This window comes from Bacillus sp. BS98, assembly GCF_008432245.1.
GTDB classification, from domain to species: domain Bacteria; phylum Bacillota; class Bacilli; order Bacillales; family Bacillaceae_G; genus Bacillus_A; species Bacillus_A toyonensis.
This window is the reverse complement of sequence record NZ_CP043830.1, coordinates 4,918,199-5,033,541: the sequence shown is the minus strand read 5'-3', so window position 1 is coordinate 5,033,541 and position 115,343 is coordinate 4,918,199. Positions and strand designations below refer to the sequence as shown.

115 protein-coding genes and 1 riboswitch (2 of these 116 running past the window's edge) are annotated in these 115,343 nt (G+C 36.6%); of the genes, 95 read left to right on the top strand and 20 right to left on the bottom strand.

The features are described 5' to 3' along the window. From rho to F0362_RS26240, 11 genes are all read left to right on the top strand, one after another. Positions 1-713: the 3' portion of a transcription termination factor Rho gene (gene rho, locus F0362_RS26285; protein ID WP_001053898.1), read on the top strand. The gene continues 559 nt to the left of window position 1, outside the view; the window shows 713 of its 1,272 coding nt (coding positions 560-1,272); its start codon lies off the left edge, out of view; it ends in the stop codon at positions 711-713. Positions 714-1,353: 640 nt separating this feature from the next. Further along, positions 1,354-1,599: a type B 50S ribosomal protein L31 gene (locus F0362_RS26280; protein WP_000643435.1), complete on the top strand. Its 246-nt coding sequence runs from the start codon at positions 1,354-1,356 to the stop codon at positions 1,597-1,599. A 108-nt stretch (positions 1,600-1,707) separates the two neighbouring features. Beyond that, positions 1,708-2,295, top strand: a complete 588-nt coding sequence (locus tag F0362_RS26275; protein ID WP_000280856.1) for a thymidine kinase — start codon at positions 1,708-1,710, stop codon at positions 2,293-2,295. Positions 2,296-2,438: 143 nt separating this feature from the next. After that, positions 2,439-3,506 carry a peptide chain release factor 1 gene (gene prfA, locus F0362_RS26270; protein ID WP_000887062.1) on the top strand — a complete coding sequence of 356 codons (1,068 nt, stop codon included), beginning with the start codon at positions 2,439-2,441 and terminating at the stop codon, positions 3,504-3,506. Then, positions 3,506-4,357, top strand: coding sequence for a peptide chain release factor N(5)-glutamine methyltransferase (gene prmC / locus F0362_RS26265; protein WP_001267074.1), 852 nt, complete (start codon positions 3,506-3,508; stop codon positions 4,355-4,357). Before prfA ends, prmC begins: the two co-directional genes overlap by 1 nt. A 114-nt stretch (positions 4,358-4,471) precedes the next feature. Next, positions 4,472-5,335 (top strand): stage II sporulation protein R, encoded by an 864-nt coding sequence (gene spoIIR, locus F0362_RS26260; protein WP_000745080.1) that lies wholly within the window; start codon positions 4,472-4,474, stop codon positions 5,333-5,335. Positions 5,336-5,384: 49 nt separating this feature from the next. Continuing rightward, positions 5,385-5,843 carry a GNAT family N-acetyltransferase gene (locus F0362_RS26255; protein WP_149890046.1) on the top strand — a complete coding sequence of 153 codons (459 nt, stop codon included), beginning with the start codon at positions 5,385-5,387 and terminating at the stop codon, positions 5,841-5,843. A 108-nt stretch (positions 5,844-5,951) separates the two neighbouring features. Continuing rightward, a complete protein-coding gene (locus tag F0362_RS26250; protein ID WP_000557365.1) occupies positions 5,952-6,992 on the top strand; it encodes an L-threonylcarbamoyladenylate synthase in 1,041 nt (346 codons plus the stop codon). 77 nt (positions 6,993-7,069) lie between these two features. Further along, positions 7,070-7,618: a manganese efflux pump MntP gene (locus F0362_RS26245; protein WP_000142481.1), complete on the top strand. Its 549-nt coding sequence runs from the start codon at positions 7,070-7,072 to the stop codon at positions 7,616-7,618. 19 nt (positions 7,619-7,637) lie between these two features. Further along, positions 7,638-7,769, top strand: a complete 132-nt coding sequence (locus F0362_RS31275) for a hypothetical protein (RefSeq protein ID WP_001094286.1) — start codon at positions 7,638-7,640, stop codon at positions 7,767-7,769. A gap of 79 nt (positions 7,770-7,848) precedes the next feature. After that, positions 7,849-8,127, top strand: coding sequence for a DUF3935 domain-containing protein (locus F0362_RS26240; RefSeq protein WP_000197482.1), 279 nt, complete (start codon positions 7,849-7,851; stop codon positions 8,125-8,127). Positions 8,128-8,318: 191 nt separating this feature from the next. On the opposite strand, the gene F0362_RS26235 is transcribed toward F0362_RS26240, so the two are convergent. Both F0362_RS26235 and F0362_RS26230 read right to left on the bottom strand, forming a co-directional pair. Next, complete coding sequence (locus F0362_RS26235; protein WP_000949060.1) at positions 8,319-8,930, bottom strand: flavin reductase family protein; 612 nt, start codon at positions 8,928-8,930, stop codon at positions 8,319-8,321. A gap of 166 nt (positions 8,931-9,096) precedes the next feature. After that, positions 9,097-9,483 (bottom strand): DoxX family protein, encoded by a 387-nt coding sequence (locus F0362_RS26230; RefSeq protein ID WP_000968621.1) that lies wholly within the window; start codon positions 9,481-9,483, stop codon positions 9,097-9,099. 388 nt (positions 9,484-9,871) lie between these two features. On the opposite strand from F0362_RS26230, the gene F0362_RS26225 reads away from it, so the two are divergent. The 19 genes from F0362_RS26225 (at position 9,872) to F0362_RS26130 (ending at position 24,248) form a co-directional block, all read left to right on the top strand. Then, positions 9,872-10,369, top strand: coding sequence for a PTS sugar transporter subunit IIA (locus F0362_RS26225; protein WP_000473666.1), 498 nt, complete (start codon positions 9,872-9,874; stop codon positions 10,367-10,369). A 231-nt stretch (positions 10,370-10,600) separates the two neighbouring features. Next, a complete protein-coding gene (locus F0362_RS26220; RefSeq protein ID WP_000832365.1) occupies positions 10,601-11,041 on the top strand; it encodes a low molecular weight protein arginine phosphatase in 441 nt (146 codons plus the stop codon). A gap of 96 nt (positions 11,042-11,137) precedes the next feature. After that, positions 11,138-11,581, top strand: coding sequence for a ribose 5-phosphate isomerase B (gene rpiB, locus F0362_RS26215; RefSeq protein WP_000869542.1), 444 nt, complete (start codon positions 11,138-11,140; stop codon positions 11,579-11,581). A gap of 66 nt (positions 11,582-11,647) precedes the next feature. Continuing rightward, on the top strand, positions 11,648-12,220 hold the full coding sequence (locus tag F0362_RS26210) for a TIGR01440 family protein (RefSeq protein WP_098141879.1): 573 nt from the start codon (positions 11,648-11,650) through the stop codon (positions 12,218-12,220). A 253-nt stretch (positions 12,221-12,473) separates the two neighbouring features. After that, positions 12,474-13,715, top strand: a complete 1,242-nt coding sequence (glyA, locus tag F0362_RS26205) for a serine hydroxymethyltransferase (RefSeq protein WP_000349812.1) — start codon at positions 12,474-12,476, stop codon at positions 13,713-13,715. 272 nt (positions 13,716-13,987) lie between these two features. Beyond that, a complete protein-coding gene (upp, locus tag F0362_RS26200; protein ID WP_000517536.1) occupies positions 13,988-14,617 on the top strand; it encodes a uracil phosphoribosyltransferase in 630 nt (209 codons plus the stop codon). 375 nt (positions 14,618-14,992) lie between these two features. Next, the gene (locus F0362_RS26195) at positions 14,993-15,106 is read left to right on the top strand and encodes a DUF4024 domain-containing protein (protein WP_000232961.1); all 114 of its coding nucleotides are present in this window, start codon (positions 14,993-14,995) and stop codon (positions 15,104-15,106) included. Between the two features lie 26 nt (positions 15,107-15,132). After that, positions 15,133-15,357 (top strand): AtpZ/AtpI family protein, encoded by a 225-nt coding sequence (locus F0362_RS26190; RefSeq protein ID WP_001171219.1) that lies wholly within the window; start codon positions 15,133-15,135, stop codon positions 15,355-15,357. After that, entirely contained in the window at positions 15,357-15,749 is a 393-nt protein-coding gene (locus F0362_RS26185; protein WP_000567600.1) for an ATP synthase subunit I, read from the top strand. Before F0362_RS26190 ends, F0362_RS26185 begins: the two co-directional genes overlap by 1 nt. A gap of 7 nt (positions 15,750-15,756) precedes the next feature. Continuing rightward, positions 15,757-16,476 carry a F0F1 ATP synthase subunit A gene (gene atpB / locus F0362_RS26180; RefSeq protein ID WP_000399876.1) on the top strand — a complete coding sequence of 240 codons (720 nt, stop codon included), beginning with the start codon at positions 15,757-15,759 and terminating at the stop codon, positions 16,474-16,476. A gap of 56 nt (positions 16,477-16,532) precedes the next feature. Then, positions 16,533-16,751, top strand: coding sequence for a F0F1 ATP synthase subunit C (gene atpE / locus F0362_RS26175; RefSeq protein ID WP_000052064.1), 219 nt, complete (start codon positions 16,533-16,535; stop codon positions 16,749-16,751). Positions 16,752-16,879: 128 nt separating this feature from the next. Continuing rightward, a complete protein-coding gene (atpF, locus tag F0362_RS26170; RefSeq protein ID WP_001142619.1) occupies positions 16,880-17,386 on the top strand; it encodes a F0F1 ATP synthase subunit B in 507 nt (168 codons plus the stop codon). Further along, positions 17,383-17,925 (top strand): F0F1 ATP synthase subunit delta, encoded by a 543-nt coding sequence (gene atpH / locus F0362_RS26165; protein ID WP_000064687.1) that lies wholly within the window; start codon positions 17,383-17,385, stop codon positions 17,923-17,925. The genes atpF and atpH overlap by 4 nt, the downstream gene beginning before the upstream one ends. An 11-nt stretch (positions 17,926-17,936) precedes the next feature. Then, positions 17,937-19,445: a F0F1 ATP synthase subunit alpha gene (gene atpA, locus F0362_RS26160; protein ID WP_000027515.1), complete on the top strand. Its 1,509-nt coding sequence runs from the start codon at positions 17,937-17,939 to the stop codon at positions 19,443-19,445. A gap of 246 nt (positions 19,446-19,691) precedes the next feature. Next, a complete protein-coding gene (gene atpG / locus F0362_RS26155) occupies positions 19,692-20,552 on the top strand; it encodes a F0F1 ATP synthase subunit gamma (RefSeq protein ID WP_000157703.1) in 861 nt (286 codons plus the stop codon). Between the two features lie 241 nt (positions 20,553-20,793). Next, complete coding sequence (atpD, locus tag F0362_RS26145; RefSeq protein ID WP_001032588.1) at positions 20,794-22,203, top strand: F0F1 ATP synthase subunit beta; 1,410 nt, start codon at positions 20,794-20,796, stop codon at positions 22,201-22,203. 20 nt (positions 22,204-22,223) lie between these two features. Further along, positions 22,224-22,625 (top strand): F0F1 ATP synthase subunit epsilon, encoded by a 402-nt coding sequence (gene atpC / locus F0362_RS26140; protein WP_000847214.1) that lies wholly within the window; start codon positions 22,224-22,226, stop codon positions 22,623-22,625. A gap of 139 nt (positions 22,626-22,764) precedes the next feature. Then, the gene (locus F0362_RS26135; RefSeq protein ID WP_000578813.1) at positions 22,765-23,550 is read left to right on the top strand and encodes a DUF975 family protein; all 786 of its coding nucleotides are present in this window, start codon (positions 22,765-22,767) and stop codon (positions 23,548-23,550) included. A 44-nt stretch (positions 23,551-23,594) separates the two neighbouring features. Continuing rightward, positions 23,595-24,248, top strand: a complete 654-nt coding sequence (locus F0362_RS26130; RefSeq protein ID WP_000622474.1) for a DUF975 family protein — start codon at positions 23,595-23,597, stop codon at positions 24,246-24,248. A gap of 92 nt (positions 24,249-24,340) precedes the next feature. Here F0362_RS26130 and F0362_RS26125 read toward each other — a convergent pair whose 3' ends face one another. Further along, positions 24,341-27,070 carry an EAL domain-containing protein gene (locus F0362_RS26125; protein WP_000745015.1) on the bottom strand — a complete coding sequence of 910 codons (2,730 nt, stop codon included), beginning with the start codon at positions 27,068-27,070 and terminating at the stop codon, positions 24,341-24,343. Positions 27,071-27,358: 288 nt separating this feature from the next. Here F0362_RS26125 and nuoA point away from each other — a divergent pair, with 288 nt between their 5' ends. The 57 genes from nuoA (at position 27,359) to F0362_RS25840 (ending at position 85,935) form a co-directional block, all read left to right on the top strand. After that, complete coding sequence (gene nuoA / locus F0362_RS26120; protein WP_149890045.1) at positions 27,359-27,727, top strand: NADH-quinone oxidoreductase subunit NuoA; 369 nt, start codon at positions 27,359-27,361, stop codon at positions 27,725-27,727. Beyond that, the gene (gene nuoB / locus F0362_RS26115; RefSeq protein ID WP_000236327.1) at positions 27,718-28,236 is read left to right on the top strand and encodes an NADH-quinone oxidoreductase subunit NuoB; all 519 of its coding nucleotides are present in this window, start codon (positions 27,718-27,720) and stop codon (positions 28,234-28,236) included. The genes nuoA and nuoB overlap by 10 nt, the downstream gene beginning before the upstream one ends. Further along, positions 28,233-29,600 (top strand): NADH-quinone oxidoreductase subunit C, encoded by a 1,368-nt coding sequence (locus tag F0362_RS26110; protein WP_149890044.1) that lies wholly within the window; start codon positions 28,233-28,235, stop codon positions 29,598-29,600. The genes nuoB and F0362_RS26110 overlap by 4 nt, the downstream gene beginning before the upstream one ends. Before the next feature lie 3 nt (positions 29,601-29,603). Further along, positions 29,604-30,704 carry an NADH-quinone oxidoreductase subunit NuoD gene (gene nuoD / locus F0362_RS26105; RefSeq protein WP_000621447.1) on the top strand — a complete coding sequence of 367 codons (1,101 nt, stop codon included), beginning with the start codon at positions 29,604-29,606 and terminating at the stop codon, positions 30,702-30,704. Next, a complete protein-coding gene (nuoH, locus tag F0362_RS26100; RefSeq protein ID WP_000573426.1) occupies positions 30,704-31,705 on the top strand; it encodes an NADH-quinone oxidoreductase subunit NuoH in 1,002 nt (333 codons plus the stop codon). Before nuoD ends, nuoH begins: the two co-directional genes overlap by 1 nt. A gap of 25 nt (positions 31,706-31,730) precedes the next feature. Further along, positions 31,731-32,150 carry an NADH-quinone oxidoreductase subunit NuoI gene (gene nuoI / locus F0362_RS26095; protein WP_000677189.1) on the top strand — a complete coding sequence of 140 codons (420 nt, stop codon included), beginning with the start codon at positions 31,731-31,733 and terminating at the stop codon, positions 32,148-32,150. Then, positions 32,147-32,671, top strand: a complete 525-nt coding sequence (locus tag F0362_RS26090) for an NADH-quinone oxidoreductase subunit J (RefSeq protein WP_001012818.1) — start codon at positions 32,147-32,149, stop codon at positions 32,669-32,671. Before nuoI ends, F0362_RS26090 begins: the two co-directional genes overlap by 4 nt. Continuing rightward, positions 32,664-32,978 carry an NADH-quinone oxidoreductase subunit NuoK gene (gene nuoK, locus F0362_RS26085; RefSeq protein WP_000100078.1) on the top strand — a complete coding sequence of 105 codons (315 nt, stop codon included), beginning with the start codon at positions 32,664-32,666 and terminating at the stop codon, positions 32,976-32,978. The genes F0362_RS26090 and nuoK overlap by 8 nt, the downstream gene beginning before the upstream one ends. A gap of 29 nt (positions 32,979-33,007) precedes the next feature. Beyond that, on the top strand, positions 33,008-34,870 hold the full coding sequence (nuoL, locus tag F0362_RS26080) for an NADH-quinone oxidoreductase subunit L (RefSeq protein ID WP_098009789.1): 1,863 nt from the start codon (positions 33,008-33,010) through the stop codon (positions 34,868-34,870). After that, complete coding sequence (locus tag F0362_RS26075) at positions 34,867-36,369, top strand: NADH-quinone oxidoreductase subunit M (RefSeq protein ID WP_000998954.1); 1,503 nt, start codon at positions 34,867-34,869, stop codon at positions 36,367-36,369. The genes nuoL and F0362_RS26075 overlap by 4 nt, the downstream gene beginning before the upstream one ends. Before the next feature lie 7 nt (positions 36,370-36,376). After that, positions 36,377-37,891, top strand: coding sequence for an NADH-quinone oxidoreductase subunit NuoN (gene nuoN, locus F0362_RS26070; protein WP_002104333.1), 1,515 nt, complete (start codon positions 36,377-36,379; stop codon positions 37,889-37,891). A 213-nt stretch (positions 37,892-38,104) separates the two neighbouring features. Then, positions 38,105-38,341, top strand: a complete 237-nt coding sequence (locus tag F0362_RS26065; RefSeq protein ID WP_000057885.1) for a DUF1146 family protein — start codon at positions 38,105-38,107, stop codon at positions 38,339-38,341. A gap of 45 nt (positions 38,342-38,386) precedes the next feature. Continuing rightward, a complete protein-coding gene (locus F0362_RS26060; protein WP_079519735.1) occupies positions 38,387-39,097 on the top strand; it encodes a YwmB family TATA-box binding protein in 711 nt (236 codons plus the stop codon). Positions 39,098-39,136: 39 nt separating this feature from the next. After that, positions 39,137-40,441 (top strand): UDP-N-acetylglucosamine 1-carboxyvinyltransferase, encoded by a 1,305-nt coding sequence (murA, locus tag F0362_RS26055; protein ID WP_000411271.1) that lies wholly within the window; start codon positions 39,137-39,139, stop codon positions 40,439-40,441. Positions 40,442-40,694: 253 nt separating this feature from the next. After that, a complete protein-coding gene (gene spoIID / locus F0362_RS26050; protein WP_000672621.1) occupies positions 40,695-41,714 on the top strand; it encodes a stage II sporulation protein D in 1,020 nt (339 codons plus the stop codon). A gap of 227 nt (positions 41,715-41,941) precedes the next feature. After that, positions 41,942-42,949 carry a LytTR family transcriptional regulator DNA-binding domain-containing protein gene (locus F0362_RS26045; protein WP_098064415.1) on the top strand — a complete coding sequence of 336 codons (1,008 nt, stop codon included), beginning with the start codon at positions 41,942-41,944 and terminating at the stop codon, positions 42,947-42,949. A 179-nt stretch (positions 42,950-43,128) separates the two neighbouring features. Further along, a complete protein-coding gene (locus F0362_RS26040) occupies positions 43,129-43,971 on the top strand; it encodes an ABC transporter ATP-binding protein (RefSeq protein WP_000170852.1) in 843 nt (280 codons plus the stop codon). Then, positions 43,971-44,675 (top strand): ABC transporter permease, encoded by a 705-nt coding sequence (locus F0362_RS26035; protein WP_000144458.1) that lies wholly within the window; start codon positions 43,971-43,973, stop codon positions 44,673-44,675. Before F0362_RS26040 ends, F0362_RS26035 begins: the two co-directional genes overlap by 1 nt. A gap of 161 nt (positions 44,676-44,836) precedes the next feature. Further along, positions 44,837-45,757: a stage II sporulation protein SpoIIQ gene (locus F0362_RS26030; RefSeq protein ID WP_001214955.1), complete on the top strand. Its 921-nt coding sequence runs from the start codon at positions 44,837-44,839 to the stop codon at positions 45,755-45,757. Between the two features lie 247 nt (positions 45,758-46,004). Further along, positions 46,005-46,139, top strand: a complete 135-nt coding sequence (locus tag F0362_RS26025) for a hypothetical protein (protein WP_000008898.1) — start codon at positions 46,005-46,007, stop codon at positions 46,137-46,139. Between the two features lie 306 nt (positions 46,140-46,445). Next, positions 46,446-46,718 (top strand): sporulation transcriptional regulator SpoIIID, encoded by a 273-nt coding sequence (gene spoIIID / locus F0362_RS26020; RefSeq protein WP_141524368.1) that lies wholly within the window; start codon positions 46,446-46,448, stop codon positions 46,716-46,718. A gap of 310 nt (positions 46,719-47,028) precedes the next feature. Beyond that, complete coding sequence (locus tag F0362_RS26015; protein ID WP_000457991.1) at positions 47,029-48,030, top strand: rod shape-determining protein; 1,002 nt, start codon at positions 47,029-47,031, stop codon at positions 48,028-48,030. A gap of 493 nt (positions 48,031-48,523) precedes the next feature. Further along, complete coding sequence (gene fabZ / locus F0362_RS26010; RefSeq protein ID WP_000931959.1) at positions 48,524-48,958, top strand: 3-hydroxyacyl-ACP dehydratase FabZ; 435 nt, start codon at positions 48,524-48,526, stop codon at positions 48,956-48,958. Between the two features lie 351 nt (positions 48,959-49,309). Continuing rightward, on the top strand, positions 49,310-49,987 hold the full coding sequence (locus F0362_RS26005) for a CpsD/CapB family tyrosine-protein kinase (RefSeq protein ID WP_149890043.1): 678 nt from the start codon (positions 49,310-49,312) through the stop codon (positions 49,985-49,987). 261 nt (positions 49,988-50,248) lie between these two features. Further along, positions 50,249-50,992, top strand: a complete 744-nt coding sequence (locus F0362_RS26000; RefSeq protein WP_149890042.1) for a YveK family protein — start codon at positions 50,249-50,251, stop codon at positions 50,990-50,992. Then, on the top strand, positions 50,982-51,683 hold the full coding sequence (locus F0362_RS25995) for a CpsD/CapB family tyrosine-protein kinase (RefSeq protein ID WP_149890041.1): 702 nt from the start codon (positions 50,982-50,984) through the stop codon (positions 51,681-51,683). Before F0362_RS26000 ends, F0362_RS25995 begins: the two co-directional genes overlap by 11 nt. Positions 51,684-51,791: 108 nt before the next feature. Continuing rightward, positions 51,792-52,559: a tyrosine-protein phosphatase gene (locus F0362_RS25990; protein ID WP_149890040.1), complete on the top strand. Its 768-nt coding sequence runs from the start codon at positions 51,792-51,794 to the stop codon at positions 52,557-52,559. A gap of 239 nt (positions 52,560-52,798) precedes the next feature. Next, a complete protein-coding gene (gene bpsC, locus F0362_RS25985) occupies positions 52,799-53,680 on the top strand; it encodes a UTP--glucose-1-phosphate uridylyltransferase BpsC (RefSeq protein ID WP_149890039.1) in 882 nt (293 codons plus the stop codon). 101 nt (positions 53,681-53,781) lie between these two features. Next, positions 53,782-55,593 carry a polysaccharide biosynthesis protein gene (locus F0362_RS25980; RefSeq protein WP_149890038.1) on the top strand — a complete coding sequence of 604 codons (1,812 nt, stop codon included), beginning with the start codon at positions 53,782-53,784 and terminating at the stop codon, positions 55,591-55,593. 53 nt (positions 55,594-55,646) lie between these two features. After that, positions 55,647-56,282, top strand: coding sequence for a sugar transferase (locus F0362_RS25975; RefSeq protein ID WP_097837576.1), 636 nt, complete (start codon positions 55,647-55,649; stop codon positions 56,280-56,282). Next, a complete protein-coding gene (locus F0362_RS25970; RefSeq protein WP_149890037.1) occupies positions 56,283-57,146 on the top strand; it encodes an NAD-dependent epimerase/dehydratase family protein in 864 nt (287 codons plus the stop codon). An 18-nt stretch (positions 57,147-57,164) separates the two neighbouring features. Beyond that, on the top strand, positions 57,165-58,274 hold the full coding sequence (locus F0362_RS25965) for a glycosyltransferase family 4 protein (protein WP_149890036.1): 1,110 nt from the start codon (positions 57,165-57,167) through the stop codon (positions 58,272-58,274). Between the two features lie 20 nt (positions 58,275-58,294). Continuing rightward, a complete protein-coding gene (locus F0362_RS25960) occupies positions 58,295-59,617 on the top strand; it encodes a UDP-glucose dehydrogenase family protein (RefSeq protein WP_149890035.1) in 1,323 nt (440 codons plus the stop codon). A gap of 2 nt (positions 59,618-59,619) precedes the next feature. Then, positions 59,620-60,609, top strand: coding sequence for an NAD-dependent epimerase (locus F0362_RS25955; RefSeq protein WP_149890034.1), 990 nt, complete (start codon positions 59,620-59,622; stop codon positions 60,607-60,609). A 53-nt stretch (positions 60,610-60,662) separates the two neighbouring features. Further along, positions 60,663-61,523, top strand: coding sequence for an ATP-grasp fold amidoligase family protein (locus F0362_RS25950; protein WP_149890033.1), 861 nt, complete (start codon positions 60,663-60,665; stop codon positions 61,521-61,523). Between the two features lie 104 nt (positions 61,524-61,627). After that, positions 61,628-62,800, top strand: coding sequence for a glycosyltransferase (locus F0362_RS25945; protein WP_149890032.1), 1,173 nt, complete (start codon positions 61,628-61,630; stop codon positions 62,798-62,800). Between the two features lie 19 nt (positions 62,801-62,819). Continuing rightward, entirely contained in the window at positions 62,820-64,004 is a 1,185-nt protein-coding gene (locus F0362_RS25940) for a glycosyltransferase family 4 protein (RefSeq protein ID WP_149890031.1), read from the top strand. A 63-nt stretch (positions 64,005-64,067) separates the two neighbouring features. Next, complete coding sequence (locus tag F0362_RS25935; RefSeq protein ID WP_149890030.1) at positions 64,068-65,150, top strand: EpsG family protein; 1,083 nt, start codon at positions 64,068-64,070, stop codon at positions 65,148-65,150. Between the two features lie 73 nt (positions 65,151-65,223). Continuing rightward, a complete protein-coding gene (locus tag F0362_RS25930) occupies positions 65,224-66,660 on the top strand; it encodes an oligosaccharide flippase family protein (RefSeq protein WP_149890029.1) in 1,437 nt (478 codons plus the stop codon). Between the two features lie 6 nt (positions 66,661-66,666). After that, positions 66,667-67,770 carry a UDP-galactopyranose mutase gene (glf, locus tag F0362_RS25925; RefSeq protein ID WP_149890028.1) on the top strand — a complete coding sequence of 368 codons (1,104 nt, stop codon included), beginning with the start codon at positions 66,667-66,669 and terminating at the stop codon, positions 67,768-67,770. Between the two features lie 258 nt (positions 67,771-68,028). Continuing rightward, complete coding sequence (locus tag F0362_RS25920) at positions 68,029-68,943, top strand: polyisoprenyl-teichoic acid--peptidoglycan teichoic acid transferase TagU (RefSeq protein WP_149890027.1); 915 nt, start codon at positions 68,029-68,031, stop codon at positions 68,941-68,943. Between the two features lie 98 nt (positions 68,944-69,041). After that, positions 69,042-69,872, top strand: a complete 831-nt coding sequence (locus tag F0362_RS25915) for an SGNH/GDSL hydrolase family protein (RefSeq protein ID WP_001034206.1) — start codon at positions 69,042-69,044, stop codon at positions 69,870-69,872. Between the two features lie 271 nt (positions 69,873-70,143). Next, complete coding sequence (locus F0362_RS25910) at positions 70,144-70,866, top strand: LicD family protein (RefSeq protein ID WP_000505982.1); 723 nt, start codon at positions 70,144-70,146, stop codon at positions 70,864-70,866. 178 nt (positions 70,867-71,044) lie between these two features. Beyond that, positions 71,045-72,925: a phosphocholine cytidylyltransferase/choline kinase family protein gene (locus F0362_RS25905; protein ID WP_001164445.1), complete on the top strand. Its 1,881-nt coding sequence runs from the start codon at positions 71,045-71,047 to the stop codon at positions 72,923-72,925. Beyond that, positions 72,906-73,880 carry a DMT family transporter gene (locus F0362_RS25900; RefSeq protein ID WP_001080587.1) on the top strand — a complete coding sequence of 325 codons (975 nt, stop codon included), beginning with the start codon at positions 72,906-72,908 and terminating at the stop codon, positions 73,878-73,880. The genes F0362_RS25905 and F0362_RS25900 overlap by 20 nt, the downstream gene beginning before the upstream one ends. Beyond that, positions 73,877-74,575, top strand: a complete 699-nt coding sequence (locus F0362_RS25895) for a sugar phosphate nucleotidyltransferase (RefSeq protein ID WP_001201615.1) — start codon at positions 73,877-73,879, stop codon at positions 74,573-74,575. Before F0362_RS25900 ends, F0362_RS25895 begins: the two co-directional genes overlap by 4 nt. 120 nt (positions 74,576-74,695) lie before the next feature. Continuing rightward, on the top strand, positions 74,696-75,688 hold the full coding sequence (gene galE, locus F0362_RS25890; RefSeq protein WP_000095042.1) for a UDP-glucose 4-epimerase GalE: 993 nt from the start codon (positions 74,696-74,698) through the stop codon (positions 75,686-75,688). A 121-nt stretch (positions 75,689-75,809) separates the two neighbouring features. Next, the gene (locus F0362_RS25885) at positions 75,810-76,481 is read left to right on the top strand and encodes a response regulator transcription factor (RefSeq protein WP_000699589.1); all 672 of its coding nucleotides are present in this window, start codon (positions 75,810-75,812) and stop codon (positions 76,479-76,481) included. A gap of 11 nt (positions 76,482-76,492) precedes the next feature. Continuing rightward, complete coding sequence (locus F0362_RS25880; protein WP_000054070.1) at positions 76,493-77,923, top strand: sensor histidine kinase; 1,431 nt, start codon at positions 76,493-76,495, stop codon at positions 77,921-77,923. A gap of 66 nt (positions 77,924-77,989) precedes the next feature. Next, positions 77,990-78,772, top strand: a complete 783-nt coding sequence (locus F0362_RS25875; protein ID WP_000826601.1) for a DUF3919 family protein — start codon at positions 77,990-77,992, stop codon at positions 78,770-78,772. Then, positions 78,769-79,803, top strand: coding sequence for an ABC transporter substrate-binding protein (locus F0362_RS25870; RefSeq protein ID WP_001225622.1), 1,035 nt, complete (start codon positions 78,769-78,771; stop codon positions 79,801-79,803). The genes F0362_RS25875 and F0362_RS25870 overlap by 4 nt, the downstream gene beginning before the upstream one ends. A 19-nt stretch (positions 79,804-79,822) precedes the next feature. Next, positions 79,823-81,157: an MFS transporter gene (locus F0362_RS25865; protein ID WP_000477577.1), complete on the top strand. Its 1,335-nt coding sequence runs from the start codon at positions 79,823-79,825 to the stop codon at positions 81,155-81,157. Between the two features lie 242 nt (positions 81,158-81,399). After that, a complete protein-coding gene (locus F0362_RS25860; protein WP_000937338.1) occupies positions 81,400-82,593 on the top strand; it encodes an efflux RND transporter periplasmic adaptor subunit in 1,194 nt (397 codons plus the stop codon). Further along, on the top strand, positions 82,590-83,270 hold the full coding sequence (locus F0362_RS25855; RefSeq protein ID WP_000631624.1) for an ABC transporter ATP-binding protein: 681 nt from the start codon (positions 82,590-82,592) through the stop codon (positions 83,268-83,270). Before F0362_RS25860 ends, F0362_RS25855 begins: the two co-directional genes overlap by 4 nt. Beyond that, entirely contained in the window at positions 83,267-84,466 is a 1,200-nt protein-coding gene (locus tag F0362_RS25850) for an ABC transporter permease (protein WP_000054399.1), read from the top strand. The genes F0362_RS25855 and F0362_RS25850 overlap by 4 nt, the downstream gene beginning before the upstream one ends. 115 nt (positions 84,467-84,581) lie before the next feature. Continuing rightward, on the top strand, positions 84,582-85,250 hold the full coding sequence (locus tag F0362_RS25845) for a YknW family membrane protein (protein WP_000387954.1): 669 nt from the start codon (positions 84,582-84,584) through the stop codon (positions 85,248-85,250). 214 nt (positions 85,251-85,464) lie between these two features. Next, on the top strand, positions 85,465-85,935 hold the full coding sequence (locus F0362_RS25840; protein ID WP_000801309.1) for a sigma-70 family RNA polymerase sigma factor: 471 nt from the start codon (positions 85,465-85,467) through the stop codon (positions 85,933-85,935). 81 nt (positions 85,936-86,016) lie between these two features. Here the strand turns inward: F0362_RS25840 and F0362_RS25835 are convergent, their stop codons facing one another. After that, complete coding sequence (locus tag F0362_RS25835) at positions 86,017-86,496, bottom strand: competence protein ComK (protein WP_001058457.1); 480 nt, start codon at positions 86,494-86,496, stop codon at positions 86,017-86,019. Between the two features lie 190 nt (positions 86,497-86,686). Here F0362_RS25835 and F0362_RS25830 point away from each other — a divergent pair, with 190 nt between their 5' ends. Beyond that, positions 86,687-87,085 (top strand): DUF4359 domain-containing protein, encoded by a 399-nt coding sequence (locus F0362_RS25830; protein ID WP_000731398.1) that lies wholly within the window; start codon positions 86,687-86,689, stop codon positions 87,083-87,085. A 161-nt stretch (positions 87,086-87,246) separates the two neighbouring features. Here F0362_RS25830 and F0362_RS25825 read toward each other — a convergent pair whose 3' ends face one another. Both F0362_RS25825 and F0362_RS25820 read right to left on the bottom strand, forming a co-directional pair. Beyond that, complete coding sequence (locus F0362_RS25825; RefSeq protein ID WP_001197607.1) at positions 87,247-87,462, bottom strand: DUF2922 domain-containing protein; 216 nt, start codon at positions 87,460-87,462, stop codon at positions 87,247-87,249. 21 nt (positions 87,463-87,483) lie between these two features. Then, complete coding sequence (locus F0362_RS25820) at positions 87,484-87,708, bottom strand: DUF1659 domain-containing protein (RefSeq protein ID WP_000257697.1); 225 nt, start codon at positions 87,706-87,708, stop codon at positions 87,484-87,486. A gap of 110 nt (positions 87,709-87,818) precedes the next feature. On the opposite strand from F0362_RS25820, the gene F0362_RS25815 reads away from it, so the two are divergent. After that, the gene (locus tag F0362_RS25815) at positions 87,819-88,304 is read left to right on the top strand and encodes a VanZ family protein (RefSeq protein ID WP_001080720.1); all 486 of its coding nucleotides are present in this window, start codon (positions 87,819-87,821) and stop codon (positions 88,302-88,304) included. 27 nt (positions 88,305-88,331) lie between these two features. Here F0362_RS25815 and F0362_RS25810 read toward each other — a convergent pair whose 3' ends face one another. The 4 genes from F0362_RS25810 to F0362_RS25795 form a co-directional block, all read right to left on the bottom strand. Then, entirely contained in the window at positions 88,332-91,088 is a 2,757-nt protein-coding gene (locus F0362_RS25810) for a DEAD/DEAH box helicase (protein ID WP_053446259.1), read from the bottom strand. After that, positions 91,072-92,691, bottom strand: a complete 1,620-nt coding sequence (locus tag F0362_RS25805; RefSeq protein ID WP_053446258.1) for an SWIM zinc finger family protein — start codon at positions 92,689-92,691, stop codon at positions 91,072-91,074. The genes F0362_RS25810 and F0362_RS25805 overlap by 17 nt, the downstream gene beginning before the upstream one ends. Before the next feature lie 221 nt (positions 92,692-92,912). Beyond that, positions 92,913-93,215, bottom strand: a complete 303-nt coding sequence (locus F0362_RS25800) for a DUF3910 family protein (protein WP_001102548.1) — start codon at positions 93,213-93,215, stop codon at positions 92,913-92,915. Between the two features lie 84 nt (positions 93,216-93,299). Next, the gene (locus F0362_RS25795) at positions 93,300-94,184 is read right to left on the bottom strand and encodes a cell wall-binding protein EntA (RefSeq protein ID WP_000733306.1); all 885 of its coding nucleotides are present in this window, start codon (positions 94,182-94,184) and stop codon (positions 93,300-93,302) included. A 676-nt stretch (positions 94,185-94,860) separates the two neighbouring features. Here F0362_RS25795 and opuD point away from each other — a divergent pair. Next, a complete protein-coding gene (gene opuD / locus F0362_RS25785) occupies positions 94,861-96,378 on the top strand; it encodes a glycine betaine transporter OpuD (protein ID WP_001230123.1) in 1,518 nt (505 codons plus the stop codon). Positions 96,379-97,042: 664 nt separating this feature from the next. On the opposite strand, the gene F0362_RS25780 is transcribed toward opuD, so the two are convergent. The 6 genes from F0362_RS25780 to F0362_RS25755 form a co-directional block, all read right to left on the bottom strand. Beyond that, entirely contained in the window at positions 97,043-98,344 is a 1,302-nt protein-coding gene (locus F0362_RS25780) for a glycosyltransferase family 2 protein (protein WP_000988738.1), read from the bottom strand. After that, positions 98,341-99,096 (bottom strand): GGDEF domain-containing protein, encoded by a 756-nt coding sequence (locus tag F0362_RS25775; protein WP_000794327.1) that lies wholly within the window; start codon positions 99,094-99,096, stop codon positions 98,341-98,343. Before F0362_RS25775 ends, F0362_RS25780 begins: the two co-directional genes overlap by 4 nt. A gap of 262 nt (positions 99,097-99,358) precedes the next feature. Further along, the gene (locus tag F0362_RS25770; protein ID WP_001051016.1) at positions 99,359-100,570 is read right to left on the bottom strand and encodes a NupC/NupG family nucleoside CNT transporter; all 1,212 of its coding nucleotides are present in this window, start codon (positions 100,568-100,570) and stop codon (positions 99,359-99,361) included. 365 nt (positions 100,571-100,935) lie between these two features. Continuing rightward, positions 100,936-102,666 (bottom strand): C40 family peptidase, encoded by a 1,731-nt coding sequence (locus F0362_RS25765; RefSeq protein ID WP_000760253.1) that lies wholly within the window; start codon positions 102,664-102,666, stop codon positions 100,936-100,938. Between the two features lie 210 nt (positions 102,667-102,876). Then, positions 102,877-103,761, bottom strand: coding sequence for a D-amino-acid transaminase (locus F0362_RS25760; protein ID WP_002040014.1), 885 nt, complete (start codon positions 103,759-103,761; stop codon positions 102,877-102,879). A gap of 577 nt (positions 103,762-104,338) precedes the next feature. Continuing rightward, positions 104,339-106,267 carry an LTA synthase family protein gene (locus F0362_RS25755; RefSeq protein WP_000665340.1) on the bottom strand — a complete coding sequence of 643 codons (1,929 nt, stop codon included), beginning with the start codon at positions 106,265-106,267 and terminating at the stop codon, positions 104,339-104,341. A gap of 548 nt (positions 106,268-106,815) precedes the next feature. On the opposite strand from F0362_RS25755, the gene F0362_RS25745 reads away from it, so the two are divergent. Then, positions 106,816-107,181, top strand: a complete 366-nt coding sequence (locus tag F0362_RS25745; RefSeq protein WP_000810376.1) for a YkvA family protein — start codon at positions 106,816-106,818, stop codon at positions 107,179-107,181. Between the two features lie 50 nt (positions 107,182-107,231). Beyond that, positions 107,232-107,723: a metal-binding protein gene (locus F0362_RS25740; protein ID WP_001139015.1), complete on the top strand. Its 492-nt coding sequence runs from the start codon at positions 107,232-107,234 to the stop codon at positions 107,721-107,723. A 114-nt stretch (positions 107,724-107,837) separates the two neighbouring features. Here the strand turns inward: F0362_RS25740 and F0362_RS25735 are convergent, their stop codons facing one another. Continuing rightward, positions 107,838-108,155 carry a magnetosome magnetite crystal formation protein family gene (locus F0362_RS25735; RefSeq protein WP_001014094.1) on the bottom strand — a complete coding sequence of 106 codons (318 nt, stop codon included), beginning with the start codon at positions 108,153-108,155 and terminating at the stop codon, positions 107,838-107,840. A gap of 292 nt (positions 108,156-108,447) precedes the next feature. Between F0362_RS25735 and lldP the strand changes: the two genes are divergently transcribed. Beyond that, the gene (gene lldP, locus F0362_RS25730; protein WP_001099311.1) at positions 108,448-110,106 is read left to right on the top strand and encodes an L-lactate permease; all 1,659 of its coding nucleotides are present in this window, start codon (positions 108,448-108,450) and stop codon (positions 110,104-110,106) included. 70 nt (positions 110,107-110,176) lie between these two features. Next, positions 110,177-110,292: riboswitch (TPP riboswitch) on the top strand. A 113-nt stretch (positions 110,293-110,405) separates the two neighbouring features. Beyond that, complete coding sequence (thiC, locus tag F0362_RS25725) at positions 110,406-112,166, top strand: phosphomethylpyrimidine synthase ThiC (RefSeq protein ID WP_000814459.1); 1,761 nt, start codon at positions 110,406-110,408, stop codon at positions 112,164-112,166. Positions 112,167-112,269: 103 nt separating this feature from the next. Here thiC and F0362_RS25720 read toward each other — a convergent pair whose 3' ends face one another. After that, on the bottom strand, positions 112,270-113,628 hold the full coding sequence (locus F0362_RS25720; protein ID WP_000021138.1) for an arsenic transporter: 1,359 nt from the start codon (positions 113,626-113,628) through the stop codon (positions 112,270-112,272). A gap of 185 nt (positions 113,629-113,813) precedes the next feature. On the opposite strand from F0362_RS25720, the gene F0362_RS30650 reads away from it, so the two are divergent. Further along, entirely contained in the window at positions 113,814-113,954 is a 141-nt protein-coding gene (locus F0362_RS30650; RefSeq protein WP_172624228.1) for a hypothetical protein, read from the top strand. A 48-nt stretch (positions 113,955-114,002) separates the two neighbouring features. Here the strand turns inward: F0362_RS30650 and F0362_RS25715 are convergent, their stop codons facing one another. Beyond that, positions 114,003-115,028: a cytochrome d ubiquinol oxidase subunit II gene (locus tag F0362_RS25715; protein ID WP_000544171.1), complete on the bottom strand. Its 1,026-nt coding sequence runs from the start codon at positions 115,026-115,028 to the stop codon at positions 114,003-114,005. Continuing rightward, positions 115,021-115,343 carry the end of a cytochrome ubiquinol oxidase subunit I gene (cydA, locus tag F0362_RS25710; protein ID WP_000381963.1) on the bottom strand. It continues 1,033 nt past the right edge of the window, so only the last 323 of its 1,356 coding nucleotides appear in the window; the start codon falls outside the window, past its right edge; it ends in the stop codon at positions 115,021-115,023. Before cydA ends, F0362_RS25715 begins: the two co-directional genes overlap by 8 nt.

Sequence of the window (115,343 nt, the reverse complement as noted above, 5' to 3'; positions counted from 1 at the left end):
AAGAAATTGCACACAGTGTTACAACAAATCATCCAGAAGCAGAATTAATTGTGCTTCTAATTGATGAGCGTCCAGAGGAAGTAACAGACATTGAACGTTCTGTTAAGGGCGATGTTGTAAGTTCTACTTTTGATGAAGTACCAGAAAATCATATTAAAGTAGCTGAACTTGTGTTAGAACGTGCAATGCGTCTTGTAGAGCACAAAAAAGACGTTATCATTTTAATGGATAGTATTACCCGTTTAGCGCGAGCTTACAACCTCGTTATTCCGCCAAGTGGTAGAACATTATCGGGTGGTATCGACCCAGCGGCTTTCCATAGACCGAAGCGTTTCTTTGGGGCTGCGCGTAATATTGAAGAGGGCGGTAGCTTAACGATTTTAGCAACAGCGCTCGTTGATACAGGGTCTCGTATGGACGATGTAATTTACGAGGAATTTAAAGGAACTGGAAATATGGAACTTCACTTAGATCGCTCATTAGCTGAGCGTCGTATCTTCCCAGCGATTGATATTCGTCGCTCTGGTACGCGTAAAGAAGATCTATTAATTCCGAAAGAGCATTTAGACAAGTTGTGGGGTATTCGTAAAACAATGCGTGATACACCAGACTTCGTTGAAGGTTTCTTACGTAAACTTCGTCAAACAAAGACAAATGAAGAATTTTTACAAAACATTGTTGCAGACTCGAAAAGGTATGTAACAACTAAGTAAAGGGAAAAGATTGGGACTCGCTTATTTCGTAGTAAGCGAGTTTTTTTATGTTTTTTAGGTGATGTTAAAGGGAGAAGTAAGTGGGAGAACCTTAGCCAGTCAGAGCTGAACGAGCCGCTTGCGCTTTTAAATTGTATCCAGTTCGGGCGGCTAGCTCTTCGCATCTAAGAACCTTCCGCCCGAAAGGTAAAAAGCACCTTTAGGGCGAAAGAACCTTAGCCAGAGCTAAGCAAGCCACCTCCACTTTAAGATAATATCCAGCTCCAGCGGCTAGAATCTCCGGTCATTTCACTCTCTCGAAGCAAAAGGCGCTTCAAGGTCGAGAGTTTGAAGTGTCCTGGATTCTGAACGAGCCGCTTATGCTTTTAAATTGTATCTAGTTCCGACGGCTAGCTCTTCGTGTCTAAGAACCTCCCGCACTAAAGGTAAAGAGCACCTTTTGTGCGAGAGAACCTTAGCCAGTCAGAGCTGAACGAGCCGTCTCCACTTTTAATTTAAAAAGACAAAAACAGGTAGTTGCAAAATGAAGTTAGCCTTGTTATAATTTCATCATATGTGTTTCATCAATATAGTTGTGTATGCAGCTGAAGATGAAAAACTCTGTTTCGAAAATGATTCAGGGCGGAAGGAGATGAAAAGAATGAAAGCAGGAATTCACCCAGATTACAAGAAAGTTGTATTCATGGACACAAACACAGGCTTCAAATTCTTAAGCGGGTCTACTAAAGGCTCTAGCGAAACTGTTGAGTGGGAAGATGGTAACACTTATCCATTACTAAAAGTTGAGATCAGTTCTGATTCTCACCCATTCTACACTGGACGTCAGAAGTTTGCTACTGCAGACGGACGCGTTGATCGCTTCAATAAGAAATACGGTATCAAGTAATAAAAACATAAAACAGGCAAGTGTATGTATTCGCTTGTCTGTTTTTTTTGCGAAAATATTATACCTTTACCCTACTTTTAACTAAAAAGTAGATGAAAGGAGAGCTTCATGTACTTAATAAATCAAAATGGCTGGATTGAAGTGATTTGCGGTAGTATGTTTTCTGGTAAATCAGAAGAGCTAATCCGCCGTGTGCGCCGCACGCAATTTGCGAAACAACATGCAATTGTATTTAAACCATGTATTGATAATCGTTATAGTGAAGAAGATGTTGTATCACATAACGGATTAAAGGTAAAAGCAGTTCCTGTTTCAGCTTCAAAGGATATATTTGAACATATTACAGAAGAGTTGGATGTTATTGCAATCGATGAGGTGCAATTTTTTGATGGGGACATTGTGGAAGTGGTGCAAGTATTGGCAAATCGTGGCTATCGTGTCATTGTAGCTGGTTTAGACCAAGATTTCCGTGGTCTACCATTTGGACAAGTTCCTCAGCTGATGGCGATTGCTGAACACGTAACAAAACTGCAAGCAGTATGTTCTACATGTGGATCTCCGGCAAGTCGTACACAACGATTAATTGATGGAGAGCCGGCGGCATTTAATGATCCGATTATTTTAGTTGGAGCTTCAGAATCGTACGAACCACGTTGTCGTCATTGTCATGCAGTTCCTGCAAACAAAAATAAGTAAAACTCGCTTTGTAGGGCGGGTTTTTTTCAAAATAGAGAGAATGAGTGGTGCAAGCCGCTTGCGCTTTTAAATATAATTTGCGTTTTTTTGAGTAAGTACCATATACTATTTGTATTAGATACTAGGATGTAGAGGTGAATGATGTGTTAGATCGTTTGCAAGCTGTAGAAGATCGTTATGAGAAGTTAAATGAATTGTTAAGTGACCCAGAGGTTATTAGCGATACAAATAAGCTTCGTGAGTATTCAAAAGAACAATCTGATATGCAAGAAACGGTAGAGGTGTACCGTGAGTATAAAGATGTTCGTGAGCAATTACGAGATGCAAAAGCAATGTTAGAAGATAAGTTAGACGCTGATATGCGTGAAATGGTTAAGGAAGAAGTCTCTGAATTAGAAGGACAAGAGAAAACATTATCAGAACGTCTGAAAATTTTACTTGTTCCAAAAGACCCTAATGATGATAAAAACGTTATCGTGGAGGTTCGTGGTGCTGCTGGTGGTGATGAGGCAGCTTTATTTGCGGGTGATTTATATCGTATGTATAGCCGTTATGCTGAGGTGCAAGGTTGGAAAACTGAAATTATCGAAGCGAGCTATACAGAGTTAGGTGGATATAAAGAGATTATCTTTATGATTAACGGTAAAGGTGCTTTCGCGAAGCTGAAATTCGAGAATGGTGCTCACCGTGTACAACGTGTTCCTGAAACGGAATCTGGTGGACGTATTCATACATCTACAGCAACTGTAGCTGTATTACCAGAGGCAGAAGAAGTAGAAATTACTATTCATGAAAAAGATGTTCGTGTTGATACATTTGCTTCTAGTGGTCCTGGTGGACAGAGCGTTAATACAACGATGTCAGCGGTACGTTTAACGCATTTACCGACTGGTGTAGTTGTATCTTGTCAGGATGAGAAATCACAGATTAAGAATAAAGAAAAAGCAATGAAAGTATTACGTGCACGTGTTTATGATAAATTCAGACAAGAAGCGCAAGCTGAGTACGATCAAAATCGTAAACAAGCTGTTGGTACGGGAGACCGTTCAGAGCGTATTCGTACGTATAACTTCCCGCAAAACCGTGTAACTGACCATCGAATCGGCTTAACGATTCAAAAGCTAGATCAAATCCTACAAGGTAAGTTAGATGATTTCATCAATGCCTTAGTGATGGAAGATCAGGCGCAAAAGATGGAGGCAGCTGAGTAATGCGTGTCTATGAAGCCCTGAAATGGGCTTCTTCTTTTTTACAGGAAAATGGACGAGATGAAAATGCGGGAGAACTTGTCCTTTGTCATGTATTAAAGACGAACAGAACAGGAATGCTCATGAATATGCGTGAAGAGATAACCGCGGAACAAGAGAAAAGTTTTGTAGAATTTATCCACAAGCACGTGAAAGGTATTCCAATCCAATATATGCTCGGTTATGAAATGTTTTATGGACGCTCGTTTTTTGTGAATGAAGAGGTATTAATACCAAGGCCTGAAACGGAAGAGCTTATAGTAGGAGTGCTAGAGCGAATTGAGCGTCACTTTGGTAATGAGAAACTTCATGTAGCGGATATTGGTACAGGTAGTGGAGCAATTTCTATTACACTCGCTTTAGAAAATAAAAATCTTCATGTGTATACGGTAGATATTGCAAGAGAATCGATTGAAGTTGCAAAAGAAAATGCAAAATCTTTGGGTGCAGAAGTAACGTTCTATCACGGTGATTTATTGTCACCATTTTATAAAATAGATCAAAAGTTAGATGTTGTCGTTTCAAACCCTCCATATATACCAGAAGAGGATTGGCGTGGTCTTTCTCCTGTTGTGAAAGAGCATGAACCAAAGAGAGCACTTGTTGGCGGTGAAGATGGATTAGATTTCTATCGCCGTTTTATGGAAGAATTGCCGAACGTGTTGCAGAAGAAAGCAATTGTGGCATTTGAAATTGGAGTAGGGCAAGGTGAGGATGTAAAGGAATTGTTACAACAAGCCTTTCCGCATGCTCATGTTGAAGTTGTTTTTGATATTAACGGAAAAGATCGTATGGTATTTGCAGAGATGGAGTAAGGTTCACACCTTACTCTATTTTTTTTGTGGGGAAAATTCATATAGATTTTGAATTTAATAGTTTAGAAAGATGAAAGTCTGTCCACACTGTTTGTAGAGGGGACGGTGGAGGAAATGAAAAAACAAGTTATTGCTTATCTTCTTCTATTATTAATTGGTGCACAGTTACTTGTGCAGTTTGGATATATGAAAGCTGATGCGAAAGGGCCTTCTGTTATTCCGAAAGAGGCCGTTCGATTAAGAATTTTAGCAAATAGTGATTCAGATAAAGATCAGGCGTTAAAGCGTAAAGTACGCGATGAAGTAAAAGCGCAAATTGATGGATGGGTAGCAGATTTAACGTCATTTGAAGAGGCGCGAAAGGTAATTCAAAGTCATATTCCAGAAATCGAAAAAACAGTGAAAAACACGCTAAAAAAGGAAGGCAGTACAGAGTCATTCCAAGTGAAATTTGGTAAGAATGTAAAGTTTCCTACAAAGGTATATGGGAATTTTATTTATCCAGCAGGAGAATATGAAGCGGTACTCATTACAATTGGAAAAGGTGAAGGGGCGAATTGGTGGTGTGTGTTATTTCCTCCAATGTGTTTCTTAGATTTTTCAAGTGGTACAGCTGTAAGAAAAGAAGAGCATGTTGTGAAGGCTGAATCTCCTGAAGAAGATCAAGTGGAACAAGCTGAAGGGGATATAGTCGATTCACCAAAGATAGAAGAGGATAAGGTGAAGGAAAAGAAAGTTGTAAAACAGGAAGTAGCAAAAAAGGTAACAGCTTCTGAAAAGAAAGTAGTAAAAAATGAAATAAAAGTAGAAGAACAGCCTGTAAGTAAAGAAGAAACAAAAACAGTGGAAAAAGTAGAGAATCCTGTGGAGAAAAAGCAAGAAAAACAAAATGAGTATGTACAAGTAGAAGAGGAAGAAAAAAAGCCAGAAGTTAAATTATTTATTGTAGAAGCTTTTACATCTTTATTTTCTAAATAGTACTATTAACAAGTCTCTTCTCATATATAAAGATGAGGAGGGATTTATTATGAAGAAAGTGTATTTTGCTACGAAAGAGGATGTAGAAAGATTACATTCTTTTTTCGGACAAGCTAATAAAAAAGATGATAAAATAAATGAGTTATACGCACAATTTATGATTTTGGAAGAGGCGGAAGAAATACGAGCTGTAATTGGATATGAACAAAGTGAAGAAAATGCACTTATTCGTTCTTGTTTATTCACACCTCATGTGGATAAACAGACTTTCTTATATTTTTTCGAAATGTTTTTGCAGTATATGAAAGAAAAAAATATTCGACAATTGTACTTACTAACAAATCATCCACAATCTATAACAATCTTTCAGTTTTTTGACTTTGTCACTATAGAGAGAGAGAAAGTGTCAGAGGGAATTCGACAGCTAGAACACTTTTGTAAAAATATAAAAGAGCCGAATGCAATAATACTAAATTGTCAGCTATTCACAAAGTTATCCACGGATTAATTAGGTTTATCCACATTTTGTGGATAAACCTTGTTTGTCTTTTGGATAAATCTCATAGTAAACTAAAAATAGACAAGTATTTCAGGGTAGAAAAGGACGTGGAAAAAAATGCACACAAATATGTGGGTTGTGGATAATGTTGTGGAAAGAAAAAAATATTATCCACAGTTACAAGAAGCAGCAAGACTATTAAGAGAAAACGAAGCGGTTGCCTTCCCTACGGAAACGGTATATGGGCTAGGTGCAAACGCGATGAATGATGAAGCAATTGCGAAAATTTTTGAAGCAAAAGGGAGACCAAGTGATAATCCACTTATTGTTCACATAGGTACAAAATCTCAGTTAGATGGGATTGTAAATGAAATTCCGCCGGTTGCGGAGAAGTTAATGGAACACTTTTGGCCAGGACCATTAACGATTATTTTGCCAAGAAAAGAAGGTATTTCTGAGAAGGTGACGGCAGGTCTTAATACGGTTGGAGTAAGAATGCCGGATCATCCAGTAGCGCTCGCTCTTATTGAGGAGGCGAATGTACCGGTTGCAGCACCGAGTGCGAATCGTTCAGGGCGTCCAAGCCCAACGTTAGCTTCTCACGTATATGAAGATTTAAATGGAAAGATTGCAGGTATTGTTGATGGTGGGGCAACGGGAGTAGGCGTTGAATCAACTGTAATCGATTGTACAAGTGAGATTCCAACAATTTTACGTCCAGGCGGGATTACGAAAGAACAATTGGAAGCAGTAATAGGTACTGTTTCTTTAGATCCAGCTTTAAAGGACGAGAAGGAAAAACCGAAATCACCTGGAATGAAATATACACATTATGCACCGAAAGCGCCACTTAGTATTGTTGAAGGATCACGTGAGTTTATTCAGCGTCTTGTGGATAAGAAGAAGGATGAAGGATTTAAAGTAGGTGTATTAACGACAGAAGAATATCAGCATGTATATAGTGCAGATGTCGTATTATCTTGTGGTATGCGAAGTGATTTAGCTAGTGTTGCGACCAAATTATATGATGTACTTAGAACGTTCGATGCAAGTGAAGTGGATGTTATTTTTAGTGAGTCGTTCCCGAATGACGGAATAGGGAATGCAATAATGAATCGCTTAACAAAAGCAGCAGGACATCATATTATTACTGAATGATAATGTACGATTAGCAAACAGAATATTTCTCCTCGGATAAGCATATTTTGAAGTAGCACGTCCGAGGAGGGACATGAATGACGTTTGAACAGCTAATACCTTTAATAATTATGGCATTCGCCTTAGGGATGGATGCGTTCTCGGTGAGTCTTGGTATGGGGATGATGACCTTAAAGTTAAGACAAATCCTGTATATCGGTATGACGATAGGGATTTTTCATATAATCATGCCATTTATAGGAATGGTATTAGGTCGTTTTTTATCAGAGAAGTATGGGGACATTGCACATTTTGCAGGTGCTATTTTATTAATTGGTCTAGGGTTTTATATCGTATATTCGTCTATTTTAGAAAACGAAGAGACTAGAACAGCTCCTATTGGAATTAGTTTATTTGTATTTGCATTTGGCGTCAGTATAGATAGCTTTTCGGTAGGCCTTAGTCTTGGTATTTACGGAGCACAGACGATTATTACAATATTACTTTTTGGATTTATTAGCATGTTATTAGCGTGGTTTGGTTTATTAATTGGTAGACATGCGAAAGGTATACTCGGTACATATGGTGAGATAGTAGGTGGTATCATTCTGGTTGGATTTGGATTATATATCCTTTTTCCTATATAATTTTATGTAGGAGGGAATTATGAACACGCTATTGGAATGGTATGTTAAGTTTTTAACCTTCTTTCCTCGGTGGCTAAGAAGACTTATAATTTGGGGTATTATTTTGCAAATTTCGATGTTAGGTTGGATTAAGTTAATTCGTGAATGGTGAGATGGTTCCTTTCTGTGCATATTTTGTTTGTACTATATTTATTGCACTAAAAATTACAGATATAGAAAGGATGAGATGAATGACGAGATTGAAGCAAGTTTTTGGTATTATTATTAGTTTTTTTGTTTTTTGGTTTAGTATGCTCGGTGTACAAATGTTTGCTGAGTTTTTAGATATTGAGTCATTGAAGTTTGTTGCCGGAAAGACTGAGGCAGCGCGTACTTTTTATTCTCCATACCCTTTTTTAATTGTTTTTCTTATTACATTGCTTTCCCTATATTTCTTAGTAATTAAGCTTGGGAAACCGAAAAAAGAGAAATTGCCTGCTTTAGAGGAAAAGAAGGAAGAATTACAATGATAAAATCCCCTGCTATTTAGCAGGGGATTTTATGTTTGAGTGATGGAGGTAATTAAGTTACCTTCGCTTTTAGATATATCCAGCTCCAGCGGCTAGAATGGTCGGTGGCTTCGCATCTTCCTACGAGGCAAAAAGCGCCTCTACGTCAGAAGCTCCATCCCCCTCCCATTCTGAGCGAGCCGCTTCCGCTTTTAAACTGGCCTCACCAATTCAAATTGTTCTCCTAATTTTGCATAGTTGTGTCCTGCTAGACGGCTTACTGGTTTTAGTCCTTCTGCGTGAATGCGGCCTTTTTCGTATAGGTGTTCTGCGACGTGGAAACGAACGATGCGTCCGATTAGTAGATCGCAAGCTGGTGAGTCTTCCGTTCCGCCAAGAGGGATTGCGCGTTCTAGTACGCATTCCATTCGAATGTTCGCTTCTTTCACACCTGGAACAGAGATGACGTCACTTTTAATTGGTGTTAGTTTTGCTAGTTCGATTTCACTCTCGTTTGGCGGAAGGTTAGCTGCTGTTTCATTAATCGCTTCTATGTAAGATTCGTCAGAAATATGTACAACAAACTCTCCTTGTTCCATTGCGTTTCGGGAAGTATCTTTCGGTGTTCCTGCTTTTCGTTGTACAGAAACTGAAATAAGTGGTGGATTAGCAGCAACAATATTGAAATAACTATAAGGCGCTCCATTTAATACACCGTCTTTTGTTATAGAAGTAACGAATGCGACGGGACGTGGAATAATGCTGCCCGTTAATAATTTGTAATTCTCTTTTTCCGTTTGTTCATTTGGATTAATTGATAACATGTTTAAAATCTCCCTTCTGAATATGACGACTTATTGTTTGTTTACAAGATGTTAGTGGGAAACTCCTGCTGGAAATAATATTTTTTTAATGATGTAAAAAAGAGATTACCTCAATTATACTGAAGTAATCTCTTTTTAAGTAAACATCTTGAAATTGAGATAAATATTAAAGTAAAACGTATGCGCCAGGCCCGATTAAAGCGACACCAACAGCGACAGCGATTAACATTAAATTATATTCAAATCCGTCTTGTGTTACCCAGTAACCATTTTTTCCGTGAACAGTGAAGATTGCCATTAACATTGTTCCAACGATAAATAATGAACCAATTACAGTGAAAATACCTGATGCGAATAAGAAACCACCTAGTAATTCAGTTGCACCAGCCATAAATGCCATAAATACACCAGGGCGTAAACCGATTGATTCCATCCAACCGCCTGTTCCTTTTAAGCCATAACCACCGAACCAACCGAATAATTTTTGAGCACCATGACCCATGAATGTAATTCCTATAATAAGACGAATAATAAGAAGACCGAAATCCATCATTTTTGAAAACCTCCTGAAAGTTTATTAACTTACCTTATGTAAGTAATAATAAAATAGTTACTTACTTTAGTCAAGTGAATTTCGAAAAAAGTTTGAATTAAATTTTACAAATTAACGACAAAAAATAAAATGTAGTAAAGACCTCTAGACAAGTTGGGCGAAAAAAGAGAAAATATAAGTAGAAGTTAACTTCTTATTGTTATTCAGACAATCAGAATTGACTGGAATTTTGTGAAGCGCTACAATAAGAGTCTATTAGTAATGACGTAATTTATTTCGAAAGCGTTTTTACAGTATAATATTCGAAGTATGAAGTCTTACATGTATCCCGAGCTTTACTAGGGATTGCCCTATAAACTTTTAGGTAAATTATAAGGAGGACTATCCTATGTTTAAAAAATTATTCGGTCTTGGTTCAAAAACAAATGAAGAAACAATTGTAGCTCCATTAACTGGAGCAGTGAAAAATATTGAAGAAGTACCAGATCCAGTATTCGCTGGTCGTATGATGGGTGACGGTGTTGCAATCGATCCTACTGAAGGTGTAGTTGTATCTCCAGTTGATGGTGAAATCGTACAATTATTCCACACGAAACATGCTATCGGAATTAAAGCGAAAAACGGTACAGAAATTTTAATCCACGTTGGATTAGAAACTGTAAAAATGGAAGGTGAAGGTTTCGAAGCTCACGTTTCTGAAGGACAAGCTGTAAAAGCTGGAGATAAATTAATCTCATTCGACTTAGAATTAATCCGTGAAAAAGCGAAAAGCACGATTACTCCAATCGTTATTACAAACACAGATGCAGCTGAGTCTATTAAGACAACTGTAGGTGTAACAGCTACAAAAGGTTCAACAGAAGTAATGAAAGTTACAATGAAATAATTGTTGTATAAAAGGAATCCGTTTCATATGAAATGGATTCCTTATTTTTTGTTGTATGTTTAGTAGGTATGTTAAAATACTCTAGGCACTTGGAAATAGGGTTTCACATATATGTGGATAGGCGCATTTTTCTTAGAAAAATGCGCCTTTTGTATATTCACATTTCTTTTGTTCCATCCTAATGTAAGCTATTATTAAAGGGAAAAGATACAATATAAGGGGTGGGTTTGGATGAAACGAGTGTTATTTGTTTGCACTGGCAATACATGTCGTAGTCCGATGGCTGAGGCGTTACTTCGTCATCATGGAGGAGATAAGTTTGAAGTGCAATCTGCTGGTGTTTTCGCCTATCCTGGAAGCGATGCATCGATATATGCGAAGGAAGCTTTAGCTGAAAAAGGAATTTCAATCGATCATGCCGCGCAGCAGGTAAATGAAGCTTTGCTTGATTGGGCTGATATTGTCGTAACGATGACGGAAAATCATAAGCAAATTGTACTTGGTCACTATCCGAGTGTTGAAAAGAAGTTGAATACATTATATGGACTAACTGAAGGTATAGGTAAAGACATTTCAGATCCTTTTGGAGGATCGCTTTCTATTTATAAAGAAACGTTAGATGAGATGGAAAAACTTGTACAAACTTTACTGAAAAAACATTCAGAGGGTTGATGTTTCGTGTATAATACGATATTGGAGATCACTTCGTCCTATTGAGGTAGCGAATGTGAAATGAAGATAATTGATTGAAACTTTGGAGGGGTAAAAATGAAAGTAGTAATAGCATCTGATCACGGCGGTATGAATATCCGTAAAGAACTTGTAAGTTTATTAGAAGAATTAAATATTGAATATATTGATTTAGGTTGTGAATGTGAAGCTGGTTCAGTTGATTACCCTGATTTTGCATTTCCAGCAGCGGAAATGGTAGCAAATGGTGAAGTTGATCGTGGTATTTTAGTTTGTGGGACAGGCATCGGTATGTCAATCGCGGCAAACAAAGTAAACGGTATTCGTTGTGCGTTAGTTCATGATACTTTCAGTGCGAAAGCAACGAGAGAGCATAATGACACTAACATGCTAGCAATGGGCGAGCGTGTAATTGGTGCTGGTCTAGCGCGTGATATCGCAAAAATTTGGTTAACAACTGACTATGAAGGTGGCCGTCACGAAAACCGCGTGGGAAAAATTAAAACATACGAAACAAAGTAATAGATTCTAACTATCAGTAGTGTGAAATATAATTTGGTGAACCAACCTGTGAAAGGAAGAGGCGTAATGACAGAAATCGTAAAGGTAAGAGAACAGCTACAAATATCGCTTTCTGATTTCCAAGAACAAGCTTCATTGCAAAGTGGTCAAATTTTTGTAGTGGGGTGTAGCACGAGCGAAGTGCTAGGAGAAAGAATTGGAACATCAGGAACGATGGAAGTAGCAGAGGCGATTTTTTCTGAGTTAAAACAATTTCAAGAGCAAACAGGTATTGCGTTAGCGTTCCAATGTTGCGAGCATTTAAACCGTGCTTTAGTAGTTGAGAGAGAAGTAGCGATGAAATATCAATTTGAAATTGTAACAGTTACGCCTGTTAGATCAGCAGGTGGTGCATTGGGGACATATGCGTATCACAATTTGAAAGATCCGGTAGTAGTTGAATTTATTAAAGCGGATGCTGGAATGGATATTGGTGATACATTTATTGGTATGCATTTAAAGCATGTAGCTGTTCCAGTTCGTACAAGTGTGAAGGAAATTGGAAATGCACATGTAACGATGGTGAAAACACGTGGAAAACTAATAGGTGGAGCACGTGCTGTTTATGCAGCGGAGGAAGAAACGATTACTTGCCGTTAAATGCGAAAAATGAAGAAGTCATATAGCAGCTTTTCATCATAGGATAAAAGGTATGTTGTCTGACTTTATAATAGAAGAAAGAAAAGACCGATTTTCGGTCTTTTTTTTCTTTTATGATATAGAAAGTCATGTTAGAATGTAGTTGAAAACATGAAGGTTCGAAAGAATTACAACCTGAATTTTCGTTTTTTCTGAATAAATAAGAAAAAACTGTTGGGAATTGATGTAATTCGTTCAGAAAAGGGGGATTTTGGTGGATCATTTAAAACGTCAAGATGAAAAGGTATTTGCTGCAATTGAGGCAGAACTAGGAAGACAGCGTTCAAAGATTGAGTTAATCGCTTCGGAGAACTTCGTAAGTGAAGCAGTAATGGAGGCGCAAGGTTCTGTTTTAACGAATAAGTATGCTGAAGGATATCCTGGAAAACGTTACTACGGTGGTTGTGAACACGTAGACGTAGTAGAAGATATCGCACGTGATCGCGTAAAAGAAATTTTCGGTGCAGAGCACGTAAATGTTCAACCACATTCTGGTGCACAAGCGAACATGGCAGTATATTTCACAATTCTAGAGCAAGGCGATACAGTACTTGGTATGAATTTATCTCATGGTGGTCACTTAACACACGGAAGCCCTGTTAACTTCAGTGGAGTACAATATAATTTCGTAGAATATGGCGTGGATGCTGACTCTCACCGTATTAATTACGATGATGTATTAGCAAAAGCGAAAGAACATAAACCAAAATTAATCGTAGCAGGTGCAAGTGCATACCCTCGTGTTATCGATTTCAAACGATTCCGTGAGATTGCAGATGAAGTGGGCGCATACTTAATGGTTGATATGGCACATATCGCTGGTTTAGTAGCTGCTGGTTTACATCCAAACCCAGTACCACATGCACATTTCGTTACAACAACAACACATAAAACATTACGTGGTCCACGAGGTGGTATGATTTTATGTGAAGAGCAATTTGCAAAACAAATTGATAAATCAATCTTCCCTGGTATTCAAGGTGGCCCACTTATGCATGTAATCGCTGCAAAAGCTGTTGCATTTGGTGAGGTGCTTCAAGATGACTTTAAAACATATGCACAAAATATCATTAATAATGCGAACCGCTTAGCTGAAGGCCTTCAAAAAGAAGGACTTACACTTGTTTCTGGTGGAACAGACAATCACTTAATCTTGATTGATGTTCGTAATTTAGAAATCACAGGTAAAGTAGCGGAGCACGTATTAGATGAAGTTGGTATTACAGTGAACAAAAATACAATCCCATTTGAAACAGCAAGCCCATTTGTAACAAGTGGCGTACGTATCGGTACGGCAGCTGTAACATCTCGTGGTTTCGGTTTAGAAGACATGGATGAAATTGCTGCACTTATTGCTTATACATTAAAAAATCATGAAAATGAAGCTGCATTAGAAGAAGCACGTAAGCGTGTAGAAGCGTTAACGAGCAAATTCCCAATGTATACAGATCTATAATAGATTGAAAAAGACTGCTGAAACGTACTTGTTTTAGCAGTTTTTTTTGAGGACATATATTGTTTTTAAAGTATGTATACAAATGATGAATAAATTTTGGCGATATAATGAAGGATACAGCTCCCATTATTGGTAAAGATACTAGATAGATTCATCGTAAAATCATGATTTTGCCAAATTTGCCCTTGAATATTAGTAGCGTTTTCTTTACAATCGTAAATAGTGTAAAAAAGCGTGCAAACGCATGAATATCATCTAAAGGAGAGATTCACATGGGAAAACTGTATGTATTTGATCACCCGTTAATTCAACATAAGATTACATATATTCGCGATAAGAATACAGGTACGAAAGATTTTCGTGAATTAGTGGACGAAGTAGCAAGCTTAATGGCTTTCGAAATTACTCGCGACCTTCCACTTAAAGACATTGAAATTGAAACGCCTGTAAGTAAAGCGACAACAAAAGTGATCGCTGGTAAAAAACTTGGTTTAATTCCGATTTTACGTGCAGGTTTAGGAATGGTTGATGGAATTCTGAAATTAATTCCAGCAGCAAAAGTAGGACACGTTGGTTTATACCGTGACCCTGAAACATTGCAACCGGTAGAATACTATGTGAAACTTCCAACGGATGTAGAAGAGCGTGACTTTATCGTACTAGATCCGATGCTAGCAACAGGTGGTTCTGCAGCTGAAGCAATTAACTCTCTGAAAAAACGCGGTGCGAAACAAATTAAATTAATGTGTATCGTAGCTGCTCCAGAAGGAGTAAAAGTAGTACAAGAAGAGCATCCTGATGTTGATATTTATGTAGCAGCATTAGATGAAAAGTTAAATGACCACGGTTATGTAGTGCCAGGTCTTGGTGATGCTGGTGACCGTTTATTCGGAACGAAGTAAGACAACTGACGAGAGGGAATTCCCTACTCGTCTTTTTTTGTCCCGGGTATGCAGGCAGGGGAGGGGGATAAATATGCAACGTGTATACAACATAAGTTGCATACACAACACATATAATATAGAAGTCTTACGTCTAAGGAGCACTATATTATGGAAGGAAAGCGTTATATCTTAAAAATATAATAGTGACAAACTTGTGAACATTTCCTTCTATTATAAAGAGAAAACTGTTAGAAATTGCATATCTCTAACCAGTATTTAGAAGGGGAACGTTTTCATTTTTGGGAGGAAATGCCTAATACTCAAATTTTTTGATTTTTTACGATTTCTCGTTGACACTGTTAATACCCTATTGTATGCTAACAACGGGGATAGATGGTAGGGCTTTCAGTGACAAAAATACATCTATTCCGTGACGAAAATGTAAACTTTTTATTTTGTATAGGATTTATGCAAAAAAATGAGTTATTATTAACACATCGTGAATGAGGGTTACATATTGGAGGGATGAATCCTTGCAAAAAAACGACCGCAGCCATATAAAAGCTTATGCTTTAATGTCAGGAATTCTTGCTCAATTAGTCGGTTCTATTCTTATTGGAATCTTTGGTGGGCAGTGGATTGATAATAAGGTTGGAACGTTTCCATTGTTTCTTATTATAGGTTTATTACTAGGATTAGGAACAGGGGTATACGCAATGATTCGACTCATTCGACATTACTATTCGGGAGAGCAATGATGATAGACGTACATGGACTTGTCCAAAGACAAAAGAAATATATGTACTACTTGCTTGCGCTTCTAGTGCTAGGATGGGGATTCACCTCTTACAAGGATGTATTTCTTGGGCTGATTATCGGAACGATTTTCAGTTTTCTTAGTTTGCGCATCATTGCACGTAGAACAGACAAGCTGTTAGATCGCGTAACGAATGGAGAAAACGTGAAGTTTAAGGCAACAGCGGTAAGTACATATTCGAGATTCGCGACAATTGGGTTATTAATTTTATTTGCAGCCAAATATCAAGAGTTAATTGCGATGTGGGGCTTAGGTGTAGGATTGCTGACAGGATATCTTGTCATGATCATAGATTTTCTTTATTTAGAGTATAAGAGCAGGGAAGAGAGGTGAATTACTAGTGGAACACGGTAAATTAGTTGAATTTCTAGGTTTAACGTTCGATTTGTCATCAGTTATGATGGTTACTGTAGCAGCAGTTATTGTTTTCTTAATCGCAGTTATAGGAACTCGCAGCTTAGCTCTTCGCCCAACAGGAATGCAAAATTTCATGGAATGGGTGTTTGACTTCGTGAAAGGGATTATCAATAGTACGATGGACTGGAAAACAGGTGGACGTTTCTTAACGCTTGGCGTTACGCTTATCATGTTTATCATCGTATCGAACTTCCTTGGTTTACCATTCATGTATTCAACAGTTGAGGCTGGCGAACATATTGCATGGTGGAGATCACCAACGTCTGATCCAGCAGTTACATTAACATTAGCCGTGATGGTAGTTACCCTCACCCATTATTATGGAATTAAGATGAAGGGTACGAAAGAATACGTTAAAGGTTATTTCCAACCTATGAAATTCTTATTCCCATTAAAGGTTATTGAGGAGTTTGCTAACACATTAACGTTAGGTCTTCGTTTGTTCGGTAACATTTATGCAGGTGAAATCCTGTTAGGATTACTTGCTAAGTTAGGCGGAGCATCAGTTCTTGGAGCATTAGGTGCGCTTGTACCGATGTTAGCATGGATGGGATTCAGTGTATTCGTTGGATCAATCCAGTCATTTATTTTCGTTATGTTAACGATGGTTTATATGGCTCATAAAGTAAGCCATGACCATTAATATAATTTAAGTAAGAAAAAATTTATTTTTTTATAATACAAAGGAGGACAAATTAAATGAGTTTAGGTGTAATCGCAGCTGCAATTGCAATTGGTTTATCAGCATTAGGTGCAGGTATTGGTAACGGTCTTATCGTATCACGTACAATCGAAGGTGTTGCTCGTCAACCAGAATTAAAAGGCGCACTTCAAACAATTATGTTCATCGGGGTTGCTTTAGTTGAGGCACTTCCAATCATCGGTGTAGTTATTGCTTTCATCGTAATGAACAAATAAGGGAGACTCCCCTTACATAGATGGCGAAGAGTGTTTTTTGAACTTTCTTCGCCATTGCTTTATGAACGAAACGTATGTCTTTTTTTTTCATATGATCAATTTAGATATTTTGAAGGGAGTGAATCCTTGTGCCAACTTTATTATTAGGGGCTGCCATTCCATTTGGAACGATTGCTTATACATTGTTCATTTTCTTACTTCTATTAGTAATGCTACGCAAATTTGCGTGGGGTCCTTTAATGGGAATTATGAAAGAACGTGAAGAGCATGTTACTAGTGAAATCGACGCTGCAGAAAGAAGTAACGCTGAAGCGAAGAAATTAGTAGAAGAACAACGTGAAATGTTAAAACAATCGCGTGTTGAAGCACAAGAGTTAATCGAAAGAGCGAAAAAACAAGCTGTAGATCAAAAAGATGTGATTGTTGCTGCTGCGAAAGAAGAAGCAGAATCAATTAAAGCATCTGCTGTACAAGAAATTCAACGCGAAAAAGAGCAAGCGATTGCTGCTTTACAAGAACAAGTCGCTTCTTTATCTGTTCAAATTGCTTCTAAAGTAATTGAAAAAGAGTTAAAAGAAGAAGATCAAGTGAAGTTAATTCGCGATTATATTAAAGAAGTAGGAGAAGCGCGATGAGCAATGGGATTGTAGCAAAACGTTATGCTGTCGCTCTTTTTAAAATTGCAAAAGAAAAACACGTATTAGAAATGTTTGAAGAGGAATTACGCCTTGTACAAAACGTTTATGTAAAGAACGGAGAACTACATAGCTTTTTAACGCAACCGAACATTTCAAAAGAGCAGAAGAAAACGTTTCTTGCAAACGTATTCGGATCTGTTTCTGAATCTATTTTAAATACGTTATATATTTTAATTGATAACAAGCGCATTGAAATCTTACCTGAAATTGCAGATGAATATGTTGTTCTTGCTAATGAAGAACGTAACGTAGCGGATGCAACTGTGTATTCTACTCGTCTTCTATCTGAAGAAGAGAAGCTTAACGTTGCAGAAGCATTTGCAAAGAGAACGGGAAAAGATGCAATTCGCGTAAAAAATGTTGTAGATGAAGATTTACTAGGCGGCATTAAAGTACGTATTGGAAATCGCATTTATGATGGAAGTTTACAAGGAAAATTAGCACGTATTCAACGTGAATTAATGAAGAATAGATAGGGGTGAAGCACATGAGCATCAGAGCTGAAGAAATTAGCGCACTGATAAAGCAACAAATCGAGAACTATCAGTCTGAAATCGAAGTTAGTGATGTTGGTACAGTTATCCAAGTTGGTGACGGTATCGCGCGTGCTCATGGTCTTGATAACGTTATGGCTGGTGAACTTGTAGAGTTCTCTAACGGCGTTATGGGGCTAGCACAAAACTTAGAAGAAAACAATGTAGGTATCATTATTTTAGGACCTTACACAGAAATCCGTGAAGGTGACGAAGTTCGTCGTACTGGTCGCATCATGCAAGTACCAGTAGGGAAAGAACTAATCGGTCGTGTTGTAAACCCATTAGGTCAACCAGTTGATGGTTTAGGCCCAATCAATACAACAAACACTCGTCCAATCGAAAGTCCAGCACCAGGTGTAATGGATCGTAAATCTGTTCATGAGCCACTTCAAACAGGTATTAAAGCGATCGATGCTCTTGTACCAATTGGCCGTGGTCAACGTGAGTTAATCATCGGTGACCGTCAAACAGGTAAAACAGCAGTTGCACTTGATACAATCATTAATCAAAAAGATGAAGATATGATTTGTATCTATGTAGCTATCGGACAAAAAGAATCAACTGTACGTAACGTAGTAGAAACACTACGTAAGCACGGCGCATTAGATTACACAATCGTTGTAACTGCATCAGCTTCTCAACCAGCTCCATTATTATACTTAGCTCCTTACGCTGGTGTAACAATGGGTGAAGAGTTCATGTACAATGGTAAACACGTATTAGTAGTATATGATGACTTATCAAAACAAGCAGCGGCTTACCGTGAGCTTTCATTACTATTACGTCGTCCTCCAGGTCGTGAAGCATATCCAGGGGATGTATTCTACTTACATTCTCGCTTATTAGAGCGTGCAGCAAAATTAAGTGATGCAAGAGGCGGCGGTTCTTTAACTGCACTACCTTTCATCGAAACACAAGCAGGGGACGTATCAGCTTACATCCCAACAAACGTAATCTCGATTACGGATGGACAAATCTTCTTACAATCTGACCTATTCTTCTCTGGCGTACGTCCAGCGATCGATGCGGGTACTTCTGTATCACGTGTAGGTGGATCTGCTCAGATTAAAGCAATGAGTAAAGTATCAGGTACACTTCGTCTTGACCTTGCATCTTACCGTGAGTTAGAAGCGTTCGCTCAGTTCGGTTCTGACCTTGATAAAGCAACGCAAGCGAAACTAAACCGTGGTGCTCGTACAGTTGAGGTATTAAAACAAGGATTACACAAACCGTTACGTGTAGAGAAACAAGTTATCATTCTTTACGCTTTAACACGTGGATTCCTAGATGATATCCCAGTAGTCGATATCACTCGTTTCGAAGAAGAATTCCATGCTTGGTTAGATTCAAATGCAGCTGACTTATTAAGCGAAATCCGCACAACTAAGAAACTTGCGGATGACGACAAATTTGCAGCAGCAATTAACGGATTTAAAAAAGTATTCGTAGCTTCTGAGTAATTAATAAAAGCGGAAGCGGCTCGATTTGAATGTGAAGTGAAGCCACCGAGCATTCAAGCCGCTGGAGCTAGATAGTATATATAAAAGGCATCTCAGGTTCTGAGATTGCTGACGGTTATGTAGAGGAAAAGAGTAGGTGCACCTATTCTTTTCCTTCAATCATGAGCAAGAATATCTTGCAACGTAGATTAGGAAGAGGATTCTTACTAATCGTGCCAACTTCCGGAAAAAAGGTGGTGAAAACCTGTGGCATCTTTACGCGATATAAAAGCGAAGATTACCTCGACAAAGAAAACGAGTCAAATTACGAAAGCGATGGAGATGGTATCTGCATCTAAGTTAAACCGTGCAGAGCAAAATGCTAAATCTTTCGTTCCGTATATGGAAAAGATTCAAGAAGTAGTAGCGAGCATTGCGCAAGGAAGTAAAGGAATTAATCATCCAATGCTAAATGCGCGTCCTGTAAAGCGTACAGGATACATCGTTATTACATCTGATCGCGGACTAGCAGGTGGTTATAACAGTAACGTATTACGTACAGTTAGTAACGTGATTCGTGAACGTCATAATATGGATTCAAACCAATATTCAATTATTGTGCTTGGCCGACTAGGACGTGATTATTTAAAACGTCGCGGATTTAACATCATTGATGAAGTAGTTGGATTATCTGACCACCCATCATTTACTGATATTAAAGATCTTGCTTCTCGAGCAATTGCGATGTTCGCAGATGGTGCTTATGATGAGCTGTATATTTACTACAACCATTACGTAAGTAAAATTTCACAAGAAGTAACGGAAAATAAAATTTTACCGCTTACTGATGTGGCGTCTGACAAACCGACGACAGCTTATGAATTCGAACCTTCTGAAGAAGAAATATTAAAAGTATTATTGCCACAATACGCAGAAAGCTTAGTGTACGGTGCATTACTAGACGGTAAAGCAAGTGAGCACGCGGCGCGTATGACAGCAATGAAGAGTGCTACAGACAACGCAATGGAAGTTATCGATTCACTTACACTTTCATTCAACCGTGCACGTCAAGCAGCGATTACGCAAGAAATTACGGAAATCGTTGGTGGAGCAGCAGCGTTAGAATAGTAATAAAAAGTGGAAGCGGCTCGTCCAGAACAGGAGGGCATTGGAGCTCCTGACGAAGAGGCGTAATTTGCCTCGCAGGAAGGCGCGAAATGACCGACTGTTCTAGCCGCTGGAACTAGATTCAATAAAAAGTGGAAGCGGCTCTGTCAAAAGAGTCGCATAAGCTATAAACTAATAAAAAATTAAAAGCCGACTTCTCTTAGAAAGCTGGCTAATTAAAAGAAAGCTAGGAGGGAACCCGATGAATAAAGGGCGCGTTACGCAAATCATGGGTCCGGTTGTAGACGTTAAGTTTGATGGCGGAAAGCTACCAGAAATCTACAACGCCCTTACGGTAAAACAAAGCAACGAAAACGGAGCAAACATTAACTTAACATTTGAAGTTGCACTTCATTTAGGTGATGACACAGTTCGTACAGTTGCAATGTCTTCCACAGATGGACTTGTTCGTGGCACAGAAGTAGAAGATACTGGTAAAGCAATCTCTGTACCAGTTGGTGATGCAACACTTGGTCGTGTATTTAACGTATTAGGTGATGCAATTGACTTAGATGGTGAACTTCCTGCGGATGTACACCGTGATCCAATTCACCGTCAAGCACCTGCATTCGAAGAGTTATCTACTAAAGTAGAAATTCTTGAAACTGGTATTAAAGTAGTAGACTTACTTGCTCCTTACATTAAGGGTGGTAAAATCGGTCTATTCGGTGGTGCCGGCGTAGGTAAAACAGTATTAATTCAGGAATTAATTAACAACATCGCACAAGAGCACGGTGGTATCTCTGTATTCGCTGGTGTAGGTGAGCGTACTCGTGAGGGTAATGACTTATACCACGAAATGAGTGATTCTGGCGTAATCAAGAAAACTGCGATGGTATTCGGACAAATGAACGAGCCACCTGGAGCACGTCAACGTGTTGCATTAACAGGTTTAACAATGGCTGAGCATTTCCGTGATGAACAAGGACAAGACGTACTATTGTTCATCGATAACATCTTCCGTTTCACGCAAGCGGGTTCTGAAGTATCTGCCCTTCTTGGTCGTATGCCATCTGCGGTAGGTTACCAACCAACACTTGCAACAGAAATGGGTCAATTACAAGAGCGTATTACATCTACAAATAAAGGGTCTATCACGTCTATCCAAGCGGTATATGTACCAGCCGATGACTATACTGACCCAGCACCAGCTACAACGTTCGCTCACTTAGATGCAACAACAAACTTAGAGCGTCGTTTAACGCAAATGGGTATTTACCCAGCCGTAGATCCATTAGCATCTACATCTCGTGCACTTTCTCCAGAAATCGTAGGAGAAGAGCATTATGAAGTAGCTCGTCAAGTACAGCAAACTTTACAACGTTATAAAGAGCTTCAAGACATCATCGCTATCTTAGGTATGGATGAGTTATCTGAAGAAGATAAGTTAGTTGTACATCGTGCTCGTCGTATTCAATTCTTCTTATCTCAAAACTTCCACGTAGCTGAGCAGTTTACAGGTCAAAAAGGTTCTTATGTACCTGTAAAAAATACAGTTAGTGGTTTCAAAGAAATTCTAGAAGGAAAATATGATGACCTTCCAGAAGATGCATTCCGCCTTGTTGGTGGCATTGAAGAAGTTATTGAAAACGCGAAGAAAATGATGGCGTAAGGCCTTAGGAGGGACGAAGTATGAAGACATTTCCAGTCAGTATTGTAACTCCTGATGGACCGGTTTACGAAAAAGAAGTAGAGATGGTAAGTGTAAAAGCAGAGAGTGGGGAAATGGGGATCTTACCAGGTCACATTCCAACTGTTGCACCATTAAAAATTAGTGCAGTTCGTCTGAAAAATGGTGGACACACTGATTATGTAGCAGTTAGCGGTGGCTTTATCGAAGTTCGTCCAGATAAAGTAACTGTATTATCATCATCTGCTGAAGAAGCAAACCATATCGATATCCATCGTGCAAATGAAGCGAAGCGTCGCGCTGAGCAACGTATGCAAGACAAACAAGCACATGTTGACTTTAAACGTGCAGAAATGGCATTACAACGTGCTGTGAACCGTTTAAACGTTTCCGATATGAAATAAAAAAATCCGTAAAGGTAAAACCTTTACGGATTTTTTTATTGTATTTTATGGATAATTTTACAAAAATGGTATAATTGCATTGATGGTTGTATAAGTAGAGAATGTACAACAATTTATATTTCATAAAGGGGATGAATCAATGATCGGTGAAATGAAACGAGAAGCGTTGCACTCTTTAAAGGGGAATTGGGGACTAGGTGTTGGATCAACGATTTTATATTTTATTTTAAGTTATGTTGTTTCAATGGCTGCAATGCTTATACTTTTAATTCCAGGACTTATTCTATTTTTTTTAATTGTTAGCTTCGCTGGTTCAATTGAAGGGGAAACAATATCAATTGGAGCAGCTATTACATTTGGGGTATTTTATTGTATCATGATAATTTTGAGTAACGCATCGTATGGTATTACATCATACGGTTATACGAATGTATGTCTACAGATTAGTAAACGAGAAGGTGCTAAAGTAGATTACTTATTCGAAGGATTTCGTGGTTTTAAAAGAATGATGAAAACAATGTGGGCAATGCTTGCGATTTTGTTATATACAGGTACATGGATTCCGATGTTGTTAATAGGCTTATTTGCATTGTTAGGTGAAGAAGGGAATACGTCATTTGCAATTGCTTTCTTCGTACTATTAGCTATTTCAATCGTTGGCATGATTGTGATGTATTTTTCTTATGCAATGACGTACTATGTAATGATTGGAAATCCAGAATATAGTGTGTCACAAGCAATGAAAGAAAGTAAGAGTCTTATGAAGGGACATAAGTTAGATTTGTTTCTTTTATGGCTTAGTTTTATAGGGTGGGTTATTTTAGCGATTTTGACATTTGGAATAGGTTTTCTTTGGCTTAGTCCGTATATGGGTACAACGACATCTCATTTTTATCGTTATATTTCAAAAGATGAATTGCGGTAAGAACATGCTATACTAATAGAATTGTTACGTATAGGAGGCTAATTATGATTAGTGATTTAAAAGGAGAAGCGTTAGACTCTCTAGAAGGAAAATGGGGCTTAGCTGTTGGGGCAACATTATTAATTTCAATTCTTATCACGATGTTTAGTTTTAGTGTTAAGTGGGGATTTTCTTCAACTTTCGGTTGGCAAGATACAACTGGTTCATTTTCGATAGATATTCTTACACTTTTTGTTACCGGACCGTTAACTTTAGGGGGGTATTATCTGGCTTTAAATATCATTCGTGAAAAACAAGCTAGTATCGGCAATGTATTTGTTTGGTTTACAGAGGGGAAAAGATTTTTAAAATCATTTTTAGTATATTTATTAGTGAATCTTTATCTTCTTTTATGGACTTTACTTTTCATTATTCCAGGCATTATTAAATCATTTTCTTATGCGATGACGTATTTTATTATAAACGATCATCCCGAGTATTCATTGAATCAAGCCATTACAGAAAGCCGTCGTATGATGGATGGGCATAAAATGGAGTATTTCATTTTATGTTTAAGTTTTATTGGTTGGTTTATATTAAGTTGTATTACATTAGGGATTGGATTCCTCTGGTTAATTCCATATTTCTATACGACAGCTTCAGCTTTTTACGAAGAGGTTGCAGAAGAATATTACGAGAAAAAAACCCCAACAATATAAAGTGAAACTGTTGTCATTGGGGCTTTATTCATCCCAAAATGATAACGAACTTTCACTCTCGCAAATAGCAGGATAAAAACACCCAGTGTGAATTAATTGTTCATACTGGGTGTTTTTTGTAGAAATTTTATAAACTGTTTACTTGTTAAAGGTTTACTGAAATAGTAACCTTGCATATATTTACAGTTGTTTTTTTGTAGAAACTTAAGTTGTTTTTCCGTTTCAATTCCTTCAGCAATGACAGAGAGATTTAAAGTATTTGCAAGAGAAAGGATAGTGGAAAAGATGGCTCTTTCTTCAGGGCGATGATCGGCTAGTTGTGTAAATTCTCTTGGTACCTTTAATGTATCGATAGGGAAAATTGATAAATAAGCGAGAGAAGAATAGCCAGTACCGAAGTCATCAATGGCCGTTTGAATGCCATATTCTTTTAATTGCTTCAGTCTCGATAGTGTTTCTTTTTCATTAATCATCGCAATTCGTTCTGTTAACTCAAGTGTGACATGTTTTGGATCGACCTGCACGTCGTTTAATATTTGTGAAATGTTTTCGATTAATTGATTTTGTTGGAACTCTTTTGCTGATAAATTAACGCTTATTTTTAAATTTTGATAGCCAAAGGTATGCCATATTTTTAATTGGAGACAGGCTTCTTTTAATACCCAATGTCCAAGTGGAACGACTTGTGGCGTTTCTTCTACAATTGGAATGAACTCACATGGTGAAATGTCACCTAATAGTGGATGTTTCCAACGTATTAATGCTTCAGCGCCGATAATTTTATTTGTTGTCGTATCAATTTGTGGCTGATAGACGAGATAAAATTCCTTGTTTACTAAAGCGAGTGGCAAATCCTTTTCGATTCGAGCTTTTCGTTCTATTTTCTTATATAGTTCTTTCGTATAAAGAGAGCTACGATTTTTTCCTTTATTTTTTGCTTCGTACATGGCCATATCGGCATGTTGTAAAATAGAAAGTGGGTCTTCGCCCGCTTCAGGGTATATTGCAATCCCGATACTCGGTGAGATTCGTAAATGCTGATTTTCGATTTCGAATGGTTTGTTCATGGCCGCTACAATCATATCAGCTATTTTTTTTACATCTGTCCTTTTTTTATAATTTTCGATGAGGATTGTGAACTCATCTCCAGCTAGTCGAGCAAGTTTCATATGCTGTGTTGATAATCGTTCAAGCCTTTTGGCTACTGCAATTAATAGGAGGTCTCCCACCCGATGCCCGAGAGTATCATTAATAACCTTAAAGCGGTCTAAATCGAGAAACATAACAGCAAAGGAGCTTTTCGATATTTTTGCTCGTGCAATCGCCTTTTCTAAATATTGATGAAATGCACGGCGATTTGCAAGTTCAGTTAAAGTATCATGATATGCTAGGAAATTAATTTGTTCTTGTTGTTGTTTGCTTTCCGTAATATCTTTAATCATTAAGTAGACCCCTGAAATATGATCCTTTAAAAAGATGGGAACAGCTGTAACATGCAAGTAGTAAATATCTCTGTTTTTGTGATACGCTCGTATTTCTAAAGAGATAGAATTCCCCTTTTTTACGCGATGAAAGGCGTTAATAATTTCTTCTAAATCTTCTTCGTATATGAGTGAGTAGTAAGGTTGATTTAATAATTCATTCGTTTGATACCCTAGTAAAGTAGTACCAGCGTTATTAACTTTAAGAAAATTGCCGTACAAATCTAATGTGAAGATTGGATCTGGATGGTGCTCGTATAAAGATTTAAACATTTGTTGGTTATGATAGAGCTCATTTTTTTGTTCTACTAAATCTTCTGTACGTAGTTCAATTTGTTTCTCGAGTTCCAAGTTGAATTGCATTTGGGCTAGTAATAATATTTTATTTTGTTTTCGAACTAAACTATGGCGTATGAGAACGAAAGTGAAAGTTATTATAAGCCCGATTACTACAATGGGGGCAAAAACATATTCGGCCAATATAAAAATAATAAGCATTACTACAGAAATATAAGGTAATAATAATCGGATTGATTCCCCAAATTTAGGCGTTAATAGTACCTGCTCTTGTTTTTCAGGCTCTTTCGTATGAAGAATACAGGCGATTGCTGCTAGCACTAAAACAACTTGATAGAACGGAGTAACTGTAAACATAGAATACGCTGGTGTGAAATATTTTATATAAGCATAAATAGCATCTGTAGTAGCATACAAAATTAAAGCACTACCAAGAAGTGCACCAACTTGTTTTGGTAATAAGGATAATGGTCTGAATAAAAGGTTGATTCCAATTAAAAGAAAGAGTAAATCAGCCATTGGATAGGTAAGTTGAACAAATATATCGATATAGGATGTTGTGAAAACGTGAATGGTTTGCTCAATAAGTAAGTAGTAACTTAAAGTAAATTGGGCTGTAACGATAATACAAATATCACATATCATAAAAAGCTTTTCTAATAAGTCCCGGTTATAAATGATCTCATATAGAAAGGCAAGTGCAAAGCTAATTAAAAAAAGTAGGTAAAAAAAGTCAGACGGATCAACAAACGTATAGTAGTCCTTTAAAATTAAACGTTGATAGGAAACAACTATATCACCAATGAAATAAGAGAGAGCCCCAACAGATAATATGATCCAAAATAAACGGGGTAACCCTTGTTTCGTATTTGTAAAATAAAATATATAACTACAAGCGATAATATCAATTAATAGGGTGCTCATTCCGATTAATATTTGAAAGGGAAATGAGTATTCATATAGAAAGGGCATTGCTACGTAATGAATCGCGATAGAAAACAATAAAACGCTTATAAGAATACTTACATGTGTTTGTTTTTTCATTTATATCACCTACGGTATATACATATAAACTTCCTTTTTATTTTTTGCGATTGCCTAAAAAATATATATAAATTCTATACTTATTTTGCACAGGTATAGCGAGTTATAAAAATAGATTTTAATAATTCTTGTTTCTGTCCTCAACATATCGACATAGGAATTTGAAGTTTGCTATAATAAATAAAATAGTTTAATTATTTAGAAAAATTTAAAAATAATATTTGTCGCAACTGGGACATATTGTTTACTAAGTGAACTTGTTCTTAATTTAGGGGGGAGGGTTTCACAATGGCAAGTGTATATGAAAATAGTTATATGATCGTTTTGATTTTCTTGCTAGTAGGCATATTACTGCCGGTAGTGGCTCTTACATTAGGAAGGATGCTGCACCCAAACAAACCAAGTGCAGCAAAAGCGACGACGTATGAGAGTGGAATTGAGCCTTTTCATGATGCAAATATTCGGTTTCATGCTCGTTACTATATTTTCGCTTTATTGTTTGTCATCTTTGATGTAGAAACTTTATTTCTATATCCATGGGCTGTTGCATATGACAAGCTAGGTTTATTTGCATTAATTGAAATGCTCATCTTTGTTGTAATGTTGCTAGTTGGATTAGCTTATGCTTGGAAAAAGAAGGTGTTACAATGGTTATAAATTTTGAGGCACTACATCCAAATGAGCGAGCGGAATTAGAGAGAAATATCTTTTTTTCTACATTGGAGCAGTTAAAAGGGTGGGCGAGGAGTAATTCTTTATGGCCGATGACATTCGGACTGGCATGCTGTGCGATTGAAATGATGGGAGTAGGTTCATCACATTACGATTTAGATCGATTTGGGTCATTTTTTCGGACTTCACCAAGGCAATCAGATGTCATGATTGTGTCGGGAACGGTAACGAAGAAGATGGCTCCTATTGTTAGGCGTTTATATGATCAAATGCCTGAACCGAAATGGGTTATTGCGATGGGATCTTGTGCGACTGCTGGTGGTCCGTATGTGAATTCGTACGCTGTTGTGAAAGGTGTAGATCAAATTGTACCAGTTGATGTGTATATTCCTGGATGCCCACCAAACCCTGCAGCTTTAATTTATGGAATTAATAAGTTGAAAGAGAAAATTCGTTACGAGGCAAAGACGGGGAAGCAGGTGACGAATAAATGAGTAATCCAAATAAAGATTTAGAGGATCTGAAAAGAGAAGCTGCTAGGCGCGCGAAAGAGGAAGCGAGAAAACGTCTTGTTGCGAAACATGATGCGGAAATAAGTAAGCTTGAGGGAGAAAATCAAGAAAAAGAGAAAGCGCTACCAAAAATTGATGGAATGACTGTAGAAGAAGCAAAACAACGTGCAGCAGCTGCTGCGAAAGCAAAAGCGGCAGCGTTAGCGAAGCAAAAAAGAGAAGGAACAGAAGAAGTAACGGAAGAAGAAAAGGCCAAAGCGAAGGCGAAGGCAGCCGCAGCTGCGAAAGCAAAAGCGGCGGCGCTAGCGAAGCAAAAAAGAGAAGGAACAGAAGAGGTAACGGAAGAAGAAAAGGCCAAAGCGAAGGCGAAGGCAGCCGCAGCTGCGAAAGCAAAAGCGGCAGCATTAGCGAAGCAAAAAAGAGAAGGAACAGAAGAAGTAACGGAAGAAGAAAAGGTCAAAGCGAAGGCGAAGGCAGCCGCAGCTGCGAAAGCAAAAGCGGCGGCGCTAGCGAAGCAAAAAAGAGAAGGAACAGAAGAGGTAACGGAAGAAGAAAAGGCCAAAGCGAAGGCGAAGGCAGCCGCAGCTGCGAAAGCAAAAGCGGCGGCGCTAGCGAAGCAAAAAAGAGAAGGAACAGAAGAGGTAACGGAAGAAGAAAAGGCTAAAGCGAAGGCGAAGGCCGTGGCAGCTGCGAAAGCAAAAGCAGCGGCGCTAGCGAAACAGAAAGCTTCGCTAGGTGATGGAAATTTGGGAGATGAAAAGGCGAAGGCAATTGCAGCAGCGAAGGCGAAAGCGGCTGCGGCGGCAAGGGCGAAGACGAAGGGTGCTGAAAGTGAAAAGGAAGATGTACCGAAGCAAGAAGAACCGTCCGTTAATCAGCCGTATCTCAATCAGTATGTTGAGGTTATTAGGGGTAAATTAGGAGGTAGCACATTAGTAGATTCCTATATTAATAAACTTTCAAAAGATGTACCAACTCTTGTGGTGGATCCTTCAAAATATTATGAGGTGATGGAGTTACTACGATTCCATGAGGGACTTGCTTTTGATTATATGTCAGAGCTACATGCGACAGATTTTGTGACTCATATGGAAGTGTATGTTCATTTATTTTCATATGGAAAGAAACAGTCTGTAGCGGTGAAGGTAAAGCTGGATAGAGAAGTGCCGCAAGTTGAATCGGTAACAGCGCTGTGGAAAGGGGCTGACTGGCCGGAGCGAGAAGCGTATGATCTGCTAGGCATTGCATTTAAGGGACATCCGAATTTATCGCGTATTTTAATGCCTGATGATTGGGTAGGGTATCCGCTTAGGAAAGATTATGAACCGTATGATGTGGAGGTGTAACTTATGATTCGTACGGAAGAAATGCTTTTGAATGTAGGACCTCAGCATCCGAGTACACACGGTGTTTTCAGGCTTGTTATTAAGATTGACGGTGAAATTATTAAAGAAGCTACACCGGTTATTGGGTATTTGCATCGCGGGACTGAAAAGATCGCTGAGAGCTTACAGTATACGCAAATTATCCCTTATACAGATCGAATGGACTATTTATCAGCAATGACGAATAATTACGTCATTTGCCATGCTGTAGAGACGATGATGGGACTTGAAATTCCGGAGCGTGCCGAATACTTGCGAGTACTTGCGATGGAGCTGGGAAGAATTGCGAGCCATCTCGTTTGGTGGGGGACAAATCTTCTTGATATAGGAGCGGTCAGCCCGTTTTTGTACGCGTTTCGTGAACGAGAGATGATTATAAATTTATTAAATGAATTATGCGGGGCACGGCTTACTTTTAACTATATGAGAGTCGGCGGTGTGAAGTGGGACGCGCCGGATGGTTGGATTGAAAAAGTGGAAGAGTTTGTTCCATACATGAGAGAGCAATTGGCAGGTTATCACGACCTTGTTAGTGGTAATGAGATTTTCTTGAATCGCGTGAAGGGCGTTGGCATATATAGCGCGGAAAAAGCAATTTCGTATTCTTTAAGCGGAGCGAATTTGCGGTGCACCGGAGTAAACTGGGATCTTCGCAAAGATGAGCCGTATTCGATTTATGATCGTTTTAATTTTGATATTCCTGTTGGAAGCGTGGGAGATGCTTGGGATCGCTACGTTTGCCGAATGGAGGAAATTGAAGAGTCGTTAAAAATTGTAGAGCAAGCAGTCCAGCAGTTTCCAAAGGACGGAGCCGTACTGGCGAAAGTGCCGAAAATTATTAAGGCGCCTAAGGGGGAAGCGTTTGTCCGTATAGAATCACCACGCGGAGAGATTGGTTGCTATATCGCTAGTGACGGAAAGAAAGAGCCATATCGTCTGAAATTCCGCAGACCTTCTTTTTATAACTTGCAAATTTTACCGAAGTTATTGAAGGGTGAAAACATCGCCAATTTAATTACGATTTTAGGTGGAGTCGATATTGTACTTGGGGAGGTCGATGGCTAATGATTGAGACGCTCTTACAATCACCTTCAAGCTGGACGAATTTCTTCATTTTTTTCGGATTAGCAGTGCTTCTACTATTTGCAGTCCTTGGCTTCGTTACATATGGTATTTTGGCAGAACGGAAAGTGATGGGATTTATGCAAGGCCGGATTGGGCCAAACCAAGTTGGAGGGCGGTTCGGTTTACTGCAAACGGTAGCTGATGTTTTGAAACTATTATTGAAAGAAGATAGTATTCCGAAAGCTGCAGATAAACCGTTGTTCATATTAGCACCTGTCATTGCATTTGCGCCAGCATTTATGGTACTTGCGGTTATCCCGTTTACCGATAAATTTCAGTTCGCGGATATTGGTGTCGGATTGCTGTATTACATTGCTGTTTCTGGGATTACGACAATTGGTGTCGTAACTGGGGGATGGGCATCAAATAATAAATATTCCCTTTTAGGAGGGATGCGCGCGGCGGCGCAAATGATTTCTTATGAAATTCCGCTCGTAATGAGCGTAATTGGTATCGTTTTGTTAGCTGGTAGCTTGAATCTAAATGAAATTGTAGCGGCGCAGGAGAAAGTTTGGTACATTTTCGTACAGCCAATTGGATTCGTCGTTTTCTTAATCGCAGCAGTAGCAGAGTTAAATAGGACGCCGTTTGATTTACCAGAAGCGGAGTCAGAACTTGTTTCTGGATATCATACGGAATACTCAGGTTTTCGCTGGGCGTTTTTCATGCTTTCAGAGTATGTATATTTCTTCGGAATGGCCTCTTTAATTACAGTACTTTTTTTAGGCGGCTGGAACCCAGTTATGTTTCTTGGATTTATTCCAGGTGCTGTATGGTTTGCTTTGAAATTTAGCAGTGTAGTCTTTCTATTAATTTGGTTCCGCGTTACGTTCCCGCGTATAAGGGGTGACCAGTTAATGGAGTTTGGCTGGAAAGTATTATTACCAATCGCACTTGCAAATATTTTCTTAACGGCATTGATTAAGGAGCTATTCTTCTAATCTATGAAGGGGGTGCCAGTAAGAGATGAAAGGGTTATTTAAAGGTTTAAAATATACGCTGAGTAATTTGAGTAAGAAAAAGGTGACGTATGATTATCCAAATCAGCCGTTGCCATTGCCAGATCGCTTTAGAGGGATTCAAAAGTTTTATCCTGAGAAATGTATTGTTTGTAATCAGTGTTCTAACATTTGTCCGACAGATTGCATTCAATTGACGGGAAAGAAACATCCTGACCCTACGAAAAAAGGGAAAATTATTGATACGTATGATATTAATTTTGAAATTTGTATACTTTGCGATTTATGTACAGAAGTTTGCCCGACAGAGGCAATTGTTATGACAAATAACTTTGAACTCGCAGCATATTCACGTGATGATTTATTTAAAAATTTGCAGTGGCTCGACGAAAACGATGAAAACGTCAGGAAGGAGAATAAAGCATGAATGGCGAGTTTGTAGCATTCTTTATACTATCCTTATCTGCAATTATCGGTGGTGTTCTCATGTTGAACTTAACGAAAGTAATGCATATGATGCTAGCTCTCGTTCTGACATTTCTCAGCATTGCAGGTTTGTACTTTCTTTTATCGGCCGAGTTTATCGGAGTTGCACAAATTTTACTTTACTCTGGTGCAATCACAATTATTATGATTTTTGGCATTATGTTAACGAAACATAATGCGGAAAATGAATCACGTCTTACTCTTCGAAAATGGATTATCTTCTTTGCAGTTGTAGCATTTGGGGCAGTTATGTATTTCGCTGTTAATAGTATCGATTTTTCAAATGAAAGCACACAAGGAAGTTTACCTCTCCATGAAAAAAACACACTTCAAATCGGTACACTTCTCTATTCGAAATACATTATTCCATTTGAGTTAACCTCGGTTATTTTACTTGTAGCACTTGTTGGCGCGATTATACTTGCGAAGAAGGATGAGAAAGAGGAGGATTCCAATGAGTAGCGTTCCAGCTTCTGCGTATTTAACACTTGCGATTATTTTGTTTTGCATCGGTTTATTTGGAGCTTTAACGAAGCGAAACACAGTAATCGTATTAGTTTGTATCGAATTAATGCTAAATGCTGCCAATTTAAATTTAGTGGCGTTTAGTAAATTAGGTTTGTTCCCGAATTTAACAGGGCAAATCTTCTCGCTGTTTACGATGGCTGTAGCGGCAGCGGAGGCGGCGGTAGGGCTCGCCATTTTAATTGCTTTGTATCGTAATCGCACGACAGTTCATGTAGATGAAATGGATACGCTTAAAGGATAGCATTGTGACCGAAAAGGGGGAAGGAAACAATGATCGATTATGCATGGCTCATACCGCTTTTCCCGCTTGTTTCGTTTTTTTTACTTATTATGTTCGGGAAGAAAATTAGAGAAGGAAGCAGCGTACTTAGTATTTTCTTCGTCTCTCTCTCCTTTATACTCGCGGTACTTGTATTAATAGAAAGATTTTCGAAGGTCACAGTGAAGCATAAATGGGTATGGCTTAGAACTGGAGATATTGATATATCATTTGGCTTTGAAGTGACTGCATTAGGGGCTTTGATGTTATTTATCGTTACACTTGTGAGCTTACTTGTACATGTGTATTCAAAAGGTTATATGAAAGGTGACGCAAGATTACCAACTTTTTATGCATATTTAGGACTCTTTACATTTGCGATGCTTGGGCTTGTTATATCGACGAATTTGTTACAGCTTTATATATTTTGGGAGTTAGTAGGCCTCGGTTCATTTTTACTCATCGGTTTTTATTTCTTTAAGGAGGAAGCGAAGGCTGCTGCGAAAAAGGCTTTTATTATGACTCGTATTGGGGATGTTGGTTTATTTATTGGGATGATTTTAATCTTTTGGCATGCAGGTAGTTTTGAGTATGAAGCAATTTTTAGAGCGATTCATACAGGCGATCTGTCCCCGACTATGATAACGATAACGGCGATATTAATTTTTATCGGGGCGATGGGGAAATCAGGTCAATTTCCGCTTCATACGTGGTTGCCTGATGCGATGGAGGGGCCAACGCCTGTTTCGGCACTTATTCATGCGGCGACGATGGTCGCAGCCGGTGTATATTTAGTAGCAACGATGTTCCCGCTATTTTCGGCAAGTGCGGTGGCAATGCAGACGGTGGCAATTGTTGGGGCTTTCACCGCAATATTTGCAGCCTCTATCGGTCTTGTACAGACGGATATAAAGAGGGTACTTGCTTATTCTACAGTTAGCCAGCTCGGGTATATGATGCTCGCCTTAGGTTCTGCTGGTTATGTAGCGGGTATATTCCATCTAACGACACATGCCTTTTTTAAAGCGTTACTATTCTTGGCAGCAGGAAGTGTAATTCATGCTGTGCATACGCAAAACATTAATAAAATGGGCGGTTTACAGAAGAAGATGAAAGTAACGGGTACGTTATTTTTAATAGGTACACTTGCAATTAGTGGAGTTCCGCTTCTTTCGGGTTTTTTTAGTAAAGATGAAATTTTGGCAGCAACTTGGATGAGTGGCAATTACTTTCTATTTGTTCTAGCAGTCTTTGCGGCATTCCTAACAGCATTCTACATGTTCCGCCTATACTTTCTTGTCTTTACTGGGGAAGCGAAGACGAAGGAAGAAGTGCATGACTCGCCGCGTATTATGACGTATCCGATGATTGTTCTCGGCGTTCTCGCGGTAGTAGCAGGATATATAAATACACCGTGGTTTGGAACGTTTCTCGGAGATTGGCTGACGAAGGATATACAATTTAAAGTGGAAGAAGCACATGGACCAGTTTGGATTATGATTGTTGCGACGCTCGTTTCATTTGGGGGGATTGCCCTTGCGTATTTCATATATGGAAAGAAAACTATCTCAAAAAATTGGGCAGGAGGAGAAAGGTCATTTCTTCATAAGCTCTTGAAAGAAAAATATTATGTGGATGAACTATACAATATGACAGTGATTCCTATTACGAAGGGAATCGCTCATGTGCTTCGCTTATTTGAAGTATATGTCGTGGAAGGGATTGCTGTTTTAATCGCAAGTTTGGTTAAAGGGGTAAGTGGCACATTGTCGAGGCTTCAAAACGGGAATGTACAAGTGTACGGCACTGTAACAGCAGTTTCGCTCGCGGTCCTCATCATTATTTTGCTATATACGGGAGGGGATTTACGATGAATGATTTGTTGTTGACGTTCTTCATTTTCTCCCCACTTTTAGGGATTCTATTACTTGTATTAACACCGAAAAAAGAATCGCGTACAGTACGAGCGCTCGGTTTATTTGGGACGGCGCTTCCATTTGGGATAGCTACCGTCCTCGCTTGTACATATGCTTCTGGAAAGAGTCTATCGCTATTTGATGAAAAAGTGAAATGGATTAAATTTGGTGATTTTGCAGCGGTGGATAAAAGATGGTTTTCTATTTATTACGAGCTTGGAATTGATGGTTTGTCACTTGTAATGATGGTGCTGACAGCCCTTCTAGCGATGCTTGCAGCAATTGCAGCGTTTTCCATTAAAAGAAATTTAAAAGCATTTTATATGCTATTGCTCATGCTAGAAATAGGGATGCTCGGTGTCTTCGCTGCTAAAAATTTAATGTTGTTCTTTATTTTCTTTGAAATTACACTGCCACCAATGTTTTTATTAATTGGCAAGTGGGGGAAATTGTCGAGTGAAAAGGCTGCATATAGTTATTTAATATATAACGGCATTGGATCAGCTATTTTGCTCATCGTTTTCTCGATTTTGTTCGCGAAAACAGGTACGACAAATATTGCGGAATTGAAAGAGATATTAACAGGTGTAAGTGCTGGGGGAGGACAGATCGTCCCGAGTAGCATACAGCTTGGTGTATTTATTGCTATAATGATTGCCTTTGCAATTAAACTACCTATTTTCCCGTTGCATCGCTGGATGGTCAATGTGCATATTGAAGCGCACCCTGCTGTAGTTATGCTTCATGCGGGCGTTTTGCTAAAGATTGGAGCGTACGGGATGATTCGCTTCGGGAAGGGGCTATTCCCAGAATACTTTCGCGAGTTTGCCACGCTAATTGCGATTTTAGGAGTAATCAACTTATTGTACGGTGCCTTTTTAGCGCTCATCCAAACGGATTTTAGGAAGGTGCTTGCCTACTCTAGTATTTCGCATATGGGAATTGTTTTAATGGGGCTTGCGGCACTTAATGCACCAGGTACACAAGGGGCGCTATTCCAAGTTGTTTCGCACGGTTTAATTGCAGCCTTGCTCTTCTTCTTGCTTGGTGTTATAGAACAGCGCTTTGGCACGTCGGATATTACAGCGCTTGGTGGACTCGCAAAAAGTGTCCCAATACTTAGCGGCTTCTTCCTAGCAGGAGGAATGGCATCGCTTGGACTACCGGGGATGTCTGGATTTGTGAGTGAGTTTCTTGCCTTTCTCGGCTTATTCCAAGGAGAGCCAGTCATTGCTGCAGTCGGTGTACTTGGGATTATTTTAACCGCTGTGTACGTATTAAGAGCGACACTCCAAGTAACATTTGGTAAGAAAGAGTGGGAAGCGAAAACTGATATACACGGATGGGAGTACGTCCCGGTCCTATTGCTTATCTTCTGTATTATTGCCATTGGAGTAATGCCAGAAATACTAGGGGATCCGCTTCAAAATACATTGAAAACATTGGGGGTGAAGTAGGATGGATATGGATACGTTACTGAGCTTATCATGGCATCTCATGTTGCCAGAATTCATTATTCTCGGGTTTGCCATCCTTCTTTCCATAGGTGATTTGTTTTTTAAGCTGAACCATAGGTATGTGGCGCTTAGTGCAATCGCTGCTGTCATATTAGCAATTGTGTCATTAATTACGCTATACGGCGAACCAGCAGGAGATATTTTAAATGGATCGTTTGTGTTAGATGGATTTTCAAAAGGGTTTAAAACGTTGTTATTAGGCGGAGCGGCCCTCATCTTATGCACCGCAATGAGCGATGACAAGAAAAATCCAATTGAAGATAAGGGAGAATATTATTACTTATTTTTAATGGCCCTTCTTGGGGCGATGTTCATGGCTTCTAGTGTTGATTTTATTACACTTTTCGTCGGTTTAGAGCTACTATCACTTTCTTCCTATGTTTTAGTAGGAATACGAAAAAGGAACCGTGCATCAAATGAAGCGGCAATGAAATATGTCATTAATGGAGGAATTGGAACGGCGATTACGCTCTTTGGAATGAGTTATTTATACGGTATTACAGGCTCAACCAATATTGTGGATATGCAAAAAGTATTCACCGGGGAGCTAACTAGTGGTATTCAGTTATTGTTAGCTCTCGCATTTCTACTATTGCTCGTTGGGCTCTCGTTTAAAATTGCAACAGTACCGTTTCATATGTGGGCACCCGATGTGTATGAAGGGGCGGCTACACCTGTTACTGCTTTCCTTGGAACGATTTCTAAAATTGCTGGGTTCCTACTCATTATTCGTCTGTTCCTTATGATTTTTGCAAGTGTATCGGTGCAAGGAGACATGCAATCTTTATACGGGCGTATGAGTATATATATTGCGGTTCTAGCAAGTATTACGATGATTATCGGAAATGTAGTCGCACTAAAGCAATATAACGTAAAACGCCTATTTGCTTATTCAGGAATCGCGCATGCGGGGTATTTACTCGTTCCACTTGTGGCATTATCACCATTTACGATGGATAGCATGTGGTTTTACATGCTCGCCTATATGCTTATGAATATAGGCGCGTTTGCAATTATCCACGGTTTAATCTTACAAAGCGACAAAGAAAATATCACTATTTTCACCGGATTATATAACAGGTCGCCATTTACAGCGATAGTAATGACGATTTTTATTTTATCGTTGGCCGGGATACCAGGAACAGCTGGTTTCATCGGAAAGATTAACATCTTTTTAGGTGCACTTCATGTAGAGCCAGCTCATTACGTACTAGCTTCTATTATGATGGGTACGACAGTCATTTCATTCGTATATTATTTCCGTATTTTACAGCAAATGTTTTTCCGGACGGGAGAAGTAGAAGAGAAAATTCGTTTGCCATTAAATATAAAGGTTGTTATGAGTCTTTGTGCAATTTCGATTGTAATACTAGGGATTATGCCGATGATTGGATACAATTTCTTTTATGAATATTTTCCATTAATGAAAGATTTCTTCTTCTTGGGGAACGTGGTACAATAGTGAAAATAAAAGGTGTGGAGTCGGTACTCTGCGCTTTTTATTTTGTGTTAGCCGCAAATGAAAATGCATATAGGTATACGTTTTTTTGAGAGAAGTTTACGATGTAAAATGTAAGATGCTTATTTGCATTTGAAAAAGTGTGGCTCCTACTTATTATGGTATCGTTTTTATATTCTTTCGTAAGTAGTAGCCGAGTAAAAAGGGGTCGATTTTTTGGCACAACTTTTAGGGCAACAAGCACTGATTGCCATTGTTTCGCATTTATTGTTTATTACCATTACGTGGTGGGCCTTACAAGGTATTCACATCGAGCGTTTAATGAAAGCTGGAAAAGTGTTGCAGACGAGGGTATTACTCATCCTAATTACAATTGCAATTGGGACATCTGTAAGTAACTTTTTCCTTGATTATTTAGGCTATTCGAAGAGTTTAACGTATTTAGTAAAGTAAGTGTATAGAACCTCATATCTCCGTTAACAATGGGGATAGGAGGGGATGAAATTGAAGCTTAAAGCCATTCTTATTGTTGCCTTGAGTGTTGTTTTCTTTTTGGTTGGATATAGAGAGATGAAACCGATAAGCGATGAACAGAAAATGGAGAACATGATTAAGGCTTTAGAGAAAAATGATGCTAAAATGGAGAAATGGTCATGGTTAGCGCGAGAAACAAAAACAATTTCTAACATACATACGTTTCAAAAATTGTTAAACGATGTGAAGGGGAAGGCAAATATTCAAAAATGGGACTTAGAGCAATCTCCAGATGGATATAAAGCTACATCCTATAAAAAGTTTGCTTCATATGAAGAACGAGTAGTAGTAACTTGGAGTAAGGAAAATACTAAAGAAAACACTTTCATTATTTTTGAAGTAAGTGGGGCGAAATGGGACCCGAAGCATGTTCAGAAAATGAATAAAATTTTTAATGAAAAACCTATAATTTACACTTGTGTTCAAGGTGTACTGAATGATAAGATTGAAGGTGTTTTGCAAAATAAAACCAATCAGGTTTTGAAAGATCTTTCAGCAAGAGCGATCGAACAAGTAGAAGAAAGAGCATTTGTGTCAGTCTCCGCATACAATAAAAAGTGGGATGACGCTCTTTCAACAAATAGAGAGAAAATAAATGTGCAAATAGCAATACGTTCTACAAACAACAAAGATACAATTGTGGTTGGCACACCGATCATAACTTCTGAGTATTGAGTGAATAGATACTGAAAAAAGGACACGGAGGGGAATAATTTGGAAAAGATCATCGTCCGTGGCGGAAAGCGGTTAAACGGCACAGTGCGTGTTGAGGGCGCAAAAAATGCTGTATTACCTATAATCGCTGCAGCCCTATTAGCGAGTGATGGAAAGAATGTACTATCTGAAGTACCAGTTTTGTCTGATGTATACACAATTAATGAGGTATTACGTCATTTAAATGCTGAAGTCGTATTTGAAAATAACCAAGTAACAATCGATGCTTCTAAAGAACTAAACATTGAAGCACCATTTGAATATGTACGTAAAATGCGTGCATCTGTTCAAGTAATGGGACCATTATTAGCACGTAACGGTCGTGCTCGTATTGCACTTCCAGGTGGATGTGCAATTGGTTCACGTCCAATTGACCAACATTTAAAAGGCTTCGAAGCAATGGGAGCAAAAGTACAGGTTGGTAACGGTTTTGTTGAGGCATACGTTGAGGGAGAACTAAAAGGAGCTAAAATTTATTTAGACTTCCCAAGCGTGGGCGCGACAGAAAACATTATGTCTGCAGCTACATTAGCAAAAGGGACAACAATCCTTGAAAATGCAGCGAAAGAACCAGAAATCGTTGACTTAGCTAACTTCTTAAATGCGATGGGAGCGAAAGTACGCGGAGCTGGAACTGGAACGATTCGTATCGAAGGCGTTGAGAAATTATATGGTGGAAACCACTCTATTATTCCTGACCGTATTGAAGCGGGAACATTCATGGTTGCAGCAGCAATTACTGGTGGAGACATCTTAATTGAAAATGCTGTTCCTGAACATTTACGCTCAATTACAGCGAAGATGGAAGAAATGGGTGTTAAAATTATTGAGGAAAATGAAGGTGTACGTGTTATCGGCCCAGATAAGTTAAAAGCGGTTGATATTAAAACTATGCCTCACCCAGGTTTCCCAACAGACATGCAATCACAAATGATGGCATTATTACTACAAGCTGATGGAACAAGTATGATTACAGAAACGGTATTCGAAAACCGCTTTATGCACGTTGAAGAATTCCGTCGTATGAATGCTGATATTAAAATCGAAGGTCGTTCTGTTATTATGAACGGTCCAAACAGCTTACAAGGTGCTGAAGTAGGTGCAACTGATTTACGTGCAGCTGCAGCATTAATCTTAGCTGGTTTAGTATCAGAAGGTTACACTCGTGTAACTGAATTAAAGCATCTTGACCGTGGTTATGTAGACTTCCATAAGAAATTAGCTGCATTAGGTGCAACTATTGAACGTGTAAACGAAAAAGTAGAAGAAGTGAAAGAACAAGAAGTTTCTGATCTTCACGCTTAATTGAAGTAGTCTCTATGTCTTTTGATATAGAGACTATTTTTTTTGGGTTATTACTGTTATAGTCAATAAACTCTATACTTATGCACGTACCAGTAAAAATATTTAGAAAATTTTCGTTTTATCTCGCATTAGCGGGCAGTAAGACTCCAACGCATTAAAACTTCAGTCTATACCGATACCCCCAAGTATGTTCTAAAAAATTCCGTAGTTCCATAAGAATGAAAGGAAGCCAACTTTATATTGGGGGAATAGGATGAAATTTTCAAAGCCATTTTTCATTATAGTAGTGCTTTTAATAGCGCTCGTTATCATTGTACCCGCTGCTCTTGTAATTCCGTTTGCGAAAGCCAAAATAGGAGAAGAAGCAGCTTCTAAAACTCCTCCAGCGATAGAAAGTATACCAGCTCCAGGGAAAGTGGATACAGCAGTTCAAGTTGCTGTATATCGCGACCAACAGAAGAAGGTAGAAACATTACCTGTGGAGGAATATGTGACCGGTGTAGTAGCTTCTGAGATGAATGCCAGTTTTGAAATAGAGGCGCTAAAGGCACAGGCATTAGCAGCAAGAACATTCGTGGTGCAGCGTATGCTAAGTGGAGAAAAGAAAAACAATGCAGATGTGGTAGATACGGTGAAAGATCAAGTGTACAAAAGCAAAGAGGAATTGAAAAAACAATGGGGCAATAACTACGAAAACAATTTAAAGAAAATCGAGGAAGCCGTTTCTAAAACCGCAGGACAAGTTTTAACGTATGAGGGAAAACCGATTTCAGCGTCTTTCTTCTCAACGAGTAACGGCCGAACAGAGAATGCAGCTGATTATTGGGGAAATGATTATCCGTATTTGAAAAGTGTAGATAGCCCGTGGGATCAAGCCTCTCCAAAGTTTACAAGCGAGCAAACGTTCACAGTAGCTGATTTTCAAAAACGTCTCGGTGTGAAAGTGCTAGCGGATGGAAAGGTTGGAAATATTAAAGATCTTACGGAGGGTAAAAGAGTAAAGGATGTAGCGTTCCAAGGGAAAACATTAACAGGAAAACAAGTTCGTGAAAAGTTAGATTTGCGCTCTTCTGATTTTACATGGAAACAAGAGGGCAATAAAATCATTGTCACGACGAAAGGCTTCGGTCATGGTGTTGGCATGAGTCAATACGGTGCGAATGGTATGGCAGCGGAAGGTAAGAAATATACAGATATCGTCGCTCATTATTATAAAGGCGTTGAAATAAAAACGATGAATGATTATGAGGGAAAACTGATGGTGAAGAAGTAGAACGTGAAAGGAGCTAATTAAGATTAGCTCCTTTTTTCATTATTTGTAGGTAAGTTTTTAAAAAGAGCACTTCGTGATTTACTCAAAACTTATATGGTAGAACAAAAATAGAGAATAAGGCTATCCGTTCATTTGGATAGCCTTATTTTTATTTGTTTCATAAAAATATCAAAATTTTCCATTAATTGTTTGGTATAATAGGATAAAAAGCATTTGGGGGAGACGAAATGGCGCTACTGGAGTTGAAACAATTAGGGAAGACGAACCAGTTACCGGCAATTGAGCTAGAGGTTGAGAAAGGACAATGTGTTGTTTTGCAATGTAATAACCATACAGCTAAAGTTTTGCATCGCATCATTATTGGTGAGGAAGAAGCTTCAACTGGCAATGTGCTATTTGGAGGCGAAGCGATTGGAAAGAAAAATTATTCCCGCATCGGTTTTTGTTTTTTGAAAGATGAAGCATATGATCGTTTGAAGGTGAAGGAATACTTTAAATTTTTGTTAGGGCTTTATGAATTAAAGATAAGTATAGAAGAAGTAGTACAATATGTCGGTCTCTTAGATAAGTTAAACGTGAAAATAGAAAAATTATCATTTTCAGAGAAACGTCGCCTTCATATTGGGCGAGTTATGATTCATAATCCGGATTTAGTTATTTTGGAAGAGCCGGAGCAAAATGTAGATACAGAAAGTACGATTATTATTCGAAAAGCAATTATGAAAATGAAAGAGAAAGGAAAGGCGATCTTTATTACGTCCTCTTTCCTATCAGACGCTCTTTCGTTAACAGAAGATGTATACATATTAAACAACGATGGTGTGAAAAAGGTCGAAATCGAGCAAGAAGAGGCGGAAGAAGTTGATGAAGAAAAAGTCGTTCAAATGATTCCGCAGATGAAATTAGAAAGAATACCAGCGAAGGTGAACGATAAAATCATTTTACTTGATCCGATGGAAATTCATTTCATTGAAACACAAAATGGAGTGACACATATTCATGTGCGTGAAGGTGATTTCGTATGTGCATTAACATTAAGTGAACTAGAAACGAGATTAACAGGATTCGGTTTCTTTAGATGTCATCGTTCGTACCTCGTTAATTTACAACGAGTACGAGAAGTTATTACTTGGACACGGAACAGTTTTAGTTTAATTTTGGATGACGAAAGAAAAAGTTCAATTCCGCTTTCAAAAGGACGAATGGATGAATTAAAAGGTGTAATTGGGCTATAAAAAGTGCTCCAATAGGATCGAAATATGATTCATTCACCGGTAAAAATACTCCTTTTACCGGTATTTTACTGCGCCTACCCTTTATTTTTCATATGATTGAGTCAAGAAAAGCGAAACATACAAATCGAAACTTGCGAAAGCAAATTTCATCTATAAAGAAAAACAAAGGGGATGACGAAATGACATTGGCAATTGAAATGAAAGATGTAATGAAAAGTTTCAACGAAAAAACGGCACTTCGAAATGTAAATATTGAGGTGAAGCAAGGAGAAATTTTCGGATTCCTCGGACCGAGTGGATCTGGTAAAACAACAACAGTAAAAATATTAACTTCTCAATTACTTCATAGTGTTGGAACAGTAAGAGTATTAGGGAAAGACATTACAGGACCAAGTAGCATCGATTATAAACGAATTGGTATTTTAACAGACAACAGCGGCTTATATGAAAGACTTAGCATTTATGATAACTTACTATTATTTTGCGACTTATACGATTGCAAAAAAGAACGAATCGATGAAGTGCTAGCACAAGTGAATCTATTAGATGATAAAAAAACATTAGTAAAGAAACTATCAAAGGGAATGAAGCAGCGCGTCACACTAGCGAGAGCGATCCTTCATAAACCAGATATCCTCTTTTTAGACGAACCAACATCCGCACTCGATCCAGTTAACGTACAAAACATTCATAAAATCTTAAAAGACTTAAATAAAGAAGGAACGACGATTTTCTTAACGACGCACAATATGGAAGAAGCAGAAACGCTTTGTAACCGTATCGCCTTTCTATGCGGCGGAGAAATTGTAGCGCTTGATACACCAGAAAACCTTCGCTTACAATACGCGAAAGATCAAATACAAGTCGTATTAAAAGATAAGCAAAAAGAAGTCGTGCAAAAAGATGAATTAGGTGCAAAACGTATTTCAGAATGGATGAAAAAAGGTGAATTACTATCTATTCATTCACACGAGCCAACATTAGGCGATATCTTTATTGAAGTTACTGGGAGGGGATTATAATGACATTTTCAATGAGACGTGTATCAGCTATTTTTAGAAAAGAAGTACAAGATTTTAAGACAAATTCACAAGTGTTATTAATGGCATCTTTACCAATTATATTTGCATTTATATTTAGCAGATTTGGAGAAGGGCGCATGGGGGTTGGCATTATTACTTTAATGGCCTTTCTATTTGTTGCAGGGTTTGTTCAATCAATGGTAATAGCAGAAGAAAAAGAAAAACATACGTTACGTGTGCTAATGCTATCACCAGCTTCTTCTGTTGAAGTTCTTCTTGGGAAAAGTATATTAACAGCATGTTTGACGTTGGGCATTTGTATTGTGAACTTATTCATTTTGGATCAATTCGGTGGAAATCTTTTATTACTAGGATTTATTTTCTTATGTGGAACAATTCTATTTATTGTGATTGGAACAATGATTGGATTGTTAGCTGAGTCTGTACCGCAAACATCACTCATTGGAATGCCGATATTAATGACGATGTATTTAGCTGTACAATTTGAGCCAATGGTTGAAAATAAAGTAATTAAGACGATGATCGAGTATCTTCCAACATCTCATATTGCCAAAGCGATTAACAGCTTAGTAGAGGGAGCGGGATTTAGTAGCATTAGCGGACATGTCTTGAATGTTGGAGTGTGGCTTATTCTTTCGGTTGTTGCATGTTTAATCGTATACAAAAAGAAACAAATGGACTAAAAACTGAGCTGAAAATGCTCAGTTTTTTCTTTTTTCATCATTTCCTCGGAAATTTTACAATTTATATACATATTTTTATATAATTTGTCGAAAAGTAATTAGTTATACGTTGTATAGGATACATGAATATTGTTCAAAATGATTGCTGAGGTGATGATGGAATGCGAGGAAGAAATAATAAAAAGTCGCAAAAGGTAGTACATTTATTTCAAAAAAGATGGGTGTTTCCGGCACTATACATTGCTTGTGCAGCGGTAATCCTAGTGGTTGCGCTATGGTTCCAAGGAGCTAATCCGAAGAAGACTCCGAACCAAGATCAAGCAACACCGTATACACAATCGGAAGATCCAGCAGTACCAGTAACGAAATCTTCAGAAATAGTAAAAATGCCGGCAGCCGCAAATGCGGAAGTAGTCGTACAGAAGAAATTCTATGAAGATGCAGCAACTGAGGCGGAACAAGAAAAAGCACTTGTTTTTTATAACAACACATATTCCCCGAATAAAGGAATTGACATTGCTGCGAAAAATGGAAAAGAGTTCAATGTTGCTGCTGCTTTAAGTGGCACAGTAACAAAAGCTGAAAAAGATTCACTTCTTGGTTATGTTGTAACAGTTGATAGTGGAAATGGTGTAGCAGTTTCTTATCAAAGCTTAGGCAGTGTGAAAGTAGAAAAAGGTGCAAGAGTTGCACAAGGTGAAGTATTAGGAAAATCCGGTCTAAGTGCAATGAATAAAGAAGCAGGTTCTCACGTTCACTTTGAAGTACGTAAAGACAATGTGGCTGTGAACCCTGAGCGCTACTTAAATAAATCAGTAGCAGAAATTAAAGCTGATGCAGGTGCTACAAAGGCAACGAATGCTTCTGGTAAAAAGGCTGATGACAAATCTCAAAAAGAAGAGAAGTCAACGAGCACGAAACCAGAAAGTAAAACAGAAGATAAGTCTCAAAAAGAAGAGAAATCAACAAGCGGTTCGACTAGTGATAAAGAGACAAGCGGTAAGCAAGAAGAAACGAAGAAAGAAGAAAAATCAACAAATGGTTCTACAGAATCATCTAACGGTTCTTCTTCACAAGAATAAGAAAGTGAAAAAATCAGTTCTCATTAGGAGAACTGATTTTTTTATTTTTATCCCACTATTTGCGGGCGGTAAGACCCCGATCTCAAAATTCAGCGAAAGCAAAGAAGTTAGGGAGGATTAACTGCCCGTAAAAGCCCGGTTATTAGTTGAACTTTATATAAAAATAATCAATTTCGAGAAAAAAGTTGCAATAACAAGGAAAAATGACGAGATTCTCGAATATATATTACAAAAGGGAGGGGATACTGTGTCGTTTTTGTTTGTTCTGTCGATTGCTATTATATTATTGTTTGTTTTATTTACTTTGTATTATTATATTGCCGGTAAGAAGGAAGTTCCCCACCATCAATTGTTAGAAGAAGAATATGATCGAGAAGAATGACACCTTTTAAACGAGGTGTCATTTTTTTGCCAAAATAGTCATTGTTAACGCATTTCTCACAAAAAAACGTAATTTTTCTTAACTTAGTCCGCAAAAATAGTGAACATGTAGCATATATCAGTAGTGCGGGCAATACAATGGTATAAACCAAAGCAAAGAGAGTGTTTGAGGTGAGAAATCGTGAATCATTTCATTATAAATCCAAGAATGTTTAACGCTTACAAACAGCACTCACACTTACTTCTTAGTCGTATGCAGCGAAGCTCATTTCACACTTCTCACATCCAATTTAGGGAGGCGAGTGGTGTGCACGATTACATCAAAGAGAGAACTATCAAGATTGGTAAGTATATCGTGGAGACAAGAAAGACAGTGCGTGTAATTGCAAAGGAATTTGGGGTATCAAAGAGTACAGTCCATAAAGATTTAACAGAACGTCTACCAGAAATTAACCCAGACCTCGCAAATGAAGTGAAAGAAATTCTTGATTATCATAAGTCTATTCGTCATTTAAGAGGCGGAGAAGCAACAAAGCAAAAATATAGAAAAGAAGATGTAGAAAAGCCTGTACGTCAATAAAGTGAAACTTTAATCAGTGGGGCATGCCTCACTGATTATTAGTCTTCAGTAATCGGGCGTTTGCAGGCTTTTTGTCTTTCGCTCAACTCTTCTAAACTCGTCGGATTGATTTTGAGATGAGAGTCTTACCTTCCGTTAATATAAGATAAATATACGTTAGCAAACATTCCGCGTGCATTCGGTAATATTTTTCAGAAGAATTCTTTTTGCGAATATTACGTTTCTGTTAAATTTATGATAAAATCAGAAATTAGGTGTAAAAGAATTCGGGTGTAACCTGATTTTGAATATCGAGGAGGAAAAGACGGGAATGTTTGCGCGAGATATCGGAATTGACCTAGGTACGGCTAATGTATTAATTCATGTTAAAGGTAAGGGTATTGTATTAAATGAGCCATCTGTTGTGGCAATTGATCGTAATACAGGTAAAGTATTAGCAGTAGGTGAAGAAGCAAGAAGTATGGTGGGACGTACGCCTGGTAATATTGTAGCAATTCGTCCACTTAAAGATGGTGTAATCGCAGATTTCGAAATTACAGAAGCGATGTTAAAGTATTTCATTAACAAGTTGGACGTAAAGAGCTTCTTTTCAAAACCTCGCATTTTAATTTGTTGTCCAACAAATATCACATCGGTAGAACAAAAAGCAATTCGTGAAGCTGCTGAACGTTCAGGTGGTAAAACAGTATTTTTAGAAGAAGAACCAAAAGTAGCCGCAGTTGGTGCTGGTATGGAAATCTTCCAACCAAGCGGTAACATGGTTGTTGATATTGGTGGAGGTACAACAGATATCGCTGTACTATCTATGGGTGATATTGTTACCTCTTCTTCTATCAAAATGGCTGGCGATAAGTTTGATATGGAGATCTTAAACTACGTTAAACGTAAGTATAAGCTATTAATTGGAGAACGTACTTCAGAAAATATTAAAATTAAAGTCGGTACAGTATTCCCAGGTGCACGTAGTGAAGAGCTTGAAATTCGTGGACGTGACATGGTAACAGGTTTACCACGTACAATTACAGTATGCTCTGAAGAAATTACAGAAGCACTAAAAGAAGACGCGGCTATCATTGTACAAGCTGCAAAAGGCGTACTAGAGCGCACACCACCAGAACTATCTGCGGACATTATCGACCGCGGTGTTATTTTAACAGGCGGTGGAGCTTTACTACACGGTATCGACATGCTTCTAGCAGAAGAATTAAAGGTACCAGTATTAATCGCTGAAAACCCAATGCAATGTGTTGCGGTTGGTACAGGTATTATGTTAGAGAATATTGACAAATTACCACGTCGTGCTTTGAAATAAAGTGAAACTTTAATCAGTGGGGCACCCAACTGATGAAAGTTTCAAAAATAGCTGGATAAAGTAGAAGGAACTAAGGTGTAAACCTTAGTTCTTTTTTATTTTTCTATTTTTTTATTTCGTTTTTTTGCGAAAATGAGAGAAAAATAAAGAAAAACGGAGGAAACAGGTAAAATATTCATATATATGGTTAAATTTAATATTTCCTTATTTGAAAACGTTTATAATATAATGAGTCGAATACGACATTAAGGCAAATAATGTTTCAATACATATTGCCTTTCCCTAATCTGGGCATACACTCTTTTCTACCTCCGTGTCAGTTGCAGGAATGTGCAACTATTTTAAGGGAATAGAGTGTGTGCATTTTTTTATATGGAGAAGTAAGTATACTAAATATAAAAATTCACTTTGTAATGACAAACGATAAACAAAATGGGATAATAACAATATGTCCAAGTGGTAAGACCAATATTACAAAAGGGGCGATCATTACATGCTAAATATAGAACAAATTAAAGAAATCATTCCTCACCGCTATCCATTTTTACTTGTTGATAAAATATTAGAAGTAGATGAAGGCAAAAGAGCGGTTGGAATTAAAAATGTATCTGCAAACGAAGAATTCTTTAATGGACACTTCCCTGACTATGCAGTTATGCCTGGCGTACTTATTGTAGAAGCGTTAGCACAAGTCGGAGCGGTTGCTGTATTAAAGAAAGAAGAAAACCGCGGAAGACTTGCTTTCTTCGCAGGTATCGACAATTGTCGTTTCAAAAAACAGGTACGCCCGGGTGATCAACTTCGCCTAGAAGTAGAAATGACACGTGTACGTGGCCCGATCGGAAAAGGAAAAGCAATTGCGACAGTAGATGGTGAAGTTGCATGTGAAGCTGAAATCACATTTGCAATTGGTGATAAAAAAGAATAGAGAACAAATAAAAAAATCTCCTTGTGAACGTACAAGGAGATTTTTTTGTTTATGTTATATAACGATAAAACAATAATATACAAACTAATCAGAAAATTACTTGTCAATAGATGGTAATTACCATATAATTTACTTTATCATTTATTTAGAAAACAGGATAAGTGATAAAGGTAATGAAGAAGTAAGGGCATTGTCATATTGTTAAGGTACTTAAATAAGACAAAGTAGAATGTTATTGATTATGATGAGATGTGGGGAAATCAGCAATACAAAATATTAATTAGACGTATGAAATCGAGCATAAGAGAGAGAAAAGGGAAATGTCGCATTTCACAAAAGGAGATTATGAATATGTTCGGGAGAAAGAAAAGAAAACCATTACGACAATTAATTGCACATAAAGAGCCTAAATCGCGTATTACAGAACAATATCGTAACATTCGTACAAACATTGAATTTACATCTGTGGATAGTCATGTTCGTTCTATTATCGTTACCTCGGCAGATCCAGCTGATGGGAAAACAACGACAATCGCAAACTTAGCAGTTGTTTTCGGTCAACAAGGAAAGAAAGTTTTATTAATTGGAGCTGACTTGCGTAAGCCGACGATACAAAACTTATTTGCCATTCATAGTTCAAATGGGTTAACGAATTTATTATCAGGACAAGCAAATCTTATGCAATGCATTCAAAAAACAGATATAGAGAACGTATATTTAATGGCAGCAGGTCCAATCCCGCCAAACCCAGCTGAACTATTAGGGAGCCGGGCAATGGACGAAGCGCTACTAGAAGCATATAACATGTTTGATATCATATTAATCGACACACCACCTGTCCTTGCGGTTACGGATGCGCAAATACTAGCGAATAAATGCGATGGAATCGTACTCGTTGTACGCAGTGAAAAGACAGAAAAAGATAAAATCGTAAAAGCGAAACAAATATTAGATAAAGCATCAGGAAAACTACTAGGTGTTGTTTTGAACGATAAAAGAGAAGAAAAAGAGCAATATGGTTATTACTAAAATATAAAAAGCCAACAAAATTTTTTGTTGGCTTTTTATTGTTTTCTGAAAATTGTTTATCAAGTTATACACTATAAAAAACATGATATGATAAAATTTTTGGGAAATGATTGGAATGTGTTGTCATATTTAAGATTATTTTGTAAGATTAAACTTGTTTCTTGTGAACAAATATAGAACTGAATGATTAAAAATAAAAAATGTAAGATTTATATGTTATAATTTTTCCTATGTGTAAATTTTAGAAAGTTGGAGGAACCTATGGAAGAAACAATTAGTCTAAAAGAGTTATTTCATATCTTAAAAAAACGTTTAGCAATGATCCTCGTAATCGCATTTGGTGCAGCTATTGTAAGTGCTATCATTAGCTTCTTCTTTATGACACCAATCTATCAATCTTCGACGCAAATTCTTGTTAATCAGAAGAAGCAAGAAGGTGCAATGTTTCAGGCTGGTGAAGTTCAAACGAATATTCAATTAACAAATACATATAAGGTTATCATTAAAAGTCCAGTAATCTTAGATCAAGTAAATGAAAAATTAAATTTAAATATGACAGCACAATCTTTAACAAAGAAGATTAATGTTGCGAATGAAAAAGATTCACAAGTCATTTCTGTAACAGCTGAGGACAAAAATCCGAAAGTGGCTCGTGATATTGCAAATGCAACAGCAGATGTATTTAAAGGTGAAGTTGCAAAGATTATGAATGTCGATAACGTAACGGTACTATCGAAGGCAGAAGTTGCGGAGAATCTATCTCCAATTAAACCGCGTCCAATGTTAAATGTAGTAATTGCTTTCGTTGTTGGTTTAATGGCTTCAGTTGGTCTTGCATTCTTACTAGAATACTTAGATAACACAGTGAAAAAAGAAGAAGATGTAGAAAGCTTACTTGGCTTACCAGTGTTAGGTATTGTTGCTCGTATGGATGAAGAAACATTGAACATGAAATCACATGCTCCATCATCAAGAAAAGTGAGGGGACAAACAATTGGCTCTTAATTTATTTAAAAAGAAAAAGAATCATCGTCAACGTCGTCAATTAATTGCTCATCAACAACCGAAATCACCAATTTCAGAGCAATATCGTAATATTCGAACGAATATCGAATTTGCAGCTATTGATACAAATTTACATTCGTTAATGGTAACATCTGCAAATCCAAGTGAAGGGAAAACGACAACGACAGCGAATATGGCAGTTGTGTTTGCTCAACAAGGAAAGAAAGTATTATTAATTGATGCGGATATGCGTAAACCAGCAATGCATCAAATGTTCCAAGTTGATAATATTTTTGGACTAACGAACGTATTAACATATAGTGAACGATTAGAAAAATGTGTGCAAACAACATTAGTCGATAATCTACACTTTTTAGCTTGTGGTCCAATCCCGCCAAATCCTGCAGAATTGTTAGGTTCGAAGTCAATGAAAGAACTTCTTGGACAAGCATACAGCATGTACGATTTAGTGATTTTTGATATGCCACCTATTTTAGCTGTAACTGATGCGCAAATTATGGCAAATGTATGTGATGCTTCTATTCTTGTTGTGCGTAGTGAAGCAACGGAGAAAGAAACAGCGGTAAAGGCAAAAGGATTGTTAGAATCGGCTAAAGGCAAACTGTTAGGCGTCGTTCTGAACGATCGTGAACGTGAACAAGGCCTATATTATTATTACGGTGCAAACTAGTTAAAAGAGTGAGATATGGTTGAAACATATCTCCTTTTTTCCCTTGAATATGAGATGTCTCATATTCAAGGGAAAAAAGATCACTAGGAAAGAGGGAGGATAAATCTAATGATTGATTTACATTGTCACATTTTACATGGCATCGATGATGGTGCACAAACAGTAACAGATAGTTTAGCGATGGCGCAACAAGCAGTAGCAGAAGGAATACATACAATTGTCGCAACGCCGCACCATCAAAATGGGAAATATATAAATGAACGTACCTCAATTATTCATCAAGTAAAACAACTAAATGATGAACTACAACAAAATGAAATTCCACTGAAAATTTTACCGGGGCAAGAGGTCAGGTTATATGGTGATTTATTAGAAGACTATGAAGCTGGTAAAATTGTAACCTTAAACGAAACAAATAAATACATATTCATTGAATTTCCATCTAATCACGTACCGCGTTATGCCGAACAACTATTATATGAATTACGTGTAAAAGGAATGATTCCAATCATCGTTCATCCAGAACGTAATGCCGAGTTAATCGAGCGGCCAGATAAGTTATATAACCTTGTAAGTAAAGGGGCATTAACGCAAGTGACGGCAGGTAGCTTACTAGGTAAGTTCGGTAAAAAAATTAAAAAGTTTTCATTGCAACTTGTGGAACATAATTTAACACATATGGTTGCTTCAGATGCGCATAACATAACGTCAAGAGGATTTCATTTAGCGGAGAGTTACGAATTAATTGAAAAGGAATTTGGAATGAGTGTTATGAGCGATTTAAAAGAAAATCCTTATTTATTAATTAGCGGGAAAGCAATTTATAAAGAAGATCCAGAACAAATTCGCCGCAAAAAATTGTTCGGCATTTTTTAATAAAGAACAGGTGATGTCTCCTAACCGTTATCAATGGAGGCACTCGGTTGTGCTGTGGGTAGAAAATTTATTTTCGAACCTACCTTAGACGCTTGTCGTCGGGAGTATGGCGTGAGGTTGGGTTAGATGCCCATAATTTATTTCTAATAGAAACTCTACCTATGGAGTTATAAATATGACTCTATAGGTAGGGTTTTTGTTATTGTTACATATAGATAAATGAATATGGGGGACTAAAATTGAAAAAAGTAAAAAAAGCAATTATTCCAGCTGCTGGTCTTGGAACAAGATTTTTACCAGCGACGAAAGCGATGCCGAAAGAAATGTTGCCAATCGTTGATAAGCCGACAATTCAATACATAATAGAAGAAGCGATAGAATCAGGAATTGAAGATATTATTATTGTTACCGGAAAAGGAAAGCGTGCAATTGAAGATCATTTTGATCATTCCTTCGAACTAGAACAAAACCTTTTAGAAAAAGGAAAGTATGAAATGCTTGAAAAGGTACAAGCTTCTTCAAGAATTAATATTCATTACATAAGACAGAAAGAACCGAAAGGTTTAGGACATGCAGTATGGTGCGCGCGTAAGTTTATTGGAAATGAACCATTTGCAGTATTACTTGGTGATGATATCGTACAAGCAGAAACACCATGTTTACGTCAACTAATGGATCAATATGAAGGTACACAGTCTTCAGTTATTGGTGTACAAACAGTGCCTGAAAATGAAACGCATCGTTACGGTATTATCGATCCAGCCGAACAAAACGATCGTCGTTATCAGGTGCGTCAATTTGTAGAGAAACCAGCTCAAGGAACAGCACCATCAAACTTAGCGATTATGGGTCGTTACGTATTAACACCAGAAATTTTTATGTTCTTAGAGAACCAACAGACAGGTGCTGGTGGAGAAATTCAGTTGACAGATGCGATTCAACGATTAAATGAAATTCAACGAGTGTTTGCTTATGACTTTGAAGGAACTCGTTATGATGTTGGAGAGAAGTTTGGATTTATTAAGACGACGATTGAAATGGCGCTTCAGTATGAAGAATTAAGAGAAGATCTGATAAAATATATGGATGAGTTATTGAAAAAAGAGATGCTTTATGTATAATTGGAAACTTTTGAAATAATAAATATGTCATTTATAACAATACCCTCTTCAAATTGAAGAGGGTATTGTTATAAATACAATTAAAGAAGGAGATAGATATATTGAGTTATCCAAAACGGCTCTCATTATTAATTTTTTTAGATTCATTTATTGTATTAACTGCTGTGTATTTAAGTTATTGGTTTGTACATCCCAATGTATTAAGTAAAATTCCCACGACAGTGATTATTAGCTCTATTACATTATTATGTAGCCATCATTTTTTTGCTAGTATTTATAAGCTATACAATAAAGCATGGGAATATGCAAGTGTTGGTGAATTGAAACAAATATTCAAAGCGATTACCCTTTCTATTATCGTAACAGCAATTGTACAACAAATTATAAATCATGATATTTATGTGCGGATTTTAGCAATTGCGTGGATGTTACATCTATTATTAATTGGTGGATCCCGTTTCGTATGGCGTATGTTCCGCGATACATATATTACAAAGGATACGAATAAAAAGAGAGCGTTAATCGTTGGTGCGGGTTCAGCAGGAACGATGGTGGTAAGACAATTACAGCATAATAAAGATGCAGATTTATATCCAATTGCATTTGTTGATGATGACAAAAACAAACAAAAACTAGAGATTTATAACGTACCAGTCGTTGGGATGACAAATAATATTAAAGAAATTGTAGAAGATAATAATATTGAACATATTATCATTGCGATTCCTTCCCTAAATAGAAAGCAAATAAATGAAATTTTTGAAAAATGTACAAAAACAAAAGCGAAAACTCAAATTGTACCGATGCTTGAGGATCTTCTAGATGGTAAAGTATCTGTCAATGAAGTGCGTGATGTGCAGGTAGAGGATTTATTAGGAAGAGAACCGGTTCAGTTAGATGATGCGGGTATCGGAGAAAAGATTACGGGTAAAACAATATTAGTAACGGGTGCTGGTGGATCGATTGGTTCAGAAATTTGCCGTCAAGTGATGAAATACAAACCAGCAAAAATTGTTCTTTTAGGACATGGTGAAAACAGTATTTATAACATAGAAATGGAAATGCGAGTTACTTATAAAGATACGATTGAAATCACGACAGAAATTGCTGATGTACAAGATCGGAATAAGATTTTTGAAATAATAGAAAAGCATCAACCATATATCGTATACCACGCTGCTGCACATAAACATGTGCCTTTAATGGAGCGTAACCCTGAAGAGGCTGTTAAAAACAATATATTTGGTACGAAAAATGTTGCAGAAGCTGCTGATACATTTAAGGTAAATACGTTTGTTATGGTTTCGACAGATAAGGCTGTAAATCCGACGAATGTAATGGGAGCTACAAAGCGATTTGCAGAAATGCTTGTACAACATTTAGCAGCAGTGAGTACTAGTACTCAATTCGTTGCCGTTCGATTTGGTAATGTGCTCGGAAGTAGGGGAAGTGTAATCCCATTATTTAAGAAACAAATCCAAAAAGGTGGGCCTGTAACGGTTACTCATCCTGATATGATTCGTTACTTTATGACAATACCAGAAGCTTCAAGGTTAGTTATTCAAGCTGGAACGTTAGCAAAGGGTGGAGAGCTATTTGTTCTTGATATGGGGGATCCAGTTAAAATTGTTGATTTAGCAAAAAACCTCATTACTCTTTCTGGGTATGCTATTGAAGAAATTGGAATTGAGTTTACTGGACTTAGACCAGGGGAGAAGATGTATGAAGAGCTCTTAAACGAAGGAGAAATTCATCCTGAGCAAATATTCCCTAAAATCCATATAGGAAAAGCTGTATTGATGGAACAGAGTATTTTAAGGCAGTTTATGAATGATTTTGAAAAAATGAGTAAAGAAGATATAAGAGAAAGATTATTAGAGATTGCTAATAGTAAAGTTGCAATTAAAAGCTAGCTAGTTTCTAGGTCATCAATCTATATGTTAAGAAAATTGAGGTGGTAATAAAAGTGATATATAAAAAGAGTTTGAAACAAATTATAGATGTTATTGTTGCGATTGTAGGTTTAGTAGTATCATCACCTGTATTCTTATTATTAATAATTTGTATAAAGCTGGATTCAAAAGGCCCTGTTTTATTTAAGCAACGCCGTATTGGTAAAGGGAAAAAAGAATTTTATATTTTGAAGTTTAGAACAATGAGAATTGATACTCCAAAAGATATGCCTACTCATCTTTTGGAAGATCCTGATATGTATATAACAAAGGTGGGTAAATTTTTAAGAAAAACAAGTTTGGATGAACTTCCACAAATTATAAATATTATTAAGGGTGAAATGAGTATAATTGGTCCTAGACCTGCACTTTGGAATCAATATGATTTAATTAAAGAACGTGATAAGTATGGTGCAAATGATGTTACACCGGGATTAACTGGATGGGCACAAATAAATGGAAGAGATGAACTTCCTATTGATGTAAAGGCAAAGCTAGATGGTGAATATGTAGATAAATTATCACCATTATTTGATTTAAAAGTATTTTTTATGACTATAAAAAGTGTTTTGAAATCTGAAGGTGTTAAGGAAGGGAAAAGTAATAGTAGTGAACGAAACTCTGAAACGAGAAAAGAGGCTAGTTCATAAATGAATAAGAAACGAATCTTAATAACTGGGAAAGAAAGTTACATAGGAACAAATTTTGAGAAATGGGTTAATAATTGGTCAAGTCAATATGCTGTTGACAAAATATCTGTTAGAAATGATGGATGGAAACAAAAGGATTTTTCCCAATATGATGTTGTTTTACACGTAGCTGGAATAGCCCATGTTTCAGCCGATCCAAAAATGGAAGAAATGTATTATAAGATTAACAGGGATTTAGCAATTAATATCGCAGAAAAAGCCGAGAAAGAAAATGTTAAACAATTCATTTTTATGAGTAGTATGATTATCTACGGTGCAGATGGAAAATTAGGTGAACCTAAAATTATTACTGCAGAAACTGAGCCAAGTCCCATTGATTTTTATGGGCGAAGTAAGCTCGAGGCTGATTTAGCTATTCAAAAAATGAATAGTAATAAATTTAAAACGGTTATGGTGCGAACGCCAATGGTATATGGACCAAACTGTAGAGGTAATTTTCCTAGGCTAAAAACGCTGGCGCAAAAATCACCAGTTTTCCCCAAGATAAGTAATGAAAGAAGTATGATATTCATTGATAACCTGTGTGAATTTTTAAAGGTTGTTATTGACAAAGAGTTGGATGGGGTGTTTTTCCCGCAAAATAAAGAATATGTTAGTACGAAAGATATTATAAATCTTATGGCTATCAACATGAACAAGAAAGTTCACTTTATTAAAACATTTAATCCAGTCATAAAGATAATGTCAAAAAAGATAAATGTCGTTAATAAGGTATTGGGAAATAAAGCGTATGATAAAAAATTAAATCCTGAGTTTGACTATTGCGTTGTTGATTTTGAGACTTCTATAAAAATAAGTATGTAATTAGGTGAACATAAAATTATGAGTAAAAAAGTACTATTATTAGGTAACCATGGATTTGTAATATACAATTTTCGTAAAGAACTAATTCAAGAATTGTTGAGGAAAGGGTATGAAGTATATATATCGTTACCCAAAGACGAAAAAGTAGATAAGATGGTTGAATGGGGATGTAAATTCGTAGAAACAAATGTTGATCGAAGGGGCACAAACCCAGTAACTGATTTTAAACTAGTTGCGCATTATATTAAAATATTGAAGGAAATAAAACCAGATGTTGTATTGACATATACGATAAAACCAAATTTATACGGAGGATTAGCTTGTAGGCTTTTAAATATTCCATGTATAAATAATATTACAGGTCTAGGAAGTGGATTTAGTAAGAGTTCACTTTTAAAAACGTTTTTATCTACTTTATATAAGGTAAGTCTGAAAAAGTCTTATTGTGTTTTCTTTCAAAATACTGAAGATATGAGAATGTTAGTAGATAGGAATATAATTAAAGGACAGTATGAACTTATTCCAGGTTCAGGAGTGAATTTGGAAGAATATAGATTTAAAGATTTTCCAAAAGAAGATGTGCTGAAATTCATTTTTATTGGAAGAATTATGAAGGATAAAGGTATTGATCAATACTTGGAAGCTGCAAAAATTATAAAGACAAAATATCCAGATACACAATTTAATGTAATAGGTTTTGTTGAGAAAACACAGCCGCATTATAACGACATGATTAATCAGCTGCAAAATGAAGGTCTTATTACATACTTAGGGTATCAATCAGATGTTAAACCATTTGTTAAAGAAGCTCATTGTCTTATTCAAGCTTCTCATGGTGGAGAAGGCTTATCTAATGTTTTATTAGAAGCAGCTGCTACTGGGAGAGCATTGATTGCCTCTAATATACCAGGTTGCAGGGAAACAATTTCAGAAAATCAGAATGGATATACATTTGAAGCTAAAAACACAAGTAGTTTAGTTGAACAGATTGAAAAATTCATTTGCTTAACAGATGTTGAGAGAAAACAAATGGGTATAAATTCCAGGGATAAAATCGAAAAAGAGTTTGATAGAAATATAGTAATAAAGGCATACATGAATAAAATTGATCAAATTTGTAATAAATAAATTGATGTGGAGTGTAGAATATGACCAAAATAGCAGTAGTCGGAACAGGTTATGTAGGTTTAGTATCAGGAGCTATTCTATCAGATTTTGGACATACAGTGACGTGTGTTGATGTCGATCAAAATAAAATCGAGAGCCTAAAAAATGGTGTAATTCCTATATATGAACCAGGATTAGAGACGGTCGTACAAAAAAACCATTATTATAAGCGTCTTAATTTTACAACGGATATTAAAGAGGCTGTAGAAAATAATGATGTTATTTTTATAGCGGTAGGTACACCGCCAGCAGATGATGGAAGTGCCGACCTTCAATATGTACTTGCAGTTGCAGAGAGTATTGCAAAATATATGAATGGATATAAAGTAATTGTAGATAAATCCACTGTGCCAGTAGGAACAGGGCAAATTGTTAAATCTACAGTAAAAGAAGCGCTGGATAAAAGAGGAATCCAGTATGATTTTGATGTAGTTTCAAATCCAGAATTTTTAAGAGAAGGTTCTGCTGTTAGAGATTTTACTCATCCTGATAGAGTTGTTATCGGGGCTGAAAGTGAAAGAGCATTGGAGTTAATGAAGGACGTTTATAGGGTTCTTTATCTAAACGAAACGCCATTTGTAGAAACTAATATTGAAACAGCAGAAATGATTAAGTACGCTGCAAATGCTTTCCTTGCAATGAAAATAACATTTATTAATGAAGTTGCGAATGTATGTGAAAAAGTTGGTGCAGATGTTCAGAAAGTAGCGAAAGCGATGGGGCAGGATGGTCGAATTTCACCGAAGTTTTTACATGCAGGTCCTGGATATGGAGGGAGCTGTTTCCCAAAAGATACGAAGGCTCTTGCAAGAATAGCTCATGAACATGGTGAAACTATTTCTCTAATTGAGGCAACAGTAGAAGCGAATGAAAGACAGAAGTTAAAAATGGTAGATAAAATTGTTAATGCCATGGGTGATGTTGACGGGAAAACATTTGCCATTTTAGGGATTACATTTAAACCTAATACAGATGACATGAGAGATGCGCCAGCACTTGTAATTTTACCTGAGCTTGCTAAACGTGGAGCGAAATTTAACATATATGACCCTGAGGGACTAAAAGAGGGAACATGGCGTCTTGAAGAGATTAAGGGAAGTATTACATGGTGTGAAACAGCATATGAAGCAATTGCAAGTACAAATGCTACAGTGATTTTAACTGAGTGGAATGAATTTAGAAACCTTGATTTTGATAAACTTCGTGAAATAGATGGAAGTGAGTATTTCTTTGATTTGAGAAATATTTATAATAAAAAAGCAATGATCGAAAAAGGCTTTAAATACTATGGTGTAGGAGTCTGAAAATGAATTTAAAACATGTAGATTCTAAAAAAACATATTTAATAACAGGTGCAGCCGGCTTTATAGGTATGCACCTTTCTAAGCAATTATTAGAGATGGGTTGTAAGGTTATTGGGTATGATAATCTTAATGACTATTATGAGATTAGCCTTAAAGAACGTCGTTTAAATATATTAAATCAGTATGAGAAATTTATTTTCCATAAAGCAGATTTAACTGATAAAGAGTATTTGGAGCAATTATTTGTTGAAAATGAGATTAATATCGTTATTAATCTTGCTGCACAGGCTGGTGTAAGATACAGTATTGAAAATCCAGATGCTTATATTCAATCAAATGTTGTTGGGTTTTTGAATATCCTTGAAATGTGTAGACATCATAAAGTAGAACACTTACTTTATGCATCATCAAGTTCGGTATATGGTGCAAACAAAAAAATACCGTTTTCAACAGAAGACCAAGTTGATAATCCAGTTAGCTTATATGCAGCAACGAAAAAATCAAATGAATTAATGGCTCATACATATAGCCACTTGTATAATGTTCCAACAACTGGTTTACGTTTCTTCACTGTTTATGGACCTTATGGAAGACCAGATATGGCATATTTTTCTTTCACAAAAGCGATTATGGACGGAAAACCTATAAAAGTATTTAATAATGGCGATATGTATCGAGATTTTACGTATATTGATGATATTGTAGACGGTATTATTAAGTTGTTAGAGAACTCACCTGTCCTTAATAATAAGGAATTACCATATAAAGTTTATAATATCGGAAATAATAAACCTGTAAAATTATTAGATTTTATTCAGGCTATTGAATCTGCAGTAGGTAAAGAAGCGGTTAAAGAGTATTATCCGATGCAACCGGGAGATGTTTATCAAACATATGCAGATGTTTCAGATTTGATTAATGATGTAGGATTTAAGCCAGATACTCCAATTCAAGAAGGAATAAATAAATTTGTTGATTGGTTTAAAAATTAATCAACAAAATAAGGTAATAGAAAAATATATTTAAAATATAGGGAATGATTATTTTGAACGAAAAAATTAAATATAAATTGTCCAAGGCACTGTCACTTTTTCCTGATCGTCAATATTGTACACTAACTTTTTTATTGAAAAACGGGAGATTGCCAAATTTAAAAAATCCTATCTATTTTAATGACAAACTACTCTCTTTAAAGTTGAATCATCGCAATCCAATTATGAAAAAAGTAGTCGATAAGTATGAAGTACGATCTTACATAGAAGAAAATTTAGGGGAAGAATATCTTGTTCCTTTAATAGGGGTGTATTCAGATCCTAAAGAGGTAGACTTCTCAAAATTACCTAGTAAGTTCGCTTTGAAGTTAACTTCTGGATCCCAATATAATATTATTTGCCAAGATAAAACTAAATTAGATTGGGAAGAATCTACCAATAAATTGACGAAATGGTTAAAGTTAGACCCGTATATGAGGACTAGAGAGTGGCAGTATAAAGATTTATCATCACGTTTCGTAATTGAGGAATATATTGAGGATTCTAAAGGAAATACTTATGATTATAAATTTTGGTGTTTTAATGGAGAGCCTAAATTTATTCAAATAGATACAGATCGTTTTGGAGAACATCAGAGAAGTATGTTTGATATTGATTTTAATGATAAAAACTTAGACTTAAAAATAACTTATGAAAACATTGATAAACCAATAAAAAAACCAGAAAATTATGATTTAATGGTAAAAATTGCAGCAAAATTATCTAAAGGCTTTCCATTTGTTAGGGTAGATTTATATAATTTAGATGGGAAAATTTATTTTGGTGAAATGACATTTCACCCAGGAAACTGTAATGAAAAAATTCAACCGATTGAATATGAGAAAATTATCGGGGACATGTTAGTTATTTCATAAGTGCTATTTTAATTTAAGAAACCCCTTATTTTGGGGATTTATATGAGTGTTAAGTGAAAGCAGGACATATTTATTTTAAAATTTGATTCAAGAGAGGAATATATATGAAAGCAGCGTTTTTCCATGATTTCCCTGCGTACGAAGATAAAAAGAAGAATTTTTATTCTATTGGTTTCCCGTACAGTCTTTGGCAAAGGTATTTAGAAATATTTTCGCACATAACTGTGGGAAGTAGGGCAAGAAAATTTGAAATTCAAGAAGAAAAATTCAAAAAAAATCTACAGACATCTAGTGGTGAAAATGTAACATTTCAGCCAATTTATAGTTATAACTCTCATAAAAGTTATTTAACTAAACATTTAACTATAAGACAAGAGATAACAGATATAATTGATGGTGTTGAATGTGTAATTGTAAGATTGCCTAGTGTAATAGGAAATATAGCTTATAAAGAAGCAAGAAATAGAAATAAAAAAGTTATTGTGGAAATGGTTGCATGCCCATGGGATGCATTATGGAATTATGGTAGTTTAAAGACTAGAATTGCAGCACCAATAATGTTCTTAAAAACTAGAAAAAACATTAAGAGTGCACAAAATGTTATTTATGTAACTAATCAATTTCTTCAAAAGAGATATCCAAATAATAAGAACAATATAGGTTGCTCAGATGTTGAAATTGCAAATGTTACGAAAAGTATTTTAAGTAACAAGTTAAAAAATAACCTTGAATCTTCTAAAGTAATAAAAATTGGCTTAATAGGGAATGCCAATAATAGATTTAAAGGACATGATACAGCATTAAAAGCAATATCTTTATTAAATGAAAAATATAGTAATATAAAGCTTCATTTGTTAGGGCATGGTGATTCAGAAAGACTAGTACAAATGATTGATCAAGAAAAATTAGGAAATAATATTGTATTTGATGGTATTAGGAAGAGTGGTGCAGGCGTTTGGGAATGGTTGGATGAAATGGATATTTATATTCAACCTAGCTTGCAAGAGGGGATGAATCGAGCGACTATTGAAGCAATGAGTAGGGCCTGCCCAGTCATTACTACAGATGTAGGTGGTTTTCCGGAAATTGTAAGAGAAGATTTTATAATTCAGAAAAGAGACCATCAACTATTAGCTCAAAAGATAGATGAATTAATAAATAATCACGAACTTTATAAAAGTGCTTGTTTGTATAATTACAACAAAGCCGATGAATTCTCAAAAGGTTCCTTAGATAAGACTAGGGAGGAATTCTTTAAATCTTGTTTGTATAATTGATAATAGAAAAGGTGAGTATATGAATTATATTGTTTTTCCGGGTGAGTTGGACATTAGAAGAGGTGGACCATCAGGTTATATAGCAAATCTTAATGAAGGTCTAAAAAAAATAGGTGGAAATCAAGAAGTAAGTTTAATAGTTAATGAATCTGTTTTAACAGCTGCAGAATCTAAAAATAAAATTAGTAAGTTAAAATCTTTATTAGGGAAAAGTAACTTTATTACTGAAAAAGTTATGGAAAAGAAATCGATAGACTTAAGAGATATTACAATAAGATCTAAATTACAAAGTGCGGATTTTAGTCATGGCGATGTAATTCATTTACATAATGTTATGGATTACAATAAGGTTAAAGAGTATAATTTTAGTTCAAAATTAGTACTAACTCCTCATACTCCAGAAAGTGTTGCGGACGAATTTGTTGATGTTGTAAGAAATACTTTTAAAAATCAAAATTTAAAGTTGAAAAGGTACAAAAAGAAAATCAAGGAAGTTGAAGATAGGGCATTTAAAGAATGTGAATACTTTATTTTTCCTTCAAAAGAATCGATGGAAATTTATTCTACTTTTGTTGATGGCTTTGAGGAAATTATAAAAGATAAAAAAGTTTATTTTAACATGACAGGTTCTAAGCCCTTAAGTCATAAAATGAACAAGGAGGAATTTAGAGAAAAGTACGATATTGCTCAAGATGCTTTTGTAATATCATATATAGGAAGACATAATTCAATCAAAGGTTTTGATATTTTAAAGGAAGCTGCTAAAGCGATACATGAAATAGACCCGAGTATCGTCTTTGTTAGTGGTGGGACTGGGGATATTAAAGCTGAAAGCAATAATTTTATTCAAATAGGTTGGACGGATGACCCAGGAAGTATTGTAAATGCCTCTGATTTATTTGTACTACCAAATAGAAATACGTACTTTGATTTAGTTTTACTCGAAGTATTATCCTTAGGTACGCCAGTTCTAGCTTCTAATACTGGTGGTAATAAAACTGTAGCGCATCTGACGAAGGGTGTTAAGTTATTTGAAAATGAGGACGTTGAGACATTAGTAGCTAGTATTTTAAATTTCAAAAAAAATCGAGATGTGCTACTGAAAATGGCACAAGAAAATATAAAATGCTTTAATGAGAATTTCACATTAGAGAAATTTGCCGAAAGATATATTAATATTTTAGGCCAAATTAATAAACTTTAAGTCTAGTGGTCGAGATGCCAATAGATTTATTTAAAAATGTTACTTTAATCTAGGAGTAAGATAATGATATATTATGTAATATTTATATTACTGGGTGCTTTATTTTTATTTGATTTAATAAGCAAAAAAAAGTTTAAACTACTTTGGTATTTTCATTTTGTTGTTACTTGTATATTTTTGATATTTTTTGCTGGATTGAGATACAATATAGGGATAGATTATGTTAGTCATGAAAGGATTTATGAAAGTATACAAAGTGGATTGCTGGAAAAATTCTCTAATACAAACCAAGAAAAAGGATACTTTATATTAAATAAAATTTTTAATGATTTTAATGTAATGTTATTTTTTATTGCATTAGTAACATTAACAATTAAATTTAAAGTAATCAAAAATAATAGTATATACATTTTTCTCACATTATTTTTATATTATTGTTTATTCTTTATAAGATATGATATGGGCTTAGTTACACAGGGAATTGCAACGGCAATTATAATGTATAGTTATAATTATGTAATTAAGGAGAAACCGGTTAAATTTATCATCTCGGTTTTAATAGCATCGCTGTTTCATATTTCTGCAATAATTTTTATGCCTTTTTATTGGATTTTAAGAAAGGATTATACAGTAAAATTCATTGTAATAGTAATTTTAGGTTCATTTTTCATGGCATTTTCGTCAATGTTTAACCAAATTTTTGAATATATCTCTTTGTTAATACCTAGATATTCTGTGTATATAAATAATGAGGCTTCTTTCGAGATAAGTGTTAATATGTTTAAAAGGTTAATATTTTTATTAATTTTTACTTATACAATAAAAAAATACTATGAAGATAATAAGACTTATAAAATTTTCTTGAATATGTATTTTTTCGGGGCTGTGATTTATTATGCATTTAAACCATTTTGGATTTTGAGTGATAGGGGCTCAATTTATTTTGCTTTATCAGAAATTTTCTTGTGGGGAATAGTTTTAAAGCACTATAAAGGGATAATAAAGAAATCAATCTTAGCATTTTTAATAATTTTGTATGGGTTATATAGTCTGAATAAGGCAATTAATTTAGATGATGAAGTATTGAAGATGACGTCTTTCAATAGGGCATATATCCCTTATCAATTTATTTTGGATAAAAAATGATGCCAGGGAATTTAAACTGATTTTTGTTATATATTTGCTTGTAGAATTTTGCTGAATATTTTGAGGTATAACTATGAATAAATTAATATCAAATTATATTTACAATACTTTGTATCAAGTGCTTATCTTGATAATACCGATAATAACTATTCCCTATGTATCTAGGGTACTAGGGCCTGAAGGAGTAGGTATAAATGCCTACTCTTTATCAATAGTGCAAGTTTTTATGTTATTTGCAGTTTTAGGTATTCCTTTATATGGAAATAGACAAGTGGCATCGGTTAAGCAACAAGGGAAAAAAGTAATGTCCCGAAATTTTTGGGATGTGTATTTAATTCAATTAATAAGTTCGTTTCTGTTTGTAGTACTGTATTTTGTTTTTGTTTTTTTCTATGTTGAGAATAATAAATTAATATTTTATATTCAATTGTTAATGCTAATTGCTTCAATGCTAGATATTTCATGGTTATTCATTGGATTGGAAGAATTAAAAAAAGTCGTTGTAAGAAATACAATTGTGCGTTTAGTATCATTGGTTTTAATTTTTACTGTTGTAAATAGTAAAGAAGACTTAGCGTTATACGTGTTAATTAATGTTTTAACAAACGTATTTGGTCAAGCGTTAATGTGGACACAAGCATTTAAGTATATTGATCCTCTGAGAATTAAGGATATAAATTTATTAGGACATATTAAACCGGTAATGTTAATATTTTTACCACAAGTTATAATTCAATTATATGTAATTGTAGATAGGATCCTCCTTGGAGTTTTTGTTAGTGCAATTGAAGTAGGTTTTTATGAACAAGCTTTGAAGCTTGTTAAAATAACACTAAGTGTAGTTACTTCAGTGAGTACAGTAATGTTACCAAGGATAGCCTCAGAATTTGCACAAGGGAATTTGGAGAAAATAAAAACATATAGCAATATCATAGTAAGATTTGTTCTATGTATAACTCTACCATTGGCTATTGGACTGGCGGCAATTGCTCCAACGTTCACACCATGGTTTTTTGGTAATGGATATGAGAAAGTAGGAGTACTTGTAATAATTATGAGTCCGATTATAGTTTTAATTGGACTCTCGAACATTTTTGGAATGCAAATTCTTATACCAATACAAAGGCAAAATAAACTAACATTATCAGTAACTGCAGGTGCTATTATAAGTATAATAATTAATCTCATATTAATTAGATATATGGCTAGTGTAGGTACAGCAATTGCTACTCTTATAGCAGAGTTTACAGTAGTATTGGTACAATTATTTTTTGTGAAGGAGTTTATTAATTATACAAAGCTTGTTAAATCTTTTATGAACTATGGAATTGTCTCGCTATTGATGGGATTAATCATCTATTTAATAGGAACGATTCTTGAAAGTTCGGTATTATGGGTTACGGTAGCTCAAGTAAGTATAGGGTTTTCTTTTTATTTTGTAGTACTCATTTTATTTAAAGATAAGTTTTTATTAGGTGTATTAAATAAGGTATTGAGAAGAAAGGGATGAATTAGTATGTATGATTATTTAATCGTAGGAGCGGGTTTGTTTGGAGCGGTATTCGCTCATGAAGCATCAAAAAAAGGAAAGAAATGTCTTGTTATTGATAAAAGAAACCACATTGGTGGGAATTTATATACTGAAAATATTGAAGGTATAAATGTTCATAAGTATGGAGCTCATATTTTCCATACTAATAATAAAAAAATATGGGATTATGTAAATGATTTTGTTGAATTTAATAGATATACAAATTCTCCAGTTGCTAATTTTAAAGGAGAGATTTACAACCTACCTTTTAATATGAACACGTTTAATAAGCTATGGGGAGTAATAACACCTCAAGAAGCTAAAGAAAAAATTGAAGAACAAAAAAAAGATGCTAAAATTACAGAGCCTAAAAATTTAGAAGAACAGGCTATTTCTCTAGTGGGAACTGATATTTATGAAAAATTGATTAAAGGTTATACTGAAAAACAGTGGGGACGCTCGGCAACGGAACTACCTTCATTTATTATTAATCGATTACCGGTTCGTTTTACTTATGATAATAATTATTTTAATGACAAGTATCAAGGTATTCCTATTGGCGGATATAATGTAATTATAGAAAAAATGCTTGAAAATAGTGAAGTTAGATTAGGGGTAGATTTCTTTAAAAACAGACAAGAGTTAGAAGGAATGGCCCAAAAAATAGTATTTACTGGAATGGTCGATCAATTTTTTGATTATAAATATGGTGTGTTGGAGTATAGAAGTTTACAGTTTGAAAATGAAATAATATCTGATATTGACAATTACCAAGGAAATGCGGTCGTTAACTACACAGATAGAGAAACGCCATATACTAGAATTATTGAGCATAAACATTTCGAATTTGGCTCTCAAGACAAAACTGTAATTACGAAAGAATATCCTTCTGAATGGAAACCAGGTGATGAGCCATACTATCCGATTAATAACAAAAAGAATACAGATTTATATAAAAAATATAAAGAACTAGCTGATAAAGAAGACAATGTGATATTTGGTGGGCGATTAGCTACCTATAAATATTATGATATGCATCAAATCATTGGTTCAGCATTAGTGACAGTTGAAAAAGAATTTGGTATATAATTAAGAATAGATTTTAATATGTTGGTTAGTACACTATTATTAATTTGGGAATGATTTATAGATTAATACTTAGTGAAAAGGTACTACTTATATATATATAAATCTAATAGTATTAATGGTAGATTGATTTTCATCTAAATTATCTTTAGTCATATTACAAGTAAGTAAGGCCTATCACAAAGTAGGATAAAACAAAATTTTATTTTGCTAAATCTTAGTTTAATGAGTTAGTACATAGGTAAAAGGAAGGATTAAGAGATGAAAAAGAAAATTCTATTTTTGATTTTGGGAATTATTGGGGTATTGGTTATAGGTGGTGGAATATATGCCTATAATGTATATTCTAAAGTCTCAAAAACATTGGATGAAGTACATAAACCTTTAAAGCGTGATAAAGACTCTAATGGTGTAGAAACTGAAAAAATTAGTAAATCTGAACCTGTATCCATTCTCCTACTAGGAGCTGATGAACGTGGTGAAGATAAAGGTCGTTCAGATTCTTTAATGGTTATTACTTTAAATCCTAAAAATAATTCAATGAAAACGTTAAGTATTCCTCGTGATACGTATACAGAGATTGTTGGAAAAGGGAAAAGTGATAAAATTAATCATGCGTATGCATTTGGTGGCGTAGACATGTCTGTCGCAACTGTAGAAAAGTTCTTAAATGTTCCTATTAACTATTATATTGAAGTGAATATGGAAGGTTTCAAAGATATCGTTGATGCAGTCGGTGGCGTAGATGTAAATAATGATTTAGAATTTACTGCGAATGGTCATCATTTTGCTAAAGGAAATGTTCATTTAACAGGTGACCAAGCTCTAGCATTCACACGTATGCGTAAAGAAGATCCACGCGGTGACTTCGGTCGTCAAATGCGTCAGCGCCAAGTAATGCAAGCTGTTATTAAGAAAGGTGCAAGCTTCTCTTCTCTAACAAGTTATGGTGATGTACTTACAGCAATTCAAAAGAATGTGAAGACAAACTTAACGCAAGATCAAATGTTTGATATGCAAAAGAATTATAAAAATTGTCTGCAAAACAGTGAAGATATCCAAATCTCAGGCGACGGTCACAAAGCCGCTGATGGCATTTGGTATTACTATGTTCCAGATGCAGCGAAACAAGATATAACGAATAAGTTAAGAGCGCATCTTGAAGTGACTAAGTAATATGTAATAACCCAACTCCTTTGGAAGGAGTTGGGTTTATTTTTGCATGGATTTATATTAATATTATATGTTGTGAGATTAATAGATGAGGTGAATCGATGAATAAGAAAGCAGTACTTGTTCTTGTTGTTTTTGTATTGTTTATTGCTTCGATTGTGAGCGGTAAATTGTACTGGAATAAGAAAGTTGCAAATGCAACGGGACAGACGAGTGAAGTAACGAAGACAAAGGCTGAAGTGAAAGATAGCGGAGCGAAGAAAGAAGAGAAAAAAGCAGAGAAAAAGCAAGATGCGAAGTCATCTTTTAATGAAGCATATGCGAAGAATTTGCCAGATGAAGTGAAAGAAAAGTTGAAGAAAGCTGCTAAAGAGAAAAAGGCAGTGAATCTTGTTATTGTTGGTGATGAGGCTTCTTCATCTGAAAAAGATGCTTGGGCAGCTAAGTTAACAGCTAATTTAGAAACTGCTTACGGTAAAGGTTTATGGAATGTGACAGTAAAGGAATATAAGGGTGAAAGCACAGAAGAGTTAATCGCGAATAAGCGTGATAAAGAGATTGCGAAAGACAAGCCAGATGTGATTTTATTTGAGCCACCATTTATTACTGATAACGGTAAAACTGGTAATGGGAACTCTGTTGCGAGTACACAGAAGTTTGTTCAAGCACTTTCTACTAGTGCAAAAGGCGCTACAATTATGATTCAACCATCAAACCCAGTGTATGGTGCGAAGAATTATCCGAAAGCAATTGAGGCATTAAAGCAATTTGCGACGCAAAATGGTTATACATATGTTGATCATTGGGGAGCATGGCCTGATGCAGCAACAAAGGCAATTTTACCGTACCTACAAGAAGAGTTTGGTTTCCCAAGTGCTAAAGGACATGAAGTTTGGGCACAATATGTAACGGATTATTTCGTGGCTAAGTAATGAAAGATACACAAAAGGTATACGAGAAATCGTATGCCTTTTATTTATAATATGTGGTAAGTTACTGTTCAAGTTTGGTGGTTATTTGTTATAGCATAAGTAATTTGCTTTCATTTATACAACACGATCACTCCAAAAATCTGACTTTCCCTTTGAAAAATTTGGTGTCAAATAGTATGATGGTGTAGGAAACGGAGAAAATAACGGAGATATGTGAGTGATTTTATTCCGTTATATTACTTTAAATAGATGTTATTGCGAGGATTTTCATATGGGATTTAAACAAGAAATTAGAAAATTTATTGAAGGAAATAAGCTAGTTCGTACATTGTTAAAAAAGCCTTTAGAATATCGTGCGAATAAGCAATTGCAATTAGTACGAAACAATATTAAACAATATGGAGTAGAGTGTTTACTATTAGTGCAAGAAGCTTTTAAAGAGCATGATCAAGAATTTTGGTTAGATTATGGCACGTTACTTGGCGCTGTGCGAGAAAAAGATTTCATAAGCCATGATTTAGATATGGATATTGGTACTTTTAATATAAGTGAAGAGAAGAAAAGAGCACTAGAGAAAACGTTAAATGATAAAGGTGTTAAGACGTTTAGGGAGTTCACAGTTGATGGTCATGTTGTAGAGCAAACTTTCACTTATAAAGGAACTCATATCGATCTTTTCTATTATTTTTCGGAAGATCCTAATAAAGTATGGTGTTACTTCTTTGAAGGAACGGATGAGATGTCGACGCAGGAAAGAGGAACTGAAAAGATCCTTACAGGGTGGAAAACGAAAACAGCAAGTTCTACATTGTTAGGAACGAAATTAATGCCATTCAAGGGCGAAGAATTCCCTGTTCCTTCAAATGTTGAAGAGTATCTTATTGAGAACTATGGTCCTAATTATATGATTAAGGATGAGAATTGGGATTTTGCAAATTCTGCTAGTAATATTAAAGTTGTGTCAGCCAATAACGTTGAGGCTATTTATAAATAAAAAGAAGTGCCCCTGTGCAAAATAAGCAGGGGCACTTCTTTTTATTTTAGGTGATAGGAGAAATGTAAAACTGTATTTACTGAAATTTTACAACAAATTTACATTACACCTTATTAGTGATAATATTAATGTTGCGTTCAAATTTTGAATGTATTATCGATGTTATGGGGGACCACACATGCAACATATGCTTGATATATTAGAAATTATTAATAAAGAACCACATTTAAGTCAGAAGAAAATTGCAGAACGTAGTGGGATATCTACCGGAAAAGTGAATTATATTATAAATGATTTGACGAAAAAAAATTATGTTGTTAGTGAAAAAAATGGAAAACATATAAGCTATTATGTGAAAGAACAGGGTCTTAAATTTTTGCAGAGCGAGTTAGCTACACTGCAGCAAAAAAAGATTCGTATTCATCAGCGAGAGTATAAAAAAGTTAAGCAAGCAGTTATTCTTGCGGCAGGAAATCGTAAGGAATTAGGTAAACCATCTGGGTTATTATCCATTGGTGATAAAATACTTTTAAATCGAAATTTAGAGATATTACACAATAACGGAATTGAAAAAGTTGTTATTGTTTCTGGATATAAAAAAGAAAAATTTGCTTCTTGGAATAAAGAGCAAGGAGTATACTTTGTAGAAAATCCGAAATATAAATGGACAGGCTCTATGGCTTCACTTTCAAGTGTTCAAAGTTTAATTACAGATGATTTTCTATTAATTGAAGATGATATTTTAATAGAAGAAGATGCGATTTCTCAATTGCTACAATATCCGGAACGGGACTGTGTATTGATTACGAATGAAAGTGGTTCTGGTGATGAGGCATTTGTAGAGATTCAAAACGGGAATTTGTATAAAATTTCGAAAGATGTTCATCAATTAAATCGTATTGATGGCGAGATGATTGGAATTTCAAAACTTTCTTATGATGTTTTCCTTAATATGTTGGAGCTGTTTAATCATAATCAAAATCCGTATGTGAATTATGAATATTTACTTCTTGATGTTGCAAGAACATATGATATTGGGCATATCAAATTACAAAATATTGTGTGGGCAGAAATTGATACAAAACAGCAATATGAAGTTGTGAGGAATAAAATTTACCCTCGTTTATTGAGAAAAGAAGCAGAGTTTAAAGAAAAACAAATTAAAGGTCACGTTATGGAGGCTTTAAATATTCCAGAAGATGCTATTACAAATATTCAACCATTTGGTGGTATGACAAATACGAATTTCAAGGTAAGTGTCGGGGATTCAGAATATGTACTTCGTATTCCAGGAAGCGGTACGGAAGAAATGATTAGTCGTCATGATGAAATGGTGAATTCTAATTTGGCAAGTGAGCTAGGAATTGACGCTGAGCTTCTATATTTTAATGAAGAAACAGGTGTGAAGTTAGCAGAGCTTATTTCAAATGCAGAAACATTGAATCCGAAAACGGCGCGACGTAGCGATAATATGCAGTTAACGGCAGCTATTTTGAAGGAATTACATGAATCAAGTGCAGCGATGAGTAATACGTTTAATGTATTTGAGAAAATTGAGCATTATGAAGGTTTATTAAGTAAATCAAATGGTTCAAATTTTGCTGATTATAAAAAGGTAAAGAAGCAAGTTATGCGATTAAAAGCGATGTATGAGAAAATGGATGTTCAGTTAACACCTTGCCATAATGATACTGTTGCTGAAAACTTTGTGAAAAATGGAGAAAACAAGATGTATTTAATCGACTGGGAGTATGGCGGCTTGAATGATCCGATGTGGGATATTGCAGCGCATAGTTTAGAGTGTGAATTCTCAGCTGAAGATGAAGAGTTATTTTTAGATTACTATTTTAATGGAAAAGTAGAAGAATTGCATCGACAAAGAATCTTATTAAATAAAATTTTCCAAGACTTTTTATGGAGTATTTGGACAAAGATTAAAGAAGCAGCGGGTAGTGATTTCGGAACATATGGAATGGATCGTTATACGCGGGCAAAAGAAAATTTACAGTTATTTTTAGAGTACTATGGAGGATACCAGTATGAATCGAAAGCAAAGTAGAGGGATTTTTTATGGTGTGTTCTCCGGATTTGCTTGGGCTATAGATACGGTTTTAATTGGGATTATATTATCCTCGACAGTTATGTTGGAAACGGAGCAAGTTATATTCCTTGCGCCGCTTGTTAGCACATTTTTACATGATTTTATGTCGACATTGTGGATGATGGTCTATATGGGACTTAAAGGTCAATTACGAACAGCGCTTTCTAAATTAAGAACAAGAAGTGGTCGTTTCGTAATGTTAGGTGCTTTAATGGGCGGACCTTTAGGGATGACGTTTTATGTATTAGCTGTAAAGTATATAGGGGCTTCGTATACGGCAGCAATTTCAGCCATATATCCAGCCGTTGGAGCATTTTTTGCATTTATGTTTTTAAAAGAACGTTTACGCTCTTGGAATTGGTTAGGGCTTGTAATAAGCATTAGTAGTATTATTATTCTTGGCTTTACCGGTGATGGATTTGCAACACAAAACTACATGTTAGGTTTTATTTTTGTTTTGATTTGTATTATAGGTTGGGGATTAGAATGTGTTATTTGTGCCTACGGTATGAAGGATGGGGAAGTCTCGCCAGAAGAGGCGTTGCAAATTCGCCAACTTGTTTCGTCTGTAACATATGGACTGATCATTTTACCGACATTAGGCGGGCATTTTTTAACGAAAGAAGTTATGGTAAGTAGTGAATTTATCTTAATTATCTTTGTGGCGTTAATTGGGACGGCTTCGTACATTTTTTACTATAAAGCAATCCATGAACTGGGCCCAACGAAAGCCATGGGGCTGAATATTACATATTCAGCTTGGGCGATTTGGATTTCTATATTAGTAATGGGAACACCATTTTCTTGGAAATTAATTATTTGTTGTTTATTCATTATTGTAGGGGCTGTTTTAACAGTCGCGGATGCAAATGAATTTATTAAGAGAAAGAAATATAGAGGAGAGGTAGCATGAGAGCGATTTTATTAGCAGCTGGTATGGGGACACGCTTGCGCCCATTAACATTAACGAAACCAAAGTCATTAGTAGAGGTAAACGGGAAACCGATGCTAGAACGACAAATTGAATATTTACAAGAGATTGGTATAGATGAAATTATTGTTGTTACTGGATATTTATCGGAAAAATTTAATTATCTTGTTGATAAATATGAAAATATACGTCTTGTATATAACGATAAATATAATGTGTATAACAATATTTATACGATGTATGTAGTGCGTGAATATTTGGCAGATGCGTATGTGGTAGATGCTGATGTGTATTTACATCGTAATATATTTATTGAAAAACCAGAGTCATCTTTATACTTTAGTGCAAGGAAAGAAGATTTCCGCAATGAATGGATTATTAAGCATGATGAGAGCAAGAAAGTGTACGATATTGAAATTGGTGACGGTCATGATGATTACATTTTATGTGGCCTTTCCTATTGGTGTAAGGACGATGCGGATTATATCGTAAAAGAGTTAGAAAAAGCAGTGGAGCAAGAAGACTTTAGTGAGCTGTATTGGGATAATATTGTGAAAGATAATATTGGTCATCTGAATGTTCATTTATATGAAATTGATAGCAATGCCAGCTTTGAAATAGATTCTGTCGAGGATTTAGAGAAGGTTGAAGAGAAGCTTGCCACTTTAAGAAGTTAGTTGTCGTTACGGTTCACATTATATTATTTTAAATGAGTGTTTATGGTAAAATATAGGTAAGCATAAAGTGTATGAGAGAAACTATATATTTGTTGTATTGAGTATAGTAGGAGGAATAACATGAGTTCAATTTTGGTTTGTGGCGGAGCTGGTTACATCGGTTCACACGCTGTGAAAAAATTAGTAGATGAAGGTTTATCTGTAGTAGTAGTTGATAATTTACAAACAGGTCATGAAGATGCAATTACAGAAGGCGCAAAGTTTTATAAAGGAGACCTTCGTGATAAAAGTTTCTTAAGAGACGTCTTTACACAAGAAAATATTGAAGCGGTTATGCATTTCGCGGCTGATTCTTTAGTTGGTGTTAGTATGGAGAAACCTCTTCAATATTATAACAACAACGTGTATGGCGCACTTTGCTTATTAGAAGTAATGGACGAGTTTAAAGTAGATAAGTTCATTTTCTCTTCTACTGCGGCAACTTACGGCGAAGTAGATGTGGATCTTATTACTGAGGAAACTGTAACAAATCCAACGAATACGTATGGCGAGACAAAATTAGCAATTGAAAAAATGCTTCATTGGTATAGCCAAGCGTCTAACTTAAAATATAAGGTCTTCAGATACTTTAACGTGGCTGGTGCAACTCCAAATGGTATTATTGGGGAAGATCATCGTCCAGAGACACATTTAATTCCTCTTGTATTGCAAGTAGCGTTAGGTCAACGTGAGAAGATTATGATGTTTGGTGAAGATTATAATACACCAGATGGTACTTGTATTCGTGATTATATTCATGTTGAAGATTTAGTAGCAGCTCATTTTTTAGGGCTTAAAGACCTACAAAACGGCGGAGAAAGTGATTTCTATAACTTAGGAAACGGTAATGGTTTCAGTGTAAAAGAAATCGTTGATGCAGTTCGTGAAGTTACAAATCATGAAATTCCTGCTGAGGTAGCACCGCGTCGTGCGGGAGATCCAGCACGTTTAGTTGCTTCTTCTCAGAAGGCGAAAGAGAAGTTAGGATGGGATCCTAAGTATGTAAATGTGAAAACAATTATTGAGCATGCTTGGAATTGGCATCAAAAACAACCGAATGGATATGCTAAGTAAATATAATAAGTGAAAGAGAGGGTATTGTCGTTCAACATATGTTCGACAATATCCTCTCTTTTTTTGTATGATTTTTGCTATACTAAACTGTACTATAATACAAGATGGAAGGAGGATAAGGATGAAAATACTTGTAGTTGATGATGAATCGAGTATTCGTAATTTGATTCGAATGCAGTTAGAGATGGAAGGATATGAAGTATTAGTAGCGGCTGATGGTAGAGAAGCGCTAGAGAAGTGGAATGAAGGACCGGATGTATTGATTTTGGATGTTATGCTTCCAGATACAGATGGTTATGAGTTACTTCGCTTGTTCCGTGAGAAGGATAGAGATATTCCAGTACTCATGTTAACTGCAAAGAGTCAGATGAATGATAAATTGCTCGGCTTGCAACTCGGTGCGGATGATTATGTAACGAAGCCTTTCAATTATGCGGAGCTCATTCTTCGTGTGAAGAATATGAGTCGGCGTGTGAAGAAGGAAGAGGTTACGGCAAGCCACGAAGTAATTCGAGCTGGAGAGTTAATAATTTGTCCTAAGGAAAGAAAATTACATGTTAGTGGACAAGAGATTCAGTTAACGTACCGAGAATTTAATTTATGTCAGCTGTTTGTTTCAAATCCACAGCGGGTATTTATGAGAGATGAGTTACTCGAGAAAGTGTGGGGCTTTGAGTATATCGGAAATACGAGAGCGGTTGATATTATGGTGCAAAGATTACGTAAGAAGCTTGGTACGAGCGGAGAATATATTAAAACAATTTATGGCGTTGGCTATAAGCTGGATTGTTAAGTGGTGATAATATGTCGTTAAAACGGAATATGGTATTTGGAATAGTTGGATTGTTGATTCCAATTCTTTTTCTTTTGTATACGGTTGTTTATATTTCACTAGAGAAGAATATGTATCATAATGCAGCAGATTCTCTTGAGAAGTTAAGTGTAGAGGCACAAATTTATACGATGAATTATTTAGAGAAAGAAGCAGAAATCGAGACGTTAGGTCCGAATTCGCTTTTAATTGCTTCGTACTTAGCAAAGCGGATGGATGTTCGTGTACAGATGATAGGAAAGAATGGAGATGTTGTTGCAGATACACAAAAAGGAGCGTTACTTCATCGAAATATTGATATTGAGAGTTCTTTGAAGGGTAAGAAAGCTTATGTTTTTGCGGAAGGAGAGCCAGCACCCATTCTTTTGTTTTCAAGCCCGGTTTATTATGGAAACGATGTCATTGGGAGTATTCGTTTTATAGATGAGTTAACGGGTGAGAAGGAAGTTTTAACAAATGTGAGCTGGACTTTTCTAATGACATCTCTTTGTTTAGTGGCTGCAGGTATTTTCTTTGCGGTTCGTTTAGCTAGGTCTCTTCATAGGCCAATTGATCAGTTGAGACAAATGGCAAAGCGGCTTGCGAATGGCGATTATGAAAGTAAGATTGAGCTAAATGAGTATGTGGAAATTGCACAGCTTTCAGCATCCTTTAATGCGATGGCTGATGGAATTGAACTGCATATTAAGCAATTGAAGGAAGAAAAAGAGAAACAGAAAGATTTCTTGGACCGTATTACGCATGAGTTGAAGACACCACTTACGGCAATTATCGGTTATGTTGATTTAATTCCGAAGTTACACTCGAAGGAAGATGTGCAAGAGAGTCTCCGGTATGTAGCTGTAGAAAGTGAGCGTCTATTATCACTTGTAGAGGAATTACTTAAGTCTTCAAAGTACGGGACGAGTACGTTTGAAGTGTCACCTACAGTTGTGAATATAAAAGAATTAGCAGAAGAAGCAGTTTCAATTGTGAAACCTCGTCTGCAGCAATTTGAGATTGAAGTGATAAATGAGTTAACGGATGTACATGTCGTTGCGGATTTTGATAAGACGAAGCAAATCTTTTTAAATGTACTTGATAATGCAATTAAATATAGTGATGCTACGCAAATTCGCATGAATGTAATTGTAAGTGAGCATGAGGCGAAGGTTTTTGTTCATGATGATGGTATCGGTATAGATGAGGATGTACTTGCCGAGTGGAATGGGTCTCCAGGAGGGAAAATGCTTCCTTCTAGTTATGGGAACGGATATGGTTTGTATATTTGTCAGGAGATTATGAATAAGCAAGGCGGAAGTATGCGAATTGAGAGCAGTGAAGAGATTGGTACTACGATATTTATTACATTTTTGCTTCCAAGACGAATGGAAGACATAAAAAACTTGAAAGCGGTTAAATGATACATTTATGAAACAATTATGCGGTATTTTCGAAACAACGTTTTTTTATCTTGGAGGTAGGCAGAAATGAAAAGGCTATCATTTCAAATTCTTATGTTTGTCTTTTGTATCATTGTTTCTCTTGTTTTGTTTTATGTTGTGGAGAAACAAACATATAATCGAATCACAATTGTGAATGACAAACAAGCCGTTTTACAAAGAGTGAACGAATCTCTTCCAATTGAAGTGAAAGTAAGACATGAAAAGTGGGGAGAAATTGTTGTAACGGATGAAGTTCGTTTACATACAATTGTTTCATTCTTTGACCGAATTCGAATAGAACCGAGAGAGGCAGAGAGCCAAGAACAAGTATTTACTGGAGAAGTAACGTACTTGAATGGACATAAGCGTACTTTTGCAGTAGGTGACTTGTTCCAGTATGAGGCGAACGTATACGGAAAGAAGGGCACTGATCCGATGATCTCGGCATTTCAAACGTATTTGTTAAGCCTGTATTACACGCCCGAGCGTATTAGTGATTTCTTCGCTTCAGCAAAGGATGTCATAGTACGTCAAGGGAATGTAGTACGTACTATCAATCTTACGCACATGCTTGATTCTATTCGGTACGCAAAACAAATTACAGATTACGGAGAAATTCAGAAATTATTACAATCACAGAATGAACCGATTGCTTATATTACAGCTTATAAATCAGGTAAGCATGTAAAGAATGAGCGTGAAGATATTCTTACAATTTCTGTGTATCCATCGTACTTTGTTGTGCAATACCTCGGTGATAATAACGGGAATGTCATGTATATGAAAGGCTCTCTAGCAGAGTTATTCGTAAAGGAGAATGCGTCATGAGAAAGATAGCCTTTTTCTTCTTTTTGCTAGTAATTGGAGGAGCGATGTCTAGTTGCTCTCGAGATACAACCTCTATTAAATATAATAAAAGTGGTCTCCCTATTTTGGATGATCGTCATCTTGTTGCATATGTAGCGGCCCGTGAGGAAGTTGGTGAGGCATTGCTTTCATCATTTTGTAAACCGCGCGGATGTACGTATGAATTTATTCGTCTTTCGACAGAAGAACTTCTTCGAAGAGTGGAAGAAGAATCTGGAAATCCGAAAGCGGATATTATTATTGGCGGTACAGTAGATGCACATCAAATGATGAAGCAAAAAGATCTGTCTATTCCTGTGACGAGCCAGCATGCGAATCGTATTTCAAAAACTGTTAAAGATAAAGATGGTTATTGGTACGGTTACGAAGTAGAGAAATTGGCAATCGCAATTAATAAAGAGCGGTGGAACGAAGAAATAGCACCGCTTGGCCTACCGTATCCATCCAGGTGGCAAGATTTATTAAACTCTGCGTACACAGGAAAGATTGTTATGCCAGATCCAAATGTTTCGGGTACTGCATATACGTTTTTTCAATCACTTATTGATACTTTAGGTGAAGAGGAAGCGAAGGCTTATGTGAAGCATCTTGCAGGACAGGTTGGAGAAGTAACGGTGAATGGTTACATACCAGCAGAACTTGTGGCAAGTGGTGAATATATGATAGGCATCAATTTTATGGGAGATCAGAGAATGCTTCAAAAACGAGGCTTTCCTATTTTAAGTAACGAACCTGAGCAAACAGGTTTGTCTGTCAATGCGATTTCGAAACTAAAACGTGCACCGAGTGGTATTATTGCGGATTTATTTATTGATTATTGTTTATCAGAAGAAGCGGGTCACATTTTAGAAAAAGTTTCGTTTGGCGTACCAACGATGTTTGCGAAGAATGAGAAAGAAATAGAAGGACAGCCGGTTAGAAGGACGAACCAAAATATATCAAATAGTGGAATAATCGAGATATGGAATAGACAGCGTCTCTCTCAAAAGTGAGAAAAGGAGACGAGAGTATATGTTTAAATGGCTTAAGCCAGCACCTGCAATTGAGAGATTACCAGCGGATATGATCGACCGTGTATATAAATTACTACGTATTCGTGTGTTGATCGGGATTTCAGTTGGATATGCTGCTTATTATTTAGTTCGTAGTAACTTTAATTTATCTACTACGTATTTAGTAGACGAGTTCGGATTTAGCACGACACAAATCGGTTTATTAGGGGCAGTAATGGCTGTTGTTTATGGACTTAGTAAATTCTTCATGGGGAATTTATCGGATAAGGCATTTGCTCAACGATTTATTGCAGTAGGTTTATTTTTATCTGGGCTTGTTAATATTTGTTTCGGCTATGCATCTTCCTTTGGGATGATTTTAACTTTACTTGTTCTAAACGGTATTGTGCAAGGTATGGGAGCACCACCTTGTAGTATTGTTATGACGAAATGGTTCTCAAAGAAAGAACGTGGTACGAAAACAGGTCTTTGGAATATTTCACATAACGTTGGTGGATTACTTGTTCCGCCATTCATTGGAATTGGTGTAGGCATTTTTGGTGAAAGTCATTGGCAAGGTGGCGTATTTATTTTCCCAGCGATTATCGCTATGGTAATTTCAGTTCTAGTATGGATTAATGCGAAGGATACACCAGAATCTGAAGGTCTTCCTCCAATTGATGAGTATCGTAATGACTATGAAAATCTTGAAAAAGCAGATAATGCTAATAAGATGTCATCAAAAGAAATTTTAATGAAATATGTAGTGAAAAATAAATTTGTTTGGTTCTTATGTATTGCCAATGCATTTGTTTACTTAATTCGCTTTGGTGTTATTAACTGGGTACCAATTTACTTAACAACAGTTAAAGGTTTTACAAAAACAGAAGCGCATGCGGCGTATTCAATATTTGAGGCAGCAGCGATTCCAAGTTCTTTAATTGTTGGATTTTTAAGCGATAAATTATTTAAAGGGAAACGTATGCCATTATGTGTTATGAGTATGGCCGGGGTTGTTGTTGGTACGGTTGTATATTGGCAAGCGACTAGCATACTTGTTGTGAGTATTGCAGTTTCTGTTATCGGTTGTTTAATTTATGTACCACAGTTTTTAATTGGTTTAAGTGCAATGGAATTAGTACCGAAATTTGCAGTAGGTACGACAGTTGGTATGTGTGGTCTGTTCGGGTATGTTGGAGGAAGCTTCGTAGCAAACGCAGCAATTGGTATTATTGTTGATCGTTCGGGCTGGGATGGTTGTTTCATGTTACTGTTGGCAGGCGGTATTTTATCAACAATTTTCTTACTGATTGTTCAAATGGGACATGAGAGAAAAAGTTCTAAAGTAGCATAATCGTTTATTAGGAAAGCTATCCAATTATAATTTTGGATGGCTTTTTCTATATAATATAATATTTCCTTAAAACTATCTTAAAAGATACGATGTCATATTTCTAATCATTGGAATTTTTGTTACAATATAAATGAATGTGTAAAACTTTGTAAAATGATTGTAATAATATATGAATATTTTTCAGAAAGTTTTATACAATTGTGGTGTTTATTAAACTATTAATTTATAAAGGGAGAGAGAATATGTTACCAAATACGGTTCGTACTCCAAATAAGAAGAAAAAATGGATTATTATCGGAGTTATTGCACTAATTGTTATTGTGGCAGCAGTTAATATTTTTATTATGCAAGGTAAGAAGAAGGGCGCATCAACAACGGCTGATGCTGTAAGTTTTGAGAAAGTGACAGAGCGTAAGCTGAATAATACGAAGTTAGTTTCTGGTCAGGTGAAGCCTGGGAATATTGAAAGTTTCTATGCGGATCCGGCTAAAGGAAAAGTGAAAGATATTGAGGTAAAAGAGGGACAAGAGGTAGAGAAAGGTACGAAGTTATTCTCTTATGATAATGAAGAGATTAATCTTCAAATGAAGCAAGCTGAGCTTGATCAGAAGATGGCAGATATGCGTTATGATCAAGGGAAAAAGAAGATTGATTCGCTCAAGAAAGAAATTAAGAAGGTGAAAGATAGCGGAGCTGGGAAAGAAGTAACAGATCCGATGGAAGAGCAAGTAAGTGAGTTAGAAATAGCGCAAAAAACAACTGACCTTGAGAAAGAGAAAGGGAAGTTACAGAAAGAAGAGTTAAATAAAAAGCAGAAAGAGCTTACGATTTATAGTAATTTTGCTGGTGTTGTTCAAAAGTTAGATAAAGATGCGGCGCAAAGTTCATCTCAAGCGTTAGGTGGACAAGGGAAGGCATTTTTACAAGTTGCTTCTAAAGACCCGTTCCAAGTTCAAGGGACTTTAACAGAGCTTCAGAAGTCACAAATCCAAAAGGATCAAACATTCACTGTAACTGCGAAAGCAAATAATAAGAAGAAGTGGACAGGTAAGATTACAGAGGTAAGTGAATTCCCAACGAGTGCAGAGATGGGTCAAGCTGGTGGTGTAGGTGAAGCAACTCAAAATATGTCCCAATATACATATAAAGCAAGTCTTGATAGTCAAGACGGTCTATCTCCAGGTTACCATGTTTCATTACAAGTAAACTTAGAGAATAAGACGATGATTGCTGTTCCAAGTAAGAGCATTGTAGAAAAAGACGATGATGCATTTGTTTATATCGAAGAAAAAGGAAAGCTTCGTAAACAAAATGTGAAAAAAGGTGCTACTGATGGAGATTGGACAGAGATTACTGAAGGCGTAACAGTGGGGCAAAAGGTGGTTAAAAATCCTTCCGACAACGTGTATGACGGAATGGAAGTGAAAGAGAAATGATTACGCTAAATAATATTGCTAAGACGTATTATCAAGGGAAGCTTGCGGTACCGATTTTGCATGGTATTAGTTTAACGATTCAGAGTGGTGAGTTTGTTTCGATTATGGGGCCTTCTGGTTCCGGTAAGTCAACGCTTATGAACATTATTGGTTGTTTAGATCGTCCAACAGAAGGCGAATATATGCTGAATGATGTGAATATCTTAACAGCAGACGAGTCAAAGCTCGCTTTAATTCGTAATGAATATATCGGCTTTGTATTCCAGCATTTTAATTTACTGCCGCGTCTCTCTGCGGTGGAAAATGTTGAACTTCCGCTCGTATACGGTGGCGTGAAGAAAGCAGAACGTCGTAAGCGTGCCTTAGAGGCGTTAGGTAAAGTTGGATTAGCGGACCGCGTACATCATTTACCGAATGAATTATCAGGTGGACAGAAGCAACGTGTAGCGATTGCAAGGGCAATTGCGAATAACCCAACGTTCATTATGGCCGATGAGCCGACTGGTGCGCTAGATACGAAGTCTGGTGAGCAAGTTATGGATATTTTTACGAAGCTTAATGCAGAAGGTACGACAATTGTTATGGTTACGCATGAAGAGGAAGTAGCGGCTTATTCGTCTCGCCGCATTGTACTGCGAGACGGGAAAGTTACAGAAGATAGAAGGTGTGCAGTATGAGTTTACTAGATAGTATGAAAATTGCCTTATCGTCTATTTTAGCTCATAAACTACGCTCGGCTTTGACGATGCTTGGGATTATTATCGGTGTAGGCTCTATTATTACCGTCGTTGCGATTGGGCAAGGTGGGGAAGCTGCATTGAAATCTCAATTTGTTGGATCAGGTAATCAAACGGTTCCGATTCATTATAGTGCTGATATGAATGATCCTTTTGGTATGGGGATGGTAGAAGCACCGAAAATAACTGAAGAAGATATTTTTGAAATTAAAAAAATCCCAGAAATCTCACATGTTGTAACAACAAATTCAAGTATGGAACCACTTGATATTGAAGATAAAGTAGAGATGGTGAGTATTACTGGATTAGACAGTGAGTATTTTTCAGTAAATAAAGTAAAGTTGTTAAAGGGACGTTCTTTACAAGAATCAGATGTGGATCAAGGTAATAACGTTGTCATGATTAGTAAACAAATGGAAGAAAAGGTATTTAAGGATGCCAATCCAGTCGGTAAAATTATTGAAATGAAGGGTCAACCGATGCAAATTATCGGTGTCTACAAATCAGATAACGAGTTTATGGGAATGGGACCATCAGAAGCATTAATTCCAATTTCATTATGGCCGACACTGTATGGAAAAGATGAAATTCAAAATATTTCTGTTCAAGCAAAAAATGTAGATAACTTAGAAAAAGCAGGTAAAAAAGCTGCAGATGTCTTAAACAGTCGTAAACCGAGTGATGCAACTGGTAAATACGAAGTTATGAATTTAAAAGAACTTCAAGAAGGTATTTCAAAGATGACCGGCATTATGACAATGATTATCGGCGGTATCGCTGGTATTTCACTAGTCGTTGGTGGTATTGGTGTTATGAACATTATGCTCGTATCTGTAACAGAACGTACGCGCGAAATTGGAGTACGTAAAGCACTTGGAGCGACGCGTAGTAAAATTTTATTACAGTTTTTAATTGAAGCAGTTATGTTAACGCTTCTAGGTGGTTTAATCGGGATTGGTCTTGGGTATGGCGGGGCATATATCGTTTCCACATTTGCGAAGTGGCCACCGCTCGTTTCATGGGAAGTTGTCGTTGGAGGAGTGCTATTCTCTATGACACTTGGTATTGTTTTTGGATTAATTCCAGCAAACAAAGCTGCGAAATTAGATCCAATTGAAGCATTACGTTATGAGTAATTAATAGTGTAGTAGAACTACACATTACCGTTCTAGTGGGCGGTTCGTAGCCTCTTACAATGAGGAAGTGAACCGCCCGTTAGAACGGGTTATATAAATAGAAGGAGGCGTTATAATGGAAGCGAATTTGAATACGCAAAAGGTTGGCGGAGAGAAGCCATCATTATTTGGAATGATTACTTCTCCTGGTGTGCAGTTTGAGAGAATGAAGACTAGTAATGCGGTTTGGGGTGCTTTTTGGTTACTGGTTTTATTAGCGGGGATCGTAGGAGGACTTGCTTCTTATGTTTACTCTTTAACTCCGGAAGCGATTAAGGTTAATAAGGATTTAGGTATTACTGTTACGCCTGTAATGTCGTTTGGTACGGGTGCAGTATTCGGTGCTATTGGTATGGCGATAGGTTTCTTTATTAGCGCAGCAGTGTATAAAGTATTAATGATGTTAATGAGCAATGATACTTCTTATAAGAAATTATTAACAATTAGTGTGTATTCAAGCATTATTTCATTACTTGGTTTATTAATTAATACAGTTTTAGCACTTGTTTTAGGCGGATCAGGACAAGAAATGTATACTGGCTTAGGACCGATTTTCGCTTCAAGTGGTGGTGTTGCAAAAGGTATTGCAAATAACATTGAAGTGTTCACAATTTGGGGATTTGTTATTACATGGTTAGGTCTTCAAATTACGGCTGGTTTAAGTAAAAAGAAAGCAACAATTCTTATGGTTGTCTTCTTTATCTTAACTATTGGATTTGGCGCAGTAAAAGGCATGTTCCAATAATAATAAAATAAAAAAGGTGGCTCTTTAGAGTCACCTTTTTTATTTTTACCCTTACCTCAAATACCACCAACAAAATTTCAAATACTGCCTAGTGTAATTTCAAATTCCTTCGGTAGTATTTGAAATTACTCAAAGTGAAGTCTCTTCTTTATTTTTATATTGTAAAGGTACCGCGGAATAACAAAGAGGTATACCTTTTAGAAATAGGTACTATGTGAAGCCAGCGACTTTTACAGAGACGGTTGTTTTGTATGAAGGAATGATTGTAAATCAAATAAAGAAGTTAAGTATTTATCAAGATCATGAAGAGTATTATCAATGTGGTTTAATTGGTCTTTGGTATGCGTATGAAAGATATGAGGAGGGGAAAGGAAGTTTTCCTGCTTATGCGGTGATAACGGTACGTGGTTATATATTGGAAAGACTAAAGAAAGAATGTGTAATGCAGGAGAGGTATGTGTGCGTCGGAGAGTACGATGAACAATTTGAGTCTGAAGAAACGGGAATGAGAGCACAGGATTTTATGAGTGTGTTAAATAAGAGGGAGAGACACATTATTTCGGAACGATTTTTTGTAGGGAAAAAGATGGGTGAGATAGCCTGTGAAATGGGAATGACATATTATCAAGTGAGGTGGATATACCGGCAGGCACTTGAGAAAATGCGAGATAGTGTAAAGGGATAAAGAGAATAAATAGAATGGAAGATAAGAGAAAGATCACCTTCCATTCTATTTGTTTTAAGATAGTAAATGTGGCATGAGGTTTTATGAGTGTAGTGAATCTTGCATGTTCATTTGGGATAAAACATATCCAGCTTTCCATAATTGCTGACTTAACTTATGGGAACTAATTTGTATCGTTACGGTAAATCCGTTTGAGAAAAAAATTTTAGCTTTTTTAGTTTTTTTGAAAAACTCTATTGTATGGATATGCTTGTAGAACAACCAAATACAGTTTGGAGAAGCAGGAGATTCTGTTGGAAAAGCGCAAATATATTCCTTATGATTAATTGGAATCGGAACGTTTTGTTTGAATTTAAAGTTTGCTTGGACTGCATTACGTCTGCCCTGATAAGTAGAATAAACATCTGTTAGACAAGATTTCTGTATGAGCTGGAGAGCGGTTTGGCGGGAGTAAAGGTGCTTCCCGCTACTGTCGATAATTTTTGTACGGTAAGAGGGGTGCTTACATGGCTCTAACATCATTGTAGAACTAGAAATAAAAATATCATTTTCATTGTTCATTAGTATAATGCCTCCCTTGTAATCTTTATTCTGAATATAATTATATATAAATTGTGTAAAGTCACTATTAATATTCTGTTTTATATTGTAAATTTTAGTTATTCGTTTACAATCAACAGGTGATAGTCTTTCTAATTTGCATCGCTTGTACATATATATGAAAATAGAAAAGAATAGGCGGTGATATAGCATGAAGAAAAAGTATATTATTATAGTTCTAGCTGTTGTTCTCCTAGTTTATTTAGCAAATAGTAATCCGAGTAAAGGAGAATATACGGATTGGGCAGCGAAGCAGTTTATGAAACGTAATGATGTGAGTAAGAAGCTAGATGAGGTTCAAAAAGAAAATGAAGAGGGTCTTCTTGGCGATTTAGCATCGGCAGGTAAGAAGTTGGCGAAAAAGTATGTTGAGCCACAAGTTGGATTATTAATTGACCATTATACAAAGCGAAATGATTATATTTTCTTCTCAACATATACGACTGATTTCGATTTAGGTGGAGAAAATTATAAATATGTATGCGTCGGTTTTTCAAAGATTTTTATTCCGATTGAAATGCCGAAGAAAAAAGACGAATCTGCAAAATAATGCAGATTCGTCTTTTTCGTTTATCCCGCTGTTTGTGGGCAGTCAGACTTCTACCTCAAAATTCGGTTGGGGAAAAGAAGGTTTACTGCCCGTAAATGCCTAATGGGTGAAGGTTTATAATCAGTGGGGACGAACAAAATCCCGCTGATTAAAGTTTCACTTTATAGAGTAATTGGAACTTCGGATACATTTTTTTCTACGAGACGGGCTCCTTTTTTTCGGGTATTTTCATCAATTGATGAAAATACAGATGACGCAAGAATGGTATCCATTACTTGATTTACGACTTGTGCATCGACGGGTGTGATGGGCTTATCGATAGAAAAAACAACTGTTTTTCCATCTTCTTTCGTGAAAATCAATTCGAGTACTTGCATGCTTTATTCCCTCCTTATTATTTATACGTTAGCAAGATCTGAAGTACTTACAAGTTGTACAGCGTGAAGTGATGATTCTTGTAAGGAAGCAAGGGCACGGGCTACGTTGTGTACTTGCTCTAAGTTTGCATTTGTTTTAACGCGTTTAAATTGTTTGTTCTTCAAAGTTGTTTTTCCATTCTTATCTAATCCATTGTTTAATACAAGACGTAGAGTTAAATCCATTACGATTGTTTCAACTGCCATGTTTATCACCCCCTTTCACTTTATAAATAGGGGGCAAATGTCATGTTTTGGCGTGAAATTTTTTCTTTTTTTTGGTACTCTTAAAAGACTAAGAGAGGGGTTTCGGAAGAATGAATCGTAAATGGTTATTTTGGATTCCTGTATTACTATGGATGGGGCTTATCTTCTATTCCTCAGCACAACCATATAAAAAACAGGATATGCGCTCGGATATTGAACAATATGTAAATGTTGAGTTTGTGAAAGAGCATTTTTCATGGGTATCTATCGATTATGGTGGAGGTACACCTGTTAGTATTGCAAATAAAGGTGTGGGCGGATTTGTTGAATTTTTCCTTCGTAAAGGTGCTCATTTTATGGTGTTCTTCATGCTCGGTTCTTTGACGTATTATGCTTTTCATCGATCGGGTTGTTCGAGAAAAAGATGCTTTATATATGCCCTTCTTTTCGTTGCAGGGTATGCAACATTGGATGAAATCCATCAATGGTTTACGGGAGATCGTACACCGATGTGGCAAGATACATTACTTGATACGTGCGGCGGATTGACAGGAATTATAATAAGTAATTGGTTTTGGAATAGAAAAAGGAGCTAATCTCATTTCGAGATTTGCTCCTTTTGTTTATACACCAAGTAATTCTTTTAATTCGTCTGTTGATAGTTCAGTCATCCAACTATCACTTGTAATGACCGCATTGTTTAGAGATTGTTTTCGTTCTAACATTTCATCAATTTTCTCTTCTAATGTTCCTGTTGTAATAAGTTTGTGAACATGAACGAATCGTTTTTGACCAATACGATATGCACGGTCCGTTGCTTGATTTTCTACAGCTGGATTCCACCAACGATCGTAGTGAATGACATGATTAGCGGCAGTTAAGTTTAAGCCTGTTCCGCCAGCTTTTAAGGATAAGATGAAAATGTCATACGTTCCGTTTTGGAACTGTTCGATCATCTTATCACGCTCTTTCTTCGGCACACTGCCGTTTAAGAAGAGGACGCGCTGACCAAATGTTTCCTCTAATATGCTCTTTAGCATGTTTCCCATGCTGATGTATTGGGTAAAGATTAAACAGCTCTCATTCTGATCTTTAATATTTTCGATTAGTTCCATTACCGTTTTTGTTTTCATAGAACGTTCAACGATATCTTTCGGTTCTGTTTCTTTTAAATAAAGAGCAGGGTGATTGCAAATTTGTTTTAGTTTATTCAACATTAGTAATATGAACCCGCGACGTTCAATCCCGCTTAGCCCTTCAACATTTTGTAATGTATCTTGAACAAGTTGCTCGTATAAGGAAGCCTGTTCACCAGTTAGTGGGCAGTAAGCTTTCTGTTCCTGTTTATCTGGTAAGTTTAATGCGACTGTTTGATCTTTCTTCGTTCGACGCAGTAAAAATGGTGAGATAAAGCGTTGGACTTGTTGGATTTTTCTTTCATCACGGTCTTTTTCAATCGGTGTGACGAAGCGGCGCTGGAATTGTCCTAAACTGCCAAGATATCCATGATTAATAAAGTCGAAAATGGACCAAAGCTCGGCAAGTCGGTTTTCCATCGGTGTACCAGTTAAAGCAATTTTATGATTTGCCTGCAAGTTGCGTACTGCTTTCGACTGTTTCGTATGTGGGTTCTTAATATTTTGTGCTTCATCCAAAATAACAGCGTCCCAGCATAACGAAGTAAGTTCTTCCTCGTCAAGTTGAGCTAACGCATAAGACGTTAATACAACATCTGCTGATTGAAGAAAATCTTTAAATGAATCTCCCTTATCGCGGTTACTTCCATAATGTAATTGAACACGTAAATTTGGTGCGAAACGCTCAAATTCTTTTTGCCAATTTCCAAGAACGGATGTCGGCGCCACGATTAATGCGGGACCTGTTTTGAGCTTGTTTTCTTTTACATATAGTAAGTAAGAGATCGTTTGAATACTTTTCCCAAGTCCCATATCGTCCGCTAATAATGCCCCAAATCCAAGTTGTCGTAAATATAATAACCATTCAATGCCGTGTTGCTGATACGGACGAAGTGTTGCGTTTAGTGAAGTAGGGACATCTACTTTTGGAATATCTCCAATATGGAGCAGCTTTTGAAATAGCTCTTCATAATATCCGTCTAGTTCGATTTCAATATCAGTAAACGGACTATCTTCTTCTACAATTTCTGTTTCAGCAGTGTTTGATAAATGTTGCTGGAGGACATCTTTCATTTCTAGTCCGTATTTATCGGCACGGTTCATTAGTTTTCTTACTTCTTCAATAAAGGCTGGATCCAGTCGCATCCATTGACCATTTATATTGAATAATCGTTTGTTTTGTTCAATGAGTTCGAAAAATTCGCTTTCCGATAAATCAATTCCGTTCGTTGAAATGCGCCAATCAAAGTTAACGAGCGTATTCATGCCGAAGAAAGATTGTGTTTGTGCTGTACTTTGCTTCAGCTGTACACGCAGCTTCGGTTTTGCTGCTTTTAAATTTTGCCACCATGATGGTAATAAAATTGTAATACCAGCTGCAAGTAACTCGTCACTTGCTTCTGTTAAGAAATTCCATGCTTCCGTTTCAAACAGTTCTTTTCTGAACGTATCCTCTTCTTTTAGCCACGGTACGAGCTTACTAAAGCCTTCTTGCGTTTCCGTAATACGCTCTTCGTAATCGTGCCATCTTTTCGGTAAGGAATCGATGTTTTCATATACATATATGCGATGTGCCCCGCGCTTTGGTGCCACAATCGTTTCAAGCTTCCACATTTCAAATTCCTCTTGTGGTTCTTGCAGTCTTAGTCCAATTGTAAAGGGAAGGTCATCTTCAATGTAACCGATTTTTCGAAGCCAATCTTCTTCATGTAGCGCTGTTTCCAGCTGTCTTTTCGTAAAGTCGTAATGTTCGTATAGTCTCTTTGCATCTTCCCATCCGTCATTTGATCGGTTATCTTGCAATATACTTTCATTTACCGAGGTTGAGAAAAGCGTTGCTAATGTGTCATCTTCGATTGGTGTATTTTGAACTTTCCAAGATGGTTGTTTGGACCAACGTTCCATATCGGGTACGAAGCTACCGCTTACGAAGGCATCCCATAATTCATTTGCATCTTTCGTAAGTGCTGTAATAGGATCGTTCATTTGAATATGTGCAAAGGAGTTCATCGGTTTGTTTGCGATGTATTCAAATGCTTGTGCGTTTGTTAGCATAACACCTTGTTTCCTTTCAAAGGTTGCTTCTTTTAGAAACGTGCCATAGAAGGAAGTGGCGTGCCATGTAAATGCATTTCGTTTCCAACTAGTTACGGATAATGGAGTACCGCTGTCATCTTCGCCCCAAAGGAACCAACCTTGACTAACATGCTGGAGCCTAATTGTTACTTCAGTTTGATTGATCATCGATTAATTTTCCTTTCCGTAATTCCTCTTGTAGTGCACGAAGGCGTGAATGTAGATTGGCGATATGAATAATGAAAGCATCCCATTCATCGGTGCGTTTTAAACGTTTATATAATGTACGTAATTTCTTTAAGTAGCGAACTGCACGTCTATATGATTTACGGTTTCGTTCTTCAATGGCCTCTACAGCAGCAAGATGATAAAGAGGAAGTGCCGCTTCTGGCGCTTCTTTTTCAATATCTTTCAATGGCTCTTTCAATAGTTCAATTGCTTCAAATCCATATAAGAGATGAAGTTCGGACCATGTACGATACTGCTTCTTCGCGAGTACGTATTGTTCGTAGTTTGTGAAACTATACGGTAATAGTTCTTGTAAAATCATTTCGAATCCAGCTTGTTCATTTGTATGCGTTGCATATGTTTCGTACATGATTACAAATAACCGAACGATATCTTTTATGAAGATTGTATCCTCGTGCTCATGTATGGTTTTCTTTACTTGTTTATACGTAAACGAAAGCCAGTTTTTTCCGCGATCCCACTGCATGGCGCTTAATAGCTCTTCTAACCAATAGAAATAAAGACTTACAACAGAAGCAGGCTGTTTTTTTAGTAAGTCCATTGCTAGTAGGTCTTCGTCATTTAAAAAGAATAGATGAGAAGATGCTAATGCTTTAGAAAGTGGATTTATTTTCGTGTCAATTCGTTTTTCTTCTTCTTGCAGTTGATTTTTATTGTTTAACAGTTCACTCCATATGTGACGATAAATGAAAAATCGCTCTTGCGTATAAGAGTCGGTAGAGAAGAATACTTCATGAACGAGACGAGCTGTTTCTTGCAAAATGATTTCAGACTCTGAAGGAATCGCTTCTGATTGTAAGTCCCGAACGATGGATTCCACTTTATCTACAAATAGGCGAACGACGTTAACAGGTTGGTGATAAGAATACGTTTTATTTACTTCGAATGCCTGAATTTCTTCTAATAATTTTTGAAAGCAATAAAGTGCCGCGTGTAGTCTGAACAATTCATGTATTGCAATGATACGCGGAGCTTTCCGCTCGAGTTTCGTATAGAAGTCTGTAAAAATACTCATAAGAAAATACATTTGTTTATAAGTAAGCCGAGCTTGTTCTTTTTTAAATGATTCATATTCGTTGTCAAAATATGATTGCCAACTTTTATAATCTGTTTCTTCAAAAGCTGATGATTGCAATACTTGTCTTGCAGTTCGAATAGGAGGAAGAGAAGGTTTCGTATTATTTTTAAATAAAGTTAATACATCTCCTACTTGCCCGAAACTAGACGCTGCAGATAGTAACACAGCGAGCATATGCTCACATTGCGTTGGTGCGAAGCAATCGCAATAGCTTTCAGCGACGTTACGAATCGGGATATGAACGCTATATACGCTGCCTTCAGCATCTACAGTTCCTGATAGCGTGTAACCATCAAAGTCAACGTTGTAGACAACACCACTACGATATAGGTGCCGAGCTGTAGCGACATGTTCCTGATCAGCTGTTTGCTGTGGATCTAGTCCTTGAACGAACTCATTCGCAATCATCATAATTTCATCTTTCGTAATTGAGTGTTGCAGCATAATATTCCTCCGTACACATATTTCTTTCCTTTACCATTATAAACAAAAAATGCTCAAAACAGAAAAAATGAAATTTAGATTATCATATCGTAACTGTGAATGGGAAGATGCTGTATCATTCTCTTGGTACAAATAATACGTTGAAACCAGGGGGAAGTATCTGGTCCGACTCGTTAACGTAAGAAAGACTATCTCTTGTAATTGAGATAGTCTTTTTGCGGTCAGAAGCGTGTCTGCTTTAATGTCGCTTGTACATACGGATTATTTACTATTTGTTCGACTAGCGGTAGCATTGCTTGTTCGAATGGAATATCGATAGGAAATGGCTTTTGTGAGCCTGGTTTTATCCCGTATTGTACAATTTTGTAATGTATATTTCCTTCATGGCCGAGCACAATTAATTTATAGCGATTGTCATCGCCGGCGAGTGAAAAATCAATGGAAGTAGCATCATATGTTACTTCGTCTTTATATATATAAGGTTTTGGTGTACCAACCCAGTCTACTTTTGCTTGTACATTCATGATAATAGCCTCCTCATAGCTATTATAAATAAATAAAAGCCAGCTCTCAACAAAGAGAACCGGCTGTAATTTAGCAGTCATTGGTTATTTTAAAATTTTCACTTTAACAGTTTTGCGTCCCCATTTTTGGGCAGCGCTATCTGATCCAAGTAGAATGTCGATACGGTTACCTTTAATTGCACCGCCAGTATCTCCAGCGATAGCTTCTCCATAACCTTCAACCCATACTTTAGATCCTAATGGGATTACTTTCGGGTCAACAGCGATCATTTTCATGTTTGGATTCGCAGTTAAATCATGACCCATTGCAGTTAATACACGGCCGCCATATGTGCCACCGTTTTCGCTCGGGTGAGCTGTATATGCTGTAGCTACAACTGTTAACTCACGACCACCAGAAGGTTCGCTAGTTTCAGCAGCTTTCACAGCAGGCTTAGCAGCTGGTTTTGCTTGTGCTACAGGTGCTTGAGCTTGAGCTTTAGCTGGTGCTGCAGCTTTAGCAGGAGCTGGTGTTTCTTGTTTCTCAATAACAGGTGCTGTACCTGTTAAGAAAGGAACATGAACATAAGCTGTTTTCCCGTTATATTCAAATTGTAACCACTCATTTTGTACTTGGTTCGTTGTTTCAATCATATCGTCCTTCTTCAACGTTCCAAGAATTTCTGAGTTTGTGTTCGCTTCAGCACGTACGTTTAATACGTTAGCTGTTACGTAGTAGATGCTTTTTGTGAACTCTGCACTTACGAATGCGTCTTTACCATCTAAAGTGATTTTTGACCATCCGTTCTCTGTATTTAGAACATCTATTTTATTACCGTTTAGTAATTTACCGACAACTTTTGATTCAGTAGTAGGGTTTTCGCGTACGTTTAGTACGTCTGTTGTTACAACAGTTTCTGCATTGGCAGATGATGTGAAAATCCCAAGACCAAAAACTGCTGCTGTTGCTATACCAATTAATTTTTTCATGATAGCCTCCATTGCGTTTGTTTTCGTGTCCTCATTATAGCAACAGATTTTTTCGGATTTGGGGAAAACACACAATTACAAACCATTCGTAATCAGTCGTTAACATCCTGTAATATAACAAAAAATATAGGAAAGCGTTTTTCATTCTATATGATTAGTAGGTTTCTAGTTATATTCAAAATATTTAATACAACATATTTTTTTCGTCGTAAATAAAAGTGTTACGACAGTATTACAAAACGTTTACTATACAGTTACATTCCTTGAGTATTTTACCGTTTTATGGGTAATATAGTTATATAAACATAAACATTTCGTTTGTGAAGCTATAAACATGTGCTATATACTAGTAAAAAAACCGCATAATTGTTACAAGAAGAAAAGGTTGCAAGGAAGGAATTTGCCCTTTTTTACATGTGTAACACATCCTTTTTTGGGAAAATACATTCCCATCCGCATTTTTCTCGCACAATTTGGCAGCAGTATTTCTACCTTGTAGCTCTTGCAGAGTGAAAAGGTTATACGGAAGGTAAGGCTGTCTATAAGAATTCTAATTGGTGAAGGTGAAAGTAAGAGATTTGAAAGAAAATCACCGCAAAAATTATAGTTTTCTATCCGATTTAACATATCGGAATTTATGTTATTTACAAAAGTGAAACCTACGAAGGGGGATTTGATGAGGAAACTGACAAAGACATTCATCGTTTCATTAACATTATGTATTGCATTTACAATTTGGGGGATTATTCCCGAATCTATTATTGGACAAGGTAGCCTAGGAAATGTAACAACTGCAATTCAAACTGCACTAGTTAGTAAGTTTGGATGGTTTTATATTATTTCTGTTTCTATCGTTTTAGGTGTGTCCATCTTTTTAATTGTCTCGAAATACGGTTCTATTCGTTTAGGTAAAGATGATGACGAACCTGATTATAGTTATATGACATGGTTTGCTATGTTATTTAGTGCTGGTATGGGTATCGGTTTAGTTTTCTGGGGTGTTGCGGAACCATTAAACCATTTATACGCACCTCCGTTTGGAGATGGTGCAACTGAGGAAAGTGCGCGTCTTGCACTGCGTTTTTCATTTTTCCATTGGGGATTACATCCTTGGGGACTATATGCGTTTGTAGCGTTATGTATTGCGTACTTCACTTTTAGAAAAGGAAAAGCAAGTACAATTAGTGCGACAGTAGGTCCGTTATTTAAGGGCGGGGAACATGGGCGTATTGCTCATTCATTTGATGTGTTAGCTGTGTTCGCGACTGTGTTTGGTGTTGCGACATCATTAGGTCTTGGGGCAAAACAAATTGCAGGTGGTGTTAGCTATTTAACATCTATCCCTAATTCATTAACGACACAGTTAGTTATTATCGCAATCGTAACAGTTCTTTTCATGTTATCTGCGCAAACCGGTCTTGATAAAGGAATTAAATATTTAAGTAATACGAACATTATTTTGGCATTTGCACTTATGATAATTGTATTATTTGCAGGTCCAACAAACTTTATTATGAATTACTTCACTTCAACGATTGGTTCTTACATTCAGGAATTGCCAGGCATGAGTTTCCGTTTAAGTCCATTGGATGAAGGTGGAAATCAATGGATCCAGTCTTGGACAATTTTCTATTGGGCATGGTGGATTGCATGGTCACCATTCGTAGGTACATTTATTGCTCGTGTGTCACGAGGGCGTACGATTCGTGAGTTTGTTATTGGTGTGTTACTTGTTCCGACCGTAATTGGTGCACTTTGGTTCTCTGTTTTCGGCGGGACTGGTATTCATATGGAGCTGTTTGGTGATGCGCATATCTTCGACAAAGTGAAAGAGATGGGAACAGAAGTAGGATTATTCGCTATGTTCGATCAGATGGGTAGCTTTGGATCAGCTTTATCAGTTTTAGGTATTCTACTTATTGCAACATTCTTTATTACATCAGCAGATTCTGCGACGTTTGTTTTAGGAATGTTAACGACGCATGGTAGTTTAAATCCACCGAACCGCATTAAAATGGTTTGGGGTATCGTTCTAGCCGCGATAGCTTCTACCTTATTATATGTTGGTGGATTAGAAGCATTGCAAACGGCAGCTATTATTGCGGCATTCCCATTCGTCTTTGTTATTTTCTTTATGATGGCAGCATTATTTAAAGAATTGCAAAAAGAAGGACGTATGAAGCAACATAAATAATAGAAGGAAAAGGGCTGATTTCATATCAGCCCTTTTTTATCCCTCTATTTGTGGCAGTAAGACACCCACCTCAAAATTCAGCAAAAGCAAAGAAGTTAAGTGGGGGATGAATAAAGCCCCACTGATTAAAGTTTCATTTTATATAGAAGAGATTTTAAATACAAATCAGGGAAATAAAATACTGTACTATATAAGTAGTATGCCTTTTATACGAAGAAAAAATGATAACTTTCGACAACATTCGATATTTTATGAATTCTATTCATATTTTTGTCAAAAATATGTCGGAAATGTGTTGTCACTTTTATGTATATGTGCTATATTATTTCCTGTAAGCGATTTCAAATAGTTTTAAAGCGCATTCAAGGGGGACATCTAGAATAATGAAACGTTACGAAAGAAAGTGGAAGCATATTTGTTTGAAACGTGTGGCACATCGAAATGTGCAAGAAAGCACGGAACCTAAGACTGAAACGCGCAAAGATCAGCAAGAGAAGCAATTGGTTCTACAAAAATAGCAATCACTTTTTCGTATATAAATGAAGGTCGATCGTTCGTTGGGGGATGGACGTGAAATTACTTTCAGCTAAGGGGTATTGTCTGATATATAATTTATACGGCAATAAATAAGCACAGAGCATACGGCGCTCTGTGCTTATTTTTATTATTTATCTTTTTTGAATCGAACGGTTTTATCCCAGCCGATGACTTGTTTCTTGCTCTTTGCACGTAAGTATAAGATTAGACTGCGAATAAATAAATACGTGAAGAGCTGTGCGTACGTAAAGTACATGATGACGCTAATAAAAATATTCGTCGGTGTAAAGGTTCGTTCGACGCTCTGGGCACTAAATAATTGCGAAACATATGTAATATATGCAACATACCACATAAATAGTAACGGAATACTATATTGAATCTGGAATATCCCGAGTAGTCCAATGACAAACCAAACGTTTGAAATGATTAAAAATAGCCAAAATACGACATACACTAACACTTGCTGTAAGGAATGGACAAGAAGTTTCCCTTTAAAGAAACTTAATGAAGAAAACATCTTTTCTAAAATATAGAGATTTCCTTGGAGCCAACGTGTACGTTGTTTAATAAGAATTTTTAAATGCTCAGGTTCTTGTTCCCATGTAATCGATTCTGGAACGATTGGTAAGAGATAGCCTTTTTGTGTAATTCGTAATGTTAATTCAGCGTCTTCTGCAATTGCATAAGGATCATAGCCACCAAGCTCTTCTAAGGCAGAGCGACGAAGAAGCATGTTCGTTCCTGTTAGTGAACCTGTTTGGAATAGTAACCAGCGTCCAGATTGCATAAGGAGCTGGAAGATTTGAAACTCTAGTGAAATCATTCGTGTCAGCCAGTTTCTGTTTTCATTGACTGTACGAACGTGTCCAACAGCCCCAACGGCATCTTTGGTTGTTTCAGCATGTTCGACAAGCATTCGCAGAGCATGTGGTTCAGGTTGATTGTCTGCATCGTAAACGCAGAAATATTCACCATTCGAAATACTAAGCCCATAGTTTAATACACGTGATTTTCCTTTTGGTTCACCAGGCGGGACACGAATGTGACGGATATGAGCATAAGCTTTGTCAAAGTCATCACCAATTTCAGGTGTTTCATCCTGAGAATTATCGTTTAATAAATAAACAGTTAGTTTGCCTGGATATTCAATCTTTGCCATCGCCTCTAATGTATCTTTAATAACGACCCCTTCATTATGGGCGGGTATTAAAATATCAACGCTCGGATAATGTTCTAGCGTACGATCTTTTCGTTTACTATTTCGGTGAATTAAGCCTGCGAGTGTTAAGAAAGAATAATAAACGAGTAAGCCAGAGAATAGAAAGGCTGTAAAAATAAGTACGTATTTAATTGAAAATGCGATGCTAATCCAAAAAACGAGTACACAGAATAAAAGAAATAAAAGGAGTATAACAAGCGTCATCATAATAATGTCGGTCCTTTACTTCCGATTTGCTCTCGCGAAATTTTTATATCTTGAATTGCTTCAGCAGCAAGCCATTGCCCCATTTTTGGCTGTAGGCGGTTCATTACAATGTTAGCACCGGCTTCATTTGTGTTTTGTAGTAAAATAACCAGTGTATTGCTATCGTATTCAGCAGCAAGGTCAAAGTCATTTCTTATCGTTTCAACTAATAATGAAGCTACACGGTCCATGACGCTTTTTTTCGTGTATTTACTAAAGGAAGCGAAATCGAAGTAAATGATAATACCTGATTCATTGCGACGATTCATTGCAGTTATTAATAATGCTTGTCTTCTTTCGAATTCTTGTCTCGTTAATAATTTTGATTCTCCAATGTATTGTTCTAGCGTTCTCACACGCTCAGTTAATTCTTTATTCTCATGAATAACTTTCTTTAATAGATGTGTTGAGATATAAACAATGAAGAAGTTTGCTACCATCAGGAAGTGAGTAATAATGTACTCCCATTGATCTGATGTACTCCATAAGTAAAGCCACGCTTGATAGAATAAATAGAATACCGAAATAATGGTTCCCAATATGAAGAAAACAAATGCGGTTTTATCAGGCAAAAATAGAAATAGTACATTAACGATTACATATATAATTGTAAAAATGAGAGCATGCTCATAATGCGTCACATGTACAGTTGTAAAATAAAATAAAATTTGTAAAATCCACATAGAGAAGACTTTATAGAAATTATTTTTCACAAAACTTTCCTCCTTAAAGGTAATTCAGGCAAGGATACTTGTAGTATACGCAATTAATAAGAATTAGACCATGTAACTGCAATTCTTTTTTAATAGAACAAAATGAAGTAGTATCTCCCTTGCACAAAAAAAATAAACAGACTTACTAATTATTGTATCATAATGTTTTAATATTTAAGCATAAAGTATTTCGTATATATAAAAAATACATTTATACATACAAAAAACCCTCCTCTATGGAAAGAGGAGGGTTGATATAAATTTATAGGAACATCATACCTGCAACTGCTGCGTTTAAGAAGTTCGCTAGTGTACCAGCGATAACTGCTTTAATCCCTAATTGTGCAATTTGTTTACGGCGAGTAGGAGCTAACGTTCCAGTTACACCTAATTGAATTGCAATAGAAGAGAAGTTTGCGAATCCACAGATTGCGAATGTTAAAATCAGATTTGTTTTTGCAGAGAAATCTGCCATATGTGGTCCTAAGTTTGCATATGCAACGAATTCGTTGATTGCAAGTTTTTGACCGATAAAGCTTGCTGCTTGTATAGCTTCACCTGGAGAAACCCCAATTAAGATTGCAAATGGTGATAATAAGTAACCGAAGATTAAATCTAGGCTAAGTTTAATATCGAACCAAGAACCAACCCATCCTAATAATCCATTTAATAAAGCGATTAATGCGATGAAAGCCATTAACATTGCTGCTACGTTAATAACAAGTTGCATACCTTCAGATGCACCACGTGCAGCTGCATCAATAACGTTTGCGTCTTCACGTTCTGTAGAAAGCTCAACGTTATTATCTACTTCTTCTGTTTCTGGCATAATTAGTTTTGCAATTAATAAACTTGATGGAGCTGCCATAATTGCTGCTGCTAATAAGTGTTCTAACGGAATTCCCATCGCTGCATAGCCGACAAGAACTGACCCGGCAACAGCCGTCATACCACTTACCATAATAGTGAAGAACTCACTATTTGTTAAGCGTGCTAAGTAAGGTTTGATTAAGATTGGTGCCTCAGTTTGTCCTAAAAATACAGTTGTTACTGAGTTTAAACTTTCTGCTTTAGAAGTTCCAAGAAGTTTACTTAATGCACCACCAACGACACTAACAAATTTCTGCATAATACCGAAATGATATAAGATTGCTACTAATGAACTAATAAATACAATTGGAAGTAGTGCTTGAATAAAGAAGACAAATCCCCAAGGGCCTTTTGCGTTGACTAAATCCCCAGCAACGAACTTAATTCCCTCGTAAGAAAAATTAATTAATCCTTGAACACCATCAGCAGCGTGTTTTAAACCTGCTTTACCAGCATCCCAGCGTAATACGATAAATGAAAATGACATTTGTAATGCTAGCGCGATTAAAATTGTGCGCCAATTAATAGCTTTGCGGTTGGAAGATAGTAAAAAAGCAATTGCTAATACTCCAATCACGCCGCCAATTCCCCATAAAAGATTCATGCAGTGTATGCTCCTTCCTCATAGTAAAAAAGTGTATAAACCAGTTGTCTATACTTTTGCGAATATAACATCTTAAGTAACTTATCATAATGGACATCGGAGGTCAAACGTCTAACGAAAAGTTTAAATAAAAAGAAAATTCTTCAAAAAAACACATATGAAATGAATAGACATGAAATAGGTTATGTTTTTTGTGGGAATATATTCATTGTGATAACGTTTTGAGTGATTTTTATAGAATATAGTGTACGAAATAGGAAAATGAACGCATAATTTTTGTGTGGAGAGAGAACGAAAGGGGATTACTATATTGAGTTCTTTAAAAAAGAGCCTTCTAGTAATCTAGAAGGCTCTGAAACTATAACTTAAGGTGCTTTCGTATAACCTAAGAAGTGGCTCTTCCAATAAGAGTTACTTAATGAAGCGATTGCTACCCCTTTATCTCCAGATTGGATAAATGATCCGCCCCCAAGGTAAATTCCCATATGAGAAGGACCTGCTTTATAAGTGTTTTGGAAATAAATTAAGTCGCCTGGTTGTGGACTTGAAGTTTTCGGTAAGCTGCTCCAATATCCCGCAACACTTTGACGGCTAATGTTATGACCAAATTTCTTAAATACGTGGTAGATGTAACCACTGCAGTCAACACCGTTAGCAGAAGTACCGCCCCAAACGTATGGTACACCTTGCATAGATTTCGCGTATGCAAGTAGAGAAGAAGTGTCACCGCTGTTGTTGCCTGTATTGTTGTTTTGATTGTTGTTATTTTGATTATTATTGTTGTTAGGCTTATCTACTGCACCACCAACTGGTGTTTTAGATAGGAAACGTGTTCCGATATAACCATTTTGGCCATTGTAGTTAATTTTACTCCATCCAGAGTTTTCAGAGATTACTTGCACCTTCTGTCCTTGCGAAAGTGCCCCTATGATTCTATAATTTGTACCTTCGCCACTACGTACATTTAGTGCAGAAGCATTAATGTAGTAGTCACCAATTGCACCTTGGTTAGGCTTTTCAGGTTGTTTCGGTTGTTCAGGAGTAGCAGTGCCACCTTTAACGAATTTTACAAACTCGCCACTCACAAAACCAGTTTTTCCTTGGTAATTAACTTTAAACCAGCTACCTTCAGATCCAACTACGTTTAATGTTGTACCATTTAACACGCCGCCAATTACACTATGGTAAGCAGCAGGGCCTGTACGAACACGTAGAGACGTTGCGTTAACAACGTAAGTACCACCAGTTTGAACAGTTACGTTATTGTTTTGATTATTATTTTGATTGTTGCCTTGTGAACCGTTTTCGTTAGAACCGCCCTTTGTTACGTAGTCTTTACTTATGTAGGCAGCTTGTCCTGCATAATTGATTTTGAACCAATCTTGAACTTCGCCAACGACTTGTACTACTTGTCCTTTTGTAATAGAAGCTACAGTTGTATGAGAAGTGCTAGGGCCTGTACGAACACGAAGGGAAGATACATTTACTGTATAGTTTCCGCTTGCTGGTTGTACAGTTTGTTGATTCGTATCGTTTGTAGCTCCTGTATTTGCAGAAACGCCTGATACGAACTGACCACTAACATAACCAGTTTGTCCATTGTGATTGATTTTCACCCAACCATTTTCTTGACCAATTACGTTTAATGTTTGTCCTTCATACACACGTCCTGAAACGGAACTGGAAGTGTTAGGAGCTGTACGTACACGTAATACATCGGCAGTAACTTTATTCTTTCCACCTGTTGTACTTACATTGGAATTAGTTGCTCCCTTTTTTGATACAAATTCGCCACTGACAAAGCCAGTTTTTCCATTATGGTTAATTTTGAACCAACCATTTTCTTCGCCAATCACGTTTAATGATTGACCGTTATAAACACGAGAGATGATATCTTGAGAAGTGCTTGATCCTGCACGAACATGTAATACATCAGCATTTACCGTGTAAGATGAAGTGTTAGGTGCAGAAGCTTGTACAGTTTGTGTAGCAGCTTTTTGTGTATTTTGTTCCGGGGCAGCTTGCACACTATCAAGTGTAGGTGCTGCTCCTCCTGCTACAGACACTGCGGCAAGACCGGCAAGGTATTTTTTCATAGTTTGTCGATTCCTTTCTGTCTGTAATGTAGTGAAGAAAAATTTACCAACTATTAAAAATTCTAAAAGGCATGTCGATTACTGTCAAGACTTATGCGGGAAACTGAATGTGACAAAAAGATTACAAGAAAAAATCAAGGTATGAATTTCTACCTTGATTTTGATTTAAATACATATATTAACATTATAGGAAATGGTAATTATTCGTATTTAAGAAGATGGTGTGTTTGATTTTAAAAGGCTTTGAGAAAAGGATTTTTGTATTGTTTTTGTAATGGGGCCAACTTGACCATCTCGAATCGCAGCTCCATCAAGGTGAGTCATCGGTAAGATTTCAATTGTTGTTCCTGTAAAGAAACATTCATCAGCTTGGTAAACGTCACGAATGCTAAAAAGTTCTTCTTGTACAGGAATGTGAAGAGTATTAGCTAAAGAAAGGACATACTGACGAATAATTCCATTTAAAATAAGATGATTGGCTGGATGTGTGTAGAGTGTTCCATTTTTAATTAAAAAGAAGTTGGAACGGCTACCTTCAGTTACAATACCATTTCGTACGAGAAGGGCTTCTTTACAACCTTTGCGTTCAGCTTTCGTAGCAGCTAATACATTTGGTAGTAAATTTAATGATTTAATATCACAGCGAAGCCAGCGAGTATCTGGTTCTGATATAGCACGTACACCATATTCAATCCATAAAGCCGGTCTTTCCTTTTTTGTGATATAGGCATAGATTGTCGGGGGAATGTCATATGAGAATGCATGAGTACGAGCTTGTACACCGCGAGATACTTGCAAATAAATGGTTCCATCTTCGTAGAAATTATTACTTTCAATGAGTTTGTACAGTAAGGTGATGAGCTCTGCTTTTGAGAAAGGGAGCGATAATTCTATTTCTTCTAGGGAGCGATATAGTCTTGTTATGTGCGGATCTAATAAGTGAAAGTTTCCGTTGTAGAGCCGCATTACCTCGTAGACACCATCTCCAAATTGCAAGCCTCTTTCTTCTAGTTCTATGTATGTTTTTTGTTTTGTTGTATCAATAACTGCATCATTCCAAAGTACAAATCTTTCATATGCCAATTTCCATCCCATCCTTTCGTAAGTACTGAAGTAAGGTGAAACTTTGATTAATCGAGCTTATACGGTTAGACCACCCATATGATTTTTGAATCCGGCCAAATTTTGAAGTGGGATTCCTATTGCTAGTTAACGCGGCATAAAATCGCTATAGTAATTTTTATGTAAGCAATACTCTACATATGACGTATATGTATTTGTAAATAATAGGGAAGTAATAGAGATTTATAGCATTTTGTATATACAAATTCGAAAATAAGAAATAAGAATCCTGCCTATAAATAAAAAAAAGCAACATTCATATGGAATGCTGCAAAAGGAGGGTAGCTATCTTTCATAGGGATATCATCTTATTGAAGGTTTTGTACATGAGAACAAAACACTTTAAAAGAAAGTAGAAAACAAACGGTTCGCATATTTCTTTAAGGGATCTTATTGAAGATGAGAGATAAGAAATATGTAGAACCTCGTTTACATATTTTATTATAGAGATGTTTCGTTAATATGGTGTGAATATTTGGTAAAGGTTATGTAATTTTAAAGTTAATGAATAGGAGAAGAAGGATAGCGGAAAATAAAAAAGAGGCTGAGATTACTCAGCGCTCTTCTTTTCTTCTTTAATAGCTGTTTTTACTTCACCAGTTTTAATCTTGTTACTTTCAGAGAAGCGAAGTAAGTCACCTTCAATGAGTTTGTCTGACATGTTCAATTCATTTTGGGCACGATCAATGAGTGGTTGAGATTCTTCTTTCGGTAATTGTACAACTTCGCCAGTAGCACGGTCGTAGAATGTACTGTTCGTGTACATGTACTTATCTGTAATGAAGCTACCGTCACGAAGAACAACGAATCCTTTATTATCAGGTGAGAATACGTCATGGCCAAATTGAATTTGATTCGTAGAATCTACACCAAGTAAGTTTAGAATAGTTGGTTTAATATCAATTTCACCAGTTGGTTTTGAAATTGTTTTACCTTCTTTTTGACCTGGAACGTGAATAAACATCGGTGTTTTTTGTAAGTTCATATGGTCAAATGCAGTAATTTCTTCTTTTCCTAAGAACTGTGCCATTGCACGGTTATGGTTTTCAGAAATACCATAGTGATCACCGTAGAATACGATCACAGAGTTGTCGTAAATGCCTTCTGCTTTTAGACGCTCAATAAAATGTTTCATTGCTTCGTCTAAATAGCGAGCAGTTACCATGTAACGGTCAAACACGCCATCACCAGAATTATATTCATCAATTAATTTCGTGTTGTCATCATAAGTGAATGGGTAATGGTTCGTTAAAGTAAGGAAGCGAGTATAGAATGGTTGCTTCACTTCTTTTAACATATCGATAGATTGATCGAAGTATTCGATATCTTTTAATCCCCAATTTAATTTTGTTTCTGGCGTAATCTTGTAGTCAAGCTCGTTGTAGTAACGATCATAACCAAGTGCCGGGTACATAATGTTACGGTTCCAGAATGTTGCGTTGTTTGCGTGGAATACCGATGTGTGGTACCCTTGCTGACGTAAAATTTCTGGAGTTGCTGTGTATTCGTTGTTACCGTGTGTGAAGAATACAGCACCACGGTCTAGTGGATATAAAGAAGTATCTACTAAGAATTCAGCATCAGATGTTTTACCTTGCCCAGTTTGATGGAAGAAGTTATCAAAGTAATAACTTTCTTTCGTAAATTGGTTTAAGAATGGTGTAACTTCTTGTCCGTTAACTGTTGCGCCAATTAAGAATGTTTGTAATGACTCAAGAGAAACAACAATTACGTTTTTTCCTTTTGCAGTACCGAACATATTTGGATCTGGTTTACTTTGTGTTGTTTTCACATAGTTTTCTGTTTCTTGTAATTTACTACCGTCTGCAAATGCCTTTTGTGAACTTGACTTCGCTTGTAAGCCAAGATCGTATGCTTGGTGTACATATAATCCTAAGTTTTTAACAAGCATAACGCGGTCGAATGAACGTGTTAATAGTTCTGGACGTTCAGCTTCTGCAAACCCTAGGTTTACGAAGAAAATAGCAACTGTTGACACGAAGTATAGAGAACGCATCGGACGTGCTACACGCTCTGTCGGTGCAAAGTTTTTCTTCTTCTTCAATAAGATGAAGAATACGATAATATCCGCAAATGCAAGGATAATTTTGTAGTTAAATAATTCTTTCACACTAGAACCTAAGCTTCCAAAGTTAGAAGTTTGCCCTAGTACTGGTAAAGTAACGAAGTCATTGTAGAATCCGTAGAACATTACGTTACCAACGAGAATGAACGTTAAAACAAAATTAATTCCAAGTGCTATATAGTTACGTTTTTTTCCTTTTGCAAATAATGCAAGTCCCACAAACAGTAATGATGCTGCTAATGGACTAATGAATAAAATGAATTCTTGCATGAAAGATTCAAGTTTTAAATCAAAGCTTGTGCGTGTAATAATGTAGGTTTTCAGCCATACGGCTAAAGCTACGAATAAAGTGAAACGCACATTTTGAAATTGTGATTTCAAGGTTTCTTTCATTCATTTCCACCCTTTCTCTATCAGGCTTGGTCGATTTTGGAGCGAAAAATGCTAAAATAAAAAATACATAGTTTCTTTTGCCATAATTAGAGCTTCTATATTCACCCATATACGACTTTAACTATGCATACCCTTTTTTGGTTTCTTTTGCTGCTCATAAGTATAACGTCATTTCTGTATTATACAACAAAATTCATTTCTGAGAAACACTATAACATTTTACATTTTTTGTATGTGTTTTGTCACTACCAGAGAAAACTTTATCATTCGTTTATATGTCCGTCAACTAGAAAATATAACAAAGATAGAGAAGAATGTTAAGTGAAAGTGAAAATTTTCATGGTTGAGAAATAAGAAATGGAAATATGTAATGGTTTGTCTAGAAAACTATTATATGAAGGAAAGGGTATGAAAATTAACGAACACTTGTTCTTTTTAGGTTTGTTTGTTAAAATAAAAATTCATTGATAGATTATGTGTAATTTTGATGAACTTTTACTGGTAATATATTGTAGCTTATTTCTTTTGAAAAATAGGGGGGCTTTTACATGAAACAAAAATTTTCAGTTGAAGCGTTTTGGAAAAAAGTAAAACATGTTGCAAAGCAAGCCGGACAGTCGGTCATTTATGCCAGTTTATTACTGTTTTACGTTTTGCAAAGACCTGATGTTCCAAAGCGGGTGAAAATTATTGTAATTGGAGCACTTGCTTATTTTATTGCACCGATTGATGCCATCCCAGATTTCATTGCTGGAGTTGGTTATACGGACGATTTAGGGGCATTAACGGCCGCACTAATACAGGCGTCATTATATGTCAATGAAGATGTGAAAGATAAGGCACGAGTGAAGTTGGCAGAATGGTTTGGTTCGGATATAGACACATCATTTATCGATCAGAAATTAGATCAATAGGTGAGAACTGTCATAGAGTGACAGGGCGAACGTAAGCGAGGAAGTGCATTATGCCATCAGGAAAAACGCATACGAAAATAAACTTAATATCCCTTCCGGTTGTTTTGTTTCTGCTCTTTTCGTATGGATTAACAAATTTTGATTTTTTATTAACTTTTGCAATTGGCTTTTTAGTAGGTACTTCATTTTTAACACCTGATTTAGATACGTACAGTAATGCGTATAATAAATGGGGATTCCTGCGTATATTTTGGTATCCGTATAAGAAAGTAATGCCACATCGTTCCTTTCTTACACATACGATTATACTTGGTGATGTAATTCGTATTGCGTACATGTTAATCGTATTTTCTCCGTTTTTATTTCTATTAAATGTAATAGCACTGGACGGGAACTTAATAGAAATTGCGAAAAAACATGAGGTGGAAATTAAAACGTTCCTAATGGGAATTGTTGTGGCGAGCACGCTTCACATTATAGCGGATAAAACGAATACGCGCCGAAAGAAAATGATGAGAAAAAAGAAGAAACGAAGAAGATAAAGTGAAACTGTAATCGGTAGGGGCACCCCCCGCTAATTATTAGCTCACACTAATCGGGAAAAGGACACTTGCAAATTGCAAGTGTCCTTTTTTTAAACAAACGTTTGTTTAAAATTAAGCTTTCAGCACTTTAATTCCTTTTACAATGTTCCAGATGAAGTAGTATAAGCTGATGATTCCGCAAATAGCTAAGACAATCATTGCTCCAATTCCAAGTGTTACATCTGGTTGGTCCGATCCGATACCCATAATTCCTAAAATGGCTACGCCGATAAATGTAGCGATACTTGGAATGATATGTGTCCATAGAGCACGTTTTGCATGTGGCTTTGTTTCAGCATCCCCCACAATCCAAACGATGATTGGGAATAAGATAGGGGCAAATAGTACACTAAAGTATGATAAAGCAGCTAGTATTTTGTTTCCATTCATATATATCACCTCATAAATAATTTCCGTTGTTATACTATTATTATGCAGTAATTTTTACAAGCTTACTATCGATGAACATTACAAGAACGTGACGATTTTGTAAGATTTTTTCTTTAAATAATAAAATTTTCAAAAAAATCTTTTTTTATGGAAAACGCTGTGATAAAGTATAAATGGAGATGAAAACGTTTTCTTGAACGTTTTTTATTTTTAGACTTAAAGGTATGATGACCTGATAGTCTATTGATGAGGTTATTCTATTTAAAAGGGGATTCTTTAGGGGGAGAGAACAATGAACACATGGACACAAGTTTATGATCCGTTCGGTAACATTTGGATTTCGGCAGCAGTCGCACTTATTCCAATCATCTTTTTTTTCTTAGCTTTAGCAGTTTTCCGCATGAAGGGGTATGTGGCAGGGTTTATTACAGTTGTACTTACAATTTTAGTAGCGTTATTCGCTTATAAAATGCCGTTTACGATGGCGATGGCAGCAACCGGATACGGTTTTTTATACGGACTATGGCCAATTGCTTGGATTATCATTATGTCGGTATTTTTGTATAAAATTTCCGTAAAAACAGGTCAATTCGATGTCATTCGTGCATCTGTATTATCTATTACAAATGATCACCGTTTACTCGTTATTTTAATTGGTTTTTCATTCGGAGCATTTTTAGAAGGGGCTGCGGGATTCGGTGCACCAGTAGCAATCACGGCAGCGCTTCTAGCAGGTCTCGGATTAAATCCTTTATATGCGGCTGGTCTTTGTTTAATCGCAAATACTGCACCGGTAGCATTTGGAGCGATGGGAATTCCGATTACAGTTGCTGGACAAGTAACGGGTATTGATCCACATAAAATCGGACAAATGGCTGGACATCAGTTACCGTTTCTATCATTATTTGTTCCGTTCTTCATCGTATTTTTAATGGATGGGTTTAAAGGGGTAAAACAAACGTGGCCTGCGTTACTTGTAGCAGGTAGTTCATTTGCAATTACACAGTTTATTACAGCAACGTTTCTAGGGCCGGAGCTTCCGGATATTACGTCAGCACTTGTAAGTTTAGTGAGTTTAGCGCTGTTCTTAAAAGTTTGGCAGCCGAAAGAAATCTATCAATCTAAACAAGCAAATAGTGAAGTAGCGGCAACAACGACGACATCTATGCCAAAACTCACAATAGGAAAAGTAGTGAAAGCATGGTCTCCGTTCATTATTTTAACGGTTATGGTAGTTGTTTGGAGCCAAAGCTTCTTTAAATCTTTATTTGCTCCAGGAGGCGCTTTAGAAAGTCTTGTATTTAAGTTTGAAGTTCCAGGCTTACACAATTTAGTAATGAAAGCAGAGCCGATAGTAAATAAACCAACGCCTTATGAAGCAATTTTGAAATTAGATGTTTTATCAGCGACTGGAACGGCAATTTTAATTGCTTGTATTATTTCTATCTTTATTTTGAAAATGAGTGCAAAAGATGCAGTAGCGACATTTAAAGAAACGTTAAACGAACTTAAGATGCCAATTCTATCTATCGGATTCGTATTAGGATTCGCATTTATCGCAAACTATTCTGGTCTATCTTCTACATTAGCGCTAGCGCTAGCAGGAACTGGCGGACTATTCCCTTTCTTCTCACCATTCCTAGGTTGGATTGGTGTATTCTTAACAGGATCCGATACGTCTGCGAACGCACTGTTCTCGAATTTACAAGCAATTACGGCGCAGCAAGTTGGCGTATCTGAAGTACTTCTCGTTGCGGCAAATACAACAGGTGGTGTAACAGGTAAGATGATTTCTCCGCAATCGATTGCAATTGCTTGTGCGGCAGTTGGACTTGCCGGAAAAGAGTCGGATTTGTTCCGTTTTACAGTTAAGCATAGTTTGTTCTTCGTTATTATTGTTGGGATTATGACGTATGTTCAGGCTTATTATTTAACTTGGATGATTCCGTAAGCGGAAAATAAATAACCTTTGCATTTTTCAGATTATCGTGTATGATGGGGAAGTATTGAAAATTAAATCAGTGATAAACTAGGGGTGCCTAACGTATGCGTAGGCTGAGAGAGAAGCGTGTGAACTTCTTAACCCTTTGGACCTGATCTGGCTCGTACCAGCGTAGGGAAGTTAATGGCTTTACATAATGATGTCTTTTATGAGCCAGGTCCTTATTTTTTTATGGACCTGGCTCTTTTTGTTTTGGCATACGCTGGCCATATCTCGTCCTTGTCACGTACAGGGGGGCAACAAAGGTTATGAAACAATCTGTTTCAGCTGAGCAAATTGAATTGAAATCGAGTTTACCAGGAAGTAAGAAAGTGTATGTAGATGGACCACGGGAAGGTATGAAAGTACCGATGCGTGAGATTGCACAAAGCGATACGAATGGTGTCCAAAATCCGCCCATCCGTGTGTATGATACGAGTGGACCTTATACAGATCCTGAGTATAAAGTGGAACTGGAAAAGGGGTTGCAGGCGCCGCGTCACTCTTGGATCCTAGGGCGTGGTGATGTAGAGGCATACGAAGGGCGTGAAGTAAAACCAGAGGATGACGGTGTGAAAGTGGCTTCGAAACATACACCTGTTTTCCCGCAAATGGATCGTAAGCCGCTTAGAGCGAAGGAAGGTGCAAATGTTACGCAAATGCACTATGCGCGTAATGGCATTATTACGTCTGAGATGGAGTATGTTGCGATTCGTGAAGGAGTGGAGCCTGAGTTTGTTCGTAAGGAAATTGCAGAAGGTCGTGCGATTTTACCAGCGAATATTAACCATCCGGAAGCAGAACCGATGATTATCGGACGTAACTTTCATGTGAAGGTAAATGCAAATATCGGAAACTCTGCTGTATCTTCTTCTATTGCAGAAGAAGTAGAGAAGATGACATGGGCAACGCGCTGGGGTGCAGATACGATTATGGATTTATCTACAGGTAAAAATATTCATACGACGCGCGAATGGATTATTCGTAATGCTCCTGTACCGGTTGGAACTGTGCCCATTTATCAAGCACTTGAGAAAGTAAACGGAATTGCAGAAGATTTAACGTGGGAAGTGTACCGTGATACGTTAATTGAGCAAGCGGAGCAAGGCGTTGATTACTTTACGATTCACGCTGGTGTATTACTTCGTTACATTCCAATTACTGCAAAACGTACGACAGGTATCGTTTCACGCGGTGGTTCGATTATGGCACAGTGGTGTTTATTCCATCATAAAGAAAACTTCCTATATACTCATTTTGAAGAGATTTGTGAAATTATGAAGCAGTACGATGTTTCATTCTCGCTTGGAGATGGATTACGTCCAGGTTCGATTGCAGATGCAAATGACGAAGCGCAGTTCTCGGAGCTTGAAACGCTTGGTGAATTGACGAAAATCGCTTGGAAACATGATGTGCAAGTTATGATTGAAGGACCTGGACATGTACCGATGCACTTAATTAAAGAAAATATGGAGAAAGAACTTGATATTTGTCAGGGCGCGCCATTTTATACACTTGGGCCGCTAACGACAGATATTGCACCAGGATATGACCATATTACATCCGCAATTGGAGCAGCAATGATCGGCTGGTTTGGAACGGCGATGCTTTGTTATGTAACGCCGAAAGAACATTTAGGTTTACCAAATAAAGATGATGTTCGAGAAGGGGTTATTACGTATAAAATTGCAGCACATGCGGCTGATCTTGCGAAAGGGCATAAAACGGCTCATCAGCGTGATGACGCACTTTCAAAAGCACGTTTCGAATTTCGTTGGCGCGATCAATTTAATTTGTCTTTAGATCCTGAACGTGCGATGGAGTATCACGATGAAACGTTACCAGCAGAAGGAGCGAAAACAGCTCATTTTTGTTCAATGTGTGGACCGAAGTTTTGTAGTATGAGAATTTCACATGATATTCGTGAATATGCGAAAGAAAATGACTTAGAAACGACAGAAGCAATTGAAAAAGGAATGAAAGAGAAGGCGAAAGAATTTAAAGATACTGGTAGTCATTTATACCAATAACACGTTACACCTCTTTACTTGATTGATCACACTGTAGTACCTAACTTAATTATAGAAAAAGCCCCCTTTGCTAAGACGGTAGCAAAGGGGGCTTCTGTTTTCTTTATAAGGCAAAGAAGAGGTGTACCCAGTAGTATAAGAGGAATAATGTGACGACTGTTGTGAGAGGAATAACGATGAGAGATACGCTTAAATAATCTTTCCATTTTACTTTAATTTTGTTTTGTTTCAGAATATACATCCAGATGAGGGAAGCTAGTGTACCGATTGGTAATAATAGTGAACCGATGTCACTACCAATAATGTTTGCGAGGTAGATTGTTTTTAATGTGACTGGATCTAGCCCCATTTCTGTTAATGTGATTGTACCAATCATAAGGGCAGGGTGGTTATTGAAGACGTTAGAGAGGATGGATACAAGTCCGCCCATTGCAAAGCTAGCATAGAGTAAATGCTGACTTACAAGTGGCTCGAGCCATTGCACAAGTGCGGCTGTTAATCCTGCGTTGTGAAGCCCGTAAATAATGACGTACATAGAGAAGGCGAAGATTAAAATGTGCCACGGTGTCTTTTTTAAAATATCGACAGGGTTTGTTCGTAAGTAGTACCATCTCCAGATAAGAAGAACGAGGGAACCTAGCACTGCAACGATTTCGATTGGGATAGATAAGAAGGATGCAACGAACAGAAGACAGCGCATAAGGAAGACAAAACCTAATACTTTTAACATGAATTTTGTACGTTTTTGTTTCGTATCAACAGAATTGTTCCCTTTTAACGGATGGAAGTTTTTCGTGAAGAAAATTTCTTCAATATCATATGAAGAAACCGGTAATTTCTCTGGTAATTTTTTCTTTAAAACAGTGTACATGAGCCATGACATAAACAATAATCCTAATGTTGCAGGTACAAACATCATAGCAGTATGCATATAAAGAGTCATATTAACGATATTTAATGCGATTAAGTTTACGATATTACTTACGCCGATTGGTGCACTAGAAGCAGTGGCGATTAAAGCACCGCTTAATAAATAAGGAATTTGTTGATGAGGCTTTAATTGAAGATTTTTCAGAAGAAGGATTAGAATTGGGGTTGTAATCAAAATACTACCGTCATTATTAAATAAAAGAGTCATAAGAAAGCATAGTAATTGAATATACCAGTATAGGCGGCGTCCAGAACCTTTCGCTAAATTTGCGAGTTTTGCTGCAGCCCAATGGAAGAAGCCGAAGCTTTCTAATATAACTGCCATAACGATGGTCGCCAATATCGTTATGGAAGCGCCTCCGATTTTACTTATAATGTCTATGACATCTGGCCTTGAGACAAGTCCAGTAATGAGGATAATACCAGCGCCAATTGCTGCTGGCCATGCCTCATTTAAGCCACGAGGTCGCCAAAAGATAACAATCATCGTTAAGAAGAATACAATAATAGTAATCCATATCTCAATGCTCATATTTTACCTACCTTTCTATTTTTCCTTGAATCAATGTAGCTTGTCTCAAGGTCTGTATTGGTAGTATATTCGAAAAAGAATAAGAGGAACTAGACGTATAATAGAAGAAAGTGAATATGTGTTTTTCAAGCTATAGGACAAGTATACATACTAGTGAAATAACTATTAGGAGAGGAGTCTAATAAATGAGGGGCATTCTATGTACGAATGCCCCTCATTTATTCCGCTATTTGTGGGCAGTAAGACTCCTACCTCAAAATTCGGCGGGAGCAAAGAAGTTAGGTGGAAGTCCTGCTACCCGTAAACGCCTGATTGGTGAAGGTTAATAATCAGTGGGGATGAACAAAACCCTTACTGATTAAAGTTTCACTTTGTTATTTTTCCTTCAAAAAAGTTCGATCCTTCAAGAATAAATTCCAGAAGAAAATGAATCCGGGTAGTAAAATTGCAATCCCGATTGCGTAGAGGATAAGAAGCGCATAGAATGTTTCGACCGTTGTAAAGCTTGTAAATACAGTTACGTCCGGGTAAATGATATACGGTAAATGAGCGACGCCGTAAGCGTAGCTTGCAAATGCATATTGAGCGACGACAGCTAAAACTGCAATGCGAGGAAACCCTAGTGTGCTATATTTCTTATTTGTCCACCAAAGGGAGGAATAGCCGATAACAAATAAAATGATAGAGACTGTAAACCATGGGAATTGCTTTATTAATCCTTGCATTAGCCAGTGTGTTTGTGGGTCCATTACAACGAGAGCTATAATTGCCGTAACGAGCGTTGCAGGACCAAGTATGATGGCATTTCTTCTATAAATTCTATATGCATCTTCTGAACCTTGCTCTCTCGCAAAATCCGCGAGAAAGAGAGAAGATAGAAACAGTTCCGAAGTTAGTCCGAATAGCATATAACAATAAATAACAGGACTAGAAAGAAGTTTTCCGTAAAGGAGTACTTCTTTTCCTTCAGCCATTGTAATGTAGGCACCCTCTGTAACAGGTAAAACGGTAATTAATAGGGCTGGAATTAAGAGCCCTGTAATACCTGAAATAATCCGAAGAAGATGTTGGTACTTCGGCAGAGAGTAAGCAAATACCATAAATGTACTACGAATTGCAACGAGTACTAGAATTAGCATGACTGGTACGAACATAACGGTTGCAAGGGTAAAGGCTGCTTTCGGAAAGAAACCAAGGAAAGCGACAACGACAAAGACAAGAAACGTATTTGTTACTTCCCAAGTTGGTGATAAGTATCGATTGGCAAGCTTGGCAGCAAGTGTTGGATGTTTCGCATATACCATGCCCCAAAAACCCGCTCCAAAATCAATGGACCCTAATATACTGTATACGAAAATAAGAGCCCATAAGATGATGATTGCAATGCTTTCCTCATGCACGAGAATCGCCTCCTTGGTGATGTAAATCATTCTTTAGCGGATGTCTCTTAAAGAATGTCCGTAGTACAAAGACTGTTAAAATACCGAGTCCGATATATAAAATAATGAATAGAATAAATAAAGGACCGACGAAATCAGCGCGTGTAGAAGCATCGACTGTACGCTGCATACCATAAATTGTCCACGGCTGACGACCGCTACAGCTGAAAATCCATCCGAATTCAATACCGAGCATCATAACTGGTCCACATGCGGCAGCTCCCAAAAGAAGCCACTTCGGTAACTCGGTTCCTTTTTTTCGGTAAACGAAGTACC

Excerpts from the sequence above, each read along its gene's own strand:
- F0362_RS26280 (WP_000643435.1), top strand. The coding sequence starts at position 1,354 with ATGAAAGCAGGAATTCACCCAGATTACAAGAAAGTTGTATTCATGGAC.
- F0362_RS26275 (WP_000280856.1), top strand. The coding sequence starts at position 1,708 with ATGTACTTAATAAATCAAAATGGCTGGATTGAAGTGATTTGCGGTAGT.
- prmC (WP_001267074.1), top strand. The coding sequence starts at position 3,506 with ATGCGTGTCTATGAAGCCCTGAAATGGGCTTCTTCTTTTTTACAGGAA.
- spoIIR (WP_000745080.1), top strand. The coding sequence starts at position 4,472 with ATGAAAAAACAAGTTATTGCTTATCTTCTTCTATTATTAATTGGTGCA.
- F0362_RS26255 (WP_149890046.1), top strand. The coding sequence starts at position 5,385 with ATGAAGAAAGTGTATTTTGCTACGAAAGAGGATGTAGAAAGATTACAT.
- F0362_RS26250 (WP_000557365.1), top strand. The coding sequence starts at position 5,952 with ATGCACACAAATATGTGGGTTGTGGATAATGTTGTGGAAAGAAAAAAA.
- F0362_RS26245 (WP_000142481.1), top strand. The coding sequence starts at position 7,070 with ATGACGTTTGAACAGCTAATACCTTTAATAATTATGGCATTCGCCTTA.
- F0362_RS31275 (WP_001094286.1), top strand. The coding sequence starts at position 7,638 with ATGAACACGCTATTGGAATGGTATGTTAAGTTTTTAACCTTCTTTCCT.
- F0362_RS26240 (WP_000197482.1), top strand. The coding sequence starts at position 7,849 with ATGACGAGATTGAAGCAAGTTTTTGGTATTATTATTAGTTTTTTTGTT.
- F0362_RS26235 (WP_000949060.1), bottom strand. The coding sequence starts at position 8,930 with ATGTTATCAATTAATCCAAATGAACAAACGGAAAAAGAGAATTACAAA.
- F0362_RS26230 (WP_000968621.1), bottom strand. The coding sequence starts at position 9,483 with ATGATGGATTTCGGTCTTCTTATTATTCGTCTTATTATAGGAATTACA.
- F0362_RS26225 (WP_000473666.1), top strand. The coding sequence starts at position 9,872 with ATGTTTAAAAAATTATTCGGTCTTGGTTCAAAAACAAATGAAGAAACA.
- F0362_RS26220 (WP_000832365.1), top strand. The coding sequence starts at position 10,601 with ATGAAACGAGTGTTATTTGTTTGCACTGGCAATACATGTCGTAGTCCG.
- rpiB (WP_000869542.1), top strand. The coding sequence starts at position 11,138 with ATGAAAGTAGTAATAGCATCTGATCACGGCGGTATGAATATCCGTAAA.
- F0362_RS26210 (WP_098141879.1), top strand. The coding sequence starts at position 11,648 with ATGACAGAAATCGTAAAGGTAAGAGAACAGCTACAAATATCGCTTTCT.
- upp (WP_000517536.1), top strand. The coding sequence starts at position 13,988 with ATGGGAAAACTGTATGTATTTGATCACCCGTTAATTCAACATAAGATT.
- F0362_RS26195 (WP_000232961.1), top strand. The coding sequence starts at position 14,993 with ATGGTAGGGCTTTCAGTGACAAAAATACATCTATTCCGTGACGAAAAT.
- F0362_RS26185 (WP_000567600.1), top strand. The coding sequence starts at position 15,357 with ATGATAGACGTACATGGACTTGTCCAAAGACAAAAGAAATATATGTAC.
- atpE (WP_000052064.1), top strand. The coding sequence starts at position 16,533 with ATGAGTTTAGGTGTAATCGCAGCTGCAATTGCAATTGGTTTATCAGCA.
- atpH (WP_000064687.1), top strand. The coding sequence starts at position 17,383 with ATGAGCAATGGGATTGTAGCAAAACGTTATGCTGTCGCTCTTTTTAAA.
- atpA (WP_000027515.1), top strand. The coding sequence starts at position 17,937 with ATGAGCATCAGAGCTGAAGAAATTAGCGCACTGATAAAGCAACAAATC.
- atpD (WP_001032588.1), top strand. The coding sequence starts at position 20,794 with ATGAATAAAGGGCGCGTTACGCAAATCATGGGTCCGGTTGTAGACGTT.
- atpC (WP_000847214.1), top strand. The coding sequence starts at position 22,224 with ATGAAGACATTTCCAGTCAGTATTGTAACTCCTGATGGACCGGTTTAC.
- F0362_RS26135 (WP_000578813.1), top strand. The coding sequence starts at position 22,765 with ATGATCGGTGAAATGAAACGAGAAGCGTTGCACTCTTTAAAGGGGAAT.
- F0362_RS26130 (WP_000622474.1), top strand. The coding sequence starts at position 23,595 with ATGATTAGTGATTTAAAAGGAGAAGCGTTAGACTCTCTAGAAGGAAAA.
- F0362_RS26125 (WP_000745015.1), bottom strand. The coding sequence starts at position 27,070 with ATGAAAAAACAAACACATGTAAGTATTCTTATAAGCGTTTTATTGTTT.
- nuoA (WP_149890045.1), top strand. The coding sequence starts at position 27,359 with ATGGCAAGTGTATATGAAAATAGTTATATGATCGTTTTGATTTTCTTG.
- nuoB (WP_000236327.1), top strand. The coding sequence starts at position 27,718 with ATGGTTATAAATTTTGAGGCACTACATCCAAATGAGCGAGCGGAATTA.
- F0362_RS26110 (WP_149890044.1), top strand. The coding sequence starts at position 28,233 with ATGAGTAATCCAAATAAAGATTTAGAGGATCTGAAAAGAGAAGCTGCT.
- nuoD (WP_000621447.1), top strand. The coding sequence starts at position 29,604 with ATGATTCGTACGGAAGAAATGCTTTTGAATGTAGGACCTCAGCATCCG.
- nuoH (WP_000573426.1), top strand. The coding sequence starts at position 30,704 with ATGATTGAGACGCTCTTACAATCACCTTCAAGCTGGACGAATTTCTTC.
- nuoI (WP_000677189.1), top strand. The coding sequence starts at position 31,731 with ATGAAAGGGTTATTTAAAGGTTTAAAATATACGCTGAGTAATTTGAGT.
- F0362_RS26090 (WP_001012818.1), top strand. The coding sequence starts at position 32,147 with ATGAATGGCGAGTTTGTAGCATTCTTTATACTATCCTTATCTGCAATT.
- nuoK (WP_000100078.1), top strand. The coding sequence starts at position 32,664 with ATGAGTAGCGTTCCAGCTTCTGCGTATTTAACACTTGCGATTATTTTG.
- nuoL (WP_098009789.1), top strand. The coding sequence starts at position 33,008 with ATGATCGATTATGCATGGCTCATACCGCTTTTCCCGCTTGTTTCGTTT.
- F0362_RS26075 (WP_000998954.1), top strand. The coding sequence starts at position 34,867 with ATGAATGATTTGTTGTTGACGTTCTTCATTTTCTCCCCACTTTTAGGG.
- nuoN (WP_002104333.1), top strand. The coding sequence starts at position 36,377 with ATGGATACGTTACTGAGCTTATCATGGCATCTCATGTTGCCAGAATTC.
- F0362_RS26060 (WP_079519735.1), top strand. The coding sequence starts at position 38,387 with ATGAAATTGAAGCTTAAAGCCATTCTTATTGTTGCCTTGAGTGTTGTT.
- spoIID (WP_000672621.1), top strand. The coding sequence starts at position 40,695 with ATGAAATTTTCAAAGCCATTTTTCATTATAGTAGTGCTTTTAATAGCG.
- F0362_RS26045 (WP_098064415.1), top strand. The coding sequence starts at position 41,942 with ATGGCGCTACTGGAGTTGAAACAATTAGGGAAGACGAACCAGTTACCG.
- F0362_RS26040 (WP_000170852.1), top strand. The coding sequence starts at position 43,129 with ATGACATTGGCAATTGAAATGAAAGATGTAATGAAAAGTTTCAACGAA.
- F0362_RS26035 (WP_000144458.1), top strand. The coding sequence starts at position 43,971 with ATGACATTTTCAATGAGACGTGTATCAGCTATTTTTAGAAAAGAAGTA.
- F0362_RS26030 (WP_001214955.1), top strand. The coding sequence starts at position 44,837 with ATGCGAGGAAGAAATAATAAAAAGTCGCAAAAGGTAGTACATTTATTT.
- F0362_RS26015 (WP_000457991.1), top strand. The coding sequence starts at position 47,029 with ATGTTTGCGCGAGATATCGGAATTGACCTAGGTACGGCTAATGTATTA.
- fabZ (WP_000931959.1), top strand. The coding sequence starts at position 48,524 with ATGCTAAATATAGAACAAATTAAAGAAATCATTCCTCACCGCTATCCA.
- F0362_RS26005 (WP_149890043.1), top strand. The coding sequence starts at position 49,310 with ATGTTCGGGAGAAAGAAAAGAAAACCATTACGACAATTAATTGCACAT.
- F0362_RS26000 (WP_149890042.1), top strand. The coding sequence starts at position 50,249 with ATGGAAGAAACAATTAGTCTAAAAGAGTTATTTCATATCTTAAAAAAA.
- F0362_RS25990 (WP_149890040.1), top strand. The coding sequence starts at position 51,792 with ATGATTGATTTACATTGTCACATTTTACATGGCATCGATGATGGTGCA.
- F0362_RS25970 (WP_149890037.1), top strand. The coding sequence starts at position 56,283 with ATGAATAAGAAACGAATCTTAATAACTGGGAAAGAAAGTTACATAGGA.
- F0362_RS25965 (WP_149890036.1), top strand. The coding sequence starts at position 57,165 with ATGAGTAAAAAAGTACTATTATTAGGTAACCATGGATTTGTAATATAC.
- F0362_RS25960 (WP_149890035.1), top strand. The coding sequence starts at position 58,295 with ATGACCAAAATAGCAGTAGTCGGAACAGGTTATGTAGGTTTAGTATCA.
- F0362_RS25955 (WP_149890034.1), top strand. The coding sequence starts at position 59,620 with ATGAATTTAAAACATGTAGATTCTAAAAAAACATATTTAATAACAGGT.
- F0362_RS25945 (WP_149890032.1), top strand. The coding sequence starts at position 61,628 with ATGAAAGCAGCGTTTTTCCATGATTTCCCTGCGTACGAAGATAAAAAG.
- F0362_RS25940 (WP_149890031.1), top strand. The coding sequence starts at position 62,820 with ATGAATTATATTGTTTTTCCGGGTGAGTTGGACATTAGAAGAGGTGGA.
- F0362_RS25935 (WP_149890030.1), top strand. The coding sequence starts at position 64,068 with ATGATATATTATGTAATATTTATATTACTGGGTGCTTTATTTTTATTT.
- F0362_RS25930 (WP_149890029.1), top strand. The coding sequence starts at position 65,224 with ATGAATAAATTAATATCAAATTATATTTACAATACTTTGTATCAAGTG.
- glf (WP_149890028.1), top strand. The coding sequence starts at position 66,667 with ATGTATGATTATTTAATCGTAGGAGCGGGTTTGTTTGGAGCGGTATTC.
- F0362_RS25920 (WP_149890027.1), top strand. The coding sequence starts at position 68,029 with ATGAAAAAGAAAATTCTATTTTTGATTTTGGGAATTATTGGGGTATTG.
- F0362_RS25915 (WP_001034206.1), top strand. The coding sequence starts at position 69,042 with ATGAATAAGAAAGCAGTACTTGTTCTTGTTGTTTTTGTATTGTTTATT.
- F0362_RS25910 (WP_000505982.1), top strand. The coding sequence starts at position 70,144 with ATGGGATTTAAACAAGAAATTAGAAAATTTATTGAAGGAAATAAGCTA.
- F0362_RS25905 (WP_001164445.1), top strand. The coding sequence starts at position 71,045 with ATGCAACATATGCTTGATATATTAGAAATTATTAATAAAGAACCACAT.
- F0362_RS25900 (WP_001080587.1), top strand. The coding sequence starts at position 72,906 with ATGAATCGAAAGCAAAGTAGAGGGATTTTTTATGGTGTGTTCTCCGGA.
- F0362_RS25895 (WP_001201615.1), top strand. The coding sequence starts at position 73,877 with ATGAGAGCGATTTTATTAGCAGCTGGTATGGGGACACGCTTGCGCCCA.
- galE (WP_000095042.1), top strand. The coding sequence starts at position 74,696 with ATGAGTTCAATTTTGGTTTGTGGCGGAGCTGGTTACATCGGTTCACAC.
- F0362_RS25885 (WP_000699589.1), top strand. The coding sequence starts at position 75,810 with ATGAAAATACTTGTAGTTGATGATGAATCGAGTATTCGTAATTTGATT.
- F0362_RS25880 (WP_000054070.1), top strand. The coding sequence starts at position 76,493 with ATGTCGTTAAAACGGAATATGGTATTTGGAATAGTTGGATTGTTGATT.
- F0362_RS25875 (WP_000826601.1), top strand. The coding sequence starts at position 77,990 with ATGAAAAGGCTATCATTTCAAATTCTTATGTTTGTCTTTTGTATCATT.
- F0362_RS25870 (WP_001225622.1), top strand. The coding sequence starts at position 78,769 with ATGAGAAAGATAGCCTTTTTCTTCTTTTTGCTAGTAATTGGAGGAGCG.
- F0362_RS25865 (WP_000477577.1), top strand. The coding sequence starts at position 79,823 with ATGTTTAAATGGCTTAAGCCAGCACCTGCAATTGAGAGATTACCAGCG.
- F0362_RS25860 (WP_000937338.1), top strand. The coding sequence starts at position 81,400 with ATGTTACCAAATACGGTTCGTACTCCAAATAAGAAGAAAAAATGGATT.
- F0362_RS25855 (WP_000631624.1), top strand. The coding sequence starts at position 82,590 with ATGATTACGCTAAATAATATTGCTAAGACGTATTATCAAGGGAAGCTT.
- F0362_RS25850 (WP_000054399.1), top strand. The coding sequence starts at position 83,267 with ATGAGTTTACTAGATAGTATGAAAATTGCCTTATCGTCTATTTTAGCT.
- F0362_RS25845 (WP_000387954.1), top strand. The coding sequence starts at position 84,582 with ATGGAAGCGAATTTGAATACGCAAAAGGTTGGCGGAGAGAAGCCATCA.
- F0362_RS25835 (WP_001058457.1), bottom strand. The coding sequence starts at position 86,496 with ATGAACAATGAAAATGATATTTTTATTTCTAGTTCTACAATGATGTTA.
- F0362_RS25830 (WP_000731398.1), top strand. The coding sequence starts at position 86,687 with ATGAAGAAAAAGTATATTATTATAGTTCTAGCTGTTGTTCTCCTAGTT.
- F0362_RS25825 (WP_001197607.1), bottom strand. The coding sequence starts at position 87,462 with ATGCAAGTACTCGAATTGATTTTCACGAAAGAAGATGGAAAAACAGTT.
- F0362_RS25820 (WP_000257697.1), bottom strand. The coding sequence starts at position 87,708 with ATGGCAGTTGAAACAATCGTAATGGATTTAACTCTACGTCTTGTATTA.
- F0362_RS25815 (WP_001080720.1), top strand. The coding sequence starts at position 87,819 with ATGAATCGTAAATGGTTATTTTGGATTCCTGTATTACTATGGATGGGG.
- F0362_RS25810 (WP_053446259.1), bottom strand. The coding sequence starts at position 91,088 with ATGATCAATCAAACTGAAGTAACAATTAGGCTCCAGCATGTTAGTCAA.
- F0362_RS25805 (WP_053446258.1), bottom strand. The coding sequence starts at position 92,691 with ATGCTGCAACACTCAATTACGAAAGATGAAATTATGATGATTGCGAAT.
- F0362_RS25800 (WP_001102548.1), bottom strand. The coding sequence starts at position 93,215 with ATGAATGTACAAGCAAAAGTAGACTGGGTTGGTACACCAAAACCTTAT.
- F0362_RS25795 (WP_000733306.1), bottom strand. The coding sequence starts at position 94,184 with ATGAAAAAATTAATTGGTATAGCAACAGCAGCAGTTTTTGGTCTTGGG.
- opuD (WP_001230123.1), top strand. The coding sequence starts at position 94,861 with ATGAGGAAACTGACAAAGACATTCATCGTTTCATTAACATTATGTATT.
- F0362_RS25780 (WP_000988738.1), bottom strand. The coding sequence starts at position 98,344 with ATGATGACGCTTGTTATACTCCTTTTATTTCTTTTATTCTGTGTACTC.
- F0362_RS25770 (WP_001051016.1), bottom strand. The coding sequence starts at position 100,570 with ATGAATCTTTTATGGGGAATTGGCGGCGTGATTGGAGTATTAGCAATT.
- F0362_RS25765 (WP_000760253.1), bottom strand. The coding sequence starts at position 102,666 with ATGAAAAAATACCTTGCCGGTCTTGCCGCAGTGTCTGTAGCAGGAGGA.
- F0362_RS25760 (WP_002040014.1), bottom strand. The coding sequence starts at position 103,761 with ATGGGATGGAAATTGGCATATGAAAGATTTGTACTTTGGAATGATGCA.
- F0362_RS25755 (WP_000665340.1), bottom strand. The coding sequence starts at position 106,267 with ATGAAAGAAACCTTGAAATCACAATTTCAAAATGTGCGTTTCACTTTA.
- F0362_RS25745 (WP_000810376.1), top strand. The coding sequence starts at position 106,816 with ATGAAACAAAAATTTTCAGTTGAAGCGTTTTGGAAAAAAGTAAAACAT.
- F0362_RS25740 (WP_001139015.1), top strand. The coding sequence starts at position 107,232 with ATGCCATCAGGAAAAACGCATACGAAAATAAACTTAATATCCCTTCCG.
- F0362_RS25735 (WP_001014094.1), bottom strand. The coding sequence starts at position 108,155 with ATGAATGGAAACAAAATACTAGCTGCTTTATCATACTTTAGTGTACTA.
- lldP (WP_001099311.1), top strand. The coding sequence starts at position 108,448 with ATGAACACATGGACACAAGTTTATGATCCGTTCGGTAACATTTGGATT.
- thiC (WP_000814459.1), top strand. The coding sequence starts at position 110,406 with ATGAAACAATCTGTTTCAGCTGAGCAAATTGAATTGAAATCGAGTTTA.
- F0362_RS25720 (WP_000021138.1), bottom strand. The coding sequence starts at position 113,628 with ATGAGCATTGAGATATGGATTACTATTATTGTATTCTTCTTAACGATG.
- F0362_RS30650 (WP_172624228.1), top strand. The coding sequence starts at position 113,814 with ATGAGGGGCATTCTATGTACGAATGCCCCTCATTTATTCCGCTATTTG.